This is a genomic window from Burkholderia sp. SIMBA_062 (genome assembly GCF_046534765.1).
GTDB lineage: Bacteria > Pseudomonadota > Gammaproteobacteria > Burkholderiales > Burkholderiaceae > Burkholderia > Burkholderia ambifaria.
The window spans coordinates 1-100,283 of the sequence record NZ_JAWRYD010000027.1; the positions used below are offsets into that span (position 1 = coordinate 1).

83 protein-coding genes and 12 pseudogenes are annotated in these 100,283 nt (G+C 63.5%); 49 read left to right on the top strand and 46 right to left on the bottom strand.

All coding sequences use genetic code 11. From position 1 onward, the window contains the following. Positions 1-72: 72 nt before the first annotated feature. Positions 73-504 (bottom strand): MFS transporter, encoded by a 432-nt coding sequence (locus SB786_RS25545; RefSeq protein ID WP_410729919.1) that lies wholly within the window; start codon positions 502-504, stop codon positions 73-75. Positions 505-514: 10 nt separating this feature from the next. Beyond that, positions 515-958 (bottom strand): annotated as a pseudogene (locus SB786_RS25550) (carbamoyltransferase C-terminal domain-containing protein); the annotation flags it as partial. Between the two features lie 117 nt (positions 959-1,075). Here SB786_RS25550 and SB786_RS25555 point away from each other — a divergent pair. Then, entirely contained in the window at positions 1,076-1,834 is a 759-nt protein-coding gene (locus tag SB786_RS25555) for an SDR family oxidoreductase (protein ID WP_410729920.1), read from the top strand. Positions 1,835-1,978: 144 nt separating this feature from the next. Beyond that, a complete protein-coding gene (locus tag SB786_RS25560) occupies positions 1,979-2,959 on the top strand; it encodes a GNAT family N-acetyltransferase (RefSeq protein WP_410729921.1) in 981 nt (326 codons plus the stop codon). A 45-nt stretch (positions 2,960-3,004) separates the two neighbouring features. Here SB786_RS25560 and SB786_RS25565 read toward each other — a convergent pair whose 3' ends face one another. From SB786_RS25565 to SB786_RS25580, 4 genes are all read right to left on the bottom strand, one after another. After that, a complete protein-coding gene (locus tag SB786_RS25565) occupies positions 3,005-3,337 on the bottom strand; it encodes a cupin domain-containing protein (RefSeq protein ID WP_410729922.1) in 333 nt (110 codons plus the stop codon). A 209-nt stretch (positions 3,338-3,546) separates the two neighbouring features. Beyond that, positions 3,547-5,025, bottom strand: coding sequence for a diguanylate cyclase (locus tag SB786_RS25570; protein ID WP_410729923.1), 1,479 nt, complete (start codon positions 5,023-5,025; stop codon positions 3,547-3,549). A 184-nt stretch (positions 5,026-5,209) separates the two neighbouring features. Beyond that, complete coding sequence (locus tag SB786_RS25575) at positions 5,210-6,304, bottom strand: potassium channel family protein (protein ID WP_410729924.1); 1,095 nt, start codon at positions 6,302-6,304, stop codon at positions 5,210-5,212. A gap of 121 nt (positions 6,305-6,425) precedes the next feature. Continuing rightward, complete coding sequence (locus SB786_RS25580; protein WP_410729925.1) at positions 6,426-7,760, bottom strand: NAD(P)/FAD-dependent oxidoreductase; 1,335 nt, start codon at positions 7,758-7,760, stop codon at positions 6,426-6,428. Between the two features lie 243 nt (positions 7,761-8,003). Here SB786_RS25580 and SB786_RS25585 point away from each other — a divergent pair, with 243 nt between their 5' ends. Beyond that, a complete protein-coding gene (locus SB786_RS25585) occupies positions 8,004-8,651 on the top strand; it encodes a hypothetical protein (RefSeq protein ID WP_334042149.1) in 648 nt (215 codons plus the stop codon). Positions 8,652-8,764: 113 nt separating this feature from the next. Here the strand turns inward: SB786_RS25585 and SB786_RS25590 are convergent, their stop codons facing one another. Continuing rightward, the gene (locus tag SB786_RS25590) at positions 8,765-9,040 is read right to left on the bottom strand and encodes a hypothetical protein (RefSeq protein ID WP_410729926.1); all 276 of its coding nucleotides are present in this window, start codon (positions 9,038-9,040) and stop codon (positions 8,765-8,767) included. A gap of 165 nt (positions 9,041-9,205) precedes the next feature. Further along, positions 9,206-9,415, bottom strand: a complete 210-nt coding sequence (locus SB786_RS25595; protein ID WP_166726218.1) for a hypothetical protein — start codon at positions 9,413-9,415, stop codon at positions 9,206-9,208. A gap of 527 nt (positions 9,416-9,942) precedes the next feature. Here SB786_RS25595 and SB786_RS25600 point away from each other — a divergent pair. Next, entirely contained in the window at positions 9,943-10,797 is an 855-nt protein-coding gene (locus SB786_RS25600; RefSeq protein WP_410729927.1) for a helix-turn-helix domain-containing protein, read from the top strand. 119 nt (positions 10,798-10,916) lie between these two features. Further along, positions 10,917-12,584 carry an ATP-binding domain-containing protein gene (locus SB786_RS25605; RefSeq protein WP_410729928.1) on the top strand — a complete coding sequence of 556 codons (1,668 nt, stop codon included), beginning with the start codon at positions 10,917-10,919 and terminating at the stop codon, positions 12,582-12,584. 84 nt (positions 12,585-12,668) lie between these two features. Here the strand turns inward: SB786_RS25605 and SB786_RS25610 are convergent, their stop codons facing one another. Continuing rightward, positions 12,669-14,228 carry a methyl-accepting chemotaxis protein gene (locus SB786_RS25610; protein ID WP_410729929.1) on the bottom strand — a complete coding sequence of 520 codons (1,560 nt, stop codon included), beginning with the start codon at positions 14,226-14,228 and terminating at the stop codon, positions 12,669-12,671. 228 nt (positions 14,229-14,456) lie between these two features. On the opposite strand from SB786_RS25610, the gene SB786_RS25615 reads away from it, so the two are divergent. Further along, entirely contained in the window at positions 14,457-15,968 is a 1,512-nt protein-coding gene (locus SB786_RS25615; protein WP_410729930.1) for an MDR family MFS transporter, read from the top strand. Between the two features lie 93 nt (positions 15,969-16,061). Here SB786_RS25615 and SB786_RS25620 read toward each other — a convergent pair whose 3' ends face one another. Continuing rightward, positions 16,062-17,060, bottom strand: coding sequence for a quinone oxidoreductase family protein (locus SB786_RS25620; RefSeq protein ID WP_410729931.1), 999 nt, complete (start codon positions 17,058-17,060; stop codon positions 16,062-16,064). Between the two features lie 125 nt (positions 17,061-17,185). On the opposite strand from SB786_RS25620, the gene SB786_RS25625 reads away from it, so the two are divergent. The 4 genes from SB786_RS25625 (at position 17,186) to SB786_RS25640 (ending at position 20,743) form a co-directional block, all read left to right on the top strand. Then, complete coding sequence (locus SB786_RS25625; protein WP_410729991.1) at positions 17,186-18,118, top strand: LysR family transcriptional regulator; 933 nt, start codon at positions 17,186-17,188, stop codon at positions 18,116-18,118. A 101-nt stretch (positions 18,119-18,219) separates the two neighbouring features. Next, a complete protein-coding gene (locus SB786_RS25630) occupies positions 18,220-18,780 on the top strand; it encodes a GNAT family N-acetyltransferase (RefSeq protein ID WP_410729932.1) in 561 nt (186 codons plus the stop codon). Positions 18,781-18,789: 9 nt separating this feature from the next. Beyond that, a complete protein-coding gene (locus SB786_RS25635) occupies positions 18,790-19,638 on the top strand; it encodes a MerR family transcriptional regulator (RefSeq protein ID WP_410729933.1) in 849 nt (282 codons plus the stop codon). 124 nt (positions 19,639-19,762) lie between these two features. Beyond that, on the top strand, positions 19,763-20,743 hold the full coding sequence (locus SB786_RS25640) for a sulfonate ABC transporter substrate-binding protein (protein WP_410729934.1): 981 nt from the start codon (positions 19,763-19,765) through the stop codon (positions 20,741-20,743). Positions 20,744-20,836: 93 nt separating this feature from the next. Here SB786_RS25640 and SB786_RS25645 read toward each other — a convergent pair whose 3' ends face one another. Continuing rightward, positions 20,837-21,742 (bottom strand): LysR family transcriptional regulator, encoded by a 906-nt coding sequence (locus tag SB786_RS25645; RefSeq protein WP_410729935.1) that lies wholly within the window; start codon positions 21,740-21,742, stop codon positions 20,837-20,839. A 118-nt stretch (positions 21,743-21,860) separates the two neighbouring features. On the opposite strand from SB786_RS25645, the gene SB786_RS25650 reads away from it, so the two are divergent. The 3 genes from SB786_RS25650 to SB786_RS25660 all read left to right on the top strand — a co-directional run bounded on the left by SB786_RS25650 (position 21,861) and on the right by SB786_RS25660 (position 23,477). Beyond that, positions 21,861-22,451: a flavodoxin family protein gene (locus tag SB786_RS25650; RefSeq protein ID WP_410729992.1), complete on the top strand. Its 591-nt coding sequence runs from the start codon at positions 21,861-21,863 to the stop codon at positions 22,449-22,451. Positions 22,452-22,779: 328 nt separating this feature from the next. Further along, positions 22,780-22,983 carry a cold-shock protein gene (locus SB786_RS25655; RefSeq protein WP_006485974.1) on the top strand — a complete coding sequence of 68 codons (204 nt, stop codon included), beginning with the start codon at positions 22,780-22,782 and terminating at the stop codon, positions 22,981-22,983. Positions 22,984-23,267: 284 nt separating this feature from the next. Then, positions 23,268-23,477, top strand: coding sequence for a hypothetical protein (locus tag SB786_RS25660; protein WP_006753082.1), 210 nt, complete (start codon positions 23,268-23,270; stop codon positions 23,475-23,477). Positions 23,478-23,531: 54 nt separating this feature from the next. Here the strand turns inward: SB786_RS25660 and speB are convergent, their stop codons facing one another. Continuing rightward, on the bottom strand, positions 23,532-24,500 hold the full coding sequence (gene speB / locus SB786_RS25665) for an agmatinase (RefSeq protein WP_410729936.1): 969 nt from the start codon (positions 24,498-24,500) through the stop codon (positions 23,532-23,534). Positions 24,501-24,872: 372 nt separating this feature from the next. Between speB and SB786_RS25670 the strand changes: the two genes are divergently transcribed. From SB786_RS25670 to SB786_RS25690, 5 genes are all read left to right on the top strand, one after another. Then, positions 24,873-25,544 (top strand): lysoplasmalogenase, encoded by a 672-nt coding sequence (locus tag SB786_RS25670; protein ID WP_410729937.1) that lies wholly within the window; start codon positions 24,873-24,875, stop codon positions 25,542-25,544. Positions 25,545-25,790: 246 nt separating this feature from the next. Further along, positions 25,791-27,380 carry a flavin-containing monooxygenase gene (locus SB786_RS25675; protein WP_410729938.1) on the top strand — a complete coding sequence of 530 codons (1,590 nt, stop codon included), beginning with the start codon at positions 25,791-25,793 and terminating at the stop codon, positions 27,378-27,380. A gap of 21 nt (positions 27,381-27,401) precedes the next feature. Further along, positions 27,402-28,328: an SDR family NAD(P)-dependent oxidoreductase gene (locus SB786_RS25680; protein ID WP_410729939.1), complete on the top strand. Its 927-nt coding sequence runs from the start codon at positions 27,402-27,404 to the stop codon at positions 28,326-28,328. Further along, positions 28,325-29,230 carry a metal-dependent hydrolase gene (locus tag SB786_RS25685; protein WP_410729940.1) on the top strand — a complete coding sequence of 302 codons (906 nt, stop codon included), beginning with the start codon at positions 28,325-28,327 and terminating at the stop codon, positions 29,228-29,230. Before SB786_RS25680 ends, SB786_RS25685 begins: the two co-directional genes overlap by 4 nt. Before the next feature lie 4 nt (positions 29,231-29,234). Then, a complete protein-coding gene (locus tag SB786_RS25690) occupies positions 29,235-30,170 on the top strand; it encodes an alpha/beta fold hydrolase (protein ID WP_410729941.1) in 936 nt (311 codons plus the stop codon). Here the strand turns inward: SB786_RS25690 and SB786_RS25695 are convergent. Further along, a complete protein-coding gene (locus SB786_RS25695) occupies positions 30,131-30,685 on the bottom strand; it encodes a putative glycolipid-binding domain-containing protein (protein ID WP_410729942.1) in 555 nt (184 codons plus the stop codon). The two genes, SB786_RS25690 and SB786_RS25695, sit on opposite strands and share 40 nt — an antisense overlap. A gap of 203 nt (positions 30,686-30,888) precedes the next feature. Between SB786_RS25695 and SB786_RS25700 the strand changes: the two genes are divergently transcribed. The 5 genes from SB786_RS25700 (at position 30,889) to SB786_RS25720 (ending at position 38,097) form a co-directional block, all read left to right on the top strand. Beyond that, positions 30,889-31,779 (top strand): urea transporter, encoded by an 891-nt coding sequence (locus SB786_RS25700; protein ID WP_410729943.1) that lies wholly within the window; start codon positions 30,889-30,891, stop codon positions 31,777-31,779. Beyond that, positions 31,754-32,530, top strand: a complete 777-nt coding sequence (locus SB786_RS25705; RefSeq protein WP_410729944.1) for a class II aldolase/adducin family protein — start codon at positions 31,754-31,756, stop codon at positions 32,528-32,530. Before SB786_RS25700 ends, SB786_RS25705 begins: the two co-directional genes overlap by 26 nt. Positions 32,531-32,589: 59 nt before the next feature. Further along, entirely contained in the window at positions 32,590-32,778 is a 189-nt protein-coding gene (locus SB786_RS25710; protein WP_006759165.1) for a 4-oxalocrotonate tautomerase, read from the top strand. Positions 32,779-32,883: 105 nt separating this feature from the next. Continuing rightward, entirely contained in the window at positions 32,884-33,105 is a 222-nt protein-coding gene (locus tag SB786_RS25715) for a hypothetical protein (protein ID WP_410729945.1), read from the top strand. A gap of 150 nt (positions 33,106-33,255) precedes the next feature. After that, entirely contained in the window at positions 33,256-38,097 is a 4,842-nt protein-coding gene (locus SB786_RS25720) for an NAD-glutamate dehydrogenase (RefSeq protein ID WP_410729946.1), read from the top strand. A 15-nt stretch (positions 38,098-38,112) separates the two neighbouring features. Here the strand turns inward: SB786_RS25720 and SB786_RS25725 are convergent, their stop codons facing one another. From SB786_RS25725 to SB786_RS25745, 5 genes are all read right to left on the bottom strand, one after another. Beyond that, entirely contained in the window at positions 38,113-38,967 is an 855-nt protein-coding gene (locus SB786_RS25725; protein WP_410729947.1) for a class I SAM-dependent methyltransferase, read from the bottom strand. Between the two features lie 7 nt (positions 38,968-38,974). After that, a complete protein-coding gene (locus SB786_RS25730) occupies positions 38,975-39,808 on the bottom strand; it encodes an arylamine N-acetyltransferase family protein (protein ID WP_410729948.1) in 834 nt (277 codons plus the stop codon). Positions 39,809-39,927: 119 nt separating this feature from the next. Beyond that, on the bottom strand, positions 39,928-40,620 hold the full coding sequence (locus SB786_RS25735) for a hypothetical protein (RefSeq protein WP_410729949.1): 693 nt from the start codon (positions 40,618-40,620) through the stop codon (positions 39,928-39,930). 246 nt (positions 40,621-40,866) lie between these two features. Continuing rightward, positions 40,867-42,351 carry an amidase gene (locus SB786_RS25740; RefSeq protein ID WP_410729950.1) on the bottom strand — a complete coding sequence of 495 codons (1,485 nt, stop codon included), beginning with the start codon at positions 42,349-42,351 and terminating at the stop codon, positions 40,867-40,869. A gap of 661 nt (positions 42,352-43,012) precedes the next feature. After that, on the bottom strand, positions 43,013-43,969 hold the full coding sequence (locus tag SB786_RS25745) for an IS5 family transposase (RefSeq protein WP_410729951.1): 957 nt from the start codon (positions 43,967-43,969) through the stop codon (positions 43,013-43,015). A 716-nt stretch (positions 43,970-44,685) separates the two neighbouring features. Between SB786_RS25745 and SB786_RS25750 the strand changes: the two genes are divergently transcribed. The 5 genes from SB786_RS25750 to SB786_RS25770 are packed head-to-tail and all read left to right on the top strand — an operon-like array spanning position 44,686 to position 54,081. After that, on the top strand, positions 44,686-46,857 hold the full coding sequence (locus SB786_RS25750) for a hypothetical protein (protein ID WP_410729952.1): 2,172 nt from the start codon (positions 44,686-44,688) through the stop codon (positions 46,855-46,857). Positions 46,858-46,888: 31 nt separating this feature from the next. After that, complete coding sequence (locus tag SB786_RS25755) at positions 46,889-48,544, top strand: hypothetical protein (protein ID WP_410729953.1); 1,656 nt, start codon at positions 46,889-46,891, stop codon at positions 48,542-48,544. A 28-nt stretch (positions 48,545-48,572) separates the two neighbouring features. Beyond that, positions 48,573-49,568, top strand: coding sequence for a hypothetical protein (locus tag SB786_RS25760; RefSeq protein WP_410729954.1), 996 nt, complete (start codon positions 48,573-48,575; stop codon positions 49,566-49,568). After that, positions 49,565-50,425, top strand: coding sequence for a hypothetical protein (locus SB786_RS25765; protein WP_410729955.1), 861 nt, complete (start codon positions 49,565-49,567; stop codon positions 50,423-50,425). Before SB786_RS25760 ends, SB786_RS25765 begins: the two co-directional genes overlap by 4 nt. A 35-nt stretch (positions 50,426-50,460) precedes the next feature. Next, on the top strand, positions 50,461-54,081 hold the full coding sequence (locus SB786_RS25770) for a hypothetical protein (RefSeq protein ID WP_410729956.1): 3,621 nt from the start codon (positions 50,461-50,463) through the stop codon (positions 54,079-54,081). 319 nt (positions 54,082-54,400) lie between these two features. On the opposite strand, the pseudogene SB786_RS25775 reads toward SB786_RS25770, so the two are convergent. Then, positions 54,401-55,030, bottom strand: a pseudogene (locus tag SB786_RS25775) (AAA family ATPase); the annotation flags it as partial. Between the two features lie 115 nt (positions 55,031-55,145). On the opposite strand from SB786_RS25775, the pseudogene SB786_RS25780 reads away from it, so the two are divergent. Then, positions 55,146-55,351, top strand: a pseudogene (locus tag SB786_RS25780) (hypothetical protein); the annotation flags it as partial. A 50-nt stretch (positions 55,352-55,401) separates the two neighbouring features. Here SB786_RS25780 and SB786_RS25785 read toward each other — a convergent pair. Then, positions 55,402-56,130 carry a GntR family transcriptional regulator gene (locus SB786_RS25785; RefSeq protein WP_410729957.1) on the bottom strand — a complete coding sequence of 243 codons (729 nt, stop codon included), beginning with the start codon at positions 56,128-56,130 and terminating at the stop codon, positions 55,402-55,404. 493 nt (positions 56,131-56,623) lie between these two features. Between SB786_RS25785 and SB786_RS25790 the strand changes: the two genes are divergently transcribed. Both SB786_RS25790 and SB786_RS25795 read left to right on the top strand, forming a co-directional pair. Next, a complete protein-coding gene (locus tag SB786_RS25790) occupies positions 56,624-57,838 on the top strand; it encodes a multidrug efflux MFS transporter (protein WP_410729958.1) in 1,215 nt (404 codons plus the stop codon). A 10-nt stretch (positions 57,839-57,848) separates the two neighbouring features. Beyond that, entirely contained in the window at positions 57,849-58,442 is a 594-nt protein-coding gene (locus tag SB786_RS25795) for a cysteine hydrolase family protein (RefSeq protein WP_410729959.1), read from the top strand. Positions 58,443-59,359: 917 nt separating this feature from the next. On the opposite strand, the gene SB786_RS25800 is transcribed toward SB786_RS25795, so the two are convergent. Next, positions 59,360-59,563: a DUF1153 domain-containing protein gene (locus SB786_RS25800; RefSeq protein ID WP_410729960.1), complete on the bottom strand. Its 204-nt coding sequence runs from the start codon at positions 59,561-59,563 to the stop codon at positions 59,360-59,362. Positions 59,564-60,400: 837 nt separating this feature from the next. Between SB786_RS25800 and SB786_RS25805 the strand changes: the two genes are divergently transcribed. Both SB786_RS25805 and SB786_RS25810 read left to right on the top strand, forming a co-directional pair. Beyond that, on the top strand, positions 60,401-60,934 hold the full coding sequence (locus tag SB786_RS25805; RefSeq protein WP_410729961.1) for a disulfide bond formation protein B: 534 nt from the start codon (positions 60,401-60,403) through the stop codon (positions 60,932-60,934). A 585-nt stretch (positions 60,935-61,519) separates the two neighbouring features. Beyond that, entirely contained in the window at positions 61,520-62,176 is a 657-nt protein-coding gene (locus SB786_RS25810) for a response regulator (protein WP_410729962.1), read from the top strand. A 24-nt stretch (positions 62,177-62,200) separates the two neighbouring features. On the opposite strand, the pseudogene SB786_RS25815 reads toward SB786_RS25810, so the two are convergent. Next, positions 62,201-62,643 (bottom strand): annotated as a pseudogene (locus tag SB786_RS25815) (integrase core domain-containing protein); the annotation flags it as partial. A gap of 299 nt (positions 62,644-62,942) precedes the next feature. Here SB786_RS25815 and SB786_RS25820 point away from each other — a divergent pair. The 6 genes and pseudogenes from SB786_RS25820 to SB786_RS25845 form a co-directional block, all read left to right on the top strand. After that, positions 62,943-63,455, top strand: a pseudogene (locus SB786_RS25820) (transposase); the annotation flags it as partial. Between the two features lie 62 nt (positions 63,456-63,517). Beyond that, positions 63,518-64,088, top strand: a pseudogene (locus SB786_RS25825) (transposase); the annotation flags it as partial. A 669-nt stretch (positions 64,089-64,757) separates the two neighbouring features. Then, complete coding sequence (locus SB786_RS25830; protein WP_410729963.1) at positions 64,758-65,255, top strand: fimbrial protein; 498 nt, start codon at positions 64,758-64,760, stop codon at positions 65,253-65,255. A gap of 125 nt (positions 65,256-65,380) precedes the next feature. Next, positions 65,381-66,139: a molecular chaperone gene (locus SB786_RS25835; RefSeq protein ID WP_410729964.1), complete on the top strand. Its 759-nt coding sequence runs from the start codon at positions 65,381-65,383 to the stop codon at positions 66,137-66,139. A 108-nt stretch (positions 66,140-66,247) separates the two neighbouring features. Continuing rightward, positions 66,248-68,851, top strand: coding sequence for a fimbria/pilus outer membrane usher protein (locus SB786_RS25840; RefSeq protein WP_410729965.1), 2,604 nt, complete (start codon positions 66,248-66,250; stop codon positions 68,849-68,851). Between the two features lie 97 nt (positions 68,852-68,948). After that, on the top strand, positions 68,949-69,881 hold the full coding sequence (locus tag SB786_RS25845) for a fimbrial protein (protein WP_410729966.1): 933 nt from the start codon (positions 68,949-68,951) through the stop codon (positions 69,879-69,881). 151 nt (positions 69,882-70,032) lie between these two features. On the opposite strand, the pseudogene SB786_RS25850 reads toward SB786_RS25845, so the two are convergent. After that, a pseudogene (locus tag SB786_RS25850) lies at positions 70,033-70,314 on the bottom strand (transposase); the annotation flags it as partial. 4 nt (positions 70,315-70,318) lie between these two features. Here SB786_RS25850 and SB786_RS25855 point away from each other — a divergent pair. Then, a pseudogene (locus SB786_RS25855) lies at positions 70,319-70,519 on the top strand (ATP-binding protein); the annotation flags it as partial. A 183-nt stretch (positions 70,520-70,702) separates the two neighbouring features. Here SB786_RS25855 and SB786_RS25860 read toward each other — a convergent pair. The 4 genes from SB786_RS25860 to SB786_RS25875 form a co-directional block, all read right to left on the bottom strand. Beyond that, the gene (locus tag SB786_RS25860) at positions 70,703-71,947 is read right to left on the bottom strand and encodes an MFS transporter (RefSeq protein WP_410729967.1); all 1,245 of its coding nucleotides are present in this window, start codon (positions 71,945-71,947) and stop codon (positions 70,703-70,705) included. A gap of 271 nt (positions 71,948-72,218) precedes the next feature. Further along, the gene (locus tag SB786_RS25865) at positions 72,219-72,509 is read right to left on the bottom strand and encodes a cysteine hydrolase family protein (RefSeq protein WP_410729993.1); all 291 of its coding nucleotides are present in this window, start codon (positions 72,507-72,509) and stop codon (positions 72,219-72,221) included. Positions 72,510-72,791: 282 nt separating this feature from the next. Next, positions 72,792-73,250, bottom strand: a complete 459-nt coding sequence (locus SB786_RS25870) for an MFS transporter (RefSeq protein WP_410729968.1) — start codon at positions 73,248-73,250, stop codon at positions 72,792-72,794. 194 nt (positions 73,251-73,444) lie between these two features. Continuing rightward, complete coding sequence (locus SB786_RS25875) at positions 73,445-73,669, bottom strand: hypothetical protein (RefSeq protein ID WP_410729969.1); 225 nt, start codon at positions 73,667-73,669, stop codon at positions 73,445-73,447. A 276-nt stretch (positions 73,670-73,945) separates the two neighbouring features. On the opposite strand from SB786_RS25875, the pseudogene SB786_RS25880 reads away from it, so the two are divergent. Together SB786_RS25880 and SB786_RS25885 are read left to right on the top strand one after the other, a co-directional pair. Beyond that, positions 73,946-74,086, top strand: a pseudogene (locus SB786_RS25880) (GntR family transcriptional regulator); the annotation flags it as partial. Between the two features lie 586 nt (positions 74,087-74,672). Beyond that, positions 74,673-75,164: a MarR family winged helix-turn-helix transcriptional regulator gene (locus SB786_RS25885; RefSeq protein WP_410729970.1), complete on the top strand. Its 492-nt coding sequence runs from the start codon at positions 74,673-74,675 to the stop codon at positions 75,162-75,164. Between the two features lies 1 nt (position 75,165). On the opposite strand, the gene SB786_RS25890 is transcribed toward SB786_RS25885, so the two are convergent. The 11 genes from SB786_RS25890 to SB786_RS25940 all read right to left on the bottom strand — a co-directional run bounded on the left by SB786_RS25890 (position 75,166) and on the right by SB786_RS25940 (position 86,826). After that, the gene (locus tag SB786_RS25890; RefSeq protein ID WP_410729971.1) at positions 75,166-75,669 is read right to left on the bottom strand and encodes a peroxiredoxin; all 504 of its coding nucleotides are present in this window, start codon (positions 75,667-75,669) and stop codon (positions 75,166-75,168) included. Between the two features lie 18 nt (positions 75,670-75,687). Beyond that, a complete protein-coding gene (locus SB786_RS25895) occupies positions 75,688-76,665 on the bottom strand; it encodes a peptidyl-alpha-hydroxyglycine alpha-amidating lyase family protein (protein ID WP_410729972.1) in 978 nt (325 codons plus the stop codon). Positions 76,666-76,673: 8 nt separating this feature from the next. Beyond that, the gene (locus SB786_RS25900; RefSeq protein WP_410729973.1) at positions 76,674-77,453 is read right to left on the bottom strand and encodes a VOC family protein; all 780 of its coding nucleotides are present in this window, start codon (positions 77,451-77,453) and stop codon (positions 76,674-76,676) included. Between the two features lie 31 nt (positions 77,454-77,484). After that, the gene (locus SB786_RS25905; protein ID WP_410729974.1) at positions 77,485-78,444 is read right to left on the bottom strand and encodes a PDR/VanB family oxidoreductase; all 960 of its coding nucleotides are present in this window, start codon (positions 78,442-78,444) and stop codon (positions 77,485-77,487) included. Between the two features lie 89 nt (positions 78,445-78,533). Beyond that, positions 78,534-78,959, bottom strand: coding sequence for a Rieske (2Fe-2S) protein (locus SB786_RS25910; protein ID WP_410729975.1), 426 nt, complete (start codon positions 78,957-78,959; stop codon positions 78,534-78,536). A gap of 28 nt (positions 78,960-78,987) precedes the next feature. Then, on the bottom strand, positions 78,988-80,031 hold the full coding sequence (locus SB786_RS25915; protein WP_410729976.1) for an amidohydrolase family protein: 1,044 nt from the start codon (positions 80,029-80,031) through the stop codon (positions 78,988-78,990). Beyond that, on the bottom strand, positions 80,028-81,188 hold the full coding sequence (locus SB786_RS25920) for an amidohydrolase family protein (RefSeq protein WP_410729977.1): 1,161 nt from the start codon (positions 81,186-81,188) through the stop codon (positions 80,028-80,030). Before SB786_RS25920 ends, SB786_RS25915 begins: the two co-directional genes overlap by 4 nt. A gap of 296 nt (positions 81,189-81,484) precedes the next feature. Further along, positions 81,485-82,999, bottom strand: a complete 1,515-nt coding sequence (locus tag SB786_RS25925) for an Nramp family divalent metal transporter (RefSeq protein ID WP_410729978.1) — start codon at positions 82,997-82,999, stop codon at positions 81,485-81,487. A 276-nt stretch (positions 83,000-83,275) separates the two neighbouring features. After that, a complete protein-coding gene (locus tag SB786_RS25930) occupies positions 83,276-84,823 on the bottom strand; it encodes a methyl-accepting chemotaxis protein (RefSeq protein WP_410729994.1) in 1,548 nt (515 codons plus the stop codon). A gap of 437 nt (positions 84,824-85,260) precedes the next feature. Next, the gene (locus tag SB786_RS25935) at positions 85,261-86,601 is read right to left on the bottom strand and encodes a CapA family protein (protein WP_410729979.1); all 1,341 of its coding nucleotides are present in this window, start codon (positions 86,599-86,601) and stop codon (positions 85,261-85,263) included. A 24-nt stretch (positions 86,602-86,625) separates the two neighbouring features. Continuing rightward, positions 86,626-86,826, bottom strand: coding sequence for a hypothetical protein (locus SB786_RS25940; RefSeq protein ID WP_410729980.1), 201 nt, complete (start codon positions 86,824-86,826; stop codon positions 86,626-86,628). A gap of 189 nt (positions 86,827-87,015) precedes the next feature. Here SB786_RS25940 and SB786_RS25945 point away from each other — a divergent pair. Continuing rightward, positions 87,016-88,136 (top strand): IS3-like element IS407 family transposase gene (locus SB786_RS25945; protein WP_410729981.1). Its coding sequence is split into 2 segments (ribosomal slippage): positions 87,016-87,262 and positions 87,262-88,136, totalling 1,122 coding nucleotides; the frame shifts between segments, so codons are not numbered across the junction. Positions 88,137-88,714: 578 nt separating this feature from the next. Here SB786_RS25945 and SB786_RS25950 read toward each other — a convergent pair. The 5 genes from SB786_RS25950 to SB786_RS25970 form a co-directional block, all read right to left on the bottom strand. Then, on the bottom strand, positions 88,715-89,731 hold the full coding sequence (locus SB786_RS25950) for an IS481 family transposase (RefSeq protein WP_410729995.1): 1,017 nt from the start codon (positions 89,729-89,731) through the stop codon (positions 88,715-88,717). A gap of 162 nt (positions 89,732-89,893) precedes the next feature. Continuing rightward, complete coding sequence (locus SB786_RS25955) at positions 89,894-90,940, bottom strand: competence protein CoiA (protein ID WP_410729982.1); 1,047 nt, start codon at positions 90,938-90,940, stop codon at positions 89,894-89,896. Between the two features lie 4 nt (positions 90,941-90,944). Further along, on the bottom strand, positions 90,945-91,589 hold the full coding sequence (locus SB786_RS25960) for a hypothetical protein (RefSeq protein WP_410729983.1): 645 nt from the start codon (positions 91,587-91,589) through the stop codon (positions 90,945-90,947). A 432-nt stretch (positions 91,590-92,021) separates the two neighbouring features. After that, a complete protein-coding gene (locus tag SB786_RS25965) occupies positions 92,022-92,465 on the bottom strand; it encodes an SDR family oxidoreductase (protein ID WP_410729984.1) in 444 nt (147 codons plus the stop codon). Positions 92,466-92,647: 182 nt separating this feature from the next. Beyond that, on the bottom strand, positions 92,648-93,766 hold the full coding sequence (locus SB786_RS25970; RefSeq protein WP_410729985.1) for an FAD-dependent oxidoreductase: 1,119 nt from the start codon (positions 93,764-93,766) through the stop codon (positions 92,648-92,650). Positions 93,767-93,850: 84 nt separating this feature from the next. Between SB786_RS25970 and SB786_RS25975 the strand changes: the two genes are divergently transcribed. After that, positions 93,851-94,525: a TetR/AcrR family transcriptional regulator gene (locus SB786_RS25975; RefSeq protein ID WP_410729986.1), complete on the top strand. Its 675-nt coding sequence runs from the start codon at positions 93,851-93,853 to the stop codon at positions 94,523-94,525. Between the two features lie 68 nt (positions 94,526-94,593). Here the strand turns inward: SB786_RS25975 and SB786_RS25980 are convergent. Continuing rightward, a pseudogene (locus SB786_RS25980) lies at positions 94,594-95,504 on the bottom strand (cupin domain-containing protein). Positions 95,505-95,539: 35 nt separating this feature from the next. Between SB786_RS25980 and SB786_RS25985 the strand changes: the two are divergent. From SB786_RS25985 to SB786_RS26000, 4 genes and pseudogenes are all read left to right on the top strand, one after another. Next, positions 95,540-96,043: pseudogene (locus tag SB786_RS25985) on the top strand (SDR family NAD(P)-dependent oxidoreductase); the annotation flags it as partial. A gap of 294 nt (positions 96,044-96,337) precedes the next feature. Further along, positions 96,338-96,952 carry an NIPSNAP family protein gene (locus tag SB786_RS25990; protein ID WP_410729987.1) on the top strand — a complete coding sequence of 205 codons (615 nt, stop codon included), beginning with the start codon at positions 96,338-96,340 and terminating at the stop codon, positions 96,950-96,952. Positions 96,953-97,050: 98 nt separating this feature from the next. Continuing rightward, positions 97,051-97,318 (top strand): annotated as a pseudogene (locus SB786_RS25995) (2-dehydropantoate 2-reductase N-terminal domain-containing protein); the annotation flags it as partial. Positions 97,319-97,453: 135 nt separating this feature from the next. Further along, complete coding sequence (locus tag SB786_RS26000) at positions 97,454-98,011, top strand: DUF2867 domain-containing protein (RefSeq protein ID WP_410729988.1); 558 nt, start codon at positions 97,454-97,456, stop codon at positions 98,009-98,011. 247 nt (positions 98,012-98,258) lie between these two features. On the opposite strand, the gene SB786_RS26005 is transcribed toward SB786_RS26000, so the two are convergent. Further along, positions 98,259-98,675, bottom strand: a complete 417-nt coding sequence (locus tag SB786_RS26005) for a nuclear transport factor 2 family protein (RefSeq protein WP_410729989.1) — start codon at positions 98,673-98,675, stop codon at positions 98,259-98,261. 266 nt (positions 98,676-98,941) lie between these two features. Here SB786_RS26005 and SB786_RS26010 point away from each other — a divergent pair, with 266 nt between their 5' ends. Next, positions 98,942-99,880 (top strand): LysR family transcriptional regulator, encoded by a 939-nt coding sequence (locus SB786_RS26010; RefSeq protein ID WP_410729996.1) that lies wholly within the window; start codon positions 98,942-98,944, stop codon positions 99,878-99,880. 98 nt (positions 99,881-99,978) lie between these two features. Here the strand turns inward: SB786_RS26010 and SB786_RS26015 are convergent. Beyond that, on the bottom strand, positions 99,979-100,283 hold a 305-nt coding region (locus tag SB786_RS26015; RefSeq protein ID WP_410729990.1), incomplete at its 5' end, for a hypothetical protein.

The window sequence follows — 100,283 nt, forward strand, 5'->3', positions numbered from 1 at the left end:
ATCAACGCTCAGCAGACCAAGGACGCCGCGGCATAACTCGGGACCGTTGGAAGGCGAAAAACCGAGGGAACCTCAGATCGATGTAAGCGTGACGGTCGACACAATCTGATCATCAGACAGCAGACGCCGTATCACGATCTGTTCCGCCGGAACAGTGCCGAGATTGCTCACACCCTTGAGCAGAACCCACGCGATGAACATCGTCTCATTCGGCGCGAACGCCAGCCCCAGCGAGGTGATGAAGCGGGCCATCGCACTCGAAAGCATGATCAGCGCCGGGGACTTTCTATCTGCCAGCGCGCCGATGAACGGGCCGGCCAAGAGCCCCGGCAATCCGTACAACGCTGCGGCCAGCCCGAGCGTTCCCGGAGTGGCGTGATAGCTGAACGACAACAGAGAAAAAATCAGCGTGAAATCAACCCAAATGGCAATGGAGTTGGCGACCCGCCCAAGAAAGAACGATCGATATCCGCGAACCGAAAATAAAGCAATCGTCGATTGCATCGCACCGCCCTTAATGAGGATTGAGCTTCATATACAGCTTGTCCCGCGCGACGAAACCATCCAGTCCCGCCTCCCTCGCATATCGCGCTAGATCACTCGTCCGATTGATGAAACCGGCTCCATTGAAATTCAGCGACGTGTTGCATAACACGCCGACACCGGAGACCGCTTCAAACGCCTTGAGCAACGCGTGGACTTTCGGATTCTGGCGTGAATTCACGGTCTGGGGCCTGCTCGAACCATCGACGTGGGTGACTGCCTTCAATGAATCGCCCTTCACTCGTGCGATCTTGGCGCAGCCCGTCAGCAAAAACTGTGCGTCGATCGCCGTACCGATGGCGGATCCGACATCATTCGGGCATGGAGGAACAAACACGTCGCTAAAGAGTCCGCTGTCGATCCATTGGCGATTCCAGTCGCAATTTAAACCACATCCACCGCCAATCAGGAGCGGCGCCTTGCGATCCACCAACGTCGCGAGCGGCGAAACCCGTGGTGCGCGGTACGATGGCGCTTCACCCGGCGCACGATGTCGCCTCTTTCCTCACCCCAACCCGCAGGGAATCAAGCCATGTCTGCCACGAAGAAGTTCGCCGCCGTCACGGGCGCGGGATCCGGCATCGGTCGTGCCGCGGCCATCGCACTCGCGAACGCCGGATTTACCGTCGCGCTGATCGGACGCAACGAAGCATCGTTGCGTGAAACGAAAGAGACCATCGCCGCCGGCCATGGCGACGCTCATGCGTTTCCGGCCGACGTCACCGACGAAGCGTCGGTCGAACACGCGTTCTCGCGGATCGCGCGCGACTTCGGCCGGCTGGATGTCCTCTTCAACAACGCCGGCCGCAACGCGCCGGCCGTTCCGCTCGACGAATACGAATTCGACGTGTGGAACGACGTCGTCGCGACGAACCTGACGGGCGTCTTCCTGTGCGCGCGGGCAGCGTGGCGCCTGATGAAGGCGCAAACCCCGCAGGGTGGCCGGATCATCAACAACGGCTCGATCTCCGCCTATACGCCGCGCCCGAACACGATCGCGTACACGGCCACCAAGCATGCGGTGGCCGGCATCACCAAGTCGCTCGCGCTCGACGGGCGTGCGTACAACATCGCGTGCAGTCAGATCGACATCGGCAACGCGGCGACGTCGCTCACCGACCGGATGACGGACGGCGTGCTGCAGGCCGACGGACGCATGGCGCCCGAGGCGCGCATGGACGTCACGCATGTCGCGAACGCGGTGGTTCAGATGGCAAGCCTTCCGCTGGATACGAACATCCTGAACATGACAATCATGGCGACCACGATGCCGTTCGTGGGTCGCGGATAAGTCGGTCGCCGCGAGCTGCTTCGGCACGCCGGCCTGCGCGGCCGGTCCGCTTCCCGGCGCTCCAGCAAAACATAAATCGTCCTTGACAAGTTGCGATCCGCAACTAATATTGCTTGCGACTCGCAACTTTTTTGCGGACTGATCATGGACCTCATCGATATTCCGGCGAAGCCTCGCGACACGACGATCCTCGAGCTGCGCGATTTTTCCCGCAAGCTGGTTCGCGAACTGGGTTTCATGCGCGCGACATTGGCCGATAGCGATCTGGCGCCATCTGCGGTTCACGCCGTTCTCGAAATAGGAATGGCGCCCGGCATCAGCGCAAAGGAGCTGGGCAGCATGTTGCGTCTGGACAAATCGAATACGAGCAGGCAGCTTTCCCGGCTCGAAACGGCCGGCTTCGTGACGCGCCGCATCTCACCGGACGATGCGCGCGCGACCGAGTTGTATCTGACTGCCGACGGGCAAAAACTGCGCAAGAAGATCGACCAGTTTGCGACGCGTCAGGTGTCGAATGCGTTACGCCGGATGGTTCCGGCGGACCAGCAAACCCTCGTCCGCGCGCTCGCGCTGTATAGCGATGCGCTCGCGCAAGACAACGGCGCCGACGCACCACCCGCACCCAATCCAGACGCCGGGCACATTGTCGACGGCTACCAACCCGGCTGTATCGGCGACGTAGCCAGCCTTCACGCGCGGTTCTATTCGGAACACTGGGGATTTGGCGCATTCTTCGAGAAAAAAGTGGCGACCGAACTCGCGGAATTTGCCGGCACGCTGCCAGCCGCAGGCAAGGCTCTGTGGCTCCATGTCGAAAACGGCCGCGCGCGCGCCTCAGTCGCAATTGACGGGAACAAGGCCACCGGAATCGCACATCTGCGATGGTTCATCGTCGACGACGCATTGCGCGGCGCCGGTATCGGGCGGCAACTGATGACGCGCGCAATGCATTTCGTCGACGAGCAGCAGTTCGGCGAGACCTACCTGTGGACGTTCAAGGGCCTGGATTCGGCACGTCACTTGTACGAATCGTTCGGCTTTACGCTGACCAGCGAATCGGAGGGTGCGCAATGGGGAACCCACGTCATCGAGCAGCGCTTCAGCCGATGCCGGCCAAGCCGCTAAGCGGCTAAGCGGCTAAGCGGCTAAGCGGACAAGCCGCCGCACGATTCATCGATCGTGATAGATCGCGAGCCAGACCGACGGTTCTTCCGGATGCGTCCACGCGACGCGATGCCGGCAATGCGGTTCGATCAGCACGTAATCGCCGGGGCGCATGTCGTGCAGCGTGGCGTCCGCCTCGAATTCGAGCACGGCCGCGCCTGACAGCAGCACGACCCATTCGGCACGGGGATCGTCATACCAGAACCCGTCCGGACTCGCGTGCCCCATCGACACGATGCGCTCGACGTTCAGGCGCGGCCCCGCGACGAGTATATCGATCCGTTCGTCGTCGCCGCGCGCCGCTTCGGTGCTGAACAGGTTGCCGGTTTGAAGTTGCATGGTTGGACCCTCGCGTCGCGCGTCGTTCGACGGCGGTTGACGTCCACTGTAGCGCGGCGGCCGTCGTTGCGGCGAACTCGTTTGCGGGCCCGGCAAGGCCGACACTCAGGCGGCCGCGTCGTCATCGATATCGCGCGCCGTCGGTTCATGACGCACGATCGGATGATGGGCGCCCGTCGGTTGCAGCAACGCTGCAATGCTGCGACGCGTCACGCCGGCGGCTGAAACGCGGCGACCTTGTTCCGGCCCGCCGCCTTCGCGTAGTACAGCGCCTCGTCGGCGGCCTTGATCACGCTGCCGGCCTCTTCGTCCTCCTCGGGCGTCCAGCTCGCGAGGCCGATACTGGCGGTGACGTGCCCATGTTCGCTGCCGGCGTGCTCGAGCGCCAGTTCGTCGATCGCCGCGCGAATTCGCTCGGCGATCTGGGCGGCGCCCGTCTCGGGCGTATCGGGGAGCAGCACGACGAATTCCTCCCCGCCGTAGCGGGCCGCGGTATCGGCGGGCCGGCGGATGTTCTCGCCGATGCAGCGCGCAACCGCGGCCAGTGCGTCGTCTCCCGCCTGGTGGCCGTAGGTGTCGTTATAGGCCTTGAAGCGATCGACATCGACGAACAACAACGAGAAAACCGATCGCGCTCGCCGCGCGCGACGCCATTCGCGATCCAGCACTTCGCCGAAGCTGCGGCGATTGTTCAGCCCGGTGAGACCATCGGTGCGGGCGAGCAACACGAGTTCCGACTCGGCGCGCATCCGCCGCCGCAGTTGCGTGCCGAGCATGACGGACACCGCGATGAAGGCGGCGCCGAACGTCGCCACCAACCCACCGATCGTCGCGGCCCGGTGCCGCCACGCCGCATAAATGTCCTCTTCCGCTTCGGCGACCATGATCATCAGCGGCAGCTTCGGCAGGTGCCTGAAGTAGTAGAGCCGGCGCACCCCGTCGAGCGATGAGGTTTCCGGGAACACGCCCTCCCGCGCGGTCTGAAACCGCTTGAAGGTCGCGGCGTGGCTGATATCGCGGCCGATCGTGTGGGCGTCGTACGGCTGACGCATCACCATGACGCCGTCGCTGCCGATCAGCGAGATCGAACCGTGCTGCCCCAGCGACAGGCCGGCAAACAGATTATGGAAATACTCGAGGTTGACCGCGATGAGCACGACGCCGCCGAACGAGCCGTCCGGGTTCGAGATGCGCCGCGTAAGCCCGATGCTGGGCGCCCCGCCACGCAGGCGCGACGTGAACGGGTCGCTGATAAAGAGTCCGGCATTCGGATTGTCACGATGGACGGTGAAGTATTTGCGGTCGGCGAAATTGCCGCGGCGCGGCACGTCGTTGGCCGAATCCAGCACGATGTTGCCGGCGGCATCGAGTACCAGCATCGAGCCGAGAAATTCCGCCGTCATCGCATTGTCGAACAGCACCGAGCGCCGCAGGCTCGCGGGCGCATTCATCACGTCGGAACGTTTGAGGCCGTTGATGACCGCCTGCAGCGAAAGGTCGTAGAGTTCGAAGTTGCGTTCGATGTCGCGCTCGGCGATGAGACCGAGATTGCGGGAGGTTTCGCTCGCCCGCTCCCGCGCGTCGTTGCGGCTCTGGAACAGCTGCAGCACGCACAGACCCATCAGCGCGCAGGCGATCACGATACCGACCACGACGATGGTATAGGGCGCCGCCGACCTGGATTGCATGTGTCTCCTCGATGATCAAGCGTGTGCGCGGGCGCACCACATGATTACTTCATACTAAAAAAGGCGCAGCGGCATGGCAAGCGGGGGATGCACCGAACACGGCGCGGCGTCGGCGTCGGTGCGTCAGTGCGTCAGTGCGTCAGTGCGTCAGTGCGTCAGTGCCGGGTCGTTTCGCGCTCAACCGTCACGCATCCGGATCCGGAATCCGGGCCGACTGAATCACGACCAGCGTATCGCCCGTCTCGATCCGGCATGGCGGATCCTCGTAGAACGAATGAATCTTCCCGCAGCGATCGAGCCCGACGACGATCGCGCCCGGCACGACGTTCGTCATGCAGCCGATCTCGTGCGGCAACGCCTCGCGCTCGACCAGCGTCGCCCGTCCGCGCGTCGACAGCATGTCGTTCACGAACGGCACGATGTAGCGGCTATGCACTGCATCGGCGAGCAGCAGCGCGCCGATCTTCGTCGACGACACGATCACGTCCGCGCCCGCCTGCCGCAACTGCCGCTGATACAGGTTCTCCTGGATCCGCACGACGATCTTCGTCTCGGGCGCGATGCTGCGCACCGACAGCGTCAGCAGGATCGCGGTCGGATCGTCGGTCACCGAGATGATCACGGCCTTCGCCGCCCGCACCTGCGCCTGCTGGAGCAGGTCTTCATGCGCGGGATCGCCGAGCAGCCCGGTCACGCCAAGCGATGTCGCGGCCTCGAGCGCCTGCTGCTGCGCATCGATCACGATGATCGTCGACGGATCGACGCCGCTCTCGAGCAGCTCGCGCACGGCGATCGACCCCGACAGGCCGTAGCCGCACACGACGATGTGATCGGACAGCTGCTTCTCCAGGCGTTTCATGCGGAATTCCTCGATGACGCGCTGGATCACGAACTGATACGCCGTGCCCAGAAAGATGAACCAGATGCCGATGCGGATCGGCACGATGAAGAACGCGTCGATCAGACGCGCGCGCGCGGTGACCGGCACGATGTCGCCATAGCCGACCGTCGCGACCGTGACCATCGTGAAGTACACGAGATCGGCGACGTTCATCGGCGTGCTCTTGGTCGAATCGCGCAGGCCGTCGCGATCGAGATACAGCACGAGAAACGCGAGCATGCACAGCGCCACGACCGCGCCGAGACGGAACAGCAGCGTGTGGTGCGGTGACGACGCGGGGCGCGTGAACAGCGTGCGTGCACGCGGCGCCTGCCACGGATCACGGGTACGACGCAGGCGTGAGCGCAACGAGCGACGTTTGGCGGAAGGCGTTGCCAACGGGGGATTCTCCTGAAGGATGCGGGCTCGATTCTACGACGGGAACACGCGGGCGCGTCCGTAAGCGGCCCTCCGCTACCGGCCGTCCGCAACCGGCCCTCCGCTCCCCGCTGGCCGGCCGCTACAGCATGCTGCGCGGCCGGACCATCGTTCCGTCGACGAAACGCCGGGCACGGAACGCCGACAGATCGAGCGACGGCTCGCCCGTATCGACCCATTCGGCCAGCAGCCGCCCGACGATCGGCCCCATCGCGAAGCCGTGCCCGCAGAAGCCGGTGGCGATCGCGAGCCCGGACGGCGTGCCGGGCGCGTCGATCACCGGAATCCCGTCGGGCAGCACGTCGATCAGGCCACCCCATGCCTCGACGATCTGCGCATCCTTCAGCGCGGGAAAGATCGCCTTGAGCTTCGCGAGCGCGCGCGGCGCATGCGCGCGATTCGGCTGCGGCTGCGGGTCACGCGGCTCGGTCGGGCCGGCCGCGCCGCCGATGCGCGCGCAGGCATCGCGCCACGCCGCCGCATTCAGATGCAGCCGAAATTTCTCGCGCTGCGACCAGAACTGCGGCCAGAACAGGCTCAAGCCGCGCAAATGGCCGAGCGTCAGGTCGACGTCGACCTGCATGTCGTCGGCGAGATTGATCGCGCCGTTCCTGCGTTGCCGAATGCCGAGGCCGTGCCCCCAGATCGTCGACGCGGACACGTCGGGCAGCACGTTGGTCCGCATGCAGGTGCCGCGCACGGCCTGCTGCGGCAGCCGGATGCCGACGCCGTCGAGCAGCCGGAAGCTGGTCGCGCCCGCCGCGCAGATCACGCGCCGGGTGCGGATCGTGCCGCGTTCCGTCACGACGCCGACGATCGCGCCGCCGGCCGTCTCGATCGCCGTCACGCCGCAGCCTTCGAAGAAACGCGCGCCGGCTTCGGTTGCGCGCGCCGCGAACGCGGCAGCCACGCGGCGCGGCTCGGCCTGCCCGTCGGTCGCGGTATACAGCCCGCCGAGCGTGCGCGCGTGCGTCGACAGGCCGCGCACGCGCTCGTCGATTTCCGCGCGCGTGAGCGTGCGCGTGTCGAGCCCGTGCTCGCGCGCGACGGCGAGCCACGCCTGGAACGACGCCCAGTCGTCTTGGTTGTCCGCCATATAGAGGCAACCGCCCTGCCGCCACTCGAGGTCGAAGCCGAGCGCCTGCTCGAGCCCTTCCCAGATTCGCATGCCGGCCATCATCAGCGGCACTTCGGCCGACTCGCGGCCCTGCTGCCGCACGAAGCCCCACGCGCGAGTCGATTGCTGGCCGGCGATGCGCGACTTGTCGAGCACCACGGCCTTCAGGCCGCGCAAGCCAAGGTAGTACGCGGCCGCGCAGCCCATGATGCCGGCGCCGGCGATCACGATGTCGGCTTCGGTCGGAAACGCCGTGTCGGCGTGCGTCAATGCATCGTGCAGCGGATAAGTTGTCGTCATTGTTCTCTGTTGGCGTCGATCCATCCGGCGCATCCATCGACGTTCGCGATGGGGGCACCGGATCATGCTGTCAGGTTCGGGATGTGGCTGGCGAACGCGCGGGAAGGCCGATGAGCGGTTCGGCCCGCCGGCCGCGGCAGCCGCGGTCATTATCCCCCGCCGGCCGTCCCCGTTTTTTCGCCTTGACGGCGCTATGTTACCGCGCGATAAACTGTATATCCATACAGTGTCGCTGCAACAGAAATGATCCTCCCCCCATTCGATCCCCCGAAGCTGAACGATCTCACCGGGTGGTGGACGAAGTGCACCTATGCAGACGTACAGCGCCTGATACTCGAAGTGCAGCACCTTCGCCTGACGCTGTGGGAACTGAAGGCTCACGTCGCCGACGCATCGCGCCGGATCCGCGTGCTCGACCCGGGCATGCTCGCGCATGGCTCCGCGCTGCGGCGGCTGACTTACCTGCTCGAAAAGGAAATCGCGCGCGCGAATCCGATCGGTCGCTCGCGTGATGTGTATGCTCCGTTTTCAGACGAGTGGCGTGCCCGCGAAGCACTGCGCTGTGCATTGCGCGCCGAGCCCGAGCCCGCGGAAGCGGGCACGCTCCCGCGCACGATTCCGGAATTTCAGCGCGTCACCTGGGCCGAGCTTCGCGATCGCTGGCGTCACCTGAGCGACAAGCAATCGAGCCGTCAGAACATCGAGCAACGCATGGTGCTCGAGATCGCGCGTCAGCGATCCGTGATTCTCGCGCGGGCGAGGAAACTGGTCGATGCCGCGATAGCCGAAGCGGCGGCGGAAGGAAAGCAGTTGTTCGCGCTCGATCAACTCCAGCGGCTGCTTTCCGTGGAGCGGGAGGACGGCGAGCCGTTCATGTATATGCCGGCATGAGTCGATCGCATTCTGCCGCAATGCCCGTTGCGAATCGCAACCCGATCGATACGGAAGGTCGGAATGCGCGGCTCGCGTCGGGGTGGTCCCGGCACCAGCGGGCATCGGTGTGATCAGTATGAATAGCGCATTGGTGCGCGTGTCGCGCGATCGAACGGCTGCAGCCGAGCAAGCTGCTCGAGCGACATCGCGACGACTTCCAGCACATGCCGGGCGATTTCGTCGTCCGCCATACCGGCCTTGAGGTACTGTTCGATGCTCATCGTGCGAGGCGGATGGCTGTCCGCTTCGCCATCGACGATGTCGATCCTGGCGGTGCGACGCTCCAGCGACAACATGACCCGCACAGTTTTACCGTGAACGACGGTCTGCATGCACAACGTGCTCATTCGCAGTCTCCCATTGCGTTGCCGTCAATCGATCGTCCAACGATACCTCACAATGTGGGGAATTAATCTCCAAACTTCCCCGAATATTGACAACCGTCAGAGATGAATTGAAGACGGCCGCGCGCCGGCCAGGCCGCCACCTGTCTTGCACGGGCAAACGTCGCGCTACGCGTAGCGGGTCAGCCACTCTTCGGAGAATTTTTTCGCATAGGCGACGGCCTCGGCTTCGGTATCGAATTCGCCCAGCTTGCGGAATGCCGCCTCGCGGCTGAAACCCAGCTTCGTGACCTCGACCTGGGCGGCGTACTTGCCGTCCTCCGTCACGCGCGGTTCGCAGTTCATCTCGTACCCGCGCATCACAAATTTCTTCTGCATCGCATCAACGCTTTTTTGAGACGGCGAAATCGTAGCATGGCGCCCGCCCGCGTTCATGCCCCTCGTGAAGGTGGCCGCAGCGGGTTCATTAGACTAAACCATCAAACGATCCGCGTATAAGATGCGGTTCCGCCCGACCGGGACGTGCCGTTTGATGTAAATATTTGTGCCGGAAAACGGCACGATGCCGCGCTCCGGACTGCGAATGCGCCCTGCCCTGGTGCATCCCGCCGGCCGCGCGGCGTGATTACGTTCCGCGTTGCGAGGAATCGTGTCCCGGCACCGCGCAATCCGCGCCCGACGGTTGCGAACGGGCCACTGGCGCGCGGTGCACGCCGCCGGCCGCCGTAACGTCGTGACACACCTTTCACAGAAACGCACCTTTCGCGACATGGAATGGCCGTCGTTTTGCGGTAAAGTTATCTTTTCCGCGCGTGGCCGGTCGGCTCGCCACTGGACGTCGTCAAGACTGTCCGCCGAGACTGCCGCAAGGCGTCGTTCTGAACGTCACAATCCGTTCCCGTAGCATGACCACTGAAGCAATCACCACGGATTCCCTCGCGGTTGCCGAGCGCGTGCGCGAGTTGATGACCCGCAATGGCATCGGCAAGCGCCAGCAGACCACCGAGCTGTGCCGCATCCTCGACCTGAGCTTTTCGCAGGGTCACCGCAAATTGCGCGGCAGCAGCCCCTGGACGCTCGCGCAAATCAAGAAAGTCGCCGAAGCCTATGGCGAGCCCGCCGCTCAACTGTTCGGCGCGCAAACGCTCGACCCCGGCATGGTCGGCGCCTATTCGCAAGAGGCCGTCCTGTACGCCGGCGTCGCCGAAATTCCGTGCACCGCATGGATCGGTGCGCCGCTCGAAGCCGGCGCGCGCCCCGAGTTCGTCGCCTATGAACAGAACGGGCGCTGGCGCGTGCTGCGCCACACGGGCGTGCTGTACCAGAACGCATACGACGTGCACAAGATCGAGATCTATCCGCGCCGCGCGGAGAGCGACAAGCTGGTCGTCGCGGTGATCGATCCCGATTGCGTCAGCGCGACCGAGCTGTGCCGCTATCTCGAACGGCAGGGCTTCGCGACGGCCGCGTTCGACGGCCTCGCGCCGTTCGTCGATGCGCTGCAGGGCCAGGCGTTCGACGCAGTCGTCACCGAATGGCTGTTCGACGGCAGCACGGCGGCCACCGCGATCAAGGCGGTGCGCACGTCGGACAATCCGGGCGCGCCGATCTTCGTGCTGACGGGCGACCTGCTCACCGGCCGCGCGAGCGAAGCGGACATCAGCGAAGTGATCCGCGCGTTCGACGTCGTCTGCTACGAAAAACCCGCGCGCATGGCGATTCTCAGCGCCGATCTCGCAAAACGGCTCGCACGCGGGTAACGCCCGCCCGCCGCGCCGCCTGCCCTCGCATGGCCCGCGCCCGCGCGGCGCAGCGGTCGCGAACAGGTTCCTCAGTACAATAGCCGGACCTGTTCACGACCGGCATCCGCCGCCCCTTCATGGCCCGCCTCATTCCCGACGACTGGAAAAGCCTCGCCGCCACCGGCGCGGCCGAACGCGAGCGCGAGACGCTTGCCGCCCTCGAACACGCGCTGCCGGACACCTACACCGTCTATCACGGCGTGCACTGGACGCGCGCCGAACAAGGCTTCTCGGTGTTCGGCGAAGCGGCGTTCGTCGTCGTGAGCCCGGCCGGCCGCGTGCTGCTGATCGAGCAGAAGGCCGGCTTCCTGCGCGAAACGCCGAAGGGGCTCGTGAAGGTCTACCTGCAGAAGGAGCGCAACGTCCCGATCCAGCTCGCGCGCACGCAGGAGACGCTGCACCGGCGGCTGACCGCCGCGCTCGGCGCGGGCGTCTACGGCGTCGAGGCGCTGCTGTACTGCCCCGACTACTCGATCCGGGAGACGGCGATCGCCGGCGTCGCGGCCGATCGCATCGTCGACGCGTCGCGCAAGACGCAGCTTGCGCAGGTGATTCTGCAGATCCTGCCCGAGCACGACGAAACATTGCCGAACGCGGCGAAGCTGCATCATTTCCTCGCGGACGAGCTGGCGCTCACGCCTGACACGAGTGCGCTCGTCGGGCAGGCCGGCACGCTCGTCACGCGGCTGTCGGGCGGGCTCGCCGCGTGGGCGCGGCAGCTCGATTTCACGCCGTTCCGCTTGCGCGTGACGGGCACCGCGGGTTCGGGCAAGACGCAGCTCGCGGTGCAGGCGATGCGCGACGCGGTCGCGGCCGGCAAGCGCGTGCTCTACGTCTGTTTCAACCGGCCGCTCGCCGACTACATCGCCCGCATCGCGCCGCCCGGCGCAAAGATCGCGAACTACCATCAACTGTGCGACTGGGTGGCCCGCGACGGCGGCTATACGCCCGACTTCGACGTGCCGGGGGCGTTCGAACGGCTCGAGGCGCGCTTTGCGGAAGCGCCGATTCCGGAACGCTGGCGCTTCGACGTGCTGATCGTCGACGAAGGACAGGATTTCCACGCGCCGTGGGCGACGGCACTGGAGCGCCTGCTCGCGCCGGATGGCGCCTGGTGGTGGCTGGAAGATCCGCTGCAGAATCTTTATCTGCGCGAGCCTGTCGCGCTGCCCGGCTGGGTCACGCTGAAGGCGCTGACGAACTACCGCAGCCCGCGCGACCTGCTCGAATTCGTGCGCGAGATCGTCGGCCGCGTCGAGCCGCTCGCGGCCGAACTGCGCTCGGGCAGCCCGTTCGACGGTTCCGATCCGTCGGTGTCGTCATACGGTGACGACGGCGCATCGGGCGACGCGCTCGCCGAAGCATGCATCGACGCGACCAAGCGCGCGATCACGCACGCGCTGTCGCTCGGCTTTCGCAAGCAGGACATCGCGGTGTTGTCGTATCGCGGCCGCGAAAGCTCGGTGCTCGCGCCGCTCGACCAGCTCGGCCCGCACCGCGTCAAGCGCTTCACCGGCAAGTACGATCTGTTCGGCAACCCTGAATATCGCGAAGGCGACGTGCTGCTCGATTCGATCTACCGCTTCAAGGGGCAATCCGCACCGTGCGTGATCCTCACCGAGATCGACTTCGACACGCTCGATGCGCGTGCGGCCCGCAAGCTGTTCGTCGGCGCGACGCGCGCGACGATGAAGCTGCTGCTCGTCGCGTCGGCGCGCTCGGCCGCGCAGCTCACGGGCGGTTGACGCGGGTTGACGCGGGGTTGACGCGGCGGGTCGCGGGTGGCGGGCATGACGTTGAACTGACCGCCCTACCCGCGGCTCCGCGCGTCATGCCACCCGAAACGCCCCCACCGCCCGCCGCAACCCCTCGGCCTGCTCCTCGAGCGACGCAGCCGCGGCGGCCGCCTGCTCGACCAGCGCCGCGTTCTGCTGTGACACCTGGTCCATCTGCGACACCGCGCGGTTCACCTGCTCGATCCCGTCACGCTGCTCGTTCGACGCGGCCGCGATCTCGGTCATGATGCCCGTCACGCGGCCGATCGCCTGCTGGATATCCTGCATCGTCGCACCAGCCACGCCGACCAGTCGCGAACCCGTCGCGACACGCTCGACCGACTCGCCGATCAGCGTGCGGATTTCCTTCGCGGCGGACGCCGAGCGCTGCGCCAGCGTGCGCACTTCGCCCGCGACCACCGCGAAGCCACGGCCCTGCTCGCCCGCGCGCGCGGCTTCGACCGCCGCATTCAGCGCGAGGATGTTGGTCTGGAACGCGATGCCCTCGATCGTGCCGATGATGTCGGCCACCTTCTGCGAACTCTGGTCGATCTCGTTCATCGTGCCGATCACTTCGCCGACGACGGTCGCGCCGCGCGTCGCGATCTCGCTCGCGGTGTCCGCGCAGGCCTGCGCCTCGACCGCGTGATCGGCGTTCTGCTTCACGGTCGCCGTCAGCTGTTCCATGCTCGCGGCCGTCTCCTGCAGCGCGGATGCCTGCTCCTCGGTGCGCTGCGACAAGTCGGTGTTGCCGGCCGCGATCTGGTGCGTCGCGGTCGAGATCGCTTCGGAACCCTGGCTGACCTGGCGCACCGTATCGGCGAGGCTGCGCTGCATGCCCGTCACGCCCTTGACCAGTTCGGCCATCTCGTCGCGCGACGCCCAGCGCACTTCCGACGTCAGGTCGCCTTCCGACAAGCGACGGAAATGCGACAGCAGCCGGTTCACCGGTTGCGTGATCGCGAAATGCAGGCCGACCGCGCAGCCGAAACACGCGGCGAGCCCGAACGCAATGCCGGCGAGCGCGCCCGCGCGCATCCAGCCGTAATAGGTCTGGGCGGTGTCGTAGATCTCCTTGCCGCGTGCGGCCTGGTACGCATCGAGCGCATCGGTCGCCTGCGTGAGCGCGACCGACAGCGGCGGCGCGACCGTCATCAGCAGCCGGTCGGCGTCGTCGCGACGTCCCGCGCGAATCGCGTCGATCAACGGCTTCAACGCCTGCCCGATCAGCGCCTGGCGCGCGGCGTCGAGCCGCGTCGCGAGCGGACCTTCGTCGCCGTCGTGCGGCATGCCCGCGTAGGTGCGCCACGCGGCGTCGGCCTTCGCGAGATAGCTGTCGGCCTTCTTGACGAGATCCGGCACGTCCGGCGCCTCCGGATGCAGCAGCGCGCGGTCGAGCGTGGTACGCACGATCGTCAGGTTCAGACTGGCGGCGGACAGCGCGGTCTTCGCGGCCAGTTGGCGCGTATAGGCCTCGTCGAGCGCACGATTCGAGCTCTGCATGCCGGTGAGGCCGATCAGGCCCGACACGACGAGCAGCACGGCGACGAGGCCGAGCGTGGAAAAAATCCGCGTACGGATCGAGAAACGGGAAAACAGGGCGTTCAGGTTCATGACGGCACGTGAGCGATGAAAGATGCCGCGGCAATGGGCGCGCGGCACTCTGGATTACGGTTTCCCTGCAAAAAACTTGAGTCCGTCCCTCGTTCGGGGTGATCGCGATCAAATTTCGCGGCTGCAATCTCCTGTTACCGGTGGAACAAATTGAGCCCCGGCAGAAATTGACTAGTCAATCAATAATCTCTATATTCCAGTCAATTCCCTGCCATGGCAGATATCTCGATGAGAACCGATACCCTCCTTGCTCCATCCGCCGAAGCGGCCCGCCGCGACACGCCGACCGGGCTGGTGATCGCCGCGCTGCTGCTCGTCATGCTGCTGTCCGCGCTCGACCAGACGATCGTGTCGACCGCGCTGCCGACGATCGTCGGCGAGCTCGGCGGCCTCGACCAACTGTCGTGGGTCGTCACCGCGTACCTGCTGTCGTCGACGGTCGTGCTGCCGCTGTACGGCAAGCTCGGCGACCTGTACGGCCGCAAGATCGTGCTGCAGGCCGCGATCGTGCTGTTTCTCGCCGGCTCCGCGCTGTGCGGCATCGCGCAGGACATGACGCAGCTGATCGTGCTGCGTGCGCTGCAAGGGTTCGGCGGCGGCGGGCTGATGGTCGTGACGATGGCCGCGATCGGTGATCTCGTGCCGCCCAACCGCCGTGCGCGCTACCAGGGGATGTTCGGCGGCGTGTATGGCCTCGCGACGATCGTCGGGCCGCTGCTCGGCGGCTTCCTGGTCGAACACCTGTCGTGGCATTGGATCTTCACGATCAACCTGCCGCTCGGCGCGCTCGCGCTCGCGGTGATCGGCATCGCGTTCCGGCCGCACACCGCGCACGTAAAGCACCGGATCGACTACATGGGCGCCGCGTTCCTCGCCACCGCCCTCACCTGCGTGATCCTGTTCACCAGCGAAGGCGGTTCGCTGCTGCCGTGGTCGTCGCCGCAGCTGTGGATGACACTCGTGCTCGGGCTGGTCGCGCTCGGCGGCTTCGTCTACGAGGAGCGGAGCGCGGCCGAGCCGATCATGCCGCTCGAACTGTTTCGCCAGCGCACCTTCGTGCTGATGAGCCTGATCGGCTTCGTCGTCGGCATCGCGCTGTTCGGCTCGGTCACGTTCATTCCGCTCTATCTGCAGGTCGTGAAGGGCTCGACGCCGTCGCAGGCCGGGATGCAGCTGCTGCCGATGATGGGCGGGATGCTCGCGATGTCGATCGCGAGCGGCCGGCTGATCTCGCGATTCGGCACGTATCGCCCATTTCCGATCGCGGGGACGCTGATTGGCGGCATCGCGATGGCGCTGCTGTCGACGCTGTCGCTCGACACGCCGCTGCACACCATGTACGCATACATGGCGCTGCTCGGGATCGGGCTCGGCATGGTGATGCCGGTGCTGACGCTCGCCGTGCAGAACACGGTCGAATTCCGGCACATGGGTGTCGCAACATCGGGCGCGACGCTGTTCCGCTCGATCGGCGGCTCGCTCGGCGTCGCCGCGTTCGGCGCGCTGTTCTCGCACGGGCTCCAGGCGCGCATCGCGCAGGCGCTGCCGGCCGGCACGGAGCTGCCGCCCGCGCTCGGCCCGGCGGCCGTCCATCAGTTGCCGGAGGCGGTGCGCGCGGCGTACCTGCACGCGTTTGCCGGGTCGCTGCATGTGGTGTATCTGTCGGCGGCGGGCGTGATCGCGATCGCCTTCGTGCTCGCGTGGTTCGTCGAAAGCGCGCCGCTGCGCACGCATCACTGATCGACGGGCGGCGGCGTGGCACCGCCGCCCGCCGGCCGATCGCCACCGCGACGCGACTCTCGTCACGACTTTCGGTCGCCGCACGCATCGCCGTCACGGCACCAGCACCACCGCGCCCGTCGTCTGACGCGACTCCAGCAACCGATGCGCGTCGGCCGCCCGTTCGAGCGGCAGCCGCGCGCCGATCTCCACGTGCATCCCGTGCGCGAGCCGCTCGAGCGTCGCGCGCGCCGCTTCCCGATACCCCGCGACGTCACGCGCAATGAAGCCGAGCACGCTCGGCCGCGCCAGCGCGATCGAGCGGGCCGGGCCCAGTTCGTCGAGATCAATCGTCTGCCGCGCGCCGATCGCGGCAACCTGCCCGATGCTCGCGACCATCCCGAACGGCCGGACCACGCCGAGCGTCCGCGTCAGCACGTCGCCGCCGATCCCGTCGATCGCATAGTCGACGCCCGCGCCGCCGCCGAACGCGCGGGCCGCCGCGACGAAATCCTCCTCGCGATAGTCGACCACCGCCTCCGCTCCATGCGCGCGCACCAGTGCGGCCTTCGCGGCCGAGCCGACCGTACCGATCACCCGCGCGCCGAGCGCGCGCGCCCACTGCGTCGCCAGCAACCCGACGCCGCCGGCCGCCGCGTGCACGAGCACGGTGTCGCCGGCGCCGATCTGCCGGACACGGTGCAGCAACATGTAGACGGTGATCCCTTTCAGCAGCCCGGCCGCGGCCGCGTCGTCGCTCACACCGTCGGGCACGGGCACCACGCGCTCGGCGGGCAGCGTGCGCAGGCTCGCGTAGCTGCCGGTCGGCAGCCCCGCGTACGCGACGCGCTGGCCCGGGACGAGCGCCGTCACGCCGGGGCCGACCGCGTCGACGACCCCGGCCGCCTCGACGCCGAGCGCGTCCGGCAGCGCCGGCAACGGATGCGCGCCGGTCCTGAAATAGATGTCAACGAAATTCACGCCGACGGCGGTCTGGCGAATCCGCACCTCGCCGGCGCCGGGCGGCCCAACGGGCGCATCGACGCGGCGCAGCACGCCGGCGTCGCCGTAGCGATCGATCCCGATCCGGGTGGCGGTGACAACTTGGGTCATGACGTTCCTCGCAATCGAATGAAGTGACACGATCATCCCATCGTGCATAATCGAGCGGAATTCCCGTTATGCGCCCATCAACTGTGCAAAATTCGACCGATCCGACGCCGGTATCTCCGCTGCCGCTGAACTGGGACGACCTCCGCTATTTCCTTGCGGTGATGCACGGCGGCAGCCTGTCGGCCGCCGCGAGGGCGCTGCAGGTCCAGCATTCGACGGTCGCTCGGCGCATCGACGCGCTGGAATCCGCGCTCGGCATCCGACTGTTCGACCGGCTGCCGCGCGGCTGGCCGCCCACCGACGAAGGGCTGCATCTCGCCGAGCATGCGGCCCGCGTCGAAGCCGACGTGCATGCGTTCGCGCGCGCCGCGCAGGGCGCGGCGGCGCTCGACGGCGTCGTGCGCGTGTCGGCGTCGCCGGTATTCGCGAGCCACTTCCTCGCGCCGCGGCTCGCCCGCGCGCAACGCGCGTGGCCCGCGCTGCGGATCGACCTGATGGGCGAGATGCACGCGGCCAACCTGTACGCACGCGAAGCCGACCTCGCGGTGCGCCTGTCGCGACCGCGCGAGCCGGGGCTGGCCGCGCGCCGGCTCGGCACGATGCGCTTCGCGCTGTGCGCGTCGCCCGAGCGGGCCGCCGAGCCGCCCGACACCTGGGCATTCCTCGGCTACGACGACGCACTCGCGCAGATGCCGCAACAGCAGTGGCTCGAACGCTTCGCGGCCGGCCGCCGCTTCGCATTCATCGCCAACGATCTGGCCGCGCTGCATCGTGCGTGCGTGGCCGGCGCGGGGATCGCGTTGCTGCCGCGCTTTCTCGTCGACGCACCGGTAATGGACACGGACGCGGACGCGGGCACGGACGCGGGCACGCCGGCCTCGGCCGATCCGTCGCTGCCGGCCACCGCGGCGCTCGTCGAACTGATGTCGGCGCCTCGTTGCGATGTCGAGCGCGAGATCTGGCTCGTCGTCCACCCGGACGTGCGGCGCTCGCCGCGCGTGCAGCGCGTCGCGGACGCGATCGCCGACGCGGTGCGCGCCGCGGACGGCCACCTGTAGACCTGTACGCCCGGCATGCAAGGTGCACGACGCAGCCGATGCCTTTACCGCACCGCCCGGCGGCCGGCATAGTAGCGGTTTCATCCGCCCGCTCCGCCACCATGCCCGCTGCTGCCGCCTGCGTCGTCCGCGACGCGACCGATACCGATCTCGCCGCCATTCATTCGATCTATGCGCACCACGTGCGCCACAGCGTCGCGTCGTTCGAGGAGACGCCGCCCGGCGTCGACGAACTGCGCGCGCGCCGCGACGCGGTGCTGGGTCACGGGTTGCCCTATCTCGTCGCGGAATGTGACGGCCGCATCGCCGGCTACGCGTATGCGACGCCGTATCGCCCGCGCAGCGCATACCGCCACACGATCGAGGACTCGATCTACATCGACGACGCGCAGCGCGGCCGCGGCATCGGCCGCGCGCTGCTGGCGGCGCTGATCGCGCGGTGCGAGACCGGCCCGTGGCGACAGATGATCGCGGTGATCGCCGACGGCGGCACCGGCGGCTCGACGTCGCTGCACCGCGCATTCGGTTTCGAGCCGGCGGGCGTGCTGAAGGCGGTGGGTTTCAAGCACGGCCGCTGGATCGATACCGCGCTGATGCAGCGCGCGCTCGGCGACGGCGCACGCACGCTCCCCGCCTCGCCCGAGCCTGTCGCGTCGCGCTAGAATGGCCGCATGTCAAAACAGACTCCCACCCTGCCGGACGAGGCCGCCGCGAATTCCCGCAACGAGTACACGGTCGACGAACTCGCGCGCGTGTCCGACACGACCGTGCGCAACGTTCGTGCGTACCAGGATCGCGGGCTGCTCGCGCCGCCCGAGAAGCGCGGGCGCGTCGGCATCTACGACGACACGCACGTCGCCCGCCTGAAGCTGATCAACCATCTGCTCGCACGCGGCTACACGCTGTCGAACATCCAGGATCTGATCAAGGCGATCGACGAAGGTCACGACCTGCGCTCGATCCTCGGCCTGGAAAACGCGATCGGCGGCCGCTGGTCGCACGAGCTGCCGAAAACCTATTCGCTCGCCACCCTCGCGCAGATGTTCGGCCCGCAGACGGCGTCGCAACTGTCGCGCGTGACCGAACTCGGGCTGCTCGAACGGCACGGCCTGTCGTTCGTCGCGAAAAGCCCCGCGCTGCTCGAGGCAGCGGCCGCGATGACGAAGGAAGGCATCCCGCCGCGCGAGCTGCTCGACGTGATCAGCCTCGCGCGGCCGCACTTCGACGCGATCGCGCGGCTGCTCGTCGATCTCGTCGTGAAGCGGCTCGACCGCTACGACGAAGGCTCGCTGCCGCCGGTGACCGACGTGCCCGCGCTCGTCGATGCGATCTGGCGCCTGCGCCCGCTCGCGGCCGTGTTCGTCGAAGGCGAGACGAACCGCGCGCTCGAGAACGCGGCAAGCGCCTATCTCGGCGGGCGCGTCGCGACGATTCTCGACAAGAAGCTCAGTGACGAGGCGGCGCGGCAATCCGGCGCGACCGATCCGTCCGATCCGCAAGGCGACGGCGACAAAGCATAGGGCCGCCGCCGTCATATTCATATCGGCAATGCTTCGTTTGCGGGCGCGATCGCCCATGCGACGATTCTTCCAACCGGGCGGCACCGGCCGCTCGCCAGAAGACGTTTCGCATGGAGTTCGTTCGATGACTCGTTTCACTCGCTGGATCACCCGCACCGCGGCCGTCGCGCTCGTCGCGCTCTCCGCCACGTCGACCTTTGCGCAGGGCGGCGCCGACAAGGTCGTGCGCGTCGGCTACCAGAAGGCCGGCCTGCTGTCGATCATCAAGGCACAAGGCTCGCTCGAAGCGCGGCTCAAGCCGCTCGGCTATGGCGTGCAGTGGTTCGAATTCCCCGCTGGCCCGCAACTGCTCGAAGCGCTGAACGCGAACAGCATCGACTTCGGCTATACGGGCGCGCCGCCGCCCGTGTTCGCGCAGGCGGCCGGCGTGCGGTTCGTCTATGTCGGCGCGGAGCCACCGGCCCCGCACAACGAAGCCGTGTTCGTGAAGGCCGATTCGCCGATCCGCTCGGTCGCCGGCTTGCGCGGCAAGAAGGTCGCGCTGCAGAAAGGCTCGAGCGCGAACTACCTGCTGCTCGAAGCGCTGCAGAAGGCCGGCGTGCGCTACGACGAAATCCAGCCCGTGTATCTCGCGCCGGCCGACGCGCGCGCCGCGTTCGAGAGCGGCAACGTCGACGCGTGGGTCGTATGGGATCCGTACTATGCGGCCGCGCAGAATGCGCTGAAGGTGCGCACGCTGTCCGACTACACGGGGCTCGCGGCGACCAACAACTTCTACGAAGCGACGCGCGACTTCGCGCAGCAGCATCCGGACGTGGTCGGCGCGATCCTGAAACAGGCGCGCGAAACGGGCCAGTGGGTCAACGGGCATCCGGCCGACACGGCCGCGCTGCTCGCGCCGAAGGTCGGCCTGCCGCAACCGCTCGTCGAGACGTGGATCAAGCGCGTGCCGTTCGGCGCGGTGCCGCTCGACGACCGGATCATCGCGGCACAGCAGCGGGTTGCCGATGCGTTCCATTCGGCGAAGTTGATTCCGCAAAAGCTGAGCGTCGCGGAGAATGCGTGGATCGACACGAACGTGGCGAGCGCGCTCGCGGCGAAGTAACGCCAACGCACTCGAACGCGGCCGACGGACGCCCTGCCCGTCGGCCTTTTTGTCTTCTCGAATTTGCGGGAAACGCCGCCGCTGCCCTCGCGGCTAATCAAGATAGGGCGCCAGGACGCCCTCGATCCAGTCCATGAACGCCCGCACGCGCGGCGACAGATTGCGCCGATGGGCCACCACCAGCGACGCGGCGAGCGGCTCGGGACGCAGGTCGGGCAGAACCTCGACCAGCGCGCCGCTTTCGAGGTGATGCGCGAGCGCCGAATACCCCGCCTGGATCAACCCGATGCCGGCAAGCCCGGCTGCGTGATAGGTCTGCACGCTGTTGACCTGCATCGCGCTGGGCAACGGCAGCGACGCATAGCCATCGCCATTCGGATATTCCCAGCCGGGATGCCGGGCGCCGAGCGTCAGCGTGTAGTGGACCATCCGGTGCCCCTGGCTGCGCAGATCGTCGAGCGTGTGCGGTATGCCGTACCGTGCCAGATAGCTCGGGCTCGCCGCATTCGTCATGCGCAGCTTGCCCAGCGGTCGGGCAATCAGCGTGTCGTCGGTGATCGGCCCCAGCCGGATCACACAATCGAATCCTTCCTGGACGAGATCGACGCGCCGATCGGTGCTCGACAGTTCCAGCTCGAGCTCGGGATGCGCGGCCATCAGTTGCGGCAGGGCCGGAACCACGACGCTGCGTGCCAGTTCGGTCGGCATGTCGACGCGCAACCTTCCGCGCAGGCGTGTGCCGTTACCCGAGAACATCGACTGCAATTCCTGCACTTCTGCCAGCAGGTCGCGGGCGCGGGAATAGAACGCGCGGCCGTCTTCGGTGAGCTGCACGCTCCTTGTGGTCCGGTGCAGGAGCGCAACCCCCACGTCGCGCTCGAGCTTGCGGATCACCATCGACACACGTCCTTTCTGGATGCCGAGGCTTTCGGCCGCCCGCGTGAAGCTCGTCATTTCGGCGACACGGGCAAAGATCAGGAGCGCGTCGAGGTTTTGCATTGTTCACCCTGGAAGTAACAGCACGTTCAATCGGTCATCATTTATAACCCGGTTGCGACTCAGTAGAGTGCTTTCCCATGTCGTCGCCCGACGACAACCTGAACGAAAGGGAACCATCATGACGCAACACACTTCTTCGGTTAAAGCGGTCGTCGTCTACCACTCCGGCTACGGTCATACCGAACGTATGGCAACGGCGGTCGCCGAGGGCGCGGGCGCCGAACTCGTCGCCATCGACGCGGACGGAAATATTGCAGCGCACGCGTGGGACACGCTTGCCGGCGCCGATGCGATCCTGTTCGGCTCGCCGACCTACATGGGCGGCCCCAGCTGGCAGTTCAAGAAGTTCGCCGATGCATCGTCGAAGGTGTGGTTCGACGCCCGGTGGCGCGACAAGATCTTTGGTGGCTTTACCAACAGCGCAAGCATCAACGGCGACAAGCTCAATACGCTCGAATACTTCGTTCTGCTCGCCGGCCAGCACGGCGGTATCTGGGCGAGCATGGACATCAAGCCGGCGAACGTGAAGGCCTCGATGCGTGACGACCTGAATCGCATGGGCTCCTATATCGCGCCGATGGCGCAGACGCCGGCCGACGCGTCGCCCGGCGAGATGTCGCCCGGGGATCTCGAGACGGCACGCCGGTATGGCGCACGCGTCGCAACGATCGCCGGGCAGTTTCGGGCAGGACGCGCTCGAATCGGCTGAAATCCGGCTGGGCGGGGCGCGCCGGCCTGCATGCGTCGGCGCTGTAACGCGGTATGATGACGGCACCTGCGCGCAGGGCGGATCGGGCGCGCAGCCCACGCAGGGCGCATCGTTTCATCGGCCAACCGGACCGCCCAATGAAACAGTTACAACATAACGATTGACGGCGGCACTGGCGACGCGTAGTCTGTCGCCAGAAGTTCAAGAAGTTCGATTGCTGTTCATCAATTGTCGCTACCCGGCGATATTCGTTGCCCTCTCCCTCCTTGACGCTTCAAACGCTCTCTCACAGAGCAAATTTTTCTATTTTTTTCATCAAGGATTCTTCATGGATACCGGTATCGTCAAGTGGTTCAACGACAGCAAAGGCTTTGGTTTCATCACCCCGGACAACGGCGGCGACGACCTGTTCGCGCACTTCTCCGAAATTCGCGCCGACGGCTTCAAGACGCTGGCTGAAAACCAGAAGGTGAGCTTCGAAACGAAGCAAGGCCCGAAGGGTCTGCAAGCGGCCAACATCAAGCCGCTGTAAAGTTTGAAGGACCCGGCCTCCGGTAACGGACGCCGGGTTGCAGCGACATCCTCGCGGAGCTTCGACTCCCAAAGTTGGCGCGACTGCTCTTAGCTGCATCTGATTGATCAGCAGCTTGCCGAGCGCCACACGCCTCGTTGCACTTCATTCCCCCTCTGGCTGCAAGGCCCCTTTTCCGCTTTTCGACTGCTTCGGATTCAGCTCGCAATGGCTTTGAATCGGCGCACCCGTGCATATTTCGCACGGCACGCGCGCACTCGAACATCATTAAAATTAAAACGCAAATGCAAAACCAACGAATTCAACAGTACAACGGCTATGCCGTTCAACCCTCGGCACATCGTTTGCCCGACGGTAGTTTTTCATCCAACCTGCTGCTCGAACGCGCCGAAGGCCGCTACCAGTTCTATTCGCTCGATTATTTCGTGAGTGAAGAGCAGGCGCTGCAGCACTCGAGCCGCTGGGCGCGCAACTGGATCGACACGCGCGGCTGAAGCCAACGCCGGCCATCGTTCCAGCGACGCGCCGGCAGCCTGCGCCGGCCCGCTTTACTTCAACGCACCCGCCACCTTCTTCTGCCGCCATAGGCACAGCAGATCGCACGCGACATGCGCGGCTGCGATCGCGGTGATGTCCGCGTGATCGTAGGCCGGCGCCACCTCGACGACATCCGCCCCGATCAGGTTCACCGCACCGAGCCCGCGCACGATCGCGAGCGCCTGCGCCGACGACAACCCGCCCGCGACCGGCGTGCCCGTGCCGGGCGCGAACGCCGGATCGAGGCAATCGATGTCGAACGTCAGGTACGCGGGGCGCGCACCGACGATATCGACGATCCGCTCGACCGCCGCGCGCGAGCCGTGGTCGTGCACCCACGCGGCATCGAGCCGCTCGATCCCGAGAAAGTCGTCGTTCCACGTACGGATCCCGACCTGCACCGACGTCGCGGGATCGATCAGCCCTTCCTTCACGGCCTTGTAGAACATCGTGCCGTGATTGAGGCTGTCCGGTTCGTCGTCGGCCCACGTATCGCAGTGCGCGTCGAAATGAATCAGCGACAGCGGTTTGCCGTAGCGCTCCGCGTGCGCGACCAGCAACGGATACGTGATGTAGTGGTCGCCGCCGAGCGTCAGCATCTTCGCGCCCGAGCGCAGGATCGTGCGCGCATGCTCGACGATCGCCGGCTTGATCGACAGCGGATTGTGCGCGTCGAACCAGCAGTCGCCATAGTCGACGGCCGCGAGATCGTCGAACGGATCGAAGCCCCAGGGATACGGATTGAGCTCCGCGAGTTGCACGCTCGCCGCACGGATCGCGGCCGGCCCCAGCCTTGCGCCTGAGCGATAGCTCGTCGCGAGATCGAGCGGCACGCCGGAAATCGCGACGTCGACTCCGTCGAGCGCACGCGAATAGTTGCGGCGCATGAACGACAGCACACCCGCATAAGTATTTTCGATCGAGGAGCCGTACGGCGTCGTGCGACGGATCGCACCGTCGCCGTGGAGAAGTTCGGTCATGGTCGGACTGTAGTCGTGGCGGCCGGCCCGCCCGTTTCACCTGGTATTGGCGCACGGGCCGGACACGGCATGGATTCATCGGGCACGCACCGGCTGCGCATTCTGTCGCGCGGCCGGACGGGACAACGACATCGACAACGGTAATACCGCGGCGATCATAGCAAGCCGGATTGAAGGCGTTGCCCCGGTTCAGCCGGGGCAACGCGCGGAAAAGTCCGGCGGCGGCATCGCCGCCCATCGACACCCATCGCCACCCTTTCCTAGAAGGAATCGCCGGTTCTTGCGTGCCCGTTCTTCCGGATAATGGCCGCCAGTCGCGCCCGCGACGGCGCGCCGTCCGCCACCAACAACCACAAACCGGAGACCCTCGCCTTGATCGCCACGCTTCCCGCCGCCTACCGCCGGCTCTGGCCGCTCGCCATCGCCGCCGCGCTGCTGTACGGGCTGTCGCTCGCCGCCGCGCCCTATCCGGGCCAGGCTGCCGCGAAAGCCGCGATGGGCATCCTGCTGCTCGTGGCCGGCAGCACCTGCGGCGCGCCGCGCGAACGCGCGTGGCTGTGCGCGGCGCTCGCGACCGCCGTGCTCGGCGACGTGCTGCTTGCACTGCCCGACTGGCCGCTGTCATTCGTGTTCGGCCTCGGCGCGTTCCTGCTCACGCACGTGTGTTATTGCGCGATCTTCTTCCGATGGCGCGCGCGACCGCACGGCTGGCGCATCGTCGCGCTCGTCGCACTGTGGATCGCCGCGCCGGCGTTCTACGTGGCGTTCTTCCCGCGCCTCGGCGAGTTGCTGGCGCCGGTCGCCGTCTACATGCTGGTGCTGTGCGCGATGGCGAGCTTCGCGCTCGCCGCGCGCACGCGCAGCGCGCTGGTCGCCATCGGCAGCATGATCTTCGTCGGCTCCGATACGCTGATCGGCGTCGGCCGGTTCCTCGGCGGCTTTCCCGGCATCGACTATCTGATCTGGGGTCTCTATGCGCTCACGCAGGTCATGATCGTGGCCGGGGTTTTCCATGAGACGGCCGCCCGCTCAATCCGCCCCTGATACTGTTTCAAACAGACTGCCGCGTGCCGGCGGTTTCATTTACCGCCGGTCCCGCCCTGCCGACGGACCTTTCCGCGCCTCGCGCAATGCGGAAAGCGGCCCGTTCCAAACCCCGCTCAGCCCTTTCCCGTCTGCGTTCCTGCCATTAGAGCGTCGCTTCTAGGCGCTTGCGGTTTCCGGGCTCACCCACTATCGTTACATCAACCAATGTAACATTAAAAAATGAGCCAAATCGGAGACACCCGGATGAATGCTCGCACGTTGCCTTTCGGCCCGCCCGGCCACGATGGCCCGGACGAATCCATCGACATCGCCATCATCGGCACCGGCTTCGCGGGGCTGGGGATGGCCATCCGCCTGCGCCAAACGGGCGTGACCGACTTCGTCGTCCTCGAGAAGGCCGCATCGGTCGGCGGCACGTGGCGCGACAATCATTACCCCGGGTGTGCATGCGACGTGCAATCGCACGTCTATTCGTTCTCGTTCGCGCCGAACCCGCGCTGGACCCGCATGTTCGCGCCACAGCCGGAGATCCGCGCGTATCTGGAAGACTGCGTGCAGCGCTTCGGCGTCGGCCCGCACCTGCGGCTGAATCACGAGCTGCAGCGCGCCGAGTACGACGAAACCGCACAGCGCTGGCGCCTCACGTTCGCGAACGGCAAGCGGCTGTCGGCGCGCGTGCTCGTGTCCGGGATGGGTGGGCTGTCGCGCGCCGCGCTGCCGGCGATCCCCGGCGTCGAGAGCTTCCGGGGCCGCGCGTTCCATTCGCAGCAGTGGGATCACGATTACCCGCTCGACGGCAAGCGCGTCGCGGTGATCGGCACCGGCGCGAGCGCGATCCAGTTCGTGCCGCAGATCGCGCCGCGCGTGAAGGCGCTCGCGCTGTTCCAGCGCACGCCGCCGTGGATCATGCCGAAGCCCGACCGCAACCTGACCGGCTTCGAGAAATGGCTGTTCCGCACGCTGCCGTTCACGCAGAAGGCCGTGCGCAGCGGCATCTACTGGATGCTCGAATCGCGCGTGCTCGGCTTTGCGATCCATCCGTCGCTGATGAAGAACGTGCAGAAGCTCGCGCTGCGTCACATCCGCAAGCAGATCCCCGATCCGGCGCTGCGCCAGGCCGTCACGCCGAACTACACGCTCGGCTGCAAGCGCGTGCTGATCTCGAACGACTACTACCCGGCGCTGTCGCGCAAGAACGTCGACGTGATCACGACCGGCATCGACCACATCGAAGCCGACGCGGTCGTGACGACCGACGGCACGCACCATGAAGTCGACTGCCTGATCTACGGCACCGGCTTCCAGGTCGCCGATCCGTATCCGCGCGGCGCGATCGTCGGCCGCGGCGGCCTCGACATCGTCGACGCGTGGCGCGACGGCGCGCACGCCTACCTCGGCACGACGCTGCCGGGCTACCCGAACTTCTTCATGATCGTCGGCCCGAACACGGGCCTCGGCCACAACTCGATGGTGTTCATGATCGAGTCGCAGATCGAATACATCCTCGGCGCGCTGCAGGCGATGCAGCGCGAGCGCGCGGATGCGATCGAGGTGCGCCCGCTCGTCGAGGCGCAGTTCAACAGCGACCTGCAGGGCAAGCTCAAGAAGGCGATCTGGTCGACGGGCGGCTGCAAGAGCTGGTACCTCGATCCGCGCACCGGCAAGAACACGACGCTGTGGCCGGGCTTCACCTGGCGCTTCCGCCAGGCGACCGCGCGCTTCTCGATCGCCGATTACCACGCGTATGGCGCGCCGCGGCACGACACGACCGCGCGGCCCGTCGCCGCGGCCGCCGCCTCCGCTTCAACTTCCCCTTCCGCCGAAGCGGCCTGAGCCAGACAAGGAGCCACCGACATGAGAGATTTCGCCAACAAGGTCGCCGCGATCACGGGTGCCGGCTCGGGCATGGGCCGCGCGCTCGCGGTCCAGCTCGCGCGGGCCGGCTGCCACGTGTCGCTCGCCGACAAGAACGGCGTCGGCCTCGCCGAAACCGAGCGGATCGTCCGCGCGATCGCGCCGAACGTGCGCGTGTCGACGCGCATGCTCGACGTCGGCGACCGCGACGCGATGTTCGCGTGGGCCGACGACACCGCGAAGGCGCACGGCAAGGTCAACCTGATCTTCAACAATGCGGGTGTCGCGCTGTCGAGCACGATCGAAGGGATGGAATACAGCGATCTCGAGTGGATCGTGAACATCAACTTCTGGGGCGTCGTGCACGGCACGAAGGCGTTCCTGCCGCACCTGAAGGCGTCGGGCGACGGCCACGTGATCAACACGTCGAGCATCTTCGGGATCTTCGCGCAGCCGGGCATGAGCGGCTACAACGCGACCAAGTTCGCGGTGCGCGGCTTCACCGAATCGCTGCGCCAGGAACTCGACATGATGAAGTGCGGCGTGTCGGCCACCTGCGTGCATCCGGGCGGCATCCGCACGAACATCGCGCAGTCGAGCCGCGTCGCGAAGAACATGGTCGGCTTCATCGTCGAGAGCGAGCAGCAAGGCAAGGACAGCTTCGAGAAGTTCTTCATCACGAGCGCCGACGACGCCGCGCGCACGATCCTCGCCGGCGTGCGCAAGAACAAGCGCCGCGTGCTGATCGGCCGCGACGCGAAGGGCGCCGACTGGATGGCGCGCGTCCTGCCGGCCGCCTATCAGGCGCTCGTCGTGCTCGCGACGCGCCGCGAGGCAGCGAAAGCCCGCCGCCATGCCGCACGCGGCGCGCCGGCGCCGGTGCACGCCACCTACAACAATGCAGGTAATCAGGGAGAACAATCATGACGACCCCGAACATGATGCCGGTGCGGCGCGACATCCGTTTCGCGCTGCCGCCCGAACGCGCGAAGGACTGGCACGTCCAGGGCGTGCCGGTCACGCATTTCATGAACGCGCTGTCGCTGCTGTTTCCGGCGGGCGAGCGCTTCTTCATGGATTCGGTGCGCCACTACCGCGACCGCATCGAGGATCCGGAGCTGAAGAAGCAGGTGCTCGGCTTCATCGGCCAGGAAGCGATGCACACGCGCGAGCACATCGAGTACAACGACCTGCTGCAAGCGGCCGGCCTGCCCGCACACAAGCTCGACAAGCGGCTGTGGACGATCCTCGGCTTCTTCAGGAGGACGACGCCGCATTCGGTGCAGCTCGCGGCGACCATCGCGCTCGAGCACTACACGGCGATCCTCGCGAACCAGTTGCTGTCGGGCCACGAGCACCGGATCGACGGCTCGGTCGAAGGCTATCAGCAGATGTGGATGTGGCACGCGATGGAGGAAACCGAGCACAAGGCGGTGTCGTACGACGTATGGAACGCCGTGATGAAGCCGGGCCTCGGCAGCTATCTGCTGCGCACCGGCACGATGCTGCTGACGACCGTGCTGTTCTGGACGATCGTGTTCGACTTCCACGTGCGGCTGATGCTGGCGCACCGTCGCAAGCACGGCAGGTTCGGCGGCATGTGGCGCCTCGTGAAGTATCTGTACAGCCCGAAGAACGGCGTGTTGCCGAGCATCGCCGGCGAATGGCTCGACTACTTCCGCCCGGGCTTCCATCCGTGGGACCACGACAACCATCAGTACCTGCTGGGCCTCGACACGCTGCTCGCGAACATCGACGCGACCAACGCGCGCTACGCGGCGCAGGCTGCCCCGCGCCGCGTGCCGCTGCATCCGGTTGCGCAGGCATGACGTCATGGCGCGCGCAAACGAGATGCTGACCGTCCACTCCGGCGACGTGAAACTCGCCGTGTATGTCAGCGGCCCGCGGCGCGCGCCGCCGCTGATCCTCGTGCACGGCTATCCCGATTCGGCGGCCGTGTGGGCGCCGGTGCGCGCGCGGCTCGCGAAGCGCTACCGCGTGATCGCCTACGACGTGCGCGGCGCCGGCGCGTCCGATGCGCCGCGCCGCCGCGCGGATTACGCGCTCGCGCGGCTCGCGGAGGACCTGAAGGCGGTCGCCGACGCGACCTGCGGCAACCGGCCGTTTCATCTGGTCGGTCATGACTGGGGGTCGATCCAGTGCTGGGAGGCCGTGACCGATCCCGCGTTCCGTGGCCGGATCGCGTCGTACACGTCGATCTCCGGGCCGTGCCTCGACCACGTGTTCCGCGCGAAGATGCGGCTCAAGCAGAGCCTGAAGTCGTGGTACATCGCGTTCTTCCACCTGCCGATCGTGCCGTCGCTGGTGTGGCGGCTCGGCGGTGCCGCGCTGTGGCCGCGCTGGTTGCAGTTGACCGAGCGCGTGCGGCCCGAGCGCGATCCCGCCCAGTTGAAGAACGCGCTGAACGGATTGCAGCTTTACCGCGCGAATTTCCTCGCACGGGCGAGACAGCCGCGCGAGCGGTATGCGCAGGCGCCGGTCCAGATTCTCGTACCGGTGCGCGACCGCTACGTGACGCCCGAGATGTCGGTCGGTCTCGACCGCTGGCTCGGCGAGCACGTGCGCGAGGAAATCGACGGCGCGCACTGGATCGTGGTGCGCGATCCGGAGCTGATCGCGGCGCGGATCGACCGGTTTGCCGCGGCACACGAAAGACCGGCGGTCGCGGCGGCGCCAGCGGCGGCCCTCGCGACGACGCGCGCCCCGGTTCAGCGCAACGCCGGCAGGCGCTTGAACAACGTTTCGTAGTCGATCACGAGCCCGTCGGCATCGATGTCCATCTCCGCCGTGAAGTTCCGGAAGATCCCTTCGTAGCGGTAGCGCCGGCCGGGCTCGATGCAGGCGTAGGCCTGCTTGACCGGCGCGACGGTCAGATCCGGCGTCGAGATGTACGCGACGTCGATCGGCCGCCGCTCGCCGCGCGCGAGACCGAGGCGGCCGATCGGCAGCGAATTCGTGAACGGCGTGGCCGCGATGTCGATGTCGACGCAGCCATCCAGTTGCGGCAGCGCGCGGCCCGAACCGTCGCGCCAGTGCCCGGCGCCGTCGCCGTGCAGTTCGAGCGTGCCGCCGCCCATCACCCGGAGCACCGCATATCTGACCCGCCACCGCGGATCGCACTCGACCCGGTACGCAAGCCCGTACGCCCGGCCGTACCGCTGGCCGACCACGGCGCTTTCGACGACGATGCCGGTTTCAGCACGGTCGAACGTCAGGTGTTCGATGCCGTCGCCCTCGAGCGACGCCCAGCGCACTTCCCGCATCGTTCCTCCGAAAACGCCAACGAGGATCCAAATTTACTACCAGAGCGCGCAATTCTCGCGAAAACGCTAACGCCGGTTCCGCATACGTGCGCTCTCCGCCCCAATTCGGAGCACTCGCCTCAAATCCCGAGTATCCAGAATTCCCTATTCCGGTGCACGGGAGAGTGTCCTATGCTCGCGGCTCATCCTGCTCCCCCGCCGCCATGCCTACCGCCCGCCTCGCCTCGCCGCCGATCGACCTGCGCATCCTGCTGCGCAGCATCGGACAGATCGTGCTGCAGGCGAACGCGTTTACCGGCGCGATGCTCGTCGCCGCACTCGCGCTGACCGACCTGCGGCTCGCGTGCGCGGCGCTGGTCGGCGCGGCCGCCGCGAACCTGACCGCCGTGCTGACCGGCGCGGAACGCCGCGCCGTCGAACAGGGTCTGCAGGGCTTCAACGGCGCGCTCGCCGCGCTGGTGGCCGTCTTGTTCGCACCCGCCACGCTGGCGCTCGTGCTCGCACCGCTCGCCGCGATCGGCGCCGCGCTCGTGCAGCGCGCGATGCGCACTCGGCTCGCGAAATGGCGCCAGTGCCCGTATTCGAGTCCGTGCCTTGCCGCCACCGCGCTGTGGCTGCCGTTTGTCGCGGTGCAGCATGGGAGCGGTGCCGCGACGGATGCGGCGCCGACGCTTTCCTCGGCCGCCGCCGCACTGCTGGCGGGCATCGCGCAAACCGCCTTCGCACAAGGCGCGTGGGCCGGTATGCTGATCGTTGCCGGCATCGCGGTCGCATCGCGCCGCGCGGCCGCGTTCGCCCTCGGCGGCGCGATCGGGTCGACAATGCTGCTGGCTGCACTCGGCACAAGCGATGCCGCATTCACCGACGGCCTGCTCGGCTTCAACGGCGCGCTCGCCGCGCTTGCGCTGATGTCGCGCGGCACCCGCGCGGCGCTCGCGGCAGCCGCACTGGCCGCGCTGATCCAGTGGCTCGCGATGCACGCGGGCATCACTGGGCTCACGGCCCCGTTTGCACTCGCGTCGTGGATCACGGTGGCCGTCGCGCGCCGCTTTACCCTCGGAGAACCCGATGTCGTCATTCGCACACCGTCCTGACGCCGTGAAACCCGGCGGCCCGATCTCGGACGCCGAGCGCCGGCTTCGCGTCGATCTCGCCGCCGCGTATCGCCTCGTCGCGCTGAACGGCTGGGACGATCTGATCTATACGCACCTGTCCGCGACGGTACCGGGCGAGCCCGGCCATTTCCTGATCAATCCGTTCGGCCTCACGTTCGACGAAGTCCGCGCATCGAATCTCGTGAAGATCGACCTGGCCGGCAACCGGATCGGCGACAGGGAGCACGCGGTCAACGTGACGGGTTTCGCGCTTCATGCGGCCGTCCATGCCGCGCGACCGGACGCCGTCTGCGTGATGCATCTGCACAATACGGCCGGCATCGCCGTGTCGATCCAGCGCGACGGGCTGCTGCCGGCATCGCAGCACGCGCTGCGGTTTCACGGCGACCTCGCCTATCACGACTACGAAGCGCTCGCGTTCTCGCCGGCCGAAGGCGCGCGGTTGACCGCCAGTCTCGGCGCGAAATCCGCGATGCTGCTGCGCAACCACGGCACGCTGACGGTTGGTCGGACCGTCGCCGAAGCGTATGTACTGATGGATACGCTGATCAAGGCGTGCGACATCCAGGTACGCGCGCAGGCAGGCGGCGGGCCGCTCGTGCTGCCCGAGCCGGCCGTGGCTGCCCGCACCGCCGCGCAATTGCGCGACGGCGGCGCGATCGAGGGCGAACTGGAATGGCCGGCGCTGCTGCGCCGCCTCGACCGCATCGATCCGTCGTATCGCGACTGACGCCGCCGGCGTCCCGACGAACTCGAACTGATTCCCCTCAACCATCGGAGTATCCAATCATGCCGACTTTCAATATCCAGTTGTTCGAAGGCCGCACGGTCGAGCAGAAACGCGCATTCGTCGAAGCGATCACGCGTGTCACGTGCGAGACGCTCGGCTGCGACCCGGGCTCGGTCGACATCATCCTCGCCGACGTGAAGAAGGAGAACTGGGCGACGGCCGGAAAGCTGTGGAGCGACGCGCTCTGACACCGGCCCGTTCGGCGTCGCCGGAACCTCCCGCGCGATACGCGCTCGAACCGCGGTAACACCCGACCGAACGCGCCGCACGCCGCGGCGCCAGAAGGAGACTGCATGATCGACGACAAACGTATCGCCACCGCACTGAACGACATGATCGTGTCGATAGGCGGGCAACTGGATCAATCGCTGCGGCGGGTCGAAGAGACCTGTCCGCCTCATGAATTCATCGCCTATCGCGAATTCGTGTCGCAAGTATTGACCACGATGCTGCTCGACTTCATGAACCCGCTCTACGCGCGGCACCCCGACCTGAAGCCGCCGGACCTCGCCTGACCCGCCCGCGCAGCGCCGCCCACGCGCGCTGCGTGCGCCTCTTCCTTCCCTGCTCCCGTTGTGCGCCCGCACATCGCTCCGTCACGCAATCGGCGCATAATGCCGAACACACAACGCAGCAGCCAATGGCCAGCCGATCAGGAGACCGCCATGGAAGCGAAGAACGAGGAAGTCGTCGCACACCTGCTCTCGGATGTCGTCGAATTCGCGCGCGGGCGCCTGCCCGAAGCCACGTTCCGGATCGTGGAACCGTTCCTGCGTCATTACTACGACTTCGTCGACGCCGACGATCTGCAGGATCGCAGCATCGCCGACCTGTACGGCGCCGCGATGGCGCACTGGCAGACCGCGCAGAAATTCGTGCCCGGCAGCGAGCGGCTGCGCGTGTACAACCCGATCCTCGAGCAGCACGGCTGGCACTCGGACCACACGGTGATCGAGATTGTCAACGACGACATGCCGTTCCTCGTCGACTCGGTGACGATGGCGGTGAACCGCCTCGGGCTCGCGCTGCACTCCGCGCTGCACCCGGTGTTCCGCATCTGGCGCGGCGGCAACGGCGGAATCGAGCGCGTCGACGCCGGCGGCGCGACGGCCCCCGACGGCCAGTCGCAGCTCGCGTCGTTCATCCATTTCGAAGTCGACCGCTGCGGCGACGCCGCGCTGCTCGACACGCTGCGCGACGACATCGCGCGCGTGCTCGGCGACGTGCGCGCGTCGGTCGAGGACTGGCCGAAGATCGTCGACATCGCGCGCGCGACGATCAAGGACATGAAAGCCCGCGAATCCACCGCGGAAGACATCGAGGCGCGCGCGTTCCTCGAATGGATGGCCGCCGACCACTTCACGTTCCTCGGCCAGCGCGACTACTCGCTGGTATCGGACGCGTCCGGCTTCGGGCTGCGCGGCGTCGAGGGCTCCGGCTTCGGCCTGCTGCGCGAATCGCTGCGGCCGTCGGGCGCGCCGGACGTGACGCCGCTGCCGCCGGCGGCCGCCGAGATCATCACCGGCCCCTGGCCGATCTTCCTGACGAAGGCGAACTCGCGCGCGACCGTGCATCGGCCCGGCTACCTCGACTACGTCGGCGTGAAACTGGTCGGCGCCGACGGCAAGGTGACCGGCGAGCGCCGCTTCATCGGGCTCTACACGTCGACCGCGTACATGGTGTCGAGCGCCGAGATCCCGATCGTGCGCCGCAAGTGCGCGAACATCGTGCGGCGCGCGGGCTTCCTGCCGAAGGGCCATCTCGGCAAGTCGCTGGTGACGGTGCTCGAAACCTATCCGCGCGACGAACTGTTCCAGGCCGACGAAGACCAGCTCTACGACATCGCGCTCGGCATCCTGCGCCTGCAGGAACACCAGCGCACGCGCCTGTTCGTGCGGCGCGACCGCTTCGACCGCTTCGTGTCGTGCCTCGCGTTCGTGCCGCGCGACAAGTACAACACCGACCTGCGCCGCCGCATCGCGAAGCTGCTCGTCGACGCATACAACGGCGTGAACGTCGAATTCACGCCACTGCTGTCGGAATCGGCGATCGCGCGGATTCATTTCGTCGTCCATGCGGAACCGGGCACGATGCCGGACGTCGACACGCGCGAGCTCGAAGCGCGGCTCGTGCAGGTCGCGCGCCGCTGGCAGGACGATCTCGCGGACGCGCTGCTCGACGCGTTCGGCGAAGAGCAAGGCAACCGGCTGCTGCAGCGCTATGCGGAATCGTTTCCGGCCGGCTATCGCGACGACTATCCGGCGCGTACGGCCGTGCGCGACATCGAGCTGATCGAGCGTGTGAAGGAGTCGGGCCAGCTCGCGATGAACCTGTACCGCCCGATCGAGGCCGGGCCGCGCGCGTTCCGCTTCAAGGTGTATCGCGCGGGCGACCCGATCGCACTGTCGCGCAGCCTGCCGATGCTGGAACATCTGGGCGTGCGCGTCGACGAGGAGCGGCCGTACCGGATCCAGACGCAGGATGCCGCGCCCGCGTGGGTGCACGATTTCGGCCTTGAACTCGCCGACGACACCGAGTTCGACATCGAGCGCGTGAAGGGCCTGTTCGAGGATGCGTTCGACCGGATCTGGAGCGGCCGGATCGAGAACGACGACTTCAACCGCCTCGTGTTGCGCGCCCACCTGAGCGCCCGCGAGGTCACGATCCTGCGTGCGTATGCGAAATACCTGCGGCAGGTCGGCTCGACGTTCAGCGACGCGTACATCGAGCGCGCGCTGACCGGCAATCCGGCAATAGCACGGCAACTCGTCGAGCTGTTCCTGCTGCGCTTCGACCCGGCCATCGGCGGCACGCGCGACGTGCAGGCCGAACACCTGCTGAAGGCCATCGAGACAGCGCTCGACCAGGTGCCGAACCTCGACGAGGACCGGATCCTGCGCCAGTTCCTCGGCGTGATCAACGCGACGGAGCGCACCAATTATTTCCTGCACGACGCGAACGGCGAATCGAAGCCGTACCTGTCGTTCAAGTTCAATCCGGCGAAGGTGCCCGGCCTGCCCGAGCCGAAGCCGATGTTCGAGATCTGGGTGTACTCGCCGCGCGTCGAGGGCGTGCACCTGCGCGGCGGGCGCGTCGCGCGCGGTGGGCTGCGCTGGTCCGACCGCCGCGAGGATTTCCGCACCGAGGTGCTCGGGCTGATGAAGGCGCAGATGGTGAAGAACGTCGTGATCGTGCCGGTCGGCTCGAAAGGCGGCTTCGTCGTGAAGAACCCGGCGCCGCCGAGCGATCGCGAAGCGTGGATGCGCGAAGGCATCGCGTGCTATCAGACGTTCCTGCGCGGCCTGCTCGACCTGACCGACAATCTCGCCGGCAACACGATCGTGCCGCCGCCCGACGTGGTGCGGCACGATCCCGACGATCCGTATCTCGTCGTCGCGGCCGACAAGGGCACGGCCACCTTCTCCGACTATGCGAACGCGATCTCGCACGAATACGGCTTCTGGCTCGACGATGCGTTCGCGTCCGGCGGTTCGGTCGGGTACGACCACAAGAAAATGGCGATCACCGCGCGCGGCGCGTGGGAATCGGTGAAGCGGCATTTCCGCGAGATGGGCGTCGATACGCAGGCGACCGACTTCACCGTGGTCGGCGTCGGCGACATGTCGGGCGACGTGTTCGGCAACGGGATGCTGCTGTCGCCGCATATCCGGCTCGTCGCGGCCTTCGATCACCGGCACGTGTTCCTCGACCCGAACCCCGACCCGGCGACGAGCTTCGCGGAGCGCGAGCGGATGTTCGCGCTCGAACGCTCGAGCTGGGCCGACTACGACACCGCCGTGATCTCGCAGGGCGGCGGCGTGTACCCGCGCACCGCAAAGACGATCCCACTGTCGCCGGCCGTGCAGGCCGCGCTCGGCATCGACGCGCACGCGCTGCCGCCAACCGAGCTGATCCGCGCGATCCTGCAGGCGCCGGTCGACCTGCTGTACAACGGCGGCATCGGCACCTACGTGAAGGCCGCGCACGAAACCCACCAGCAGGTCGGCGATCGTGCGAACGACGCCGTGCGCGTGAACGGCGCGGACCTGCGCTGCAAGGTCGTCGGCGAAGGCGGCAACCTCGGCTGCACGCAGTTCGGCCGCATCGAGTTCGCGCAGCGCGGCGGGCGCATCAACACCGATGCGATCGACAACTCGGCGGGCGTCGATTGTTCGGATCACGAAGTCAACATCAAGATCCTGCTCGGCCTCGTCGTCACCGACGGCGAGATGACCGAGAAGCAGCGCAACACGCTGCTCGCGGAAATGACCGACGAAGTCGGGCTGCTGGTGCTGCGCGACAACTACTACCAGACGCAGGCGCTGTCGATCGCGGGCCGCTACAGCGTCGAGCTGCTCGACGCCGAGGCGCGGCTGATGCGCTGGCTCGAACGCGCGGGCCGCCTGAACCGCGTGATCGAATTCCTGCCGACTGACGACGAGATCGCCGAACGGCAAACCGCGAAACAGGGCCTGACGTCGCCGGAGCGCGCGGTGCTGCTCGCCTACAGCAAGATGTGGCTGTACGACGCGCTGCTCGAATCCGACGTACCGGAGGATCCGCTCGTCGCCGCGATGCTCGTCGACTATTTCCCGAAGCCGCTGCAACAGCGCTTCAGCGAACCGATGCAGCGCCATCCGCTGCGTCGCGAGATTCTCGCGACGCACCTGACCAACGCGCTCGTCAACCGCGTCGGCTGCGCGTTCGTACACCGGCTGATGGAGGAAACCGACGCGAAGCCGGGCGACATCGTGCGCGCCTGCATCATGGCGCGCGACGTGTTCGATCTCGAGGCGGTGTGGCGCGACATCGACGCGCTCGACAACCGCGTCGCCGACGACGTGCAGGCGCGCATGTTCGTCGACGTCGCACGGCTGCTGGAGCGCGCGGCGCTGTGGTTCCTGCGGCACCTGCAGTCGGGCGCGGTCGCCGACGGCGGCGTCGCCGGCTTGATCGCGCGCTGCCGCGACGCGGTGCAGCGCCTCGCGCCGCAATTGCCGTCGCTGCTGCCGACGAGCGATCTCGAAGCGTTGTCCGAGCGGCAGCGCGTGCTGGTGGACGCCGGCGTCGACAGCGCACTCGCCGGGCGCGTCGCGAACGGCGACATCTCCGCCGCGCTGCTCGACATCGCCGAAGTGGCCGCGACCTGCGATCGCAGCCTCGAACTGGTCGCGGGCGTGTACTTCTCGCTCGGCACGCTGCTGAACTACCGGTGGATCGGCGAACGCGCGGCCACACTGCCGGCGCCTACGCACTGGGACATGCTGGCGCGCGCGGCCGCGCTCGGGGAAATCGCGCGGCTCAAGCGCACGCTTGCCACCAGCGCGCTGGCGGAATCGGCCGACTCGACGGCGCCGGAGACGATCGTCCACGCGTGGCGCGAACGCCGCGAAGCCGCGCTGGAGCGCTACGAGCACCTGCTCGCCGATCTGCGCGCGTCGGGCGGCGCAAGCCTCGCGGTGCTGCTCGTGATCGTGCGCGAGATGGCGGTGCTGGAACGCGCGTGACGGGTGACCGCGACGTTACACCGTCGCGACCAACAGCTCTTCCGCGTTGTTCGGCGGACGCAAGCCGTCGGGACGATCGGCGAAGTAGCGGCGCGTGAGATCGGCGGCCGACACATGGTCGGCCCGCGCGAAGCCGGCCTCCATCGCGAGCGCGCGGATCTGCGCCGGCATGAAGAAGCTGATGAACGGCGTGCCGCTCGCGGCCGCGCCCTTCGCGGCCATTTCGAGCGCCGGACGCACGTCCGGATCCGCATGCTCGAGCGGCAGCAGGAAGGTCATCGCGAACGTCGAACCCGGCGCGAGCGACGCGACTTCGCGTAGCGCCGCCGCGTTCGCGTCGCGCGTCAGGTACATGCTGACGCCGGTGGACACCACGACCGCCGGTTTGCCCGCATCGAAGCCCGCGCCGACGAGCGCGTCGCGCCACGACTGCTTCGCCTCGAAATCGACCGGCACGAACCGCAGCCAGTCCGGCACGCCGAAACCGAGCTCGGCCAGGCGGCGGCGCTTCCACGCCTGCGGCGCGGGCGGATCGACTTCGAAGACGGTCAAGCGCGACGCCATCTCCGGCCGGCGCTGCACGAAGCTGTCGAGCCCGGCGCCGAGGATCACGTACTGGCTCACACCCTGCGCGGCCTGCGCGACGACGAGATCCTCGATGAAGCGCGCCCGCGCGACGATCGATGCGCGAAACGGCCGCGTGAACCGCGGATCCATGTCGCCGCGCTGCTGCCAGCCGGGCGCCGGTGCAAGCAGGCGCAGGCCGACTTCATCGGCGAGCACGTGCGGCGGCGCATCGAGTTCGACGTGCAGCGCGCGCCACAGCGCGACACGGGCGGCGGTGCTGTCGGGGGCGTCCTGATGGTCCATCACGCGCTCACGTCATGTTGGACCGCGCCGCCACCCGCGCGAACAGCGCGTCGAGATCGAAGCCGGTCGTGTCAAGGCCGATCGTGTCGCGCAGGCACGCGCCCCACGCCGCCGCGTCGTCGAGCGTGACGGTGCGCCCCGCGCCCGCCGCGTCGCGCAGCGTCAGCACGGTGTTGAACAGCGCGGCGCGGCCGTCCGGCAGCACGCGGCACGCGATCAGGTCATTCACGAAGATCGATTCGGGATAGGTCGACGTGAACCAGTTCGCGGCGTCGTAATCGATCCACTCGGCCCGCTTCAGCGAGAAGCGATAGGTCGTCTGCCAGCCGTCGGGAATCTCGAACTGCATGTCGAACTCGCCGTCGACCGGCGCGCCGACGACGCGAAACGCGCCGTGCGGCGTCAGTTGCCGCTCGTCGGGCACGAAGCGCAGCGGTGCGGTCAGCGTCGCGCTGCCGAAGCCGATATCCGCGAGCCACGTCGCGCCGTCGAGATCGATCCGCAGCAGCATGTGCGTCTGCGCGGTGACGACGTCGGGCGGCCGCATCCAGCGCACGCGCGCGATCAACGGCGTCACGCGGAAACCGATGTGCGTGAGCGCGGTGTAGAACAGCTTGTTGAGTTCGAAGCAGTAGCCGCCGCGGCGGTGCCCGATCACCTTGTCGACGATCGCCGGCAGGTCGAGCGCGACACGCGCGCCGGTCAGCGGATTGAGGTTTTCAAACGGAATCGCCTGCGGGTGCAGCAGATGCAGCCGGCGCAGCACGTCGAGCGTCGGCTCGGCCGGGCCGTCGTAGCCGATGCGGGCGAAATAGCGCGGGAGGTCGAACGAGTCAGTCATGTACCGGCACCGGAAACGGGGAACACGCCACGATAGCATCGAGCGCAATCCCCATGTTGCGCGGGGCCTTCCCGGCGCGCGGCGCGCGGCGGCGGGCGCCCGGCGCGGGCCCGGCTCCGTTACGGCAGCAGCTTCAGCGCGGACGACGCGACCGCCGGCACCGAGATGCCCTGGCTCGTCGCGAACTGCACGGCCTGGCTGAGCGTCGACGCGAGCGACTGCAACTGGCCCGGCGCGCTTTGCGCGATATACGACGCTGCCTGCATGTTCTGCGGATTCAGCCCCGCCTGCAGCAGCGATGCGGCGCTGGTCGAACCAAGACTGCCGAGCCCCGACTGAAGCTGCGAGTACTGCGTGAGGCCCTGGCCGAGCGATGCGAGGCCGTTGCTGAACGCCTGCTTGTCGACCTGGCCGTGCGTCGCACCGCCGCTCGCGAACGCCTGGCCGAGCGCCTGCGACACCGACTGCTGCGCGCCGCCCATCTGCGACAGCGCGGCCGGCGTCAACGCGTTGCCGCCGCCGAGCAGGCCGGCGGCCTGCTGCGCCTGGCCGGCCGCGCCGGTGAGCCCCATCGCCGACGCGAGCGACGACTGACCCGCCAGCACCTGCTGGTTCGCGCCGACGTACGCCTGCAGCAACTGCGCGACGCCGCCCTGCGACGGTGCGGCCTGCTGCTGCCCGCCGCCGAGCAGCGACGATCCGATCGCCTGCAGGTCGAGTTGCGCATGCGCGCTGCCGTTGATGCCCAGCAGGATGCCGAATGCGATGCCCGCCGATGCCAGGTGTTTGCCCGTCGCGCGAATGTGCTTCATCTGTTTGCCTCGTGCCCGAATTATTGAGGCAGATATTGTCGAAGCGCGTCGCGCCCCGCCGCAACGACTGAAACACATCGAAACGAAATCGCGCGCCGCGGCCGCTTGCAATTCCGCCGCCGTCCGGGCTCGCCGCGCGCATTCGTCCGCATTTGCCGCGCGATCTCGAGCGCGCATCAGGATTCGTTCCTTGCCTGCATCAATATCGCTCGTGGCGGGCGCCCGGGATCGAGGCCGCCGCGTGCGTCAAGCAGCCATCCAGGCCGGCAGCCGCCGGCCGACCCAGTCGGCCGCCTGCTCGTAGCCGCGCGCGAGCTGCAGCACCGCGAGATCCGCGCGCGGCCGGCCGATCAGTTGCATCCCCATCGGCAGCCCCGCGTCGTTGAAGCCGACCGGCACGCTGATCACCGGGCAGCCGGCCAGGGTCCACGGCACGACCGTTTCCATCCAGCGGTGGTAGCTGTCCATCGCGCGGCCCGCGATTTCCTTCGGCCAGCGCTGGTCGACGTCGAACGGGAACACCTGCGCGGTCGGCGCCGCGATGAAGTCGTAGCGCTCGAAGAAACTCAGCACGGCCTGATGCCACGCGGTGCGCTCGATGCTCGCGTCGAACACCTCGGCAGCCTGCATCGCGAGCAGCCCTTCGACCTCGTAGATCGCCTCGGGCTTGAGCAGCGCACGCCGCGCCGGGTCGCGATAATGCGCGAGCAGCCCGCCGCCGGACAGCAGATGCCGATGCACGAGCCACAGACGCCAGATCCGATCGGGCGCGAACGCCGGCAGTGCCGCATCGACGTCGCAGCCGATCTCGCGCAGCGTCGCGAGCCCCTTTTCGCACTGCGCGAGCACGCCCGGCTCGGTCGCGAGATAACCGTTCCAGTCGCCGACCCACGCGATGCGCTCGCCGCGCAGGTCCTTGTCGAGCGACTTCGTGAACACCGCGGGGTCTTCCGCGAGCGACAGCGGATCGTTCGGGTCGTAGCCGGCCTGGATCGACAGCAGGTGCGCGACGTCGCCGATCGTGCGGCCCATCGGCCCTTCGATGCCGAGCTGCTGCATGAATACGTCGACGGCCGGCCAGCGCGGCACGCGGCCCTGCGACGGACGCATACCGTAAACGTTGCAGAACGCGGCCGGATTGCGCAGCGAGCCGCCGAAGTCGCTGCCGTCCGCGACCGGCAGCATGCGCGCGGCGAGCGCCGCCGCCGTGCCCCCGCTGCTGCCGCCCGCGCTCTTCGTCAGGTCGTACGGATTGCGCGTCGCGCCGTGGACCTCGTTGAACGTGTGCGAGCCGAGACCGAACTCCGGCGTGTTGGTCTTGCCGATGAAGATCGCGCCGGCCGCGCGCATCCGCCCGACGCCGACCGAGTCGGCCTGCGGCACGTTGTCGCGGAAGATCGGCGTGCCGTAGGTCGTCCGCAGCCCTTTCGTCAGCGCGAGATCCTTCGGCGCCTGCGGCATTCCGTGCAGCCAGCCGTGATATTCGCCGCGGGCGAGCGCCGCGTCCTTTTCCGCGGCTTCGGCGAGCAGCGTCGCGCGATCGCGCAGCGAGACCAGCGCGTTCACCGCACCGTTGACGCGCTCGATGTGATCGAGATACGCACGCATCGTCTCGACGCAGGAGACCGCCCTGCTGCGGATCGCCGATGCGAGCTCGCCGGCCGACAGGCGCACGATCGGGTCGACGGTGATGGAAGCGGGAGCGAGAAGCTGCGGGGCGCCGTGCGGCATGCGAGGTCTCCTGGGATCGGAAGGGGATGGCGGGCCGCGTGGTGGCCGCACTCCGTCCCGAGCGGCCGGCTATGGGCCTGGAAGGGCGGGAGGGGCCGCGCCGCGACCGATGCTTCACTCTACGCGACGCCCGATGGCCGACCTTCGATATTTTCCGCCGCGATTCATTGAGGATCCGACTAAATCGGCATGCCGCGCGGCGGCAGGTATTTGGAGACAACAAAGTCCGCTGCAAAAAGCGATCGAAACGCCGCAGCGATCCTTGCGCCAATAATCTGAGGAAATTCACAAAGTCTGCGCATTGCTCGCCAAGGATGAGCTAACCTTTGCTTCCACATCCACAAAGTCTGCGGCAGCCGCGTCCGGCGAACCCGGCGGCGACACACAAAAAACGGGGTAGGTGGAAATCCTCCCGCGTCGCGTCAAGTGAAAGACTGCTAAAGCATCACCGAGCTTATAAAACAAGCGCGACCTATCTCCATGGGGAGGGGAGAGAGGCGAGACGCGCACGCCAAGTCGGCGCAGCCTTCCGGCGTCCGACGCGCCGATCGCATCGCCATAACCTGCCCCGCCCGGCCCGGTAGCCGTACGATTCGTCCGGTACAGGGGCGTTGTTGCATAAATCCGGCGTGAGGACGAGGCAAGGCCTATGTTCATGATTTCAGGCAATGCGAACGGATTGCGGACGTGCGAGGTCCACCATGCGATTGATCACAGCCACGCGGATGGCAACCTCGGTTGCCTGCGATTCAGTGCGTCGTGCCCACAGGCAGTTACCCGTGAGCGTCTTGAAGCGATACATCGCGTTTTCCGCGAGCGAGCGCCGATGGTAGCCGCTGTCCTTCTTCCATTCGCGACGGCCAAGGCGCGCGATTGCATCGACCGCGTCGTTGCGCCCCGTCGCGCCGGGCGTGTTCGCGGACCAATGAGCAGCGCCTTCACGCGGCGGAATCGATGGCGTAGCGCCGCGCGCGGCGATCGCGGCATGGCAGAGTTTGGTGTCGTAGGCCCCATCACCGCCGACGACATCGAGCTGTTCGTCGTCCGGAATCTGACCGAGCAGTTCCGCCAGGACGTCACCATCGGCGACATCCTGATGCGTCATCAGCGCAGCGCGCACCTGACCGGTATTCGCGTCGAGCCCGAGATGCACCTTGCGCCACGTGCGACGCTTCGAATAGCCATGCTGGCGCACCTTCCATTCGCCTTCGCCGTAGACCTTCACGCCGGTGCTGACGACCACCAGATGGATCGGCTCGCCGTCGCCAACGATCGGCAGTTCGGCCTCAAGCGTTTGCGCACGGCGGCAGAGCGTCGTGTAATTCGGCACGGGCAACGTGGCAAAGGCCAGTTCACGCAGGCTTTGCGCGAAGCCTTGCAGCGCGCGCAGCGGCAGACGGAACACGGTCTTGATGCCCAGCAGCGCCTGGATCAACGCGTCGCTGTACAAACGCGGATGGCCGCGCGTCGGCTCGGCCTCCGGTACGTCGCCAAGAGCGGTTTCATCGATCCACATCGTGACGTTGCCTCGGTTAATCAGGCCGGCGTTGTAGGCCGGCCAGTTCCTGACACGGTAGCGCGCCTTCGGCTCGCTCGTCTTGCCCTTGTCCCTGCGCATCTTCTCGAGACCAAAAATCGAGAATCTACGCAGGAACCCGAACCGTTAACAGAGGCACCGACCGGCTGTTGCGCGTAAACGTCAGCCGGACGCGCGCGTGCCCGATTTATGCAACAACGCCCGGTACAGGCTGACAGCAACACAGCCCGGCACAAGAGGCCGTGCTGGGCTCGGCCAACGTTCAGTCGCGTACGCGCGTGTCCCGTTTTGATGCCGCAGGTGCAAGTGCGCACGTGGCCGCCCATTCGTCGTTTGGCGGATGAAGAGCCCACGCGCGGCCGTAACGAATTAGAAAATGCGCGAGATACAATTATGTCAACTCAAAGACCGGCAAATCCTCCAAGCCCCAGTACATGGGTGTAATCAAGTGTAATTGAATCGCCCCTCCAGACACTCTATTTTCCATCTGTACATTGATCGTGACAATCTAGGAATCTCGATCGACTCGGGAGCACCTACAACCACCAGGCTTGCCAAACGATTGCAATCCAGAGAGTGGGCGCATTAATTCCGCCTTCCGCCTGAGATGAAAATCGAGCCACACCCGCGCGAATGCGTCGGGGTTCGTACGAAACACTGCCACTTCTTAATTGGAGATCGAAATGATAAATATTCAGGACTCCCGAGTTATAAAATACGAGAACGATAAGAAAAGCGTCACTGTCTACCGAGATTTCGAGAATTCCAATCTCTGGTACATCGTGCCGAAACCCCAGTTGGCTACCCAAACCGTCGACGGCATTACCCTCCCAGCGTTCTCGCTGACCGAGTTCAGGACGACGAGCGGCTCGGCCGGCACAGTGACGTTCACGGCCGAGCTCGTGATCGAGCAGGAAGCCTACCAGGCCGTGAAAAACGCCCTGGGCCAGGGCATCGAATTCGGCCAGTTCACGTGGAACGACGCCGAGGCTTTCCTGACGCTGACGCTCCCGTCCGGCCAGCCGGACACGCAGATCAACGTCACGCCGTCCAATTTCGGCAGCAACGCGGCGACGTTCATCATCGACCTGAAAACCGCCGCCGACGTCAAGACGATCCGCGACATCTTCGACACGGGCGTCGGCCTGTCGACCTGGTCGATCCAGTACGTCGCCACGACGCTGAGCAAAATGCCGGCCGTCAAGGCCACCGTGACCTACGACTGCGCGATCGCCGCCAGCTACCAGAAGACCGTCCAGATCGACCGCAATGTCTGGGGCAGCGAGACCGGGCGGCGCACGACGATCCGCGAATACATGCAGAAATCGGATTCCGGCAAGGTCAACCTCGAGTGGTCGACCCAGCCGTCAGACGAGTTCCGGCAACGCGTCCACGACTGGGCGTTCACGACGCTCGAAGGGCTGGTCCAGGCAGCCGCGGACGACGTCGCGCGCCGCCTCGGCGCAAGCGCGGCCGACGATTTCAGCATCAACTCCATCGGCTCGTTCCAGCGCGTCTACGAGGAAAACGAGGTCATCGACTGGACGATCATGCCGCAGGGCTTCCTGCCCACCTTCGACAAGGACGTCTGGAGCCGGCTGGACAAGACGGTCGACAACCGGACGCTGGACGTGGCCGTGACGATGTCGGCCGACCTGAAGAGCGCGGGCATCAAGAAGGTCACAGTGACTATCGATTATCCGGGCAAGGGTCAGCCGGAATCCAGCGCATTCACGGCCATCAGCGCCAATACGTGGTCCTACCATTCCAACGGTTTCTTCGACGCCGGCAAGAAATTCGTTTCGGAATACACGTACTGGTACCAGGTCGAGCCCGAAAGCGGCGATGCCTTCACGTCGCCGAAGCTCAAGAGCAGCAGCAACCAGCTTCAGATCTCCAACACCGACCTCGGCTACCAGCAAGCCGAGTTCATCTGCTCGAACATCGCGTTCGCGTCGGAAAACCCGGGCAACGAGGTCGACTTCGTGCTGATCGACTTCACGTACCTGCCGACCGCCGACGGCAAGCTGTACGTCGATCAACACAAGGTCATCAAGAACGGCGAGGCCGTGCAATTCAGGAGCCACAGCTATCAGCCGAGCGGCGCGGCCTATACCTACGCCGTCACCTACGTACTGACGAACGGCAACATCATCGTCAACCAGCCGCAGTCGGTGTACCCGGTGGTGAACAGCAAGACCTTGTTGGTCTACAGCATGATCGGCCCCGCCGACTTCACAATCACCGTCATGAACGACACGATCCCGGGAGGCAGCATTGCGCTGCCGGCCATCACCGGCATCTCGCTGTCGACCGACTACACGGACCAGCCGGACAGCCCGGACCACCAGACGCACAACTTCACCCAGTTGAAGATCGAAGACTACTACACCAGCACCTGGGAATATCAGGCCGTCAAGCGAAGCACCTCGACCGTTCAGGTCGACGGATGGGTCTATTACCGCGACCGGAACAACACGCGCAAATCCGCGTCGGTCCGCAAGGTGCGTTACGGCAACCAGCCGACATTCGCGTTGAACCTGTTCCCGGTCGAATTGCCGTTCACCGTGACCGTCGATCCGTCACTGGTCGACTGGAACGCGTATGTCCAGGTCAAGATCGATGTGTACCGCATGTCGCAATACGGCAAGACCGACATCGACTCCCAAACCTTCAAGCCCGTGTCCCTCTCGAACAGTACCAAGGTCTTCCCGTCGCCCTACTACTACACCTTCTCGCGCGAAGTCGACGCGACGACGGAATTCCACTACGCGTTGACCTACTTCGAAATCGGGAGCGAACGCGGCATCCCCGGCCCGGCGGGCAATTACGACAGCAACATACTGACCCTGCCCCACGACGCGAAAGGCGGGACGAAGCCGGTCTACTCGGTACGGCTGCCGGCAAGCGACGTCATGACCCGCGACCTCGCCGAGACCGACGAGGCCGACGAGACCGACCTGGCCTGACCGCCATCCTGACCGACCGAGGCGCACGACCATGACGACCCTCACCTACACCGTCAAGCTGGCGACCGAATCCGACTCCGCGTCACCTCCCGCCCCCCGGCGTGCGAGGCTGCTGCTCGAGTTCAAGGATCCGGTCAACGACGCCTACCGTCAAACGACGCTCGTCCTCGACGCCGACACGCCACAGCGCACGTGGCAGGTCGACGCGATCGCGGCCGACACCGGGCAGGCGTTCTATTCCTCGGTGCTCGATTACGAGGCAAGCGAACAGGTCGTGCGCCCCCCGGTCGCATTCACCGGCACCGAGGCCACGATCGGCGGACCGGTCGAGCCCGTCTCCGTCATGGCGCTGCTCGACGCGCTCGACTGGAGCGCCGTCACCTCGGTTCGGGTCGCCGTCGGCGGGACGTCCCACACGTTCTCCCGCGAACGGCCGTATGCGTGGTGCTTCGCGTTGCCCAGTCCCGGCATCGTCGAATGGACCGCCGACTACACGATGACGGACAGCACCAGGCGCTCCGGCACGGGCGTCGCCACGCAAGGCGTCGCCGTCATCCCCGCGCCGCCTGCCGAGGTCAGCTTCTCGATCGTCCCGGCCGATTTCGACGCGTTCGCGGTCGCCGCCGTCGCGCTGCGCGTAACCGGCTACGACGGCGTGGTCAGGACCGCCACACTCGGCAAGACGCAGCCGAGCGTGACGCTTTCGCTGCCATTCGCACCGCCGAAACAGGCGTGGTTCGTCTACGACTGGACGGTCACCTATACCGACGGCACGCCGGCGTGGACGGCGCCCGCCCGCTCGAGCGACGGCGCGCGGTCGATCGTGCTCGACGATGTCGGCCGCATCCTGCTGGCCAGCGACGAGATCGACTTCGACGTGGTCGAGACCGTGACGCTGTCCTGGCAGTACGACAACCAACCCAAGACGGCCGAGCTGTCGCGCGTGCAGCGGTCGTTGTTGCTGCGCCCCGGCCAGGACTACGATCGCGCGCAGCCGCTGGTCGCCGGCCTGACCTACACGCTGTCCAGCGGATCGACGAATCTCGCGGGCGAGGCGGTGCCGCAGGGCCGCTTCGAGGTGCCCTATCCGCTCAGCACGCGGCTCGTGCGTGTCTTCGCGCCCGGCGTGATGTCTACGCCGCCGCTCTACAGCACGATCAGGCTCACGTCGGTCCAGACGCTGGAGGTCGGTTCCGGCTGGCAGCTCCAGACCGGCTTGCAGCCGATCACCCTCACCCCGAGCGCGCCGACCTGGGAAACGCGTGTCGCCGCGGTCGATCCGGAGCGGGTCGCGCTGATTTTCGCGGGTACGGCAACGCCCGATGGCGGCGGCAGGACGAAGCCGATCGCGCTCACCCGGTCACCGTTCGAGATGACGCCCGCGGGGCCGGAGATCACGCTCGCGACGGTCCAGGTGTCCGCCCAATCGGTCTCCTGGGGGCGCTACGTCCGCGTGGAAGCGACCTTGTGGACCGGCAGCGATGCGAAACGGGAGAACGAACAGACCATCGCCTTCGACCGCAACAGCGGCGATGCGTGGTGGGCCTACCTGCCGCCGTCGGGAACCTACGGCCCGACGTTCCGGTGGTCGGCGACCTACTATCCGGCCGACGGCGCGTCGCCGCTGCACAAGGCGCCGGCAGCCAGCGACAACCCAAATCTGTCGCTGCCGCCGACCGTCTCCTGACCGCGGCCTTCACGCACGAACGCCCACCATGCCCATGGCCGAACTCCACCCGGCAGTGCTGCGCGCGCTGGCGCTGGCGTCCTCATACGGGACGCCGGCCCGCCAGGTCGCGGCGCCCGCGCCGGACGCCGCGCTGCGCCACCTGCTGCGCGACCGTTCGCCGGCGGAACCCGCCGCCTGGAACGACAGCAAGCTGGGCCGCAGCGGCTTTCCGGTGGAAATCTCCATCGCGTTCGGCCGCCCGGAACTGCGCTACACCGTCGAACCCGCCGGCCCCGACATTCCGCCTGCGCGCCGGTTGAGCCGCGCGGCTGCGGCCATCGCCGCGCTATCGGAAGAATCGATCGAACCGGCGGATCTCGCGGCGATCGCGTCCTTCCAGGACAACGCGGCGCTCGCGTACGGCGCGTGGATCGGCGGCCGGCACGGCGACGGCAAACCCCGCTTCAAGCTCTATGCGGAGGTGCCCGAGCGCGGCGCCGAGCGCGCGCTGGCATGGGGCGCCCGCCATCTCGGCGACCTGTCGGGCATCGTCCGGCGCGGCGCATGGCCCGTCATGGCCGGCTGGCAACCCGCGGGCCGGCGGGCCGAGCTCTACCTGCGCACGCGCCGGCTGTTCCGCGCGGATGTGCCGCTGCTGATGGCGTCGGCGCGACTCGCGCACCGGGCCGACGAAGTCCTCGGCCTGCTGCAGGATGCCTGCTGCAGCGCCATCGAGGCCGCGCTGCCGGCAGCCGACTTCGGCGTCAGCATCGGCGCCGGCCCGGACGGCACGTCGACGTTCACGCTGTACGCGGTCGCCAACGACCTGTTCGGCGGCGACGGACGCATCCGCGAAACGGTGCTCCGTGTCGCCGCCACCCGCGGATGGAACACGCACTTCTATCGCGCGCTGAGCGAGCCGCTGGCCGACGCGAGCGGTTTCGTGACGCGGCACGGAATGTTCGGCATCGTCATGATGTCGGACCAGCCCGCGACCGTGGCCATCGGACTGACGCCGGACCAGCCCGAGACGCTGTCATGAGCGCCACGCTGCCCGCCCGCGTCGCCGGCGCATCGCTCGACGCGCTCCTCGCCGCGCAACGACCGAGCGGCGCGTTCCCGTCGAGCGTGACCGTCGGCGACCGCCATTACGCCGACGAGAATGCGTTCGTCACGGCTCTGGTCCTCGACGAGCTGGCGCGCCTGCGGCCCGGCATGGCCGATCGCGCGATCGCCCGCGGCCTCGACTTCCTCGAGCGCTGCGCATCGCCGACCTGCGCGGGCGCGTTTCATTTCTACCCGCCCGACCGCATGCCGTCCTGGCTGGGCGTCGAGCTGCCGGCGGACGCCGACGACACCGCGCTCGCGCTGACGCTGCTCGCCCGGTTCGGGCGACGCAGCGCGGCCCAGGCCGTCGACGCGCTGGACCGCGCGCTGCATCCGTGGCGGCTGCACTACCGTCCGGAGTCCGTCGATCCCTGGGTTGCGCAAGGGGCATGCCGGACCTGGCTCGACCGCCGTGCGGTGCCCAATCCGGTGGATGCGTGCGTGAACGCGAACGTCGCGACGGCGCTGACTTCGCTTGGCTACGCCGGCCACGAAGCCTGCCGCGCGGCGCGCGACACTGTGCTTGACGCCATCGCGTTCGTCGCGGAGAACCCCGCGCATCGCGCACGGCTGACCGCCTTCTACCCGGATCTGTGGGAACTAGTGTATGCGCTGCGCCGCGGCGCACGGCGCGGCGTTGCCGGCTTTGCACACGCAGCCGCGCAGTTGGCGAGCATGCTCGCGCCCCATTCCGGCGCGCGCGCCATTGTCTTCTCGTCCACCGACCGGCGTTGGCTCTGGACAGCGCCCCTGTTGCAAACGGCGCGCACGCTCACACGCGACACGCCCTAGCCGTCACCGCCCATCCCTTCAACTGGAGAGATCCCATGTCTGGCGTTTATACCGTCCCACCGTCCCTTTCCGCTTCACTCTACGGCAACGCACCCGATCCCAAATCGGGCCTGCAGGTCAGCACCCGTCTGATGGAAAGCTACGAGATCGTCCGCCCGGTCACCGGCGCGAGCGACATCTCGACGTTCCTCAATTCCGCCGGACGCCTCGATATCTATTCGTCCGGTACCGCGCAAAAGATCTACCGGATCCGCGCGGACAACCAGTCGGATACCGGCTGGGCCGAAGCCGACCTAGGCGTCACCGCCAGCCAGGTCAGCCCCTACCTCGCGCGCAGCGGCGATTACGACAACCCCAACCTCTTGGGCATCGGCACGAACGGCAAGCTTACGCTCAGCCAATGGAAAGACGGCCGCTTCGCGCAGGCCGACTGCCAGCCCGCCGGCGCCAAACGCCTGCTCAAGCAGATGCTGTCGACCCGGAATTTCGGCAACGTCTACGTCAACGTCGTGCTCGACAACGACGAAGTCGGCAGCAGCTACCTGAGGCAGGACGGCACCTGGGGGTCGACCGACTGGGTGCCGATCCGCAAGAGCCAGGACAGCACGGAAAACGCCACCGTCAAGCGCATCGCGATGTGCGCGAACGATCCGGTGCAGCAGTCGCTGTTCGCCATCGGCCCGGACAACGCCGTGCTGTTCGCGCAGAGCGACTTCCGGTTCTCCTACTTCACGACGCTCGGCTACAAGAAGGCGATCGACCTCGCCGTCGTGTCCGATCAGGAGAAGCGCCTGAACATCTTCATCGTCGATACCGACTTCGGTATCTGGCAAAAGCGCGAGAAGAAATACAGCACGTCCGGCATCCAGTTCGACGACTGGGTGCTGGTCAGCACCGCGGCCCCGGTGACGTCGCTGCGGGCGGTCATCAACGCCGGCGGATTGCTCGAGATTTTCGCGATCGGCAAGGATCAGCGGCTCTACCATACGCGGCAGATTAGCAGCGGGCTCAACAAGGTGAGCTGGTCGAGCCTGTTCGAGCTCGGCAACCCGGTGCCCAACACGAAATTCACCGTCGGTCGCAATGCCGCCGGCTACTCGGAAGCATATTCCGTGTCGTCTGACAGCAAGCTGTATCGCTTCTGGCAGGATCCGAAGACGACCCAGTGGAACAACGAGGAAGTGCGCCTGCAGGGCTCGGGCGAGATGACGTCGGTACCGACCCACGCAACCGAAATCACGGTGCTGGACGACGCAGGGCAGCTCGCCGTGAACGCGCAGGTCCAGATCGATGCAGCGTCGATGGTGCCGCTGCGCATCAACGGCCTTTACTACCAGGCCAGCCCCGACTACACGATCCCGGTACTGTCGGGCGGCGGCGGCAAGGTGGTGATCGAGCGCTTCACCAACAGCCTCGCGAGTCCGAGCTACCATGTCCGCACCCAGTACATGCAGCCGGGCGAAGGCGTCACCGTGGAACCGAACGGCGCATTGCAGGAGAAGATGCACGCGATCGACACCGATGCTGTCTGGAACGCCAAGACCGCCTCCGGCGCCTATTTGCTGGCCGGGGACTTCCGGACCCGCGACAACGCCGAGAACATGGCGAAGATCATGCGGCAGTCGATGTCGTTCGGCATGCCGGCGAACGCGGCGGCCCGGAGCCGGCGTTACCTCGGAGCCAACCGCTCCCTTATCGGGCTGCGGCATACGGTGCGCGGTACCGCCGATCCGTTCGCGCTCGTGCCGGAGGACGTACCCGCGCAGCACTGGCGGGTGTCGTTCACCGATACCGGCGTGCACTACGACGACCTGACCGCGGACCAGGCCGGCGCGTACCTGCTGCGCTCCCGCACACTGGCGTCGTCCGGCGATGCAACCCTGGCGAACGCCGGCTTCCTCGGCATCGACTGGGGCGATATCTGGAACGCGATCAAGAACGGCGTCGGCCGCATCGTCGACGGCCTGAAGGAATTCGTCGTGACGACCATCGTCGATCCGGTCACGCGCCTCGTGAACGAGATCAAGGTCGTCTTCAATTTCCTCATCGACGGCGTGACGTATCTGATCGACAAGACCATCAAGCTCTTCCAGCAGGCGTTCGACATCGTCGAGGGCATCTGGAACAAGCTCAAGGTGTTCTTCAAGGAACTGTACGAGTGGCTGGCCTTCTTCTTCGCATGGGGCGACATCAAGCGCTCGGCGGAGGTGACCCGCCATACGTTCGACGCGACCTTCGACTATCTGCTCCTGGCGGTCGATTCGGTGAAAGGCCAGGTGGCGGCCGGCTTCGATTACTTGCAGACGGAGATCGACAAGGCCGTCAACACGTTCCTCGCGCAACTGGACCCGAAGCTCGCGATCGGCCAGTACGCGGAAGACGTCGATCGCCCCGACCCGCGCATCGACGAATCGACCAGCCACAACGTGCTGCTCAACGCGTTTTCGGACAACTACAAATCGACCCGCGTGCTGACGCGCGGCGATGCGCTGGCCGCCGCCGCCGATCCGCTCAAGGACCTGTGCGAGAAGCTGAAGGACGTCGCCGACAACTTCGAGTTCGGTCAGGGCAAGAACGCGTTCCACGATGCCGCCACGTACTTCGAGCAAATCGGCCACACCCCCGATCGCGTGCTCGACCTGCTGTTCGCCGGCACCGTCAAGGTGATGGAAGCCGTCACCCAGTTTGCACTGAGCGCGGCCAAGGGGCTGGTCCTGACGATTCTCGACCTGGTCGGCGACGTGATCGGCGCGATCAAGGCGCTGTTCAACACGGAATGGGAAATCCCGTTCGTGTCGCAGCTTTACAAGCTGATCACTGGCTCGTCGCTGAGCTTCAAGGTATGCGACCTGTTCTCGTATATCGTCGCGATCCCCGGCACGTTGCTATACAAGCTGGTGAAACATGAAGCGCCGTTCCCCGACGCCGCGAGCGCGACCCGCTTCAAGTCGTCGTTCACCGCGCAGTGGCTGGCCGAGCAGAGCGGAATCGCGCCGAAGTCCGAAGTGTCGCTGATGGTCAGCGCCGAGCAGAAATCGGCCATCTCGATCTTCTTCGGCGTATCGGCGTCGGTCTGCATCTTTGCCGCGACTATTCTCGACACTATCGAGATCGCGTTGCAAACCGAAGAGGTGGAGGTCGAGGCAATCGGCACCGGCTCGCTGTTCATGGGCTTCGGCTCCGTATTCTTCAGCGTGCCGTGGATGATTTCAAGCGATGCGGGCGGCTTTTCGTGCAACGACGCCAAGGGGCTCAACAACCTGCTGTGGCTGTTGAACACCGTCGTGGGCTATGGGCGGGCCGGGGCGCTCAAGATCGCCGGCAAGAAATACAAGATCCCCGCGGAAGTGGATCAGGTCACCGTCAACCTGTGGGGCTGCGCGCGCCTGGCCCTGACGATCGTATGGGCCGTGAAGAGCGGCGAGGAACTGGATGGCGTCGAGGCAGCGGAAGCATTCGTCGACACGATCACCAGTCAGGTGTTCCGCTTCCTGGGCGTCAAGGCGGTGATTACCGCGACCGAGGGCATCTCGCTCCTCGCATTGCTCGTCATCGTCGGCTTGGGTGGCATGACGACGACCGCGCTGCATCTGGCCGCGTCGCTCAAGTCCGACGAGGCCGTCGCGAAGCGCCTTCCCGCCCGGGCGCTGGCGTGACGCCGGTCGATCATCGCGGCGCAAGCTGGCATTGACGCGGCACCGCGCGGAGGCATTCCGGCAAGTTCGCCGAGCGCCTCCGCGCAGCCGTGGTCGACGCGGTGCCGGGCCACCCGATTGCGGTGATCTGCGCGTCAAAGACCCAGAAGTGCCTCGTTCAACTCCGGCTCGCGGCGCGGCTGCCCACGCCAGCCCAACCGAACGGGAACCGAATAGAGCCGTTGCGCGCCGAAACGCGGCCAGAAATGGCACATCGCTGGTTCAGCGTCTGCTCGCGCTCGTCGTTGCCCGATATCAGGGCGACACCGCGTGCCTTGCCGAGCGCATCGAGCTCGTCGATGAACACGATGCACGGCGGGCTCTGCTGGGCCTGCTCGAAGAGATCGCGCACGCGCGCAGCACCGACGCCGACGAACATCTCGACGAACGCCGAGCCGCTGATCGTGAAGAACGGCACCGCGGCCTCGCCGGCGACCGCACGGGCCAGCAGCGTCTTGCCGGTGCCGGCCGCCCCGATGATCAGTACGCCCTTCGGGAGCTTGCCGCCGAGCCGTTGATAGCGTTCGGGGTTGCGCAGAAACGCGACGATCCGCTGCAATTCGGCCTTCGCCTCGTCGATGCCCGCGATATCGTCGAACGTGATGCCGGTTTCCTTCTGCATGTACACGCGGGCCCGGCTCTTTCCCATGCCGCTCATATCCCGCATCCCGTCCGGCCGTCGCAGCATGAAACTCCAGATCACGACGAAGCCGATCAACGGGAAAATCCATGCCGCGAGCGTTCCGATCCAGCCCGTGTCCGTCGCGCCGCGGTAGCGAATCCCGGCAGCCGTCAGCGTGGCGACCAGACCTTCGTCGCTCACCCGGTTCGTCGTGAAGTGACGCGGCGCTCCGGCCTCCTTCACCGCGGCCGCGTCGGAAGCGGGCAGCGCTGCGCCAGCTTCCGGCATTCGCAGCTTGCCCGAGATCGACGACGGGCCGAGTTCCAGATCATCGACGAGGCGTGCGTCGATCAGGTGTGACCTGCTCCCCGCGTTTAGTACGGTGACGGTGTAGAGTCCGTTCCTCGAGGACGAGACGGGTCAGGTCAACGTGATCCTGTGGCCCGGTCTGTTGGAGAAGTTTCGGAAGGAAGCGCTCGGCACCGCGCTGCTCGCCGTCTACGGCGTATGGCAGGCGGAGGGAAAGGTGCGCATCTGATCGCGAGCAAGCTCGTCGCCCGGACCGAGCTACTCGGCGCGCTACCGACGACGGCGCGGGAGTTTTGCTGATATTTGAGTGACTTCCAATAAGTCGAAGATAGCGCCCGATTGAGCGAGAATCATGCGACCCGGATCCCGTGTGCCCTTAGCGTTTTCCGATGCTCACCCAATAGTTTTAATAGTCGCTCGGAGCTCATATGGATATGCTTGCGAACCAGTGCGGTGGCTCTTTGCTCGTCACCTTCACGCAGCGCACCCAGAATTGCCGAATGCTCTTCGTTACCTTCTTGCCCAGATGCGGGATCCAGCCACCGGGCACGGGAAAGCCGAGTCATTGCATCTTGCACACCTCGGCTAATGAAATCATTCTCCGCCAAACCGACCAACTGGATGTGGAACTCCGTCCCCAAGCGATGCGCCTCACGTTTTGTGACCCGCCCGGCACCAGCGCCAACCAACGCCTCCAGCTCGGCGAGTTTTTCTGGCTTCGCGCGATGAACCGCCAGCTGAATTGCGGCCACTTCCAGGACTTCGCGGTAGACAAACAGCTGTTCGATTTCCTGGATATCAAGGGGCGAGACCATCCATCCCCGTCCATCGCGACAAATCAGCCCTTCCGATTCGAGCTTCTGAAGTGCTGCGCGCACAGGAGTCCTCGACGCGCCCATCCGAGCTTCTGTCCCGCGTTCTGTCAACCTTTCGCCTGGCCCCAATTCCATATCTAGAATCATCTCGCGCAATCGCGCTTCTACATCATGCGTTTGTGTCATAGCTCGATCTACAGCCGAATTTCGCTCCGTTGGCGCTGAACTCGAACGATTGGTAGTTTGGCATTCCCCCCACCGCATGTAGGAAATTGCGACCAGCGCGGCTACTGATTGTGCCCGGAAGCGCGTCCGTTAAAGTTGCCATCGCGCTTGCATGATCTTCGTGCCGCCGGTCCATCCATCGGATGATCGGGCCACGTCGCAGGCGCTGTGCTCTCTCGCTTGAGCGACAGTAAGTCCACCCATGAGGCGTACACCGCGTCAGGAAGTTGGTTGGGGGGGCGGCTCCCCGCCCCTAGTCGAACCGACAGCAATTATATAGCTCAATGAGCCGTTCTACCGTCCGTGTGGTGCGGTCCAAAGACTGGGACCGAATTGCGGTAGCTTCCACAACTGTGGAAGCTACACCAACAAATAGTTCGTTCCGATGGCCTCCCTTTCCCGGTTCGTTTTGCCTAAGCACACGAAGCGAGGCCCAGATCAACGCGTGACATTGTCAGTCATGTTTGACACGCCCCCCCCGCCCCTGATATGGTATCCCTTTGTGGTATACCATTAGAGGAAAGCACCTAGTATGGTTGGTTCTGAGGACAATCGGTGGCGACGCAATCTGGTCGTCTGCTTCTTTGGCTCGTTCTCCACGGTACTGGCCATGACGCTGATGTTACCGTTCCTGCCTCTATATGTAGAGCAGTTGGGGGTATCTGGGCATGCCGCTATCGTTCAGTGGTCGGGTATTGCGTTTGGCGCAACCTTTGTTACCGCAGGGCTGTTCGCTCCGATGTGGGGGTATTTAGGCGATCGTTACGGCCGAAAATCAATGCTGATTCGAGCCAGCTTTGGAATGGCCATCATGGTGGCGCTAATGGGATTCGTATCTAACATATGGCAACTGATAGCACTGAGGTTGCTCGTAGGCTTAGCTGGCGGATATTCGTCTGGAGCAACAATACTAATCGCGGAGCAATCTCCCCGAAGTCGGTCGGGTTGGGCCTTAGGCGTATTAGCGTCGGGCGTGATGGCAGGCAACCTCATTGGGCCCCTTGCCGGAGGCATACTGCCACCGATGATCGGTATACGCGCCACATTTTGGTGCGCGGCGACAGTGATATTCGCAGCGTTCCTGGCGACGACGTTTCTGGTCCACGAGGTGCCGTCGAAGTCGGAGGCTCATGCCACCACGGGTCACTGGGGGGAAATTCCTGACAAGAACAAGGTTATTGCGATGCTATTGACAGGTTTGCTGCTGACAATAGCAAATATGTCGATCGAACCTATCATCACCGTGTACGTGCAGAGCCTCATCACAGACCCCCGAAGGGTGACGTTCGTCGCAGGGTTGGTAATGTCGGCTGCCGCTTTGGGAAGCGTCTTATCGGCTTCGCAGTTGGGTAAGCTCGCTGACAGGATCGGGTATACCGTCGTGATAACTGGCGCCCTAGGTTTTGCCGCATTGCTGTTGATCCCCCAGGCCTTTGTCACTTCCGGGTGGCAGCTTATCGGCCTGCGCTTCCTGATGGGTGTTTCCCTCGGGGGCCTTTTGCCCTGCATCACCGCAGTGATACGCCATAGCGTCCCAAATGCGTATATCGGCAGAGCGCTGGGCTATTCGATCTCGTTCCAGTTTGCGGGGCAAGTCGTCGGACCGCTTGTCGGAGGCTTTGTGGGCGGCCATGCCGGAATGCGCTATGTATTTGTTGTTACCAGTGGTTTATTGCTTCTCGGCGCATTCTATAGCTGGTGGGCGCTTGACGCTGCTCCATCCAGTAAACCGTCCTCGCGTCATTGATGGAGTTGGTATGTCAGATGAAATTTTGCTTGATCCGCGCCGATCTGCCCTGCTGGTGATGGACTATCAGAATGTGCTGATAGATCACTACGTTCCCAACGATCAGGTCGAATCTATACTTTCGAATATCGCTGGATTGATCAAAGCCGCCCGAGCAGCTTCCATGCTAATCATCCATGTGATGGTTGCTTTTAGGCATGGCCACCCGGAGATCAGCCGAAGAAACCAACTGTTCAGCCTTCTTAAAGATAGCGGGCTATTATCACGAGATAAAACAGGCACGGAATTGCATTCGGCAGTTTCACCCTTAGATAACGAACCCATTGTAATAAAACACCGGGTTGGTGCGTTCACTGGCACAGATCTCGAAACCCTATTGCGCTCGAATGGAATTGAATCTCTCGTGCTGGCTGGAATTACCACGAGCGGGGTCGTGCTTTCGACAACCCGACAAGCATTCGATATGGATTATCGCATTATCGTCGTTGAAGATTGCTGCGCGGATGCAGATCACGACACGCACCTGCTCTTACTTGAAAAGGCGATTCAACAGCATGCCGAAATTGTTTCCGCACGACAAATTACCACGGCCCTGTCATTTTGATTATCCATTTTTCGCCCTCACACTCGCAGCCGGCCCTCATTGCTCATTGAGCCGACATAAGATTTAGCATGCCGATTAACTCCGCCCGAGATAATCAGCACGGTGGCATCAACTTCGGGGTTCGGATAGCAATTCAACCCAAAATTCGACGTGGGCCTCGGATCACTCGAGCTTCTGGAAGGTGCCCAACAGGGTAGTCTCCAAAGTAGCGGGTCGCCGCTCTATTCGCCATGCCCCGCTCAACCCGAGGGTGCTACTGTAGTGGTTTAGCGAAACCCGCCTAGGTTAAGCAACTAAAGAGAATTTCGCAGCTGTCGGTTTCACCCCCGGTGGCTAGGGGACCTTCGAAGCTGATTGAACTGGATTCAATCTGCAATCGCGCGGATGACATGCTGTAATCTTTTCTGTTACGGGCAGTGCGGCGTGATGAACTCCTGGCGCAATAAGTAACTGCTCACCAGCGCGATGTACTAGACCCTCGCGAGGATCAAGCCCGTTTTCACTTCTCAGCCGGGATGGCTACGGCGCCCATCCGAGTGGGCCGACGCGAGCATCGACCAGCGAATGCTCGACGCGCTACCTGCATTGCCGCTGCGCCACAAATACTCCCCGAGCTGTTCGCGCGTGGAGCCGTCGATCTCCCACGCCATTCCCGCCCAATCGTCTCGCCCCCCGGATGCAGCACAAATCAGTAGGCTCGCTTTCGTTCGGCGCCGTGGCTACAGACAGCATGGCCAATCGATCCGGCGGCACATCTTTACAATCGAGAAGGTTACGCCTTCGTATTTCAGTCCCTGGCAGATCATCTCGATCAGGTGCCGTCCTCGCGCAGCAGGGCTGCGACTTTTCTCCCTGCCGGATTTCACCATCGTTTCGCCGTACGCTTCCCGCAACTCCTCAATGTAGCGCTCGTACTGCTATTGCACGTACGGCCGACTCGCTCGGAGCGCGTTTTCCATGCCGCGCTTGCCATCTTTGACGCAGTTCTCAGTTTTAAACGGCGACAAGTTGTAAGCCCAACTTGCCTCCGGGACCGTCGTCTTGACCTGAATGATGTCTCGCGAAACGACTTTGCACTTGGCTGTCCATCGCTTGATGTTCTCGTCCATCTTCATACTCATGATTTTTCCGTTCACTATGACGTGAGCAGCTCTTTTTCGATTCATTACATGGTTACCTTCAGGGCCGCCGCAGTGTTTCGAACTGCAAGCGATGAAAATTACAAACCCAGGATCGAGACCACATTTGCGACCAGTACATCTGAAAGAAAGTCGGGCCGCGCATGAAATTGCGAGGCTAGCCTCCCCCTCCTATCGCGCTCGCTTTTATCACATTGCGGCTCAATTCCGAGGCGAAGTCTCATGCATATCTTTATCTACGCGATGGAAAGCCGCGCCTGGACCACGTTAGCCGATTCACACCTATAACAGTAGAATTTTATTCTATCTACACGGCTTATCTCAAAATAATATAGATGCTCTTCCTACGTAACGTATGATCAAATACTGGCTTAAACACGAAACACGAACTCATGACTGTAGAGAAAGTGTCGCATTGCTTGACGTCATCCGAACGGGCTCATACGGCCAGCTACTCGAGGCAGCTTGCCGTTCTGTCGGACAGGCCACTCTGGCAAGAGACCATCGGCACACACGGAAGAAACCGCAGGTCAACGTCGCTGACAAATGTAACCAACATTTTCTGGATCGCCCGGTAACCAGACAACTCGGTATCGCGAGCTCCAATTTTCACCTACCACCGTTCAATTTCACGGTGCTTTATCTTCTGAGGTGCCTGTTTATGTCAACCCCTTTCGCATTTGCATTTCTTGCGCTTAGCCTGGTCAAAACTGGACACCGTCGAGTCGGAATGACTATGTGGGCAGCCGCCCTGCTGGCGTCTGTTGTTATCTTTATTCGGCTATCTTGATTAACACTCTCAGCCCTCTAAACTCTAAAATGCATATCAGAATCCCTAAATATTCTACCCCTTCCGGGGAGAAAATTCCGAATATTCTCGCGCTGCTTGCAATTTGCTTCGCATTGTCCATCGCACTATATTATGAGTTCGTATTACACGAACTTCCATGTCCTTTATGTGCACTTCAACGGCTTGGCCTGATTTTAGTCGGAATTGGGATCACGATGAACATCAGATTCGAAGCTAAAGTCAGTCACTATAGCTTGGTGCTACTGGGCGCCATCGCGACTGGTGCAGCCGGTTTTCGTCAGATACTTCTTCATGTTTGCCCCGGTACAGAAGCGTATGGCTCTCCGTTTTTGGGCTTACATTTTTATACCTGGTCCGCGATTGCGGCAGTGTTGCTCGTTGTATTTGTTGTTGCAATGCTCATATATCGGGAGTATGTGACCGACACCGACCCAAATTCGATTACTCGGTTATTTGGATTTATCTCAACCTCGGCTTTTTTTCTACTAACATTGGCGAATGCGTCATCAATTATATCGAGATTTCGCTTCAGCTGGGTTTAAATAGACGACTAATCCATGCCAAAGGAATCATGGTTTAAGAGATGTGATTGCGAACTGCCACGACGCAATACGCACCGATTGAAGCAAAACCAGAACCTGGAATGACGGTGTCGGTCACGCGTGCCAGTTAGGCGTTCACTATTGACGAACCGCTTGCCCTCAATTATGGTATACCGTATCGGTATGCCATAGTTGAGTGTTATATGCTCGTGGACATGTTGAGCTGGAACTTGAAGTTCTGTAACGATTCTTCGTATTTCTCATGCCGACGGAGGAAGAGCGGTTTGCATCAATTTCACATACTACGAAACATGCGCATTAAACGTTTCCGTCTCAATCGAATTAGACCAACGCGAAGATCCACTAGGGGAACACACGCTTCCTGAAGATCAATCAAATTTAAGATCAACAGTGTAAAAGCCCTCAATATGAAATTCACGGAGGTTGCGGTGACGACAAAAACTTAACAGTATCGCGACGCGAAACTCACTTAATGGGATGTGCCACCCATGATTGCGAAGAAAAGTCGAATGACGCCCTGGCAAACTCCATGCCGGGACGTAATTTCATGGGTCGAAATGTCAAATGAAAAGCACTGTCATTATAGCTGATAAGCAGCCAATCGTTATAACCGGATTGAAGTATGCGCTTCAGAAAAGTGATTCTGTCGTCGTTGCAGGCGCGGCAAAAGATCTTGCCGAACTATTGCTTCTTCTGCAAACCATAGACTCTGATATTCTGGTGACCGATTATTCTATATTGGGATCTGACCATAGAGAGGTAAGTGAAACGCTTTCTTTTATGCGCCTACGATATCCGGATCTCAAGACAATCGTCTTTACCACACCAAGCAATGCGCGTTTGGCTCAAAGATTCCTAGATCACGGGGTAGACGTTGTCATTGAAAAATCACGTGACATTCGACATCTGCAGGAATGCATTGACCGCATCTGTCGTTCCAAGAGGGCGCGTTTTTCGCGAGAAAGTTCATCTACGCTGGCGCAACAAGGGAGCAAATATAGCGACTATAAGAAACTATCCCTTCGTGAAATGGAAACGATCAAACTGTACGCATCGGGGCTAACCATCAACGAAATTGCCAGCCTAGTCCACCGCAGTAAGAAGACGATTAGTGGGCATAAGATGAACGCCATGCGAAAACTTGGAATAAAACGAAACATCGATCTCTTACAACTCGATTTTGCCGCACACGAGATGAATGGCGAGAAGCGTGATAAGTGACCTGCCTGATTTCTCCGGACCATTTCAATCTTGGGGGACGGCCTCGATAGTTTCAGTTGAACAATATCGCTGCTTGAACTCGTTGGGCGTCAGTGGGCCAGACTCGAATGTGGCCGAACAGCATTGTAGTGACGTCGCCATTGGTCGATCACAACTTTCGCTTCCGTGCGCGTTCGGAACCATCCAAGGCTCAAGCATTCGTCGCCGAACTTGCCGTTGAAGCGCTCATCCGCGCCGTTCTGCCAAGGCTTGCCGGGATCGCTGAGCGCCATGTCCATGCCGTTCTGCGCCGCCCACTTCAGGATGGCGCGCGACACGAATTCCGGCCCATTGTCCGAGCTCAGATAGCGCGGTGCGCCGTGCAGGCTGATCAGTTGCGACAGAACCTCGATGGCTCGCCCCGAGCGTATTGATCCGGCCACATCGATGGCCAGGCACTCGCGCGTGCATTCATCGATCACCATCAAGTCTGGACCTTCTGGCGCCTGCATTGTCTGCTGATGATGAAGCGAGATCCAGCGGCGCAACTGATCCGGATTGACGTCATGGTCCATGCGACCCGAGCAATCGATACACCCGGCTTCAGGCAAAGCTCGACCAACTCTCGAACCGCGTCTTCGTCAAATTCACGTCGACCATCCCGTCTGCGGCCGATCACCATTCTGCATCGAAGGTCTTGTTTCTCGGTCATCAAGGTCCACGCGGACACTTAGCATCTGACCTTGTGCACCTCATTGGAAGGGCGTCGTTTATTGACGGCTTACGCTTGAAGGGCTTCCCGGAAGCGATCAACACGGTGTTCCCGGAAACGACGGTCCAGACCTGCATCGTGCATCTAATCCGGAACTCACTGGACTTCGCGAGCTGGAAAGACCGGAAATCGGTCGCAGCGGCGCGCAAGGAAGTCTACCGGGCACCGTCGGCAGAAGCCGCGGCCGTAGCGCTGGATGCGTTCGACACAAGCCCGTGGGGTACGAAATACCCAACGATTGCCGCACTCTGGCGCCGCGCCTGGGATCAGGTGATTCCGTTCTACGCCTTCGCGCCGGACATCAGAAAAGTTGTATATGCGACCAACGCGATCGAGTCGCTGCACATGCAGCTTCGGAAAATCATCAAGGCGCGCGGACACTTCCCTTCGGACGAGGCCGCACTCACGCTGATCTGGCTGGCCCTGCGCAACGTCGTTGCCGAGTGGACCGGCTCCAGGCACGATTGGAAGAGCGCCATGACCCGGTTTGCGCTGCTTTACCCGGAACGATTCAACATTGGAGTCTGAATCTCAACCCCCCTCACACACGGAATTCCGGATACCTCCGCCTCCGTCGGATCCCCCAGATGATCGATCTGTCCGACATGACGAGCGCCGCCGTCGATGAGACGTCTTACAAGCGTGGGCACAACTATCTGACGCTCGTGGCCGATGCCAAACAACGCAAGGTCGTGTTCGTGACAGACGGTAGACCCGGATCTCAAGGGCCTGCGCTGGGCGTTGCTCAAGGACCGCGACCGGCTGAGCGTGGCCCAGCGCGCCGACCTCGATGCGCTGGTCGCCAACGTCACGACCAAGCGCACCGCCCGCGCTTGGCTCTATCGCGGGCAATTGCGCGGCATCCTCGATCGCAAGCAGATCAATGCCGTCTGCGCGATGCTCGAGCAGTGGTGTACGAACGTGATGCGCTCCAAGGTCGAACCCATGAAGGAGGTCGCACGCGTGGTCCGCAAACACTTCCACGGCATCGTCGCCTGGACCCAGACGCGTCAAACCAACGGCTTCCTGGAAACGCTCAACGGCCTGTTTCAGGCCGACAAACGACGCGCGCGGTTACGCCAATCTCACCACCATGCGTACCGTGCTGTTCTTGATCGCCGGTAGCTCGACTTTGCTTCGATCAACCCGCATGCCGCATAACCCACTCAAAATTCAACAGAGCCACAAAACAAGACTTGTCTTTGGTCTCGCGAATCGGACAAGAATTAATATATGCGCACGCTCTGACACTCGCAAGACACGAGTCTCGCTGTAGTGACATGCCTAGTCTTATTTGACGTGTCCTAGATCGGTCGCTAGTCCCATGTCTCGATTTGTAAGTGATTATTAAAATGCCGATCAACAAATATAGCTTGATAATCTCGATTTCGAAGCGGCTGATTTATTTATGCAAGACGAATCGCGGCACCTCGAAAATAGACGGGGATGTCGAATGGGCAAGTTCAGCGTGAGGACCGTTTTCGCGAACGGCAGGCCATTGTCCCTCGCAGGCATGAAGTGCGTCGCAACCACCGCCAATGCGATCGAATTGACCGGCATATGATCGCCAGGCGATGTACCTGATGGCGCGAGCTGTGCTCGGGCAAGACGGAAGTTAAAATATGGAGGGCTTGAACGGATCATGAATTGATGGTTTTTATTCAGTTCGCGGCGCGGAGTCGTAGACGGAGTCAGTGAATTTCTTCGTGAGTCTATTTAAAAGAAGCAATTCCAACAATTGGGTTGAATTACATGAACAAGGAAATGAATATCGTACGTATTTATCGGAACGCAGCATTCGTGGCTTTCGTCGCGGCGGCAGGGTCAGCGATGGCCGCCGACGGTGAAATCGCGTTCAACGGAAAAGTGCTGTCGACGACCTGCACGATCAGCGCGGGCGGCGGCGCAACCGGCGGCAAGAACATGACCGTCAAGCTGCCGAGCGTATCGGCGAGCGCGCTCGCGGCCGCTGGCGACGTGGCAGGCCGTACGCCGTTCTCGATCGTGCTTACCGGTTGCACGGGCGATTCGACGAAAGTGTCGACGGTGTTCGAGGCAAGCAGCACGGTCGATTCGGCAAGCGGCCGCCTGAACCTTGTGCCGGCTGGCGCCGACGACGCGGTCGCGAAGAACGTCCAGATTAACCTGCTGAACGCGTCGCAACAGCCGATTAAGGCCGGCGTTCCAGGTTCGCAGCAGAACTCGCAGGTCGTCCCACTGACGGACGGTGGTGCCACGCTGAACTACTTCGCCGAGTACTACGCAACCGGCAAGTCGACCGCCGGTTCCGCGAATTCGCGTATCCAGTACTCGCTCGACTATCAGTAAATCGCGCTCGTTGGGAAACCACGCGGCACCGCGCCGGGTGGTTTCCCGTTCCAATCAGCCCCGTTTTCAGGCGCGTTCCATCCGGAGTCGTGGCCTGGATACGATCTACCGAACGAGAGTGATCCATGAACTGGATAATGCCGAAATTCATGGCCGCGCTCGCGCTGAGCGCGACCCTGTGGGCTCCATGCGCGCAGGCTAGCGTCGTCATTACCGGAACGCGCGTGATTTTTCCGGGCGAGAACCGCGAAGTCACCGTGCGCCTGATGAACGACGGCGACGCGCCGGCGCTCGTTCAGGCGTGGATCGATACCGGCGACGAGAAACAGTCGCCGGAGCAGATCGCAGTGCCCTTCGCGCTGACGCCGTCGATGTTCCGCCTCGATCCCGGCAAGGGGCAGTCGCTGCGCATGCTCTACACGGGTGAACCGCTGCCAGCCGACCGCGAGTCGCTGTTCTGGCTGAACGTGCTGGAAGTACCACCGAAGGCGGACGCCAACGACGACGCGAACCGGATTCAGCTTGCGTTCCGCACGCGTATCAAGGTGATGTATCGCCCGGCGGGATTGCCGGGCAGCGCCGCCAAGGCGATCGACCAGCTGAGCTGGCGGATCGTCCCGCAAGCGGGCGGGCACGGCGTCGCGCTCGAGGCGACGAATGCTGGGCCATACATCGTCAACCTCGGCGTCATCGAGCTCGATGCGGACGGACGCAAGTACGCGCTGCAACCGGGCTTCGTCCGACCGCAGGATTCCGTCGCGTTTTCCGTCCCGGGGCTCAAGGCCACACCCGCCCGTGCGGTAGTCGAATACAGCGCCATCGACGACTGGGGCGTGATCAATCCGCCTAAGAAAAACAATATCGGCATCACGCCGCACGACTGATGCCGGCACGCACCCGCCGGCTCGATCGGGCCCGGCGCGCCCGAGAGACAACCGCTCTCCTCGAGAGTGTCTTAAGTGTTGCGTGCTACCAAAAAATTCGGGATAGACATGAGTCGGTTTCTGCATGGCGGCGCCGGTGCGTGTTCCGCGCCGCGCGTCAGCCTGCTCTATTCGGTAGTGCTATCGGCGATTGCCGGCTGGCACGCGTCCGCCAGCGCCGCGCCGGTGCCTTCGGTCGACGCCGAGGATAGGCAAACGGTAACGACACAGGTGGCAAGCGTCCAGTTCGACAGCGGCTTCCTGGCCGACAACGGGCACAACGTGGCGGACCTGTCGCGCTTCGAGAAGGGCAACGCAGTGCTGCCGGGTACGTACGGCGTCGACGTCTATGTCAACGACAACCTCGTCACGAACGCCCAAATCAAGTTTCGCGCATCCACGCGCACCGCCGACGCACAGCCGTGTTTCGACGATGTGCTGCTGCAAGATATCGGCATCGACCTCGAACGGTTGCAGCCGGACACGCTGGCGCAATTGCGCGACGAACGTGCCTGCATGGAGCTACCCGACGCAATTCCGGACGCGTCGGCCGCCTTCGCGTTCGACGAGCAACGGCTTCGCCTAAGCATTCCGCAAACCGCGCTGCGCCGCAGCCCGCGCGGCTACGTCGGCCCCAACCGCTGGGACGCAGGCGTGACGGCGGGCATGCTGAACTACAACGCGAACGTCTACACGCGCCGCGATGCCGGCGGCCCGACGACCACCCAGGGGTACGTCGGCCTGACGGCAGGCGTGAACCTCGGCAAGTGGCACTTCCGGCACGAAGGCTCGTACAACTGGGCGACGACGGGCGGCGGTAAGTATCAGGACATCGCGACCTATACGCGCCGCGATCTCGCGGCGCTGAAGGCGCAACTGACCGTCGGCGAATCGTATACGACCGGCGAGCTGTTCGATTCGACGCAATTCCGCGGCGTGCAGTTCGCGTCGGACGACCGGATGCTGCCGGAATCGATGCGCGGTTATGCGCCGGTCGTGCGCGGCGTCGCGAACAGCAACGCGAAGGTGACGATCCGCCAGAACGGCGTGACGATCTACGAGACGACGGTCGCGCCCGGCGCGTTCGAGATCGACGACCTGTATGCGACGGGCTACGGCGGCGACCTCAAGGTGACGGTGACGGAAGCCAACGGCGCGGTACACCAGTTCAGCGTGCCGTATGCGGCGGTGCCGCTGTCGTTGCGGCCGGGCGTTCATCGCTACAGCTTCGTCGCGGGGACGGTGCGCGATGCGCAGAGCGACCGCAATCCGCTATTCCTGCAGGGGACGTGGCAGCAGGGCATCACTAACCTGCTGACCGGATACGGCGGCCTGACCGTCGCGCCGGGCTATCTGTCGGTGATGCTCGGTAGCGCGTTCAATACGCGGTTCGGCGCGATCGGGATGGACGTCACGCAGGCCAGCACCTCGGTGCCGGGTGTCAGGCGCTTCAACGGCACGAGTGCACGCGTCAGTTATTCGAAGTCGATCACGCAGACGCAGACCGACGTGACGATCGCCGCCTATCGCTATTCGACGAGCGGCTATTTCGGGCTGAACGACGCGATGCTCGCGCGCGAACGCGTCGCGAACCAGGGCTCGATCGACTCGGTCGCGCGGCAGCGCAGCCGCGCGTCGCTGTCGATCAACCAGTCGCTCGGCGATCGCGGCGGCCGGCTGGCGCTCAACGTGTCCGCGCAGAACTACTGGAACCGCGGCGGTTCGGACGTCAGCTATTCGGCGTCCTATTCGAAGACGTTCCGCAACGTCAGCTACGGCGTGTCGGTGCTGCGCCAGCAGAACAGCATGGGCAGGAGCGAGACGCAGTACTACCTGAGCGCGACGATCCCGCTCGGCAAGACGTCGTCGACGATGGCGACGACGAGTTTCTCGCGCAACTCGACCGGTCAGATGCAGGCGCTCGCGACGTTGTCAGGCTCGGCGCTGCGCGACGATCGGATGTCGTACAGCGTGACGGCGGACCGCTCGTCCGGCGGCGGCCCCGCCAGCAACGACGGCAGCGGCACGATCGTGTATCGCGGCGCTTACGGCGAGGTATCGGCGACGGGGGGCGCCGGCACCGGGTATCAGCAGGGCTCGCTCGGCATCCGCGGCGGGGTGGTCGCGCATCGCGGCGGCGTGACGCTCGCGCAGCCACTGTCGGAGACCTTCGCGATCGTCAACGCGCCGGATGCGGCCGGTGCGCGTGTGCTCAATTCGCCGGGTGCGCGCATCGACGGGCGCGGCTATGCGGTCGTGCCGTACCTGACGCCGTATTCGATGAACGCGGTCGAGATCGATCCGGAAGGCCTGTCCACCGACGTCGAAATCAAGATGACGACGCAGCAGGTCGCGCCGCGCGCCGGCGCGGTCTCGCTGCTGTCGTTCCCGACGGTGTCGGGCAAGTCGGCGGTGATCGACGCGCGTCGCGCCGACGGCAGCGCGCTGCCGTTCGGCGCGGCAGTGGTCGATGCGGCGGGCAAGGAGATAGGCGTCGTCGGGCAGGGCAGCCGGATCTTCGCGCGCGGGCTCGACGACAACGGCACGCTGACCGTGCGCTGGAGCGAAGACGCGAACGCGCTGTGTTCGATTCGATATGCATTGCCGGTCGCGAAAAGCAGTGCGCGAAACAACGCCGTGCGGCGGTTCGATGCGGTATGCGTGGGGCCGTAACGATCGTCCTGGTTCGCTGACGAAGCGATCGGACGGATTTTCATGCGACGGCGCTGCCAGGCGATCCGTACGCGATTACCAGGAAAGAGGAAGTGAGATGACGATGACGATAAACGATGCGACGCGCGTAGGCCGTGTGCGTGCGCGACGCATGATGGTGCTGCTTGCTTTGGCGGCAGCCGGCACGGCAACGCCGTCCGCGTGGGCCTTTAGATATGTATTCAGAGGGGAGGTTGCGGTCCCGAAGAACGCGCCGACCGGGACCGTGCTCGCACGGGCCTACATCACAGATATTGATGCGGAGGAGTACTTGATGACGGACATTTACAACTCTGGATGGCCCTACACGAGAGACCCGACGGTTCCCACGACCGTGTCGGGTGTGTCGGCGCGTCTGCTGATCAATGGCCAGGCCTATGAAAACGGGCGCTTGCCCGGCGGGGCGATCAAAATGACGCAACCGCTCGAGGTGCAGTTGCTCGCCGACGGCAGGACGATCACAGGCGGCTCGTTGGATAAAAAGGGATCCTATTTCGATATCCACTTCTGGAATCCCGTCCGCGACTACCGCTTCCACGACTTGGTTTTCATGCTGGGGACGGTCAAGCCGATCGACGGCACCTGCTCGGTGCCGGCCCAGACCGTGAAGTTGCCCAACGTCTCGTTGAACAAATTCGGCGGCGTCGGTTCGACGGTCGGCTCACAGAGTTTCCAGATCCGCATCAACAATTGCCCAAGGGGATACAACCGAATAGGCTACACGCTCTCGCCGCGTGGCGGCGCAATCGCGAACGCGCCGGGCGTATTGCCGCTCACGACGGATTCGACCGCAAGCGGCGTGAAGATCCGGGTTGCCGACGACAAGGGCGTGCCCGCGGCCTTCGATACTTCCATCAAGGTGGACGACTACAGCAAGACGACGGGCGGTTCGTATGCGATCCCGATGCAGGCGGCCTACATCAAGACCGACGCGACGATCAAGCCAGGCACCGTGAATGGCGCGATGACCGTGCTGCTGGACTATCAGTGACGCCTGACGGCGTGGCGCGGCTTCGTGCGCGGCACCATTTTCGAGATGACGGTGTCGACTAGGATTGACGAGTTGGATGCTGGAATAGCCGATCCGATCGACTGAACGAAAATAATATCAAGATACAAGGCTCTGTTAGGTTTTGAGTAGGTTATGTGGCATGCGGGTCGATCGAAGCGAAGTCGAGCTTGCCGGCGATCAGGAACAGCACGGTACGCATGGTGGTGAGGTTAGCGTAACCGCGTGCGCGTCGTTTGGCGGCCTGAAACACGCCGTTGAGCGCTTCCAGTAAGCCGTTGGTTTGACGCGTCTGGGTCCAGGCGACGATGCCGTCGAAGTGTTTGCGGACCACTCGTGCGACCTCCTTCATGGGTTCGACCTTGGAGCGCATTACGTTGGTACACCACTGCTCGAGCATCGCGCAGACGACATTGGGTGCCCGAAACGACTTGCTCGAAGTGCTCGATGATCGCGTCGGAACGCGCTCCACGATTATTACGAGTCAACAACCGCTCGAACACTGGCATGCGCGCCTGCAGGATCCGTCGCTCGCCGACGCGATCCTAGATCGGCTCGTCCATCTAGCCCACAAGATGCCGTTGAAAGGCGAATCGATGCGAAAGACTAACGCCAAGTAGTCCTTCGCATCTTGATTGTGATCACCTTCGCCATGATCCATTGATCGCGAAACACCCCCTTCCAAACTGATCGCGTTCGCCGAAATGCGATCACCATCACCGAAATCCGCACTGAAGTCTGGAGGCCAGCGCGGGAGATCTATCGACGCTTCACGCGGCGGTCCCACGTCTAAGCCGCCCTGCTTAGTCAGGCACGTGCCGCGCGCGGTACGCGTAATAAACCTGAATCGTCGAAGAAACGGCAAGCAGCACCACACTCGCAATCCGAAGGAATTCGGCACTCGAGAAGCGGTCGCTAGCATGCGTCAATATCCAGCCGGCCAGCGCTGGTCCCAACGAAATTCCACCGACAGCGACGATATAATAGACGCCATTCATCTGCCCCGTCGTATCGAGCTTCGACATCACGCCGAGGATCATCGGATTTATGACCCAGTACGCAAATGCGAACAACAGCGAGGACGAAACGAAAACCAGCACCGATCGGGGCACAAAAATCTGCATCAACACTGCGAGACACAGTGCGACAAAAAACAGCGTGATGATTGGCGCCGATCCTTTGCGATCGCCAGCGAAGACCGCCATCGCGGACCCCACCGCACTCGCAATGGCCGACCAGCCGAGCACGGCGGACATCTGCGTGTGGCTGATTGCCGCGGTCTCCCCTAAGACCGAAATAAACGGCCAGAACGTCCCCACGCCGAGATAGAACACGCCGAACGTCACTGCGAGAATCGCTTTTTCGCCCAGCCCCAATTGCCGCTCGTTCACGGCCACTATCGCTTTTTTCTTCGCGACCTTTTCGTGGCTTTCTGGAACCCATGCGATCAACACGAGCGCGAGCGGAACCGTTCCGGCGAGAATCACGAAAATCGAATTCCCGCCGCAAAATCTGTCGATGAACGGCATCGAGAAGGCGGCCGCGGCGCCGTAAAGCTGGGTACTGGTCGAGTACAGCGCCGCAGTTTTGCCAGGCCGCCCCGACAGAGCAATCAGGATGCCGAGGCGCCCCAGACCAAAACCTGCGCCCAGGCCGGAGAGACAGCGCAGCCCATAGAGCATGACGCTGGGATCGTTCTTGAATGCCATACTGGCCAGATTCGCGACCATCAGCAGAGTGAGCGCAAAAAACAGGTACGATCGGCGGCGCAGTGCGAACGGAAACGCCGTGGCCAAAATACTGCCGGCGCTCGTCGAGATCATTTCGGCGGTCAGCAGATAGCCAGAAGTCGCCTTGTCGAAGCCGACAGACTGGACGAACGCTTGAATCACGAGCGGCTTGAGTGAAGAAGTCGCATGCCCCGCGATGCCAACAAGGACGATCGCAAGGACGGGCAACGCCGCGATGATGCCCGCGCGTGTCAAGACATGGGCTGACAGATCGACCAGCGCGGACTCGATTCTTTTCGTTACTGCAGGGTCACTCATTTCAAGCGTCTCCGGATGTGTTGTCGGCCGAATCAACTGCTTCGGATCATTTGTTCTTCCGCGCACGCGCGGCAGGCGCTGTCTGTGACGGACGTCCGTCACTGATATTCAGTTAGCCTGTTTATGCTGCGATCAGTCTGCCTGTATATTTTCGGTGCGTATGCTAGGGAATCTACTTAAATTGCGGCGACGGGAGGTCTGCCCGACCGAACCGCCCTTTTGTGGCGCCTTCTATTGCGGGTCGCGTGCGACCAGGTACGGGTGGAATCTCTTACTGCTTCAAAGCGCCTGCCATCTCTACGGTCGATGCAATCGTCGCTTGTTGTGAAGGCACTTCCTCGATCACAACCGTGTGGACCTGTTCGTCTGGATCGGTGCAGCCATCGCTTGCCACCACCAATTCGTAATCGCCATCAAAAGCCGTCTGGACGATGCACAGCACGACGAGGCTGGTCATCACGCCGGCAAGAACGAGCGTCGTGATACCGTTCGTGCGCAGCAGCCGTTCCGGATCGGTGCCCGTGAAGGCGCCAACGCGATGCTTGGCAATGCCGGGCTCCAGATCGCGCGGCGTGAGGTTTGGTGAATCCTTGCGCCGTCACCACCGGACGTAACGAGGCCGCTATCCGTCAGTTGCGAAAACAGCTTGTTGCGTGGGCTTATCTCCGGATAACGGGGCCGGAAGGTTACAACAACGTGAATCGTCAGTACGTCGGCCGCCGCGGCCGGCGCGACGAAATCGTCGAGAAGAGGCCGTGAAAATCCTGTTAGTCGAGTCGAGTAATAAGAACGCGCTAGTTGGCCGCCGGAAAGGCAACGGCTCTCCAGTTGCAGCCGGCGCCCATCAGCAGCAGAAAACAGGTTCGCATGAACACCGTCCCCATGCCGATCTGGCGCCAATGAGCGGCCCGGCCACCTGCCCGTTAAATTGCGGGGCCAGCGAGTAGCCCTTGACAGTCCCGACTAATTCATCGGGCACATCGTGCCGGATCACCGCTGCAATGCACGGGAAAAGCCCGCCAAGCGCGAGTCCCATGACGAAGCGCCGCCCAATAAGTTGCCACTGGTTCGTCACGAACGCCTGCGGGACTAGCAATAGGCCGGCGGACTCGAGCGCAAGAATAATCACCGTCGAATGGGCGACGCGATCGGAAGTCTTCCCGATCTGCGGCGCCGAAACGATGCCGCCTAGCGCACCAGCCGCCCTCACGAATCGCGCCGCTCGGATGATATAAGCACTGCTGTGTTCGGCACCATGAATCGCCGTCGCGAAATGCACGGTGATGATCGACTCGATCGACATTTTTTGCGACCATCAACTACAGGCCGCTGCCAAGCCTTGTTAGCACGACGCCCATGTTCAGTATCTGAACAACCGCCGTTTGTGGCGGCCGCCGACGCCGGCGACTTCGCGCAGCGCCCGGAGCAGGACAGCCGTTGCTACGGAGCCGATAAAGATCAGCGCGCCGGCCATCCAGAACGCCGCGCGGATGCCGATTAACGCCGGCAACGCACCCCGGCCAGCGAGCCGAGCAAGTTCCCGGCCATCACGCCGGAGGCGAGCACGCCGAGCGCCGATGCCACGCGATGCAGTGGCGTCTTAACGGCGGCCATGATCGTCGCGCCCGACGAACAATTACCCGCGATTCCGGCCGGCAACGGCAGATCGGCGAACCGCTCGATGTTCGTCGCGAGCCGCATCGGCGGCATCGGCAGCGCCATGCCGAGCGCTCCCGCGGACTAGCATCGGCGTGCGTCCATAGCGATCGCCCGACCGACCCCAGAGCGGCGCGACAAGACCCGCCGCCAGGAAGTTGGCGCGTACGCGATGGCCGCCCACTGCACGATCGATGCGTGGACTTTCACCCGAGCTGCTGCTCGACATAGTCCCTCAGAAATGGCAGACCCAGCGTCATCGCGAAGACGGTGGAAAATTATCCGAAGAAGCAGACCGCGAGATCGCGCTGCGAGTCTGGGTGACTCTCAGATTCCATCAAGTTGCGCAAATCCCGGTATGGGAAGACAAATAGGTATACCGAACTGAAAAAACTGATTCTGGACATAGATGCCGGCCCGGGGGAGCGCCTTAAGGAACGCCGCCTCGCGATGCAGCTCCAGATGTCGCGGACCTCCGTCCGCGCCCTGTTATTCAGACATGAGACATGGGGGCGGGTCGCCCGCAACGGCCGGTCCTCGATCGTGCCACCGATCGCTCTTGACGAGGTCGGGCTGCTGTTCGTCTATCGCGAAGTGCTCGAAGTAGCGGCACCGAGCTGGGCGGACCCGCGGTGAGCGCCGCCGAGCTGGCGGAAATGGAAGCCATCCTCGACGCCGTGCGTACGGACCGGAACCCGAGCAACGGGACAGTGCTGGCCTCCGATTTCACCTGTCGATCGGCGGTCTCGCGAACGAATTCATCAGTCGGGCAATGGCCGATTGCATGGCGCGCCTGCGTCGCGTTCGCTGGATCGAGATCGACGCCGAGCACTGAGCATCGAGCGGTACTGCACGCACTTCGCAACGGATAGGTCGATCGGGCGATCGAGCTGACGAAGCAGCATCTCAGCGCGGCGCGCGACCGATCGCTGGCACCCCTGAGCGCGGAACGACGAACTATGCGCGCGGCATCGTGATTTCGTGAGCGACGCGGCCCACGCGAAGGAGCCAGCAGTGCGTGTGTTACATTGATGCCGTTAACCTCGCTGCGCACGGACGCGCCGCATTCATGGCCAGTATTCACGGCCTAAAGTCAGTCCCTTCCACTATGAACGTCGATCGAGATTCCGTTGCAGAGTTAGCTTCCGTCGCCGAACTCGCATTCGAGCTTCGCGAAACCCTGGGCCGAGGTGCGAGGCTGATCCGGATCGAATCGGGTCCCCCGCTCTCGCAGCTCACCGTACTGGGTCATCTGCAACGCAAAGGCGCGATGAGCACGAACGACCTCGCGGCAGCCGAGCGCGTGCGCCCGCAATCGATGTCGCTCACGGTCCAGGCACTCGAAAAGGCAGGCCTCGTCGGACGCAAGCCGCACCCGACCGACGGCAGGACCACGCTGATCCAGCTGACGCGCAAAGGCACTAAAACGCTGCAGAACATCTTCGCGGAACGGGAGGACTGGCTGACCTCCGTGATCCTGGAACAGCTAACTGATAAAGAGCGCGAGGAACTGCATCGTGGTCTCGGCCTAATCCAGCGGATCATTCACAACCGGGAATAGATTAGCGCAGCGCCTCCAGCAGGTGCTCAGCGCCACTGACCTCGAACTTGCCCGGCGCGTCGACGTTGACCAGCGTGACGACGCCGTCGTCCACCACCATCGCGTAACGCTGGCTGCGCTTGCCCATGCCGAGCGCGCCCAATTCCTGCTCCAGTCCGAGCGCCCGCGTGAAATCCGCGTTGCCGTCCGAGACCATTTTCACCTTGCCCGTCGCCTGAAGATCCCGTCCCCACGCGTTCAACACGAACGCGTCGTTCACCGACACGCACCAAATCTCATCGATTCCCGCCGCGAATAACTGCGGCGCCGCGTCGACATAACCCGGCAGGTGCTTCGCAGAGCACGTCCGCGTAAACGCCCCGGGCAACCCGAAGATCACCACCCGTTTATTGGCAACGCGCTTTCGTACCCGGAAATCCATCGGACCAAATGAGCAGCCTCCGGCCGCCTCCTCGATGAATTCGAAAACACGCGCATCCGGCAACGTGTCGCCTACCTTGATCATGCTGTTTCCTTTCGCTGGTCAGTAAGCCTGAGCATCGTGCAGGCGCGGTTCGAACTTGTGCAGACAGCGCTGTACCGAATATTGCCTGCCGCTGTAACCGGCGAACGACTCCGGCACCTGCGATACGTAAACCGCGCCTTTCGAATCGATCGCAATCGCGTGCGCGGCGGGAAATGCGACGCCTTGCGAAGGCACTCCGCCAACGATCGAACCATCCGACATGCGTATCGTCACCCGCCCGGGCCACTCCTTTTCCGCCCTGCCGAGCCGCCACGACTTCAGGTCCGCCGGGCCGCGCGGGAGTTCGGTCACGTACACCCTGCCTTGCCGGTCGAAGGCGATATCGGTCGGCCGTCGAACGTCGTTCCACACATCCAGCAGTTCACCGTCAAAGGAGAAAATCTGGATTCGGTCGTTCTCGCGGTCGCACACCATCACGCGACCTTCGCGGTCGGTCACGACGCTGTGCGGAATGACGAAACAGCCGTCGCCAGCGCCGGGCCCACCCCACGACCGCAGCAACCGGCGGTCCGCGGAGAACCGGTGCACCCGACAGTTGCGGTAGCCGTCGCTGACGAACAGATCTCCGTCGCGGCCCGGCGCCACCTTGGTCGGTCGATTGAACGGCGGCCCGCCCCGCATCCCGTCGAGCGCGGCCTCGGCACCTTGTCCGCTGTCGTCGTAGCCCGTTTTCGAGGGTTCGCCGGTGCCGATCACTTCCAGCAGACGACCCGTCGGCTCGAAAATGAAGACCCGATGGGCGCCGTCGTCGGCGACGTAAACCGTATCGTCGTCGCCGATGGAAATGAGGTGCGGACGGTTGGAGAACCGGCCACTCCCCCAACGATCGACAATCGTGCCGTCGGGGCTCAGCACGGTAACGGGATCATCGCCGCGCCGCAGCACGTACACGCGATCGCGCGAATCAACCGCGACGCCAGTAACGTCTCCCATCCACGCGTCCTCGCCCCAGCCGGCGACTTCGTCGAAGGTCATAGTCACGCTCACGTTCGCCCCGGGCGCGCCCAGTGGGGAACGAGCGTATGAACCGGTTCCACGCTCTCGTCGAGCAGGGCGGAAACCGGGTTTTCGTCCATCAGCCAGTCCGAGAAGTCATACGTCTGCCAAGCCGGATCGGCTGCGTCGAACGACGAGATCTCAAGCGGGTTGCCGCTCGGGTCTGCGAAATAGATCGATGAGATGAACCGGTGCGAGTTGTTCGCGCCGCGCCGCTCCGAAACGTCGGACACCTCGATGCCTTCGGACAGCAGGTGTTCGCGGAACCATACAACGTCGGCGTGACTGCCCACGTCGAACGACAGGTGATCGAGCTTCTGCGGCTCGACCGGCCGGCTCCAGCGGGCCTTCACACCGCTCGGCCACAGCACGGAACTGATCGGCGCGGGCGGCCGCTCGGTGACGCCAGACGTCTCATAAAGCGAGAACAGCTCGCCGCTGCGCATCTCGAAGAACACCTGGCGAACGGACAGCGTGACGGCGATCGGCGACAGGTCCGGTTCTGTGACCGCCAGGCCGCTCGAATGCTGGGCGGCCGTCTGCAGCCCCTTTCCGGTAGTGGTGAACCGCATGGTCCGCACGACACGCATGCCGAGCACGTCGCGGTAGAATCGCACGCCCGCGTTCATGTCGTGCGTAAATAGCACAAGGTGGTTGATGCCCCTGATGCGGCCGACCGCCGGCCCCGACTCCTGCAAAACCCGGCGGTGGCGCGGCAACTCCGGGACGTCCGACGATTCGCCTGCTTCCGTTTTCAGTTCAGCCATCGCTAAAGTCTCCTTGATTTCCAATATGCCGCTATGCATCGAGAACGAGCCGTGCCGAACACGACCGGGAAACGCATACCATCATGGTCTTATCCGCCGCGCGCTCTTTCGCGCTGAGCACCGAGTCGCGATGGTCCGGTGTGCCAGAGATCACCTTTGTCTCGCACGAGCCGCACACGCCTTCCTCGCACGACGAGGCGATGTTCACGCCGTGCTCCCCCGCTATGTCGAGGATGGATCTGTCTGCCGGCACGCTCACCACAAGGCCCGAACGCACGAACTCGACTTCGAATTCGGTATTCGCGTCGGTGGAGCCATACGCACGTGCGGAAAATTGTTCGTAATGAACGCGCTCCGGCGGCCACGACGCGCAGTGCTCATCGATCGAAGCCAGCATCGGCTCGGGTCCGCAGCAATAGAGCACCGTCTGCGGATCCGCCGCCTTGATGAGCGCCGCCAGATTGAACCGTCCGCGAGCATCGCTCTCGTGAACCTGAACCCGGCCCCCGCCGAAGGCGAGCAGGCTGTCGACAAAAGCCATCGATTTACGCGACCGGCCGCAGTACACGAGACGCCAATCGGCGCCCCGTGCGGACACGTCGGCGATCATCGGCCGGATCGGCGTGATGCCGATACCGCCCGCGACGAACAGATAGCGCGTCGCCGCCACGAGCGGAAAGTTGTTGCGCGGCGCCGATACACGAATCGTGTCACCCTCGGCGAACGCATCGTGAATATGGGCAGATCCACCGCGCCCATCGACTGCGCGGCGCACCGCGACCTGCCAGTGACGCCGGTCCTCGATCGGACCGCACAGCGAATACTGGCGCACGTACTCCGCGCCATTCGAAGCGAAATGGAGGTCGACGTGCGCGCCCGGCTCCCAGCTGGGGAGTTCTGCGCCGTCCTTGCGCGCGAACGTAAGACAATGAATACCGTCCGCCACCACCTCCTTGCGGGTGATCACCAGTTCGAAATCGCACTCGGACATGTTCAGATTCCTGATTAATGGACGGATTCCGCCACTCGGCGCCGAAACCCGCCCGTCGCGAAACACTCGCGTTTTACCCTGCTGACGGATCAGATCTCCAGTACTACCGCAGCGCCCTCGACGGAAACCGGCACGGTTTCGACGCCAGCTCTCAGACGCTCCAGCTCCTCGGGCGATTCGATCGACACTGGATAGCTGCGCACCTTTAGCCGCGACTCGAAGATCGTCCGACCGGTCTTGATCTCGAACTCCCAGTGATGCCACGGACACGCGACCACTTCACCGTCACGCACCCAGTGCATCTCAGGCAGACCGCCGGGCGGCAGCTCGGCCTCCGATGTCCCGCGCACGCGGCCCTTGCAAAGCGGGCCGCCCATGTGCGGGCAGGTGTTTTTCAATGCGAAGAACTCACCATCGACGTTGAAGACGCCGATCCCGCTCTTCACCTTTTCCGGGTAGACGATCGTCGACGCTCCGGGTGGCAGGTCCGCCACTGCACCCACTACATACCGCATTTTCTGTCTCCTGTTCGATGCTGACTGGTCAATCGCCCTGCTCGGCCAACACACGCGACGCGATGCGCGGATAGAACTGCGCCGCGTTATCTGCGAGGCAGCGCGTGCGGTTCAGCTCAGACCACGTCGGGAACACGTCCTTCGTGTCCACGCCGTCCCAGTACGGATAACGGCTGCCGTACACGACGAGCGAGGCGTTGTCGCCGCCGATCGTGCCCGCCTCGATCTTGCTGTGAGGCGAAATCTCGTCCTCAGCCTGCGTCACGAAGCGCACGTACTGCTCCAGGTACGTCGTCGGATCTTTGCTGACCCACGGCACCTCGACGCGGTCCGACTGCCAGTCTTTGTCGGTGCGGATCACCAGCGAACGCGCGGCGTGCACGCTGAGGTCGCCGAACACCACACGCAGTTCCGGCAGGCGCTCGAACACACCGGCGACGATGAAACTCGTCAGGTGCACAATCGACGAAATCGGTCGGAGCGCGTGGCTTTCCGCGAAGTAGCTAGGAAATCCGACCTGCGTCGGAGGCGGTTCGACGAGCGTCGCGAAGTCGTCGTGCACGAATACGACCAGGCCGCGCTCGGCCGCCGCGCGCCAGATCGGGAAAAAACGCTGCTCGCCGTAGGTCGCGAGCGCCCGAGCCGGCAGGACGAGCTGCACGAAACGATCATCGTCGGCCCAGCGGTCGATCTCGCGCAGCGCCGTGTCGGTATCGTTCAGCGCGATGCGAATCGAGCCGAGAAAGCGGCCGTCCGCTTCGGGGGCGTTCAACCACTTTTCAGCGAGCAGCGTGTTCGCGGCGCGCGCCACGGCCGTCGCTTGTTGGGGGTTCGGCCAGTAACCGCGCGTGGTCGGGCTCAGCACCGCATAATCGATACCCGTACGGCGAAGGCGCTCAGCGAATGCGGCCGGGCTTGATGCCTGATCGACTGGCACCGACAACTGGTCGAATGGCGCGCGGTACTTCTCGCCGAACAGCGGCGGCAGCTTGAGCAGATTCCACGGCGCGCCGACCGCGCGGTTGAACTCGTCATTCTCCAGAACCGGATGGATAGCGCAATCGATGATCATCGTGCACCTCCTGCCAAGTCGAAGCGGTCAACTGGTCTCGTCTTCGGCAAATCGTAGATCAGTCGCGCGTTTTCAGACATGATTCGTTTTTTCAGTTCGCCGCCAATCGAACGCGGCAGTGCCTTGCTCGGTGGGTCGTAATCGTAGTGGGGGTAATCACTCGAGAACATCACAAGATCGAACGCATTCGCCTCTTCGTACAGCGCGGCGATCTTTCGCGGATCGGTATTCTCCTCGATCGGCTGCGTGGCAAACCGGCAGTGATCGCGCACGTACTCGTTCGGCGTCTTCTTCAGCCCGAGTTCCTGCGCGGTCTGCTTCCAGTGACGATGCAAACGGTCGATGAACGGCTGGTACCACAGGAAACCGCCTTCGATGAACGCCACCTTCATGTTCGGATGGCGGTCGAACACACCGTTGCAGATCCAGCTCCCGAGGTGGGCCGCGTAGGCCATCGGCGCGATCAGCGAGTGGTATTCGACGAAGTACTGCAGCGGACCGGTCGACGTCCAGCCGAGCGGCTGGGTCGCGCCGCCGCGGAAGTGCATTCCGATCGGCAGGTTGTGGCGCGCGGCCGCTTCCCAGATCGGGTCGTACATCGGGTGGCCGAACGGACGCGGGCCGTGATGGCCGATCATCACTTGGCGAAAGCCCGGATGACCACCCCACTTGTCGATTTCCGTTGCGGAACCGATCGGGTCGTCGACCGAGATCGAGATCGAGCCGACGTAGCGGTTTTCCGCGTTGTACTTCGTCAGCCAAGTGTCGGCGAGCCAGCGGTTAACCGCACCTGCCAGCGCCGTGTCCAGCTTCGGGTCGGTCGTGAAGCCGCGAAAGCTCCACGGCAGCAGGATCGCATAGTCCGTCGGATCGTCGACAAACATCTGCTGGTCGACCATTTCCGGATCCGAGCCGATGTCGCCCATTTTCGGATACGCATCTTTGCGGCCGCCGCCCTCGAGCGTTTTGTACGTCGACCGGCTGAACGGTACGCTGTCGATCAGGTTCGGCATGTCGCGCCATCGCGCGTCCAGATAGGGAATCAGTTCTTCGAACGATTTCGGTTCGACGTGGACGTCGGTATCGATCACCTTGATCTCAACGTGTTCGATCTGGGTGTCCGGCACTTCCGGACGTTCAAGTATTGCCGTCGTCATAGTGTTTCCTCCCGACAATGTGGGGTCTCGTCATGATGGATCTTCTCGACTTTTTGTCACTGTCGATATATTCAGTCTGCCTGTCTATTTCAGATATGTCAACAGTTTGATGGCGGCCGGAAAACCATGTTCGGCGGGGCTTTACCGGCTCATCGGCACTTGACGGAACTCAGGTGAATTCCCTTGCATATGCCCTTCAGATATGCAGGAATGCTAAGTGGCTTGCGAAGTCTCAATGCGCTCGTTGGATACCTCGGAGTCAATGGTTCGGCAGTTGGCTACTGCCAGCCGGCGCATTAGAAGCCTGTCACCAGTTGCCAGAGCAGTGCCGCGTTTAGCGCCACAATTACTCCGGCACACAGCCATGCCAGCGCAAGTGGAATACGCTCGACGCGAAAGCGCCCCATCAATTCCGCGTCCGACGCAAACCGGACGAGCGGAATGACGGCCAGCGGCAACTGGATACTCAGCACCACCTGGCTGGCGATCAGCAATTGGTTCGAGCCGTGCTCGCCGAATGCAGCGACAGCAAGCAATGCTGGCCCGATAGCAAGGGTTCGGGTTAGCAGCGCACGGATCCACCGTGCACTTTTTAACTGGAGAAAGCCCTCCATCACCGCTTGCCCCGCTAGGGTACCCGTGACTGTCGCATTCAATCCGCAAGCGAGCAATGCCGCAGCGAACATGATGCTGGCCCAATTGCTCCCGACAAGGGGCGCGATCAGACGGTGAGCATCAGAGAGATCATTAACGTCGAAATGACCATTAGCATGAAACACCGCGGCGGCTACGATCAAAAGAGACGCATTCACGACAAAGGCCAGTCCGAGCGAACCGAATGTATCGATATTCACGCCTCTCATCGCGTCAGCCACTGCCTGATCATCACTGCCCGGAGCGTAATTCTTTACAAGGGCAGAATGGAGATAGAGGTTGTGCGGCATCACGGTCGCGCCTAGGATACCGGCGGCGAACCACACCATGCCCGCGTCCCGTAAGAGCGCCGCAGACGGCGCGAGACCTACGAGCGCATCGCTCCACGACGGGTTAGCAAGTGCGAGTTCGACGACAAAACAAAAACTGACGAAAAAGATAAGCGTTGTGATGACGACTTGCAGAGGACGTTGCCCATTGTTTTGCAACGCAAGCAACACGAACGTTCCAGCCCCGGACATGATCACGCCAACCGTAAGCGAGACGCCGAGCAAGAGTTGCAATGCCACAGCACTACCGACGACCTCGGCCACGTCGCAAGCGATAATTGCTATCTCACAGGTAATCCACAGAAACAGAGCGATGTGGCGGCTATAGCGCACACGGCACAACTGCGCAAGATCAAATCCCGTCACAACACCGACTCTCGACGCTACCCATTGAAGCAGCAGACCCATCAAGCTTGCCAGAAGCACAACGCTCAACAGTTGATATCCATATTTCGCCCCGCTACCGAGCGCCGTTGCCCAGTTACCCGGATCCATGTAGCCGACCGCCACTATCGCGCCAGCACCCAGAAAACTGAACCATCGTCCCCGCCCTCGGGGAGAGCCGCCTGGCGGGTCGTCGCCGGGTCCGCTTCCGCCGCCGCTTGAGACGCAATAAGCTTGATGAATTTGCTTACTGCCAGCGCTGATCGGGTCGCGTGACCCTACAGCGGTGCAGACGAGGTCGCGATGCGGGTCATTACCTCCCCAACCGCTTGTTTCCTTGAAATTCGTCGACTTTGTCAGCTCGCTCATACTCTGCCCCCGTAGCGCGAATGTGCAGGGGCCGGAACGTTCGCAGAGAAGTGCAGGAATATGCATCGTGTTCATACCAGTACTTCGTCGGAAGGAACGCTGTCTGAGCATTCCACTTGCTACCGATACTTCTCTATCTGATTGGTTTGGCATAATCGATATCCACAACGCGTGGGCGGCCGTATTTGTACTCGAAGAAGCCCTATCGGCGTCTTCCGGTAAGTTAGCGCTGTTAAGTTCAATTGAGCTCTGCGGTCAAACGTGACGAGCCAAGCTGCGCGGATGCTGCAGCTATTGGTAATGTGAGTTCCCGGTCTTTCGGGCGCCACAGAATGGCTCGCGGAAACGCCATCAGATGGGAAGCGCAAATCCCGAGATTGCTTCGCGGAGCGCGCCGGCCTGATCTTTCAACGATTGAGTCGCAGCGGCAGCTTCTTCCACAAGTGCGGCATTTTGCTGCGTCACCTTGTCCATCTCGCTGACTGCCCGGTTCACTTGCTCAATGCCTGCACTCTGCTCCTTTGACGCATAGCTGATTTCCGTCAGAATCTCGCTAACCCGTTGCACTGATATCACTATCTCACCCATGGTCTCACCCGCGCTCCCAACAAGCGCGGCGCCTTGCTCAACCGTGTTTGCTGAAGATTCGATAAGCGCCTTGATCTCTTTGGCGGCCATCGCCGAGCGCTGTGCAAGACTCCGCACTTCCGACGCCACGACAGCGAATCCGCGGCCTTGCTCACCTGCCCGAGCTGCTTCTACGGCGGCATTAAGCGCGAGAATATTGGTCTGGAACGCGATGCCATCAATTACGCCAATGATGTCGCCGATTTTCTCTGAGCTGGCCGCGATTTCGCCCATCGTCCGCACGACATCGCTGACCACTGAACTCCCGCGTGTCGCGACTTCTGCTGCCTGCCCAGCCAGCGTGGCGGCTTGTTCAGCGCTATCGGCATTTAGCCTCACGTTGGTCGTCATCTGATCCATGCTGGACGCTGTTTGCACCAATGCCGCCGCTTGTTCCTCTGTGCGTTGCGAAAGATCCATATTGCCGGCGGCGATTTCGTTGGCTCCAACGTTGATATTCTCAGCGCTAGATCGGATACGCGCGACGGAGTCCGCCAATCCCGCTTGCATCAATGCAAGCGCGTGCATAAGACTGCCCGCCCCATCCTTGCTTATCGACACGTCAGCCGTTAGATCACCTTGTGAGATACGATGCGCTGTCTCGATCGCCGACTCAAGTCCCCCGCCGAGTCCGCGTCGAACGCTACGAAGTACAAGAAGCATTGCAACGCTGGCGATTAGCCCTAGCACACCTGTGATAACTGTCCATCTGATAAGCGCGGTTACAAATTCTGCGTTCACGTCGTCCATATACATGCCGGTGACCATAATCATGTCCCACGGTCCGAACCGCAATGCATAGGAGGTTTTTTGCACTGGCGTATCCCGGCCGCTACCCGGCTTGTACCAGACATAGTCAACAAAGCCTCCGCCATCTTCAGTGCTGACCTTGACGAGTTCTTGAAAAAAATGCTTGCCGGTAGGATCAGCGAAGCTGGACTGATCCCTACCAACCAGGGCTGGCGCGAACGGGTGCATGAGCATAACGGGTCGAGAATCATTGACCGTCAGGTACCCGTCCTTGCCATAGCGCATGATTGAAAGCGCCTCAAGTGCCCTCCGCCTCGCCTCGTCTTCGCTCATCGCATTTTTCTGTACGAGCCCGTAATAATGCTTGACGACGCTTCCCGCCTGTTGGACAACTGTTTTTAACTGGTCGCGCCGGTCCTGGATTAGCGCGGCGCGGTATTGCCAAACTCCTGCTACCGCGATCAGCACCAAGCCAATCCACAACACAGCCATCATCGAGCTGAGCTTTTGATTCAATGTCATTTTTGGCATCGTGAGGGCCGTCCTTCCCTGTGGCGCAAACGCATGTGCTGCCATGTTGACGTCAACCTTCTTCATCCGCTCATCTGCCTTCGATATATCGAACCCATCGCCCGAGACAGAGTCCGCGAAGGTAATGCACCGGCCTTAGCAATTCCGTGGCACAGCATTCACATAACATTAATGTCGTATCGGAAGCTGTCACGAATGCTGGAGGATTGAGCAAGGTAGTCCCAACCATGGCATATATTTATGCATTGCTAGGTGTTATGAAGTCACGCGTTGCCGAACCGTATATTCGTCTCCCTTAGTTCGGGCCAACCGCGTACGGTTGGACAGGGGCACCGGTCAGAAGGTGCTCCTACGCGCGCGAAGCACGTTACGAGTGCAACAACATCGTAAATTTCATCCAACCGTCGCCAGCTGACGCATGCATAACATCAATTCCGAGACTTGATTTTCCCGACATACCGCTCACCGTCGCGGACAATATCCAGTCCGGCTCCGAAAGGCTTTGAAAGGTCATCAAGGCGCCGCAGAATACGCGCGCCGTCTTCGCCACGAGCCAATTCAGGGCAACCGCGACGACTCCTCGGCGCATCCCGCCCAAGCGTGATGGGATAGAGCGCACTATCGGCCAGCACGCCATCCTCAAAAGTGAACCGAGCTACAACTGATTCCCAGAATAGCGGTTGCTTTTTGTAGCCAGTCACCACGTCGAACAGATCCGCAGGCGTCGAAGTGAGAGGCATTCCCTGTTGCTCATATACTTCAAGTGGGAAAGACGAAAAAGTCTCGACGTTGAAGATGAAATTGCCAAGCGAATAGCAGATGGGCCTTCCAGCATAGAGCTCGACGCCGCGCAGCATGTGCGGACCATGGGCGAACACACCATGCGCGCCGGCATCGATCAATTGATGCGCGAGCGGCTGCAAAAATTCGGCAGGCACCTCGGTATTCCAGCGCCCTTGAATGCCTTCGTGGCAATGAAGCCCAACGAAAACAAGGTCCGCCTGGCGCGACGCTTCCTTCACCGAAGCGATGATCGCATCCGCGTCGCGCTCCAGCACGTCCGTCTGCACGCGCGAGTCGTCGGCCGGCGCGAAATTGACGCCCTCGACTGCGAAGCCACCCGGGGGAGGTCCGTCGTAAATGTTCTTGTCCGGGTAGGGAAAGTGAATGCCGGGCGCGGTCGTGCCACTCGACGCCACGTTGACGCCCGCCTCGGCGAGAATTTCGCGCAACTCGTGGAACCGCTCCTTGCGGATGTAGTGCGTTTTTTGCACACGCAGCGGAGCAGTGCCGGGCCGTCCGATATCACCGACACTCGGGTCCGCAGCAAGGCACAGACGGGCGTTGCTCGAGCCCGCTGCAATGTACGCAACTCGACAGCCTGGCGCACTGAAATAGCGGGGAGCGCGTGCTTCCTGCAGCGTTCTGCCCACGCCGGCATAAGTCAGACCACGAGCCTCCAACGCTTCCATCGACGACACGAGCCCCGATACGCCAAAGTCGGTCGCATGGTTGTGACCCATGCCGTAAATATTAATGCCGAGCCACTCGAATTCCGACAGGAGTTCCGGCTCGACGCCGCACGGAATCCCATGCATGGTGGTAGATGCCATCCTTCCCCGCCCGGGAAAGACCATCTCGACGTTGGTGATCGACACGTCAGTGTTTCGGACCAAGTCGACCAGCGCGAGAAAATCGACATCTGAATTCGGCGAGATGCGCTGCGTGAGCATGGCATCGCCCGTGGCAAGGACGCTAATTCTGGACACGACGAAATCTCCGTTTTCTACCATTCAGTTGAGAGTGGACCCGTGCAGCACAATAACCAGCATGCCTGCCACGACTATGAGGAACCCGATCACCAGCCGAATGTAGTGTGCATGCCGCACCGGATACAACAGTACGTCACGTCCGATTCGGGCGTTTCGCAGCGCATCATCCGCAGCACGGGGCGTTGTGTCGACGCCCGAACGGAACGGTTTTCTGGCGGTCATGATGATCAGTCTCCCTGCTTACCAATATCGTCAGTCTGCCTGCATATATTGGCGACGTATGTAAGGGTATGTACTTAAGCACACCGCCCAAGCGGCGCGCGTCAAGGGGAGCGATCGTTGGTGACCTGCCCCCTGCAAACATGGCCAGCCGGAGTCTAGTAAAGTCCGTTTTCGGAGAAGAAGACGAACATGAAGAAGCGCTTTACGGAACAGCAAATCATCGGGTTTCTGAAGGAAGCCGAGGCCGGTATGCCGGTCAAGGAACTGTGCAGGAAGCACGGGTTCAGTGACGCGTCGTTCTACACCTGGCGCGCGAAGTTCGGCGGCATGGAAGTCTCGGAAGCCCGCCGGCTCAAGGACCTCGAGGTGGAGAATGCTCGACTGAAGAAACTGCTGGCCGAAGCAATGCTCGATATGGAAGCGTTGAAGGTCGTGGCCAAGGGAAAGCCCTGAGCCCGCAAGCCAAACGCGAGGCAGTGTCGGCGATTCGGGAGAAGGTCAACATCTCCGAGCGCCGCGCCTGTCGGCTTGTCGGGCTTTCTCGCAGCGTGCTGCATTACGACGCGAAGCCGGACCACGAGAATGAGGTGCTAGCGGCGCGTCTGGTGGAGTTGGCGCACGAACGTCGTCGATTCGGCTACCGCCGATTGCACGCCCTGGTGGAACGCGAAGGCACGCACGCCAATCACAAGCGCATCTATCGTCTGTACCGTGAGGCAGGGCTGGCTGTGCGGCGCCGTCGCAAGCGCCAGGGCGTAATGATCGAGCGCGAGCAACTGGCATTGCCGGGCGCACCCAACGAGGTGTGGTCAATCGATTTCGTGATGGATGCGCTTTCCAACGGCCGGCGCGTGAAGTGCCTGACCGTCGTCGACGACTTCACGAAAGAGGCTGTCGACATCGTCGTCGAACATGGCATCTCAGGTTTATATGTCGCTCGGGCATTGGACCGTGCAGCTCGCTTCCGTGGCTATCCCAAGGCGGTGCGAACAGACCAGGGATCCGAATTTACGAGCCGCGCGCTTGACCAGTGGGCGTATGCGAACCGCGTCACGCTGAAGTTGATTCAGGCGGGCAAGCCAACGCAGAATGCGTACATCGAATCGTTCAACGGCAAATTCCGCGACGAATGCCTTAACGAGCACTGGTTCACGACGCTCGCGCACGCTCGGGCTGTCATCGCGGCATGGCGTCAGGACTACAACGAGCAAAGGCCACACAGCGCACTGAACTACCTTGCGCCGTCAGAGTTTGCGGCGAAACATCGGGCAACCGCGGATGCTCCTGCCGCTTTCCAGGAGCTGGTTTAAAGGGACTTTGCTAGAAGCCCATTGGCCCTATTGAATGGGGCAGGTCAGGGTGATGCTGCGTTGCGCAGCGAGATGAGGCGGCGATACCAGGCATCCTCGGCAAGCTGTACGGGCCAAAATCGCATCAGCTTCGCCTGCGCGCTCTAATCCTTTCAGTCGCGGAACGCTAGTCTACGGAGGAGTACAAGATGCATTCAGACAATCACATCGACCTGGAGATTGCCCTCCGCAAGATTCACGAGCTGGCGACGGCCGAAGGGGATTTGGGCTACGCGTATTGGTACGAAGTCGGACGGCTTCTACGACGAGCCGCTAACATGCAAGCTGAAATAGATTTGCTTGGCAAAGAGTTGGAACGGTGTCGCGCAACGCGTGCCAAAACTACCAGAGCCGTTAAGCACCGCCAGCGGAGCGCGAGCGAGACACGATGACCCAGCGACTTCGGGACGTTTCGGGTAAGTTATACAAGCCGCCGGCGAATGGCATGCGCCAAGTATTCGCGCTGTCGCGGCGTGAAGCCGAGAAACTGCCGCGGCTACCATCGATTGCCATCATCTGTGCGATTCACGGACATCGTTTCACTTTCTTGAAGGCCGTTTCTTTGGCGCGTCGGAACCCGTGGCGCCGATAGGAGACACGGGTTCCGACGCGCGCCGATGATGTTCGCCGAGGATTTTGTCGACTCGCCATTCGCGGTGCCGAATTCGCTCTTTCCGCTCGTCGTACGCACTTTCCACCTCGTTCGCGAGAGGTGTGATTTCACCCAGCTCCGCGATGCGGTCAACAGGAGTCTTTCCACCGAGTGAGCCGTGTGGCCGACGCCAGTTGTAGTCGAACTGCCACTCTTCGATTCGCAAGTCGATTGCCTGCTCTGTCGGGGCATGGTGGAACCAGAACTCGTTCAGGTCAGTAAGCTGCGAGCGTTCAACCTTGCCATTGAGGTGCGGCGAGCGTGGTGGAATTGGCCGGAACTTGATGTACTCGCTCATCAGGCGCCGCTGCACAGATTCAGCGAAGAACTCGCCGCCGCGATCGGTCTGGATACGTTGAATCGGAAACGGCATCTCCTCGATGACACGATCAAGGAAAAGCAGCGTATTTCGGGCATTTCTTCGGGGGTAGACGGCCAGTACGCGAAACCGTGAACAGTCATCGATGGCCGTGTACTGGTAGACGCCCCGCGCAATCTTCATCGTGTCCATCTGGACGCGGTCTCCGGGAACCGGACGACTGTAGCGCCTCGGTTGTGCCGGCCTGCTGGGGCGAACCAACGGCTTCACGGACGCTTCGCAAAGAACCTTATGAATGGTCGCGAGGGATAGTTCCCTTTGCTCGTGCAGACGCAATTCGTTCTGAATCCGCCGTGCCCCCTTGCGCTCAGCCCGCAGGCGAAGAATCGTTGCCCTATCTGCGTCAGATACCTTTTGATTCGGGCTGGTCAGAGGGCGACGGCTTTGAGAGCGAAGACCGTCCTCTCCCGCCTCCTGGTAGCGGCGCAGCCACTTTCGAAGCGTTGGCCTAGAGATGCCGCAACGCGTGCACACGAGACCGGCGTTGCCGGTCTCGTGATACATGTGCACCCAACGTAATCGCATCGAGATTTCGCGCTCCATCGTCCTATATTAGTTGAAACGATGTCCATGAATCACACACCTTATGAGCGATTATGCCGCCTCGGAAAATCGGCCGCAACTCCGGCGCAGTCGACGTGGGTTCCCTCCCTGCGCCGCCGGCTCAGCCAGCAGACGTCTCCGGATTTATCCACCAGCGATTCGCGAACTCGGCCTCTGGGGACCTCGACTTCGGCGCCGGCAGCGCGCTGACCACCGTATCCGCGACATTGACCTGACCGTAGGTTGCACCATCCACCCGCACCGGCGCGCCGCATTGCCCGCAGCACCAGACGAATCGACGCTGGGTGTGCGCGTCCACCCCAGTGGCGTAAGCGATTTTGAGCCTTCGGGTGCTCTGGTTGCAGTGCGGAACGCCTGGCGCCACGCGTGCGGATAGCGCCAGGGCTGGTCCTTGTGCCACCGATACGGACGGTGGCCCGCGAGGTCGAGCGGCGTAGCGACCAGCGAGTACGGAACGACGACCTCAGCACCGCACCCGCAAGGTTTTTCGGCCTCGTGCACCGCGTACTGCAGACTGAAGCGCCGCGCACCGGCCCCCATCCCGAACCTGAGCCTGCGCTGCAGCGCGCTGCTCACGAATGCCGCCAGGTCGCGCCAGTCATCGGGGTCGCGGGACAGCACCCACTTCTCGTTTGGTGGCGAGACAAGCACTTCGAAGCCACTGGGCGTGTCGGCTTTTCGCAGTTGGAAGGCCGGCGTCTTCTCAGACGGCTCATAAGTCGGGCGACGAAACAGCCACAACCCTCTGACCTTGCTGTCTGCATAGCGCTGCTGCCGCACCAGCGTTTCTGCCCAGGTCTGGGCGCTCCACTGCACTTCGAACGCCAGCCTAACGCTGCCCCGGCTCAGCAGCACGTCGGCCTGCCAACGTCCCTGCTCATCTTCCGCCTCGATTTCCACCGACCAGCCTGCCTGGCGAGCAGCCTGTGCAATGGTCGCCTTCGCCTGCAGGTGCTCGAGCGACTCCCCGTCATACCGGCAACCGCCGCGCTTTACATGGTAGAAGTGCTGGAAGCCCGTCGACGAGACGCGCAGGCCCACCTGCCCGGCGCAGCATTTGAATGACAGGTGCCGCTGGCTGTTGTGCTTCAGGCGCAGCAGCTCGAACTGCTCGCGGGAATAGTCGAACGCGTGGACCGGACCGTCAGAAGACAGACATTTCAGCGGCATCTACTCACTTTCCTGGAAGGTAGCGATTGAGGTCTGCGCGCGAACTCGTGATACCCAGACCCACCACGCAATAGTCGGCGTTGCGACGATTTTCGCTATCAGGGATGTCGCATCTGAAGCTACCGCTCATCTCGCTGCCGGCGTAGCCATTGCATTGATAGACCTCCGTGTATTGCCGCGCGCTCCAGTCGCATCGCTTCGTTCCGCGTTGAGTAACACCGAGCAAAACGGCAGTCAGCGGGAATCGATTGCGGTTGGTGATGTCCGCTCTGGTGAACCATCGGAAGTCGGGACTTCTTACCCCACCGTACTGTTGCCCGTCGTGGGCCACCGAGACATGAGTCAACGCTATCGCGGCGATAGCCGGCCTAGCTATTGCGTTTGCTGGGTCAAGCCCTGAAATCGTATGCAGTTCGACCGGGTCTTCGGGAACCGCGGTAGCTGGGTCAAATGGGTCGACAAGCTTTGGCAGCGGGTGCTTTTGGCGGCAGTAATCGGCGGCAATGGTGTACTGCGCGGTGTTTTTGACTTCGCTGCGCCTTGCCTCCATGCATTCCTCGTAGGTGCTGCCGTCCGAACCGAACAATCCAGCTACGGCGTGTGCAGAAACCAGTAGGGCTATTCCGCCCGATACCCAACGCATGTTCATTTTTGTCCCCGAAAACTCCCATCGCTTCGAGCCTGATGCACCGGCTCACGACTGCGGTCACTCTATATCGGCATGTTAGGTATCACAATGCCCTCAATCCCGGGAGTTTTTCCCGTAGCGCAGCTGTACACCACCGTTCCACTCGAGTGCCACCGGCGCGCGACAGGAATCGCAGTGCGCCTGATGGCGTCGTCGCCGGGACGACGGTAGACCGAGGGGTGCACCAGAATTACTTTTGGCATCACTTCCTCACCGATGGCTCGACTGTAAAAACTGAATCGCTCGTTGAAGCCGTATTGTTCAACGGAGGCAATAGAGGCCGTTCTACAAGATCGAAATGGCACAAAGCAACCCTGCACGGCAGACAGCCTAGACGCTGCGTGGCGCACGACCCATTTCATTTACCCGACGCAGCTGAGGTTTGCAGAACGACTACACGAGGGTTCCACCGCCGTCCACGACCACAGCTTGACCAGTCGTGTAGCCCCGTCGCATGAACGAAAGGTAGGCCTCAGCGAGATCGTCAGGTATGCCAACTCGCTCCACGGGCAGCTTCGCAGCAGTTTCGCGGAAAATGTGTTCGCCCGTCTCGGTCGGAATTCCGGACCAGAGATCGGTGACGACCATTCCGGGCACGACCGCGTTGACCCGGATGGGGGCGAGTTCGATGGCAAGGGCCCGCGTTAGCGACTCGATAGCCCCGCAAATGCTCGCCGCAAAGGCAAAGCCCGCTGGCGGGCGCCGTGCCGAAGTCCCGCCAGTCAAGACGATCGAGCCGCCGGGTCGCATATGGGGACTTGCCGCCTGCACCGCAGCGAGCACGCCCCAATAACGCAACTCGAAGAATTCGCGAGCGGCCGCCAGGTCGGTGTCCACGACGCGTGTCGCCTCTGTTCACGCAGAGGCGGCTTTTTCGTTTTCTTGTCAGCGCAAATCTGTCGATCGCTCGACCCTCACTACTACGCCCGAAGGAGGCCCCCCAAAAGGCACCTCACCATCCGGATACTGGATGGTGCCGTCCTGAAGCGGAGGTCGTCTATACACCTAACCGTGGCCGTTCACTCCCCGGCGGTGAGGAAGTCGATCAGGCTGAAAGGTGCGCGTGCGTCCAGGCAGAGATCCAGGACACGATGCGCGTCCGCGGCCGCGGCCTCGCTGCGCGAGAACATCGCCGCTTCGTAGGCCGCCAGCGCACCCTCCATGTCACCAGGGTGGGCAACGATGGCCTCGCCCAGTTCAGCCCCGTCGAGCATGGCCAGGTTTGCGCCGTCGCCGACAGGGGGCGATAGATGCGCGGCATCACCAAGCAGCGTCACGCCTGGGGTACGATGCCATCGATGGCCGATTGGCAACGCATTGATCGTTCGCAGAACGGGCGCGGTGTCGCTGCCGGTGATCAACGTGGTGAGCGGCAGCGCCCATCCGTCGAATTCCGCAGCGATCCGCGCCTTGGCCGCCGCAGCGTCGTTGAAGTCGATTTCCGCGAACCAGGACACAGGCCGCATCAATTGAACGTAGGTGTGGAGCACGCCTGCCGGCTCCCGATGGGCGGTGATCCCCTTGCCCGGTTCAAGCGCGAACATTCCGCCGGCCCCCACCGCCGCAGCCGCCGCCAGAAACCGCCGATCAGCGTCATGCAGGTAGGTCTCGACGAAGGACACGCCGACATAGGCGGGTTCGGCGGCCGACAACAGCGGGCGCACCTTCGACCAGGCGCCATCGGCCCCGACGAGTAATTCGGTCTCGACAGTTGAGCCGTCGGTGAAAGTCAACTCATGACGACCGGCGCCGAGGGCCCTGGTTCCGGCCAGCTTCCGTCCCCACCGAATCGTTCCGGCGGGCAAGGCGTTCATGAGAACCCGCCGCAGGTCGCCCCGGAGCACCTCGGGACGCATGCCGTCTCCGGCCTGATCGAGCAGCACATTGCCCAGCCGGTCGAGCGCGCGTGTCGCGTCGCCACCTTCGTGAATGATCGCGCGGAACGCGTCCGTCAGACCTGCCGCAGCGAGCGCACGCTGGCCGTCGTGCTCGTGAATGTCGAGCATGCCTCCTTGGGGACGGGCCCGCTCGGAGGGCTCCGCTTCGTAAATTGTAGCCATGACGCCATGCAAGCGGAGCACGCGGGCGAGGGTCAGGCCGCCCAGCCCTGCGCCGATGATGGTGACGGAAGTGGTCATGACCTAACCTCGAAGTATGATGGAACAATGTTCCATACTACACTCATTGGAACGCCGTTCCAGACGTGTAAGGATGACCTTGTGGTGAAACGAGCTCAACAAACCGTGCGGCGCGCCGACGCCCTCTCCAGGCTGCGGATTGTCCAGGCCGCGATTGAGATTCTCGATGCACGTGGCGAGGCCGCCCTGACATTCCGGGCGCTAGCGACACACCTGGCGACGGGCAGCGGTGCGATCTACTGGCATGTCGCAGATCGGAACGACCTGCTTGCCGCCGCAACGAGGGAGGTCTTCGCGCGTGCGCTGGCGGAAGTGGCCAACGAAGCAGAGCCCAAGGCCGCGCTGCGCGCCATCGCGCTGAAGGTATTCGACACGATCAACGCTCGCCCATGGGCCGGCGCTCACCTTTCCCAAGAACCGTGGCATCCCTCGGTCGGGGACATTTTCGAGCGGGTTGGCCAGGGGCTTGAGGCGCTTGGAGTCTCTGCCGACGCACAATTCGATTGCGCCTCCGCGCTGACAAACTACATTTTGGGCGTAGCCGGACAGAACGCGGCTAACGCCCGCCTGCTTCCGGGCGGGTCGGATCGCCGGGCATGGCTGGCGGCCATAGCCACCCGCTGGATTGAGGATGATCCCGAATCGCGTCCATTCGTGCGGCGGGTGGCGGCGCAACTGCGCGAGCATGATGATCGCCAACAATTCCTCGCCGGCGTCGACTTCATCCTGGCCGGCGCCTGCGTCAAGCCAGATGTGTAAGAGCGGCAGCGCTCACGCGCTAGCCATCTTCCAGGGAGGCATGCTGAGCTTCCGGCCTTGAGCGCTCCTCAGGATGCAGGATCAGGATGCTGCCGCGCATAACGCGCCGGCGGTAGTCCAACATGGCGGCTGAAGGCGACGCTGAATGCGCTCGCCGAACCGTAGCCAACGCGTTCCGCGATTTCGGCGATGCTTGCGTCGCTCTGCCGGAGCATGTTCCTGGCCAGCGCCATGCGCCAGTTCAGCAGATAGGCTATCGGTGCCAGACCGACAGCGCGACTGAAACGCTCAAAGAAGGCCGAACGGGAAAGGGCGGCCTCCTTCGCCAATTGCGCAACGGTCCACGCGCGCGTGGGACTTTCGTGCATCCGGCGTAACGTGACGGCAAGGCGTTCGTCGGCGAGCCCCCGTACGAGACCGCACGACATGGGCGTCGCAGCCGTCGAGCGGAGTGCTTCGATAAGCAGTACCTCGAGCAGATGCGCGAGGATGACCTCGCGCGCTGGGCGGCGTTCGCGGAACTCGTCCCGTACGAGCTCGACGAGGGTGGCAAGACGCGGTTCGCCACGCACATGCACGACCCGGGGAAGCAACGACACCAGCAGGTTCGAATCGGGAGAGCTGAAGCTGCAATGGCCGACGAGCATCCTAAGGTCCGCCGGACCGTCCTGATTGCCGATCCGGAATTCGCCGGGCGCGACCGCAACGGGCGTGCTCCCGGGGGTGTCGACCGGGCATGGCGCACTGCTGGACATCGCCACGCCGTACGACTCAGGCACCAGGACAAAATCTCCGGAGCGGAGTTCGATCGGCTCGTGCCCGTCAATTACAAGGCGGCACGCACCCTCGAGAACGACGCAATAAAACGGTTGCCCGGCATCCGAGCGGCGGATGTGCCACGGCCCGGCGCCGAGAACGAGCTTCGAATACCTGCGCCCGGCTGAAGAAGCGTGACAACCTCTGCAAGCGGATCGATCACTTCCGGACTCCTGCTAACGATTCATGGACGTGTGAGCGGCGCCGTTCGAGGTCACCTCGATGGCGACGATACGTGAGGTTTTCGAGAGCAACACCTTCGGCACGATGGCGATGACACAGGCGGTGCTGCCGCAGTTCAGGGAACGCCGGGCCGGCGTCGTGGTCAACGTGACATCGTCCGTGACGCTGCGGGCCCTCCCGCTGATCGCGGCCTACACGGCGAGCAAGGCGGCGGTGAATGCGTTCACCGAGTCGATGGCCCTCGAGCTCGGACAGTTCGGCGTGCGCGCACACCTTGTGATTCCGGGACGTGCGCCCGAAACCCGTTTCGCCGAGAATGGCAACTCTCGCATGCAGGGTCTCGACCACGAGGCCTATGCCGATCTCGTCAAGGGGTTCATGGCCAGGTTCAGCGAACCGGGACCGATCACGCATGCGCAGGATGTCGCCGAAGCGGTGTGGCGTGCGGTGACCGATGCATCGAGTCCGCTGCGGATTCCTGCAGGGGCCGACGCGGTGGCCTTGGGGGGTGTGAGCTGACCACCCAGGCGACGCCATAAAGGTTGTCACCGCGCCGACATCGTTGGACAGAACTCGAGCGATCACGGCCAGGCCCGGCGGAGCGCGCAAGCGGGCAACATCTCGCGCCGTCCGTTCTCCAGAGGCGCGGCGAGATCCGCGAGTGGACTGCGGCGGACGGGTTCTCTGCCAATCAGATGTAGGCCAGTGACTGGCGCGGCCTGAAACTATGCTGCCCCCGGCAACGGTAGCGCCCGCCTTTCAGTGCAGGGAAACACCGGAATGTGCCTTTCAGAACCGGTAAAGGAGATTTAGATGCTGTACGAGCTAACGACGCTTTCGTGCTCCCTTCTGGAACAGGACACCGTATCCGACGGTGCGCGCCGGTGGGTGTCCGATACCAACGCGACCGGTATCGTGCTTGGATCGTGGCGCACGGAGATTGGCGAGCTCGGGCGAATCATCGTCCTGCGCAAGTTCAAGACCATGTCCGAACTCCAGCATGAACGTGAGCGGGCTTATATGGACCAGCGGCCGTTTCATACCGGGAACCCGCGGATCCGGATAGACATGGAAAGCTATGCGCTGTTTCCTTTTTTGCCAGAAGTCGAACCCGCGACATTTGGCAGATTCTACGAGTTTCGCCGCTACTGGCTGAAACCCGGTGGCATTGCGCCAACCATCGCGGCCTGGGAGAAGGCCGTCGGCCCTGCCAAAGCTTACACATCGCATCTGGTCGCAAACATGTATGCACTCGACGGCCCGCCTCGCATCACCCACATCTGGGGATTCTCAAGCCTCGAGGAGCGTATGGCGTTACGGGCACGTCACTATGCCGAGGGGCTATGGCCGCCTGACGGTGGCCCGCAGCAGATCGAGCGGGCAACCTCGACGATCTGCCTGCCTGAAGCGTGGTCGCCAATGTGCTGACGTCGCGCGCGCGATGTGCAGATCCAGAGCACGTGCCTCACGGATATTGATGGGTGCGCCTGCCTGCTCCACGACCCATACAGACTACCGGGAAGACAATGACGATGACAGGAAATCCTACGATCGCCCTCGTGGGGCCTGGGGCAATCGGCACGACCGTGGCAAGCAGCCCTGGGTGGTCGCATCGCGGTGCCGGGACCCGTGCGAACCAATCCTGCTGAAGTCGAAAGTACGTTCGACCTGGTCTTTGTCGCAGTAAAGTCCACACAGGTGGAGGCGGCCGCGCCATGGCTGTCTGCCTTGTGCGGGAACAGGACTGTGGTCTGCGTGTTGCAGAACGGCGTTGAACAAAAAACGCTCTTCGCGCATAGAGTTCTTCGGCCACCGCGAGGAAACAACATAAGTGGCGAAGATCCATTTACTTCGCTCCATTCCATCGACTCATCACAATTACTTTCAGCGCGGCATTCAAACGGGTCATGAACTGCTCGCCGCGCCAGTATGGTCGTGGACACCAGGGAATCGTACGAAGACGCCGGCCGACGCGCCAGAGGCGAGATGCCGCCCGAGAACAGTTGCATCGTCGGACAGTTCAGGGATGCGGACCTTCTCGACTGTTACGCCGTCGATCTCCCCTCCGGAACACCGTCGGACATGCGTGCGCTCGCCGCGACCATGTTTCGGTCCCCACCCGTATGGTTTCGGCTCCTCATGCTCGTTCGGGACACGGTAATACGCGTATTCGGAGTGAAAACGTCCAGTCAGATGCGCCTGACGGCACCGCGAACGCACATCATCGAATTTTTTCCGATACAACGCGAGGATCAGGACGAAATCGTTCTGGGCGAAAACGATATTCATCTGGATTTCTGCCTTTCGCTTCTGCGTCAGCAAACGTCGAACGGCCAGCATCTGTATGCGACCACGGTAGTGCATTGTCACGGCAGGCTTGGCCGCACCTATCTTGCGGTCATCGAGCCGTTTCACCGTCTGGTCGTGCGCGCCAGTCTGGCCCGCCTGGCAAGGCGCCTGCAGGCTACTGAAGCTGGCCGGACCTGACGCTGTCTTTCACCACCGTCGAATTGCTTCGACTTTCCTCGCGTCGTTTAGATGGTGTCGACCATTGTGTTGAGTCTTTTCGTCGGCGGCAATTTCTCCCATACATCGGGACTGACTGTCCTCTCCATCGGCGAAGCTGTTATCTGGCTCCTGGCTCACGCTATCAGACTTCATCCGCGACCGCGCCGCTGTCCGACTTCGGCGGTGCCCCACATCCCACGCAGTGGCGACCGCGCTCGCCAGTGACTCAGGGAGCTTGATCCGTCGGAACCAGCCTCATCGCCCTACCGCCTAATTTCGGCGCGAGCTTCTGCTGGACTGCAACCACTGCCGGAAGCGGGCGCCATGCCACTGTCATGCTATCGACAAGGCCCGCATCGTTTAGATGCATGTGATCCATGCCGTCGATCACCTGGTCGCCCAGCCTGATCGTGAAGACGGCGACGAAATCAGCCCCTTCGCGAAGGAGAAGCTTCGGTTCAAAGGCCTCCACCGTATCGAGAAGCTGGGTCAGGACATCTGCGACGCGCTCCTTGCCTTGGAAGGGGGCGGGAGCGATTGGGCTTCGAAGGACGACGTTGTCTGCCATATGGACCTTGGTTCCTTCGACATCGCGCCTGCCCATGGCGTCGAGATAAGCATCGAGATGCTCGGTAGTTAACATAAGAAATTTCTCCTGATGAGTCGGCGGCGCGGGTTCTGCGCGTTTAGTTGTCGAAACGATGAGCGACCTGACGTTCGCTCAATTGCTCCGCGCCCTACAAATCTAACTGTGATGCCTTGAAGGCGCGTAACCCCATGCCTCATAAAGGCAAGCTGCCTTCCAAATCCATCGTAATGCCATTGACCTGGGTAATTAACGGGGGTAGCGTTCATGTCAGCCATGACAAAAATGTCATGAATAATGTGTGTGGGGCTCATGTGGAAAATTTGAGTGCGCTGGGAGGGCTGGAAGTCTTTGTCCACACTGCGAGAACCCGGAGCTTCGCCGCCGCCGGGCGGGAGCTCGGCATCTCGGCGTCAGCCATCAGCAAAAGCATTTCCAGGCTTGAAGAGCGCGTTGGCGTGCGGCTTTTCCAGCGCAGCACGAGAAGCGTCCGGCTTACGTCCGAAGGCGAGATGTTTCTGGACAGATGCCGACGGATTTTCGGGGAAGTTCAGGCGGCCGAAGATGAGCTCAGCGCAATGGCCCGGCATCCGCGAGGGCGGTTAAGGGTGGGATTATCGCATTCGGCGGGGCTGCCCTTTCCCGTGCTTTCAGCCTTCATGGAGCAGCATCCCGAGATTGAACTCGATCTTGATTTCACTGATCGACTGGTTGATGTAATCGATGAAGGATTCGATGTCGTCATTCGCGGGAGCGCGCTTCGGGATTCACGGCTCGTCTCCCGACCGCTGGGTTCGTGGCGCGCCTGTCTGGTCGCCTCGCCGGTGTATCTCAAACGAGAGGGAGTGCCAGCGAATCCGGATGATCTTTTTAGTCATGCCTGTTTGCACTATCGCTGGACACCCACTGGAAAACTGCACCAGTGGCCGCTGCGGCCTTCGACGTTCACAGCGGCTGGCGCGTCGTTGCCGTTGTCGATGGTGTGCAACAGCCTGGACATGTTGGTTTATATGGCGCTGGCAGGCCGCGGGATTGCATGCGTGCCTGACTTTTCCGCCAGGACCGCGCTCGCCGACGGACGCCTGAAAACCTTACTGGATCCGTACGTGAAGGATTACAACAGTATCCACGTGGTGTGGCCCAGCAATCGGAAAATGACGCCCAAGGTCCGCGTCTTCGTGGATTTTGTGCGCACCCATTTTGGCGAGCATCTGGTTACTGAAACCGCGGATCGGAAACGACGACGGCAAGCACTCGGCTAGAACCGTCCAGGAGGTTGTAGGGGGAGGTTCGCGGTTCTGTCGGATAAGGTCGGCATGGGCAGTCTTTCATTACATCCGGCGGGAGCAGTTCCGCACCTTCATGAAAAGGCGGTGCCTGCCGACTTGGTATTCCATGCAAGCGCTCGCTGGACGATCTTGTGCTGTCGCTCCTCAAACGCCGTGCTGCCGGCAATGCATTGACGCAGGCGGCGTGGGTGGACGCCGTGACACATGAACTCGGCGAGCACGGCAGACAACAGTTCGATGACATGATGGACGGCAAACCGATCGCGCTCGAAAGCGACGCCTTCGGTGCATGCATGCTTCGAACCTGTCCGCATTTTTGTGGGCGAGGCGGTTGAACAACAGGTTATCCACGCGCCTGCGTGAATCGCTCGCCGAA

Bases quoted from the DNA above. Each gene is read 5' to 3' on its own strand.
- SB786_RS25545 (WP_410729919.1), bottom strand. From the start codon at position 504: ATGCAATCGACGATTGCTTTATTTTCGGTTCGCGGATATCGATCGTTC.
- SB786_RS25910 (WP_410729975.1), bottom strand. From the start codon at position 78,959: ATGCGGTATGTAGTGGGTGCAGTGGCGGACCTGCCACCCGGAGCGTCG.
- SB786_RS25765 (WP_410729955.1), top strand. From the start codon at position 49,565: ATGAGCGCCACGCTGCCCGCCCGCGTCGCCGGCGCATCGCTCGACGCG.
- SB786_RS25715 (WP_410729945.1), top strand. From the start codon at position 32,884: ATGATCGACGACAAACGTATCGCCACCGCACTGAACGACATGATCGTG.
- SB786_RS25585 (WP_334042149.1), top strand. From the start codon at position 8,004: ATGATCCTCCCCCCATTCGATCCCCCGAAGCTGAACGATCTCACCGGG.
- SB786_RS25920 (WP_410729977.1), bottom strand. From the start codon at position 81,188: ATGACGACGGCAATACTTGAACGTCCGGAAGTGCCGGACACCCAGATC.
- SB786_RS25600 (WP_410729927.1), top strand. From the start codon at position 9,943: ATGACCACTGAAGCAATCACCACGGATTCCCTCGCGGTTGCCGAGCGC.
- SB786_RS25610 (WP_410729929.1), bottom strand. From the start codon at position 14,228: ATGAACCTGAACGCCCTGTTTTCCCGTTTCTCGATCCGTACGCGGATT.
- SB786_RS25955 (WP_410729982.1), bottom strand. From the start codon at position 90,940: ATGCCGCTGAAATGTCTGTCTTCTGACGGTCCGGTCCACGCGTTCGAC.
- SB786_RS26005 (WP_410729989.1), bottom strand. From the start codon at position 98,675: ATGTTAACTACCGAGCATCTCGATGCTTATCTCGACGCCATGGGCAGG.
- SB786_RS25570 (WP_410729923.1), bottom strand. From the start codon at position 5,025: ATGCAATCCAGGTCGGCGGCGCCCTATACCATCGTCGTGGTCGGTATC.
- SB786_RS25560 (WP_410729921.1), top strand. From the start codon at position 1,979: ATGGACCTCATCGATATTCCGGCGAAGCCTCGCGACACGACGATCCTC.
- SB786_RS25590 (WP_410729926.1), bottom strand. From the start codon at position 9,040: ATGAGCACGTTGTGCATGCAGACCGTCGTTCACGGTAAAACTGTGCGG.
- SB786_RS25710 (WP_006759165.1), top strand. From the start codon at position 32,590: ATGCCGACTTTCAATATCCAGTTGTTCGAAGGCCGCACGGTCGAGCAG.
- SB786_RS25805 (WP_410729961.1), top strand. From the start codon at position 60,401: ATGCATATCAGAATCCCTAAATATTCTACCCCTTCCGGGGAGAAAATT.
- SB786_RS25835 (WP_410729964.1), top strand. From the start codon at position 65,381: ATGAACTGGATAATGCCGAAATTCATGGCCGCGCTCGCGCTGAGCGCG.
- SB786_RS25785 (WP_410729957.1), bottom strand. From the start codon at position 56,130: ATGCGGTGGGGGGAATGCCAAACTACCAATCGTTCGAGTTCAGCGCCA.
- SB786_RS25755 (WP_410729953.1), top strand. From the start codon at position 46,889: ATGACGACCCTCACCTACACCGTCAAGCTGGCGACCGAATCCGACTCC.
- SB786_RS25685 (WP_410729940.1), top strand. From the start codon at position 28,325: ATGACGACCCCGAACATGATGCCGGTGCGGCGCGACATCCGTTTCGCG.
- SB786_RS25830 (WP_410729963.1), top strand. From the start codon at position 64,758: ATGGCCGCCGACGGTGAAATCGCGTTCAACGGAAAAGTGCTGTCGACG.
- SB786_RS25650 (WP_410729992.1), top strand. From the start codon at position 21,861: ATGACGCAACACACTTCTTCGGTTAAAGCGGTCGTCGTCTACCACTCC.
- SB786_RS25730 (WP_410729948.1), bottom strand. From the start codon at position 39,808: ATGACTGACTCGTTCGACCTCCCGCGCTATTTCGCCCGCATCGGCTAC.
- SB786_RS25940 (WP_410729980.1), bottom strand. From the start codon at position 86,826: ATGACCGCCAGAAAACCGTTCCGTTCGGGCGTCGACACAACGCCCCGT.
- SB786_RS25675 (WP_410729938.1), top strand. From the start codon at position 25,791: ATGAATGCTCGCACGTTGCCTTTCGGCCCGCCCGGCCACGATGGCCCG.
- SB786_RS25930 (WP_410729994.1), bottom strand. From the start codon at position 84,823: ATGACATTGAATCAAAAGCTCAGCTCGATGATGGCTGTGTTGTGGATT.
- SB786_RS25760 (WP_410729954.1), top strand. From the start codon at position 48,573: ATGCCCATGGCCGAACTCCACCCGGCAGTGCTGCGCGCGCTGGCGCTG.
- SB786_RS25635 (WP_410729933.1), top strand. From the start codon at position 18,790: ATGTCAAAACAGACTCCCACCCTGCCGGACGAGGCCGCCGCGAATTCC.
- SB786_RS25580 (WP_410729925.1), bottom strand. From the start codon at position 7,760: ATGACGACAACTTATCCGCTGCACGATGCATTGACGCACGCCGACACG.
- SB786_RS25740 (WP_410729950.1), bottom strand. From the start codon at position 42,351: ATGCCGCACGGCGCCCCGCAGCTTCTCGCTCCCGCTTCCATCACCGTC.
- SB786_RS25555 (WP_410729920.1), top strand. From the start codon at position 1,076: ATGTCTGCCACGAAGAAGTTCGCCGCCGTCACGGGCGCGGGATCCGGC.
- SB786_RS25640 (WP_410729934.1), top strand. From the start codon at position 19,763: ATGACTCGTTTCACTCGCTGGATCACCCGCACCGCGGCCGTCGCGCTC.
- SB786_RS25810 (WP_410729962.1), top strand. From the start codon at position 61,520: ATGAAAAGCACTGTCATTATAGCTGATAAGCAGCCAATCGTTATAACC.
- SB786_RS25950 (WP_410729995.1), bottom strand. From the start codon at position 89,731: ATGCGATTACGTTGGGTGCACATGTATCACGAGACCGGCAACGCCGGT.
- SB786_RS25960 (WP_410729983.1), bottom strand. From the start codon at position 91,589: ATGAACATGCGTTGGGTATCGGGCGGAATAGCCCTACTGGTTTCTGCA.
- SB786_RS25705 (WP_410729944.1), top strand. From the start codon at position 31,754: ATGTCGTCATTCGCACACCGTCCTGACGCCGTGAAACCCGGCGGCCCG.
- SB786_RS25630 (WP_410729932.1), top strand. From the start codon at position 18,220: ATGCCCGCTGCTGCCGCCTGCGTCGTCCGCGACGCGACCGATACCGAT.
- SB786_RS25875 (WP_410729969.1), bottom strand. From the start codon at position 73,669: ATGGCGCTGCCGATGCCGCCGATGCGGCTCGCGACGAACATCGAGCGG.
- SB786_RS25800 (WP_410729960.1), bottom strand. From the start codon at position 59,563: ATGAGTATGAAGATGGACGAGAACATCAAGCGATGGACAGCCAAGTGC.
- SB786_RS25990 (WP_410729987.1), top strand. From the start codon at position 96,338: ATGCTGTACGAGCTAACGACGCTTTCGTGCTCCCTTCTGGAACAGGAC.
- SB786_RS25790 (WP_410729958.1), top strand. From the start codon at position 56,624: ATGGTTGGTTCTGAGGACAATCGGTGGCGACGCAATCTGGTCGTCTGC.
- SB786_RS25595 (WP_166726218.1), bottom strand. From the start codon at position 9,415: ATGCAGAAGAAATTTGTGATGCGCGGGTACGAGATGAACTGCGAACCG.
- SB786_RS25615 (WP_410729930.1), top strand. From the start codon at position 14,457: ATGAGAACCGATACCCTCCTTGCTCCATCCGCCGAAGCGGCCCGCCGC.
- SB786_RS25840 (WP_410729965.1), top strand. From the start codon at position 66,248: ATGAGTCGGTTTCTGCATGGCGGCGCCGGTGCGTGTTCCGCGCCGCGC.
- SB786_RS25660 (WP_006753082.1), top strand. From the start codon at position 23,268: ATGCAAAACCAACGAATTCAACAGTACAACGGCTATGCCGTTCAACCC.
- SB786_RS25720 (WP_410729946.1), top strand. From the start codon at position 33,256: ATGGAAGCGAAGAACGAGGAAGTCGTCGCACACCTGCTCTCGGATGTC.
- SB786_RS25895 (WP_410729972.1), bottom strand. From the start codon at position 76,665: ATGACCTTCGACGAAGTCGCCGGCTGGGGCGAGGACGCGTGGATGGGA.
- SB786_RS25700 (WP_410729943.1), top strand. From the start codon at position 30,889: ATGCCTACCGCCCGCCTCGCCTCGCCGCCGATCGACCTGCGCATCCTG.
- SB786_RS25735 (WP_410729949.1), bottom strand. From the start codon at position 40,620: ATGAAGCACATTCGCGCGACGGGCAAACACCTGGCATCGGCGGGCATC.
- SB786_RS25605 (WP_410729928.1), top strand. From the start codon at position 10,917: ATGGCCCGCCTCATTCCCGACGACTGGAAAAGCCTCGCCGCCACCGGC.
- SB786_RS25745 (WP_410729951.1), bottom strand. From the start codon at position 43,969: ATGCGCAGGGACAAGGGCAAGACGAGCGAGCCGAAGGCGCGCTACCGT.
- SB786_RS25925 (WP_410729978.1), bottom strand. From the start codon at position 82,999: ATGAACACGATGCATATTCCTGCACTTCTCTGCGAACGTTCCGGCCCC.
- SB786_RS25680 (WP_410729939.1), top strand. From the start codon at position 27,402: ATGAGAGATTTCGCCAACAAGGTCGCCGCGATCACGGGTGCCGGCTCG.
- SB786_RS25695 (WP_410729942.1), bottom strand. From the start codon at position 30,685: ATGCGGGAAGTGCGCTGGGCGTCGCTCGAGGGCGACGGCATCGAACAC.
- SB786_RS25690 (WP_410729941.1), top strand. From the start codon at position 29,235: ATGGCGCGCGCAAACGAGATGCTGACCGTCCACTCCGGCGACGTGAAA.
- SB786_RS25890 (WP_410729971.1), bottom strand. From the start codon at position 75,669: ATGATCAAGGTAGGCGACACGTTGCCGGATGCGCGTGTTTTCGAATTC.
- SB786_RS25725 (WP_410729947.1), bottom strand. From the start codon at position 38,967: ATGGACCATCAGGACGCCCCCGACAGCACCGCCGCCCGTGTCGCGCTG.
- SB786_RS25885 (WP_410729970.1), top strand. From the start codon at position 74,673: ATGGCCAGTATTCACGGCCTAAAGTCAGTCCCTTCCACTATGAACGTC.
- SB786_RS25655 (WP_006485974.1), top strand. From the start codon at position 22,780: ATGGATACCGGTATCGTCAAGTGGTTCAACGACAGCAAAGGCTTTGGT.
- SB786_RS25620 (WP_410729931.1), bottom strand. From the start codon at position 17,060: ATGACCCAAGTTGTCACCGCCACCCGGATCGGGATCGATCGCTACGGC.
- SB786_RS26000 (WP_410729988.1), top strand. From the start codon at position 97,454: ATGGTCGTGGACACCAGGGAATCGTACGAAGACGCCGGCCGACGCGCC.
- SB786_RS25905 (WP_410729974.1), bottom strand. From the start codon at position 78,444: ATGTCCGAGTGCGATTTCGAACTGGTGATCACCCGCAAGGAGGTGGTG.
- SB786_RS25565 (WP_410729922.1), bottom strand. From the start codon at position 3,337: ATGCAACTTCAAACCGGCAACCTGTTCAGCACCGAAGCGGCGCGCGGC.
- SB786_RS25845 (WP_410729966.1), top strand. From the start codon at position 68,949: ATGACGATGACGATAAACGATGCGACGCGCGTAGGCCGTGTGCGTGCG.
- SB786_RS25770 (WP_410729956.1), top strand. From the start codon at position 50,461: ATGTCTGGCGTTTATACCGTCCCACCGTCCCTTTCCGCTTCACTCTAC.
- SB786_RS25915 (WP_410729976.1), bottom strand. From the start codon at position 80,031: ATGATCATCGATTGCGCTATCCATCCGGTTCTGGAGAATGACGAGTTC.
- SB786_RS25970 (WP_410729985.1), bottom strand. From the start codon at position 93,766: ATGACCACTTCCGTCACCATCATCGGCGCAGGGCTGGGCGGCCTGACC.
- SB786_RS25900 (WP_410729973.1), bottom strand. From the start codon at position 77,453: ATGGCTGAACTGAAAACGGAAGCAGGCGAATCGTCGGACGTCCCGGAG.
- SB786_RS25870 (WP_410729968.1), bottom strand. From the start codon at position 73,250: ATGTCGATCGAGTCGATCATCACCGTGCATTTCGCGACGGCGATTCAT.
- SB786_RS25860 (WP_410729967.1), bottom strand. From the start codon at position 71,947: ATGAGTGACCCTGCAGTAACGAAAAGAATCGAGTCCGCGCTGGTCGAT.
- speB (WP_410729936.1), bottom strand. From the start codon at position 24,500: ATGACCGAACTTCTCCACGGCGACGGTGCGATCCGTCGCACGACGCCG.
- SB786_RS25795 (WP_410729959.1), top strand. From the start codon at position 57,849: ATGTCAGATGAAATTTTGCTTGATCCGCGCCGATCTGCCCTGCTGGTG.
- SB786_RS25645 (WP_410729935.1), bottom strand. From the start codon at position 21,742: ATGCAAAACCTCGACGCGCTCCTGATCTTTGCCCGTGTCGCCGAAATG.